The organism is Vibrio mexicanus (assembly GCF_001012815.1).
GTDB classification, from domain to species: Bacteria; Pseudomonadota; Gammaproteobacteria; order Enterobacterales; family Vibrionaceae; genus Vibrio; species Vibrio mexicanus.
In genome coordinates this window covers 1-107,386 of record NZ_JYJP01000096.1, presented here as the reverse complement: position 1 = coordinate 107,386, position 107,386 = coordinate 1, and the positions used below count along the sequence as shown (strand labels likewise).

89 protein-coding genes, 18 pseudogenes and 1 riboswitch are annotated in these 107,386 nt (G+C 44.7%); of the genes and pseudogenes, 67 read left to right on the top strand and 40 right to left on the bottom strand.

Annotated features, from left to right (window positions below; genetic code table 11):
- The first annotated feature begins 15 nt into the window (after nt 1-15).
- From UA76_RS14115 to UA76_RS14105, 3 genes are read left to right on the top strand one after another with little or no spacing between them, the layout of a single operon-like run.
- Nucleotides 16-1,188: a hypothetical protein gene (locus tag UA76_RS14115; RefSeq protein WP_052772055.1), complete on the top strand. Its 1,173-nt coding sequence runs from the start codon at nt 16-18 to the stop codon at nt 1,186-1,188.
- On the top strand, nt 1,188-2,237 hold the full coding sequence (locus UA76_RS14110) for a sensor histidine kinase (protein WP_047047325.1): 1,050 nt from the start codon (nt 1,188-1,190) through the stop codon (nt 2,235-2,237). The genes UA76_RS14115 and UA76_RS14110 overlap by 1 nt, the downstream gene beginning before the upstream one ends.
- Nucleotides 2,238-2,279: 42 nt before the next feature.
- The gene (locus tag UA76_RS14105) at nt 2,280-3,074 is read left to right on the top strand and encodes a LytR/AlgR family response regulator transcription factor (protein ID WP_420340922.1); all 795 of its coding nucleotides are present in this window, start codon (nt 2,280-2,282) and stop codon (nt 3,072-3,074) included.
- Nucleotides 3,075-3,092: 18 nt separating this feature from the next.
- On the opposite strand, the gene UA76_RS14100 is transcribed toward UA76_RS14105, so the two are convergent.
- Complete coding sequence (locus UA76_RS14100) at nt 3,093-4,598, bottom strand: EAL domain-containing protein (RefSeq protein WP_052772054.1); 1,506 nt, start codon at nt 4,596-4,598, stop codon at nt 3,093-3,095.
- Between the two features lie 374 nt (nt 4,599-4,972).
- Here UA76_RS14100 and dbpA point away from each other — a divergent pair, with 374 nt between their 5' ends.
- Entirely contained in the window at nt 4,973-6,355 is a 1,383-nt protein-coding gene (gene dbpA, locus UA76_RS14095) for an ATP-dependent RNA helicase DbpA (RefSeq protein ID WP_047047316.1), read from the top strand.
- An 84-nt stretch (nt 6,356-6,439) separates the two neighbouring features.
- Here dbpA and UA76_RS14090 read toward each other — a convergent pair.
- Together UA76_RS14090 and UA76_RS14085 are read right to left on the bottom strand one after the other, a co-directional pair.
- Nucleotides 6,440-7,560: pseudogene (locus UA76_RS14090) on the bottom strand (mechanosensitive ion channel family protein).
- A 448-nt stretch (nt 7,561-8,008) separates the two neighbouring features.
- The gene (locus tag UA76_RS14085; protein ID WP_047047344.1) at nt 8,009-8,452 is read right to left on the bottom strand and encodes a DUF2850 domain-containing protein; all 444 of its coding nucleotides are present in this window, start codon (nt 8,450-8,452) and stop codon (nt 8,009-8,011) included.
- Between the two features lie 355 nt (nt 8,453-8,807).
- On the opposite strand from UA76_RS14085, the gene ppnP reads away from it, so the two are divergent.
- Nucleotides 8,808-9,089 (top strand): pyrimidine/purine nucleoside phosphorylase, encoded by a 282-nt coding sequence (gene ppnP / locus UA76_RS14080; protein ID WP_047047312.1) that lies wholly within the window; start codon nt 8,808-8,810, stop codon nt 9,087-9,089.
- A gap of 153 nt (nt 9,090-9,242) precedes the next feature.
- Here the strand turns inward: ppnP and UA76_RS14075 are convergent, their stop codons facing one another.
- Entirely contained in the window at nt 9,243-10,094 is an 852-nt protein-coding gene (locus UA76_RS14075; protein WP_047047308.1) for a pirin family protein, read from the bottom strand.
- A 172-nt stretch (nt 10,095-10,266) separates the two neighbouring features.
- Between UA76_RS14075 and UA76_RS14070 the strand changes: the two genes are divergently transcribed.
- A complete protein-coding gene (locus UA76_RS14070) occupies nt 10,267-10,551 on the top strand; it encodes a hypothetical protein (RefSeq protein WP_047047305.1) in 285 nt (94 codons plus the stop codon).
- Nucleotide 10,552: 1 nt separating this feature from the next.
- Here UA76_RS14070 and UA76_RS14065 read toward each other — a convergent pair whose 3' ends face one another.
- From UA76_RS14065 to UA76_RS14045, 5 genes are all read right to left on the bottom strand, one after another.
- Nucleotides 10,553-11,728, bottom strand: coding sequence for a GGDEF domain-containing protein (locus UA76_RS14065; protein ID WP_047047302.1), 1,176 nt, complete (start codon nt 11,726-11,728; stop codon nt 10,553-10,555).
- 382 nt (nt 11,729-12,110) lie between these two features.
- Nucleotides 12,111-12,644, bottom strand: a complete 534-nt coding sequence (locus tag UA76_RS14060; RefSeq protein WP_047047299.1) for a hypothetical protein — start codon at nt 12,642-12,644, stop codon at nt 12,111-12,113.
- Nucleotides 12,637-13,176, bottom strand: a complete 540-nt coding sequence (locus UA76_RS14055; RefSeq protein ID WP_047047296.1) for a YaeQ family protein — start codon at nt 13,174-13,176, stop codon at nt 12,637-12,639. The genes UA76_RS14060 and UA76_RS14055 overlap by 8 nt, the downstream gene beginning before the upstream one ends.
- A 71-nt stretch (nt 13,177-13,247) precedes the next feature.
- Nucleotides 13,248-13,457 (bottom strand): cold-shock protein, encoded by a 210-nt coding sequence (locus UA76_RS14050; RefSeq protein ID WP_047047292.1) that lies wholly within the window; start codon nt 13,455-13,457, stop codon nt 13,248-13,250.
- A gap of 350 nt (nt 13,458-13,807) precedes the next feature.
- Entirely contained in the window at nt 13,808-14,971 is a 1,164-nt protein-coding gene (locus UA76_RS14045; protein WP_047047289.1) for a threonine/serine exporter family protein, read from the bottom strand.
- A gap of 448 nt (nt 14,972-15,419) precedes the next feature.
- Between UA76_RS14045 and UA76_RS14040 the strand changes: the two genes are divergently transcribed.
- From UA76_RS14040 to UA76_RS23080, 9 genes and pseudogenes are all read left to right on the top strand, one after another.
- Nucleotides 15,420-15,794 carry an NADH:ubiquinone oxidoreductase gene (locus tag UA76_RS14040; protein ID WP_047047286.1) on the top strand — a complete coding sequence of 125 codons (375 nt, stop codon included), beginning with the start codon at nt 15,420-15,422 and terminating at the stop codon, nt 15,792-15,794.
- 156 nt (nt 15,795-15,950) lie between these two features.
- The gene (locus tag UA76_RS14035) at nt 15,951-17,120 is read left to right on the top strand and encodes a D-alanyl-D-alanine carboxypeptidase family protein (RefSeq protein ID WP_047047284.1); all 1,170 of its coding nucleotides are present in this window, start codon (nt 15,951-15,953) and stop codon (nt 17,118-17,120) included.
- A 199-nt stretch (nt 17,121-17,319) separates the two neighbouring features.
- On the top strand, nt 17,320-17,667 hold the full coding sequence (locus UA76_RS14030; RefSeq protein ID WP_047047280.1) for a helix-turn-helix domain-containing protein: 348 nt from the start codon (nt 17,320-17,322) through the stop codon (nt 17,665-17,667).
- 72 nt (nt 17,668-17,739) lie between these two features.
- Nucleotides 17,740-17,955 (top strand): DUF3820 family protein, encoded by a 216-nt coding sequence (locus UA76_RS14025; protein ID WP_047047277.1) that lies wholly within the window; start codon nt 17,740-17,742, stop codon nt 17,953-17,955.
- 41 nt (nt 17,956-17,996) lie between these two features.
- Nucleotides 17,997-18,239 carry a hypothetical protein gene (locus UA76_RS14020; RefSeq protein WP_047047274.1) on the top strand — a complete coding sequence of 81 codons (243 nt, stop codon included), beginning with the start codon at nt 17,997-17,999 and terminating at the stop codon, nt 18,237-18,239.
- A 359-nt stretch (nt 18,240-18,598) separates the two neighbouring features.
- Nucleotides 18,599-19,654, top strand: a complete 1,056-nt coding sequence (locus UA76_RS14015; RefSeq protein WP_047047271.1) for an alpha/beta hydrolase — start codon at nt 18,599-18,601, stop codon at nt 19,652-19,654.
- Between the two features lie 212 nt (nt 19,655-19,866).
- A complete protein-coding gene (locus UA76_RS14010; protein WP_202906947.1) occupies nt 19,867-21,636 on the top strand; it encodes an alkyl sulfatase dimerization domain-containing protein in 1,770 nt (589 codons plus the stop codon).
- A 188-nt stretch (nt 21,637-21,824) separates the two neighbouring features.
- Nucleotides 21,825-21,932: pseudogene (locus tag UA76_RS23085) on the top strand (putative quorum-sensing-regulated virulence factor); the annotation flags it as partial.
- A 41-nt stretch (nt 21,933-21,973) separates the two neighbouring features.
- Nucleotides 21,974-22,217, top strand: a pseudogene (locus UA76_RS23080) (hypothetical protein).
- A gap of 187 nt (nt 22,218-22,404) precedes the next feature.
- On the opposite strand, the gene ppsR reads toward UA76_RS23080, so the two are convergent.
- Nucleotides 22,405-23,238 (bottom strand): posphoenolpyruvate synthetase regulatory kinase/phosphorylase PpsR, encoded by an 834-nt coding sequence (gene ppsR / locus UA76_RS14005; RefSeq protein WP_047047268.1) that lies wholly within the window; start codon nt 23,236-23,238, stop codon nt 22,405-22,407.
- Nucleotides 23,239-23,400: 162 nt separating this feature from the next.
- Here ppsR and ppsA point away from each other — a divergent pair, with 162 nt between their 5' ends.
- Entirely contained in the window at nt 23,401-25,773 is a 2,373-nt protein-coding gene (gene ppsA, locus UA76_RS14000) for a phosphoenolpyruvate synthase (protein WP_047047265.1), read from the top strand.
- A 65-nt stretch (nt 25,774-25,838) separates the two neighbouring features.
- Here the strand turns inward: ppsA and UA76_RS13995 are convergent, their stop codons facing one another.
- Complete coding sequence (locus UA76_RS13995; RefSeq protein WP_157617643.1) at nt 25,839-26,846, bottom strand: polysaccharide deacetylase family protein; 1,008 nt, start codon at nt 26,844-26,846, stop codon at nt 25,839-25,841.
- A gap of 182 nt (nt 26,847-27,028) precedes the next feature.
- On the bottom strand, nt 27,029-27,916 hold the full coding sequence (locus UA76_RS13990; protein ID WP_047047261.1) for a LysR family transcriptional regulator: 888 nt from the start codon (nt 27,914-27,916) through the stop codon (nt 27,029-27,031).
- A gap of 99 nt (nt 27,917-28,015) precedes the next feature.
- Here UA76_RS13990 and UA76_RS13985 point away from each other — a divergent pair, with 99 nt between their 5' ends.
- From UA76_RS13985 to UA76_RS13955, 7 genes are all read left to right on the top strand, one after another.
- Nucleotides 28,016-29,404 (top strand): MATE family efflux transporter, encoded by a 1,389-nt coding sequence (locus UA76_RS13985; RefSeq protein WP_047047257.1) that lies wholly within the window; start codon nt 28,016-28,018, stop codon nt 29,402-29,404.
- A gap of 15 nt (nt 29,405-29,419) precedes the next feature.
- Entirely contained in the window at nt 29,420-29,659 is a 240-nt protein-coding gene (locus UA76_RS13980; protein WP_047047254.1) for a hypothetical protein, read from the top strand.
- Nucleotides 29,660-29,770: 111 nt separating this feature from the next.
- Nucleotides 29,771-30,364, top strand: coding sequence for a beta-phosphoglucomutase family hydrolase (locus UA76_RS13975; RefSeq protein ID WP_047047251.1), 594 nt, complete (start codon nt 29,771-29,773; stop codon nt 30,362-30,364).
- Between the two features lie 493 nt (nt 30,365-30,857).
- The gene (locus UA76_RS13970; protein WP_238322308.1) at nt 30,858-31,802 is read left to right on the top strand and encodes a patatin-like phospholipase family protein; all 945 of its coding nucleotides are present in this window, start codon (nt 30,858-30,860) and stop codon (nt 31,800-31,802) included.
- A gap of 543 nt (nt 31,803-32,345) precedes the next feature.
- Nucleotides 32,346-34,301, top strand: a complete 1,956-nt coding sequence (locus tag UA76_RS13965) for an alkyl/aryl-sulfatase (protein WP_047047246.1) — start codon at nt 32,346-32,348, stop codon at nt 34,299-34,301.
- Nucleotides 34,302-34,311: 10 nt separating this feature from the next.
- Complete coding sequence (locus tag UA76_RS13960; protein WP_238322307.1) at nt 34,312-34,701, top strand: hypothetical protein; 390 nt, start codon at nt 34,312-34,314, stop codon at nt 34,699-34,701.
- 361 nt (nt 34,702-35,062) lie between these two features.
- Nucleotides 35,063-35,902, top strand: a complete 840-nt coding sequence (locus UA76_RS13955; protein ID WP_047047339.1) for a DUF6279 family lipoprotein — start codon at nt 35,063-35,065, stop codon at nt 35,900-35,902.
- Between the two features lie 136 nt (nt 35,903-36,038).
- On the opposite strand, the gene UA76_RS13950 is transcribed toward UA76_RS13955, so the two are convergent.
- On the bottom strand, nt 36,039-36,284 hold the full coding sequence (locus UA76_RS13950) for a hypothetical protein (protein WP_047047244.1): 246 nt from the start codon (nt 36,282-36,284) through the stop codon (nt 36,039-36,041).
- Nucleotides 36,285-36,776: 492 nt separating this feature from the next.
- Here UA76_RS13950 and UA76_RS13945 point away from each other — a divergent pair, with 492 nt between their 5' ends.
- The 5 genes from UA76_RS13945 to UA76_RS13925 all read left to right on the top strand — a co-directional run bounded on the left by UA76_RS13945 (nt 36,777) and on the right by UA76_RS13925 (nt 43,206).
- Nucleotides 36,777-38,627 carry a cache domain-containing protein gene (locus UA76_RS13945; RefSeq protein ID WP_238322306.1) on the top strand — a complete coding sequence of 617 codons (1,851 nt, stop codon included), beginning with the start codon at nt 36,777-36,779 and terminating at the stop codon, nt 38,625-38,627.
- Nucleotides 38,624-39,583, top strand: a complete 960-nt coding sequence (locus UA76_RS24785; protein ID WP_238322305.1) for a methyl-accepting chemotaxis protein — start codon at nt 38,624-38,626, stop codon at nt 39,581-39,583. The genes UA76_RS13945 and UA76_RS24785 overlap by 4 nt, the downstream gene beginning before the upstream one ends.
- Nucleotides 39,584-39,790: 207 nt before the next feature.
- Nucleotides 39,791-40,729, top strand: coding sequence for a type 2 periplasmic-binding domain-containing protein (locus tag UA76_RS13940; protein ID WP_157617642.1), 939 nt, complete (start codon nt 39,791-39,793; stop codon nt 40,727-40,729).
- Complete coding sequence (locus UA76_RS13935) at nt 40,701-40,940, top strand: hypothetical protein (RefSeq protein WP_047047238.1); 240 nt, start codon at nt 40,701-40,703, stop codon at nt 40,938-40,940. Before UA76_RS13940 ends, UA76_RS13935 begins: the two co-directional genes overlap by 29 nt.
- Nucleotides 40,941-41,412: 472 nt before the next feature.
- Nucleotides 41,413-43,206, top strand: a complete 1,794-nt coding sequence (locus UA76_RS13925) for a putative bifunctional diguanylate cyclase/phosphodiesterase (protein WP_157617641.1) — start codon at nt 41,413-41,415, stop codon at nt 43,204-43,206.
- 15 nt (nt 43,207-43,221) lie between these two features.
- On the opposite strand, the pseudogene UA76_RS13920 reads toward UA76_RS13925, so the two are convergent.
- Nucleotides 43,222-43,443 (bottom strand): annotated as a pseudogene (locus UA76_RS13920) (response regulator transcription factor); the annotation flags it as partial.
- Between the two features lie 93 nt (nt 43,444-43,536).
- On the opposite strand from UA76_RS13920, the pseudogene UA76_RS13915 reads away from it, so the two are divergent.
- Nucleotides 43,537-43,883 (top strand): annotated as a pseudogene (locus UA76_RS13915) (transposase); the annotation flags it as partial.
- Nucleotides 43,884-43,891: 8 nt separating this feature from the next.
- On the opposite strand, the pseudogene UA76_RS13910 reads toward UA76_RS13915, so the two are convergent.
- Nucleotides 43,892-45,050: pseudogene (locus UA76_RS13910) on the bottom strand (IS3 family transposase).
- Nucleotides 45,051-45,120: 70 nt separating this feature from the next.
- Between UA76_RS13910 and UA76_RS13900 the strand changes: the two are divergent.
- Nucleotides 45,121-46,524: pseudogene (locus tag UA76_RS13900) on the top strand (methyl-accepting chemotaxis protein); the annotation flags it as partial.
- Nucleotides 46,525-46,650: 126 nt separating this feature from the next.
- Here UA76_RS13900 and UA76_RS13895 read toward each other — a convergent pair.
- From UA76_RS13895 to UA76_RS25780, 3 genes and pseudogenes are all read right to left on the bottom strand, one after another.
- Nucleotides 46,651-47,244: an NADPH-dependent FMN reductase gene (locus UA76_RS13895; protein WP_047047224.1), complete on the bottom strand. Its 594-nt coding sequence runs from the start codon at nt 47,242-47,244 to the stop codon at nt 46,651-46,653.
- A gap of 1 nt (nt 47,245) precedes the next feature.
- Nucleotides 47,246-47,641, bottom strand: a complete 396-nt coding sequence (locus UA76_RS25785) for an EamA family transporter (RefSeq protein WP_475345650.1) — start codon at nt 47,639-47,641, stop codon at nt 47,246-47,248.
- Nucleotides 47,638-48,158, bottom strand: a pseudogene (locus UA76_RS25780) (EamA family transporter). The gene UA76_RS25785 and the pseudogene UA76_RS25780 overlap by 4 nt, the downstream one beginning before the upstream one ends.
- 122 nt (nt 48,159-48,280) lie before the next feature.
- Here UA76_RS25780 and UA76_RS13885 point away from each other — a divergent pair.
- Entirely contained in the window at nt 48,281-48,772 is a 492-nt protein-coding gene (locus tag UA76_RS13885; protein WP_047047221.1) for a MarR family winged helix-turn-helix transcriptional regulator, read from the top strand.
- Nucleotides 48,773-48,843: 71 nt separating this feature from the next.
- Here UA76_RS13885 and UA76_RS13880 read toward each other — a convergent pair whose 3' ends face one another.
- Entirely contained in the window at nt 48,844-49,629 is a 786-nt protein-coding gene (locus tag UA76_RS13880) for a helix-turn-helix domain-containing protein (protein ID WP_047047333.1), read from the bottom strand.
- A gap of 406 nt (nt 49,630-50,035) precedes the next feature.
- Between UA76_RS13880 and UA76_RS13875 the strand changes: the two genes are divergently transcribed.
- The 5 genes and pseudogenes from UA76_RS13875 (at nt 50,036) to UA76_RS13860 (ending at nt 55,221) form a co-directional block, all read left to right on the top strand.
- The gene (locus UA76_RS13875; protein ID WP_420340921.1) at nt 50,036-51,064 is read left to right on the top strand and encodes a substrate-binding domain-containing protein; all 1,029 of its coding nucleotides are present in this window, start codon (nt 50,036-50,038) and stop codon (nt 51,062-51,064) included.
- Nucleotides 51,065-51,083: 19 nt separating this feature from the next.
- Nucleotides 51,084-52,235: a sugar ABC transporter ATP-binding protein gene (locus UA76_RS13870; protein WP_272946025.1), complete on the top strand. Its 1,152-nt coding sequence runs from the start codon at nt 51,084-51,086 to the stop codon at nt 52,233-52,235.
- Nucleotides 52,202-52,561 (top strand): ATP-binding cassette domain-containing protein, encoded by a 360-nt coding sequence (locus tag UA76_RS25230; protein ID WP_272946024.1) that lies wholly within the window; start codon nt 52,202-52,204, stop codon nt 52,559-52,561. Before UA76_RS13870 ends, UA76_RS25230 begins: the two co-directional genes overlap by 34 nt.
- A gap of 14 nt (nt 52,562-52,575) precedes the next feature.
- Nucleotides 52,576-53,553, top strand: a complete 978-nt coding sequence (locus tag UA76_RS13865; RefSeq protein ID WP_047047217.1) for an ABC transporter permease — start codon at nt 52,576-52,578, stop codon at nt 53,551-53,553.
- 61 nt (nt 53,554-53,614) lie between these two features.
- A pseudogene (locus tag UA76_RS13860) lies at nt 53,615-55,221 on the top strand (glycoside hydrolase family 3 protein).
- 47 nt (nt 55,222-55,268) lie between these two features.
- On the opposite strand, the gene UA76_RS13855 reads toward UA76_RS13860, so the two are convergent.
- Nucleotides 55,269-56,183: a LysR family transcriptional regulator gene (locus UA76_RS13855; protein WP_047047216.1), complete on the bottom strand. Its 915-nt coding sequence runs from the start codon at nt 56,181-56,183 to the stop codon at nt 55,269-55,271.
- A 92-nt stretch (nt 56,184-56,275) separates the two neighbouring features.
- On the opposite strand from UA76_RS13855, the gene UA76_RS13850 reads away from it, so the two are divergent.
- Both UA76_RS13850 and UA76_RS13845 read left to right on the top strand, forming a co-directional pair.
- Nucleotides 56,276-57,172 carry a DMT family transporter gene (locus tag UA76_RS13850; RefSeq protein ID WP_047047212.1) on the top strand — a complete coding sequence of 299 codons (897 nt, stop codon included), beginning with the start codon at nt 56,276-56,278 and terminating at the stop codon, nt 57,170-57,172.
- A gap of 124 nt (nt 57,173-57,296) precedes the next feature.
- Nucleotides 57,297-58,094: a sulfite exporter TauE/SafE family protein gene (locus tag UA76_RS13845; RefSeq protein ID WP_047047210.1), complete on the top strand. Its 798-nt coding sequence runs from the start codon at nt 57,297-57,299 to the stop codon at nt 58,092-58,094.
- A gap of 90 nt (nt 58,095-58,184) precedes the next feature.
- Here UA76_RS13845 and UA76_RS13840 read toward each other — a convergent pair whose 3' ends face one another.
- The 4 genes and pseudogenes from UA76_RS13840 to UA76_RS13830 all read right to left on the bottom strand — a co-directional run bounded on the left by UA76_RS13840 (nt 58,185) and on the right by UA76_RS13830 (nt 61,442).
- Entirely contained in the window at nt 58,185-59,159 is a 975-nt protein-coding gene (locus UA76_RS13840) for a TAXI family TRAP transporter solute-binding subunit (RefSeq protein WP_047047207.1), read from the bottom strand.
- A 120-nt stretch (nt 59,160-59,279) separates the two neighbouring features.
- Nucleotides 59,280-59,990 carry a 3-keto-5-aminohexanoate cleavage protein gene (locus UA76_RS13835; protein ID WP_420340920.1) on the bottom strand — a complete coding sequence of 237 codons (711 nt, stop codon included), beginning with the start codon at nt 59,988-59,990 and terminating at the stop codon, nt 59,280-59,282.
- Nucleotides 59,888-60,103 carry a 3-keto-5-aminohexanoate cleavage protein gene (locus tag UA76_RS25675; RefSeq protein ID WP_420340919.1) on the bottom strand — a complete coding sequence of 72 codons (216 nt, stop codon included), beginning with the start codon at nt 60,101-60,103 and terminating at the stop codon, nt 59,888-59,890. Before UA76_RS25675 ends, UA76_RS13835 begins: the two co-directional genes overlap by 103 nt.
- Nucleotides 60,103-61,442: pseudogene (locus tag UA76_RS13830) on the bottom strand (aspartate aminotransferase family protein). Before UA76_RS13830 ends, UA76_RS25675 begins: the two are co-directional and overlap by 1 nt.
- A 303-nt stretch (nt 61,443-61,745) precedes the next feature.
- Here UA76_RS13830 and UA76_RS13825 point away from each other — a divergent pair.
- On the top strand, nt 61,746-61,955 hold the full coding sequence (locus tag UA76_RS13825; protein WP_047047204.1) for a hypothetical protein: 210 nt from the start codon (nt 61,746-61,748) through the stop codon (nt 61,953-61,955).
- Nucleotides 61,956-62,065: 110 nt separating this feature from the next.
- Here UA76_RS13825 and UA76_RS13820 read toward each other — a convergent pair.
- From UA76_RS13820 to UA76_RS13800, 6 genes and pseudogenes are all read right to left on the bottom strand, one after another.
- A pseudogene (locus tag UA76_RS13820) lies at nt 62,066-63,402 on the bottom strand (sodium/glutamate symporter).
- Nucleotides 63,403-63,806: 404 nt separating this feature from the next.
- The gene (locus tag UA76_RS24115; RefSeq protein WP_202906946.1) at nt 63,807-63,950 is read right to left on the bottom strand and encodes a hypothetical protein; all 144 of its coding nucleotides are present in this window, start codon (nt 63,948-63,950) and stop codon (nt 63,807-63,809) included.
- Between the two features lie 215 nt (nt 63,951-64,165).
- On the bottom strand, nt 64,166-65,614 hold the full coding sequence (gene gnd / locus UA76_RS13815; protein ID WP_047047199.1) for a decarboxylating NADP(+)-dependent phosphogluconate dehydrogenase: 1,449 nt from the start codon (nt 65,612-65,614) through the stop codon (nt 64,166-64,168).
- A gap of 35 nt (nt 65,615-65,649) precedes the next feature.
- The gene (pgl, locus tag UA76_RS13810) at nt 65,650-66,366 is read right to left on the bottom strand and encodes a 6-phosphogluconolactonase (RefSeq protein WP_047047196.1); all 717 of its coding nucleotides are present in this window, start codon (nt 66,364-66,366) and stop codon (nt 65,650-65,652) included.
- Nucleotides 66,363-67,865, bottom strand: coding sequence for a glucose-6-phosphate dehydrogenase (gene zwf / locus UA76_RS13805; RefSeq protein ID WP_047047194.1), 1,503 nt, complete (start codon nt 67,863-67,865; stop codon nt 66,363-66,365). Before zwf ends, pgl begins: the two co-directional genes overlap by 4 nt.
- Before the next feature lie 342 nt (nt 67,866-68,207).
- Nucleotides 68,208-71,084 carry an HD domain-containing phosphohydrolase gene (locus UA76_RS13800; RefSeq protein WP_047047190.1) on the bottom strand — a complete coding sequence of 959 codons (2,877 nt, stop codon included), beginning with the start codon at nt 71,082-71,084 and terminating at the stop codon, nt 68,208-68,210.
- Between the two features lie 176 nt (nt 71,085-71,260).
- On the opposite strand from UA76_RS13800, the gene UA76_RS13795 reads away from it, so the two are divergent.
- From UA76_RS13795 to UA76_RS13745, 11 genes and pseudogenes are all read left to right on the top strand, one after another.
- Nucleotides 71,261-71,710, top strand: a complete 450-nt coding sequence (locus UA76_RS13795) for an SRPBCC family protein (RefSeq protein WP_047047187.1) — start codon at nt 71,261-71,263, stop codon at nt 71,708-71,710.
- 35 nt (nt 71,711-71,745) lie between these two features.
- Nucleotides 71,746-72,492 carry a phosphatase gene (locus UA76_RS13790; protein WP_047047184.1) on the top strand — a complete coding sequence of 249 codons (747 nt, stop codon included), beginning with the start codon at nt 71,746-71,748 and terminating at the stop codon, nt 72,490-72,492.
- A 244-nt stretch (nt 72,493-72,736) separates the two neighbouring features.
- Nucleotides 72,737-73,342: a sugar O-acetyltransferase gene (locus UA76_RS13785; RefSeq protein ID WP_047047183.1), complete on the top strand. Its 606-nt coding sequence runs from the start codon at nt 72,737-72,739 to the stop codon at nt 73,340-73,342.
- Between the two features lie 151 nt (nt 73,343-73,493).
- Entirely contained in the window at nt 73,494-73,877 is a 384-nt protein-coding gene (locus tag UA76_RS13780) for a cytochrome b562 (protein ID WP_238322310.1), read from the top strand.
- 162 nt (nt 73,878-74,039) lie between these two features.
- A pseudogene (locus tag UA76_RS13775) lies at nt 74,040-74,806 on the top strand (substrate-binding periplasmic protein).
- Between the two features lie 96 nt (nt 74,807-74,902).
- Nucleotides 74,903-75,259 (top strand): hypothetical protein, encoded by a 357-nt coding sequence (locus UA76_RS13770; protein ID WP_047047177.1) that lies wholly within the window; start codon nt 74,903-74,905, stop codon nt 75,257-75,259.
- Nucleotides 75,260-75,363: 104 nt separating this feature from the next.
- Nucleotides 75,364-76,865: pseudogene (locus UA76_RS13765) on the top strand (PepSY-associated TM helix domain-containing protein).
- Between the two features lie 456 nt (nt 76,866-77,321).
- Nucleotides 77,322-77,792: a hypothetical protein gene (locus tag UA76_RS13760; RefSeq protein WP_202906949.1), complete on the top strand. Its 471-nt coding sequence runs from the start codon at nt 77,322-77,324 to the stop codon at nt 77,790-77,792.
- A 355-nt stretch (nt 77,793-78,147) separates the two neighbouring features.
- Nucleotides 78,148-78,417: a PTS sugar transporter subunit IIB gene (locus UA76_RS13755; protein WP_047047172.1), complete on the top strand. Its 270-nt coding sequence runs from the start codon at nt 78,148-78,150 to the stop codon at nt 78,415-78,417.
- Between the two features lie 11 nt (nt 78,418-78,428).
- Complete coding sequence (locus tag UA76_RS13750) at nt 78,429-79,685, top strand: PTS ascorbate transporter subunit IIC (protein ID WP_047047169.1); 1,257 nt, start codon at nt 78,429-78,431, stop codon at nt 79,683-79,685.
- Nucleotides 79,682-80,131 carry a PTS sugar transporter subunit IIA gene (locus UA76_RS13745; protein ID WP_047047166.1) on the top strand — a complete coding sequence of 150 codons (450 nt, stop codon included), beginning with the start codon at nt 79,682-79,684 and terminating at the stop codon, nt 80,129-80,131. The genes UA76_RS13750 and UA76_RS13745 overlap by 4 nt, the downstream gene beginning before the upstream one ends.
- Before the next feature lie 70 nt (nt 80,132-80,201).
- Here UA76_RS13745 and UA76_RS23075 read toward each other — a convergent pair whose 3' ends face one another.
- The 3 genes and pseudogenes from UA76_RS23075 to UA76_RS13735 form a co-directional block, all read right to left on the bottom strand.
- Nucleotides 80,202-80,363 (bottom strand): rubredoxin, encoded by a 162-nt coding sequence (locus UA76_RS23075; RefSeq protein ID WP_075202580.1) that lies wholly within the window; start codon nt 80,361-80,363, stop codon nt 80,202-80,204.
- Between the two features lie 66 nt (nt 80,364-80,429).
- Nucleotides 80,430-80,660: a hypothetical protein gene (locus UA76_RS13740; RefSeq protein ID WP_047047164.1), complete on the bottom strand. Its 231-nt coding sequence runs from the start codon at nt 80,658-80,660 to the stop codon at nt 80,430-80,432.
- A 185-nt stretch (nt 80,661-80,845) separates the two neighbouring features.
- Nucleotides 80,846-81,750, bottom strand: a pseudogene (locus UA76_RS13735) (LysR family transcriptional regulator).
- 294 nt (nt 81,751-82,044) lie between these two features.
- Between UA76_RS13735 and UA76_RS13730 the strand changes: the two are divergent.
- Both UA76_RS13730 and tdh read left to right on the top strand, forming a co-directional pair.
- Entirely contained in the window at nt 82,045-83,241 is a 1,197-nt protein-coding gene (locus UA76_RS13730; RefSeq protein ID WP_047047160.1) for a glycine C-acetyltransferase, read from the top strand.
- Nucleotides 83,241-84,272 carry an L-threonine 3-dehydrogenase gene (tdh, locus tag UA76_RS13725; protein WP_047047157.1) on the top strand — a complete coding sequence of 344 codons (1,032 nt, stop codon included), beginning with the start codon at nt 83,241-83,243 and terminating at the stop codon, nt 84,270-84,272. The genes UA76_RS13730 and tdh overlap by 1 nt, the downstream gene beginning before the upstream one ends.
- Before the next feature lie 295 nt (nt 84,273-84,567).
- Here tdh and UA76_RS13720 read toward each other — a convergent pair whose 3' ends face one another.
- Complete coding sequence (locus tag UA76_RS13720) at nt 84,568-85,785, bottom strand: tyrosine-type recombinase/integrase (RefSeq protein ID WP_047047154.1); 1,218 nt, start codon at nt 85,783-85,785, stop codon at nt 84,568-84,570.
- 720 nt (nt 85,786-86,505) lie between these two features.
- On the opposite strand from UA76_RS13720, the gene UA76_RS13710 reads away from it, so the two are divergent.
- A complete protein-coding gene (locus tag UA76_RS13710) occupies nt 86,506-87,468 on the top strand; it encodes a hypothetical protein (protein WP_047047148.1) in 963 nt (320 codons plus the stop codon).
- 191 nt (nt 87,469-87,659) lie between these two features.
- Here the strand turns inward: UA76_RS13710 and UA76_RS13705 are convergent, their stop codons facing one another.
- Nucleotides 87,660-88,019: a hypothetical protein gene (locus UA76_RS13705; protein WP_047047145.1), complete on the bottom strand. Its 360-nt coding sequence runs from the start codon at nt 88,017-88,019 to the stop codon at nt 87,660-87,662.
- A 187-nt stretch (nt 88,020-88,206) separates the two neighbouring features.
- On the opposite strand from UA76_RS13705, the gene UA76_RS13700 reads away from it, so the two are divergent.
- Nucleotides 88,207-89,127 carry an IS5 family transposase gene (locus tag UA76_RS13700; RefSeq protein ID WP_047047142.1) on the top strand — a complete coding sequence of 307 codons (921 nt, stop codon included), beginning with the start codon at nt 88,207-88,209 and terminating at the stop codon, nt 89,125-89,127.
- Between the two features lie 56 nt (nt 89,128-89,183).
- Nucleotides 89,184-89,414: a hypothetical protein gene (locus UA76_RS13695; protein ID WP_202906945.1), complete on the top strand. Its 231-nt coding sequence runs from the start codon at nt 89,184-89,186 to the stop codon at nt 89,412-89,414.
- Nucleotides 89,415-89,481: 67 nt separating this feature from the next.
- Here UA76_RS13695 and UA76_RS13690 read toward each other — a convergent pair whose 3' ends face one another.
- The gene (locus UA76_RS13690; RefSeq protein ID WP_157617639.1) at nt 89,482-90,549 is read right to left on the bottom strand and encodes a hypothetical protein; all 1,068 of its coding nucleotides are present in this window, start codon (nt 90,547-90,549) and stop codon (nt 89,482-89,484) included.
- Between the two features lie 296 nt (nt 90,550-90,845).
- Here UA76_RS13690 and UA76_RS13685 point away from each other — a divergent pair, with 296 nt between their 5' ends.
- Nucleotides 90,846-91,031: a hypothetical protein gene (locus UA76_RS13685; protein WP_047047137.1), complete on the top strand. Its 186-nt coding sequence runs from the start codon at nt 90,846-90,848 to the stop codon at nt 91,029-91,031.
- 94 nt (nt 91,032-91,125) lie between these two features.
- Here the strand turns inward: UA76_RS13685 and UA76_RS22530 are convergent, their stop codons facing one another.
- Nucleotides 91,126-94,737, bottom strand: coding sequence for a response regulator (locus UA76_RS22530; RefSeq protein ID WP_157617638.1), 3,612 nt, complete (start codon nt 94,735-94,737; stop codon nt 91,126-91,128).
- Nucleotides 94,738-95,093: 356 nt separating this feature from the next.
- Nucleotides 95,094-95,709: pseudogene (locus UA76_RS13675) on the bottom strand (3'-5' exonuclease).
- 230 nt (nt 95,710-95,939) lie between these two features.
- On the opposite strand from UA76_RS13675, the gene UA76_RS13670 reads away from it, so the two are divergent.
- Together UA76_RS13670 and UA76_RS13665 are read left to right on the top strand one after the other, a co-directional pair.
- Nucleotides 95,940-96,365 carry a GFA family protein gene (locus tag UA76_RS13670; RefSeq protein WP_047047135.1) on the top strand — a complete coding sequence of 142 codons (426 nt, stop codon included), beginning with the start codon at nt 95,940-95,942 and terminating at the stop codon, nt 96,363-96,365.
- A 19-nt stretch (nt 96,366-96,384) separates the two neighbouring features.
- Nucleotides 96,385-96,753 carry a VOC family protein gene (locus tag UA76_RS13665; RefSeq protein ID WP_047047132.1) on the top strand — a complete coding sequence of 123 codons (369 nt, stop codon included), beginning with the start codon at nt 96,385-96,387 and terminating at the stop codon, nt 96,751-96,753.
- A 131-nt stretch (nt 96,754-96,884) separates the two neighbouring features.
- Here the strand turns inward: UA76_RS13665 and UA76_RS13660 are convergent, their stop codons facing one another.
- On the bottom strand, nt 96,885-98,066 hold the full coding sequence (locus UA76_RS13660) for an aminotransferase-like domain-containing protein (RefSeq protein WP_047047127.1): 1,182 nt from the start codon (nt 98,064-98,066) through the stop codon (nt 96,885-96,887).
- 145 nt (nt 98,067-98,211) lie between these two features.
- On the opposite strand from UA76_RS13660, the gene UA76_RS13655 reads away from it, so the two are divergent.
- The 9 genes and pseudogenes from UA76_RS13655 (at nt 98,212) to thiE (ending at nt 105,939) form a co-directional block, all read left to right on the top strand.
- Nucleotides 98,212-99,081, top strand: coding sequence for an AraC family transcriptional regulator (locus tag UA76_RS13655; protein ID WP_047047124.1), 870 nt, complete (start codon nt 98,212-98,214; stop codon nt 99,079-99,081).
- A 92-nt stretch (nt 99,082-99,173) separates the two neighbouring features.
- On the top strand, nt 99,174-99,668 hold the full coding sequence (locus tag UA76_RS13650; RefSeq protein ID WP_047047121.1) for a hypothetical protein: 495 nt from the start codon (nt 99,174-99,176) through the stop codon (nt 99,666-99,668).
- 323 nt (nt 99,669-99,991) lie between these two features.
- Nucleotides 99,992-100,104: riboswitch (TPP riboswitch) on the top strand.
- Between the two features lie 132 nt (nt 100,105-100,236).
- Nucleotides 100,237-101,106 carry a bifunctional hydroxymethylpyrimidine kinase/phosphomethylpyrimidine kinase gene (gene thiD, locus UA76_RS13645; protein ID WP_047047119.1) on the top strand — a complete coding sequence of 290 codons (870 nt, stop codon included), beginning with the start codon at nt 100,237-100,239 and terminating at the stop codon, nt 101,104-101,106.
- 4 nt (nt 101,107-101,110) lie between these two features.
- Nucleotides 101,111-101,884, top strand: a complete 774-nt coding sequence (locus tag UA76_RS13640) for an ABC transporter ATP-binding protein (protein ID WP_047047115.1) — start codon at nt 101,111-101,113, stop codon at nt 101,882-101,884.
- Nucleotides 101,877-102,676: pseudogene (locus UA76_RS13635) on the top strand (ABC transporter permease). Before UA76_RS13640 ends, UA76_RS13635 begins: the two are co-directional and overlap by 8 nt.
- Before the next feature lie 33 nt (nt 102,677-102,709).
- Complete coding sequence (locus UA76_RS13630) at nt 102,710-103,663, top strand: ABC transporter substrate-binding protein (RefSeq protein ID WP_047047113.1); 954 nt, start codon at nt 102,710-102,712, stop codon at nt 103,661-103,663.
- Between the two features lie 31 nt (nt 103,664-103,694).
- The gene (gene tenA, locus UA76_RS13625) at nt 103,695-104,366 is read left to right on the top strand and encodes a thiaminase II (protein WP_047047110.1); all 672 of its coding nucleotides are present in this window, start codon (nt 103,695-103,697) and stop codon (nt 104,364-104,366) included.
- A 48-nt stretch (nt 104,367-104,414) separates the two neighbouring features.
- Nucleotides 104,415-105,200: a hydroxyethylthiazole kinase gene (gene thiM / locus UA76_RS13620; RefSeq protein ID WP_047047108.1), complete on the top strand. Its 786-nt coding sequence runs from the start codon at nt 104,415-104,417 to the stop codon at nt 105,198-105,200.
- A gap of 119 nt (nt 105,201-105,319) precedes the next feature.
- A pseudogene (gene thiE, locus UA76_RS13615) lies at nt 105,320-105,939 on the top strand (thiamine phosphate synthase).
- Between the two features lie 85 nt (nt 105,940-106,024).
- On the opposite strand, the pseudogene UA76_RS13610 reads toward thiE, so the two are convergent.
- A pseudogene (locus UA76_RS13610) lies at nt 106,025-107,034 on the bottom strand (metal-dependent hydrolase).
- Nucleotides 107,035-107,386 lie beyond the last annotated feature (352 nt).

The following is a 107,386-nucleotide window of genomic DNA, read 5'->3' as shown; positions in this document are numbered from 1 at the left end:
GAGTAACTGTCTGAAATGAATGGACAGTCTTCTGAAAGCAGCACACAGTCGGTCAATGTATTGCTAGACGCTCAATTGTCTTTTTACGATTGGACAGCACTACTGGCGGTTAAAGGTGATCAGGTATGGTCATCAGACTCTTCGCAAAGCTTCGACGCGGACTTCATTGCGCAAGAGCTGTTTTGGCTAGGCAGCCTAGATGTTCACGACCATGTCATTGATATCACTCTGGGCAAGGTTCGACTCGATTGGGGAGTGGGATATGGCTACCGGCCTCTAGACATCTTCAAACCGTATCGTCGAAACCCGATAGGAATTCAGGTAGAGGAAGGGACAGGTACTGCATTGCTCTCATCATTTGATATGCAAGGCGAGTGGAGCTTGGTTTATACCGACTCGAGCTGGACCCAACAAGAGGGGGCTGAGCTTGAGGAAGCCACTGAACAGCAGGGTTTCGGATTTCGACGCTATGCTTTGGTCGGTGATACCGAATGGCAAGCGATCGGCTACTACGATGATATCCGCAAGGGTTTGATTGGTGGCTCAATTGTTACTGTTCTTAATACGAGTTGGGCTCTTCATAGCTCCGCCACTTATCAACGTTACTATCATACTTATCAGCATCCTGAAGCGAGTAGTGATAGTGCGATTAACGAATTGCTTAGCCCTGTCTCTTTAGTGCGGGAAGAAGATGGATTTCAATGGTTAGTTGGCCTCAATTGGGCCAATGCAGTAGGCAATAACATAATCTTGGAATATTGGTACGACAGCCGAAGTTGGGACAAGTCTGATTGGTCGCAAGCGCTAAATCGCAGCGAAATCTTATCTCAGTCAGCTCAACTTTCGCCATTGGCAGCAAGTTATGCCAATGGATATTTGCAAACCAACCTAGTTGCCCATAATGTCATGTTTCATTGGAGTTTAGACAGCAGTGCGTGGAGCCAATGGGAGTGGAGCAACGATAAGTTATGGTTAGAGAAGTTAACACCGACATTTGATGTACTCCTTTCGCCAGAAGACGGCGGGGTGATTGCTACCCAGTGGTTAAATTATTTGGCTCATGATAATGGTGATAGCTCTCTTGAAATGGAGATCGCCGCACGATTTATGACAGGAGATAGTGACTCTGCCTATGCAAATCTAAGTGATAAGTATATGATTTTGTTTAATGTGAAGGGGAGATTTTAATGGCTGGAACAAATCCTCGTACAAGAGACTGGGTCGTGAGTATTTTAGCGACAACGGTATTTTGCTTGGCGATTGCAGTCGCGACTAAACTGATTTGGGCGGGTAAGTGGTATGAACACATCGCCATCAGTTTTGGATATGGGTACTGCGCGGTATTTAGTGCTTTCGCGATTTCAAAAATGTGGCCAAGTTTCCCTCTGCTAAGAATCAATGGACTTTCGATTCTGTTCTCCTTCGTTTTCGGCACACTCAATGCGTATTTGGTTTTAAGTCACTACTCAGCCTTTAGTGGATTTAGTGATATTGTTCCGGTGGCATTCTTGGGCTTAGTCTTAACCGCAGGTTGTTTCTTCTACTTCTACGCTTATGAGCAAAAAATGATTGCTGAACGCGAGCTAGAAATCGCTAAGCGCAAGCAGTCAGAGCAAGAGAAAGCACTAATTCTCAGTCAATTGAAGCAGCTTCAAAGCCAAATAGAACCTCACTTTTTGTTCAACACATTGGCTAACATTCAGGTGTTAATTGACAGCGAACCGACACAAGCTAAACAAATGCTCAGTAAGCTGACCGACCTTATGCGCGCTACGTTGAAAACCAACACTAAGGAGCTGATTAGCTTAAGAGAGGAGTTAGTGTTGGCTGACGCCTACTTGGGTATTCATCAAGTCAGGCTAGGGGAAAGGCTTCAATACTCCATCGATTACGACACGGCAATCGACCAAGTGCAACTTCCTCCATTTTTGGTTCAGCCTTTGGTTGAAAATGCTATTCAGCATGGCATTGAGCCTAATGGTGCTGGTGGAGAGATCAAAATTGAGGCGACGAAACAAGATGGCCTTATCGAAATTCGGGTTGAAGATTCGGGTGTAGGTTTGGAAGCGCCAAGTAGCCATAACGGTCATGGTGTTGGCCTTGCCAATATTCGTCAACGCTTGCAAGCGATGTTTAATGACAGTGCTTCGCTGTCGATAGTGCAAAACAGCCTAGGTGGCGTGACTGCAAGTATTCGTATTGAAGATGGTCACCAAGCCGCCAGCCCTGTACCATAACCTTTATCCCAACGAGCAAAGGATTCTGCTATGAGTTTATCCATCAATCAAAGAGCAACGACTGCCATCATCGCAGATGACGAGCCATTACTTAGGCATCACCTCAATCGAGCCCTCTCCGATGCCTGGCCAGAGCTGGATGTCGCCGCTTTAGCTGAAAATGGTCAAGTTGCTTTAGATTTGATTGAAAAGCACCAGCCAGATATTGCCTTTTTGGACATTCGAATGCCTGAAATGGATGGTATCACATTGGCAAAGCGTTTAGCGCAACTCTCTAATGCTCCGACTGTTGTTTTTATTACCGCTTACGACGAATATGCCGTTCAAGCCTTTGAAGCCAATGCCGTCGATTACTTATTGAAACCGCTTGATGATAAACGGCTTGACCGCTGTATTGATAAGCTCAAGCAAAAACTCGAACATGACAAGCCAGAAAGCAGCCCAGATTTGCAATCGTTGCTCAGTCAAATACAGCAACTAACGGCAACAGAAAAAGCCCCGAGCTACCTAAGCTGGATAAAAGCGGTAAGGGGTGACGACATTCACTTAGTGGCGGTGTCAGATGTTCTCTATCTCAAAGCGGAAGACAAGTATGTAACGGTCATGACGAATACCAGTGGCAAACGTGAAGAGTTTTTGCTTAGAACGTCTTTACGTGAACTCTTGTCTCAACTTGATCCTGACAAGTTTTGGCAAATTCACCGCTCCACGGTGGTCAATGTCGCCAGCATTGAAAAGGTGAAGAAAGACTTTACCGGTAAGATGTCAGTGCTGATTGAGGGAGATAAACTCCCTGTTAGTAGAGCGATGCAAAGTCAATTTACGTCGCTCTACTAAAGGAAGGGCTCGATATGGTTAGCAGATCAATTGCCCAACAAAAGGCTGCTGACCGAAGCTGACGAAATCCTTGGGTGGAATCGCTCTTGAATAGTAGAAGCCCTGTACGTATTGCACACCAAGTTGACGTAGTTGAGTGATTTGTTCCTGCGTCTCTGCACCTTCCGCAATCACCGTCATATCCAACTCCCTTGCGAGTTCAATCATGGAAACCAAAACTGGCGCGATCGCTTCATTCTTACGAAGGCCATTGATAAACACCTTATCAATTTTCATGACATTGAAGGTATGCTGACGAATAAAATCGAGTCCGGAATAGCCCGTACCAAAGTCATCGATTGCGATACGAAAACCTTTCTCTTTCAAACGGCTAAGTGAGGCAATTGCAACCTCCAACTCTTGAGCGTCCAAGTTGTGATCTTCGGTGATCTCCAAAAGAATTTGCGCCACGATGGATGCATTCTTGTCTGCATAATCCAACAAGAACTCTATGAACTCCGGTTGCGTGATGAGCTGCCTACTCAGATTGACACTGATGTATTGGTGCGCAAGCTCCGCTTTGTTTTGATTTAGAATGCGCGTAATCATAGCGAATGTATTTTGGGTGAGTTCGTTGATTAGGCCCAGTCGTTCAGCAAGTGGAACAAACACGTCAGGGGAAATGTAACCTTGTTTTGGGTGATACCAACGGTTTAACGCTTCGCTGCCTACGACGGTTTGGCTATAGATATCAATAATCGGTTGAAGGTGAACTTTGATTTGATGTTCGTGGATCGCTTCTCGAAGTGCAAACTCTATTGAGCTTTTAGAGCGGCGGTTTTGATGGTAAATCAAATAGAGGCAGGCAAACAGGCAAGCAAACAAGCTGGTATGCCAAATGTGGTTGATAAAGTATGTTTGGTAGGCTGCGTCACCCAGCTGAATTCTCAACGAGATTGGATAACGATGAGAGGCAAAATAGAGTTCAGTGTCCGGATTTTCAAACAGCGGTTGAGAGGATGGAATGGCTTGTGTGCCGACTCGAACTTCGTAGTGGTATTGTTCGTTGGTTAGGGTATTAGACACATCACTGAGAAACTGGTTTGGATGTATCGTGGCACTGTAACCACGCCCTTTGCCGGTTGAAGCAAAAATCGTGAGCTGTGAAGACATAAGCTCTGAAGTCGTCAGCACAATACTTGTTGCATGGGTAGAGCGCTCAATGACGTCTAATGTGTGCCGACTCATTCGGTCATCAATGCGGCCCTCGTAGCTGCTGCAGAAAAAGTGGTTCCGAGAGTAGGCTTTCACTTCTTGAATCATTTTAGACTCGTAGCCTTGAAGCCTTAACTTGAACTTGTCGTAATCGCTGCATTGAGGCGAGATGGTGCTATACAGCACTCTCAGTTCTTGCGAGATATTGTCGATACTTCGTTCAAGTTCGGTCAGTGCACTGTCGCCATAAGCCTTAGCGTGTTGATTTGCCGCATAAATACTGACAAAGCCGGAAAGGATGACCGTTCCAGAAAAGATCAGTATGAACATACAAACAACTTTGTAGTTCAACGGACAGCAAGATACCCGCGAACGTTCGGGTTCCCGATATTGATATGATTGCGTCATTGCGCGTCCTAGCCAAAATATAATTATGTTTTTTTACTACTATATTGTAGTTGGCAGTTAAGTTTTACGTTTATTCAGTATGTTAGGTTTGAATCACACTCTCCATGTATGCCGTTGCATCAGTGTATCGACTTCGATGCAGTATCGAATGAATTGAGGCGCTGTTGTTATGCTACTTATCCCGCTTATAGAAAGGGATACAAAGGAAAACGTCATGGAAAAAGATCAACAAACACTGGCAACTGAGTAAGATTTGGAGATAATACCTGCCCAAATTCGCCCGTTAGGAGCCAGCCGTGAGCCAGCCATTTTCATCACTCAATTTAAAGCCAGAATTACTATCCACTTTAGATAGTCTAGGTTTTCAAACAATGACGCCTATTCAGGAACAAAGCCTGCCTATGATCCTGCAAGGGAAAGACGTCATTGGCCAAGGTAAAACGGGCTCTGGTAAGACGGCGGCATTCAGCTTAGGTCTGCTTAGTAACTTGAAAGTGAAACGATTCCGAGTTCAGTCTTTAGTGCTTTGCCCAACTCGTGAACTTGCTGACCAAGTGGCTAAAGAAATAAGAACGCTTGCTCGTGGTATCCATAACATTAAGGTGCTGACCTTATGTGGCGGTATGCCAATGGGGCCGCAAATTGGCTCTCTTGAGCATGGCGCACATATTCTAGTTGGCACACCGGGGCGTATCCTAGATCACTTGGGTAAAGGGCGTATTTGTCTTGATGAATTAAACACCTTAGTACTTGATGAAGCCGATCGCATGCTCGATATGGGTTTCCAAGATGCCTTAGATGAGATTATTGCTCAAGCTCCTAGCGACCGCCAAACGCTTCTATTCAGCGCCACTTTCCCAGCGCAGATTCAGTCGATTGCTCAACGAGTCATGAAGCAGCCCCAACTAATTAAAGTCGCTTCAACACACTCCGGCTCTTCAATTTCACAAACATTTTATGAAGTAGAAGGTAATGAAGATAAAGACGATTTACTCGAATCATTACTTCTAAAACATCAGCCTGAGTCCGCGGTTATTTTCTGTAATACGAAGAAAGAAGTGCAAAACGTGGCTGATGAGCTGCATCACCGAGGTTTTAGTGTTATTGAACTTCAAGGCGATATGGAGCAGCGAGAGCGTGACCAAGCCTTGGTTATGTTCGCGAACAAAAGTGTCTCTGTGCTTGTCGCGACGGATGTGGCCGCACGTGGCTTAGATGTTGATAACCTCGATGTGGTTGTGAACTTTGAATTATCAAGAGACCCTGAAGTTCACGTGCATCGCATCGGTAGAACGGGACGGGCTGGAAGCAAGGGTAACGCTTTCAGTTTCATTGGCCAAAAAGACGGTTATAAAGTCGCGTTAGTTGAAGAGTATATGGATATTGAAGTGACGCCATCAGAGAAGCCTCAAAAACCGACATCCGCACAGCCGATGACACCGTCATTTAAGACAATCCAAATCGCTGGTGGTAAAAAGCAGAAAGTTCGCCCTGGAGACATTCTAGGTGCACTGACTAAAGATGCGGGTTTAGATGGCAAACTGATTGGCAAGATAAACATGTACCCGATGAGTGCTTATGTGGCGGTTGATAAGAAGATTGCCAATAAGGCACTGAAGCAGCTACAAGATGGCAAGTTAAAAGGCCGCCAATTTAGAGCACGTTTCATTAAGATGTAATCGGACTGGTAACGTCTCGGATGACAAGAGGCCCTTTGCTTATGCAAAGGGCCTCTTTTTTAGACTAGTACTTCGTTCATCAGATTATAGGGGAGGGGGCTGATGTGTAGGCGTTGTCCCCTCAGGAATAGGCTGAGACTTGTACTCACCGTCACGCTGTTGGGAGAAGTGCAGCGTTTGTGTTGGGAACGCGATTTGAGCTCCGTTGTCCGCGATGATCTCTTGGATCTTGAGTAGTACATCTTGTTTCACTTCGTGAAAGCGGATCCAGTTGACGGTTTTGGTAAAGGTATAAACCATAATATCGAGCGAAGAAGCGCTGAAAGCATTGAAGTTCACAATCAAGGTTTGCTTCGAGTCGATATCAGGATGCTCAAGTAACATTGACTTGATCTGATTAACGATCGTTTCGACTTTTTCACCATCGGAGTATCGCACGCCTATCGTTTCATTGATTCTTCTGTTCAGCATTCGAGAAGGGTTTTCTACCACAATGCTACTAAATACGGAATTAGGCACGTAAAGCGGCCGTTTATCGAAGGTGCGAATGATGGTCATACGCCATCCAATACGCTCCACTGTACCTTCAATTTGTCTGTCAGGGGAACGAACCCAATCTCCTACTTTGAACGGTCGGTCGAAGTAAACCATCAGACCACCGAAAAAGTTCGAAAGTAAGTCTTTAGCGGCTAAACCAACAATCAAGCCACCGACACCACCAAAAGTGAGTAAGCCAGATAGCTTAAACCAAACGCCTGCATAACGGTTAGCGCACCAACCGTCATGAAGAATAAACGCGCTATTTTGGCGACGGCTTGGACGGTTGTTTCATCTCGAGTTTGCTTTTCTAGAACAAACTCTTCGATATTGTTAATGAGCCTAAGTGTAATCCATACAAAGATACTGATAACGAGCAGTAACTTCAGTGTATTGAGCCAGTTAAGCTCGGATTCGATATGCTTTTGGAGGACATAACCCAAAGAGATTGTGGCCGGCCAGCACCAAATTAATGTACTGATAGGCGTTTTTAATGCTTGAAGCGTTAAGTCGTCCCAGTGGAAGGGCGTTTTTGCGGTGATGAATTCCAAGCGCTTGTAAAGCACACGCCATATGATCCATGCGAGAAAACTTGCAGCAGTGATAAATAGGACACTGTTATCCCAAGTTTGGATAAACGTGGTCACTTGAGTTAGCCATTCAGTCATTATGCTACTCTGTTGATTTAAAATATTTTTTAATTATATACCGATAGTGGTTCAATAGGGAAAGTCGTTGGATTTATCCTATTGTGAAGCTGAGAAATAGTGACATTTCTCAGAAAAAGGCTGAGGGCTATCAACGAATTTATTGATTGAATGCAAAACTCAGTTGTTTATACCCAAGTGACCTCAAGATGCAGGGTTCAGAGCGTTGTCACTGGTTCAAGTTCTAGGCAAATGGCGCAGCGGAATAACAAGTTCTTTCCAAGTCATTTAACGCAGAAATTGAACCAGTGAACCGCTCCCGAAGGGCGAGTTTGCCTAGCTCGCACACTTTGTTAACGATTCTTAATTTAGAACCACTAGATTGTCGAATCGTTGCCGCGTTTGCAAACTAGGCAATTCTCGCTGTACCACGCATCTTGAGGTTACTTGGGTATAGACGCGCGCAACGCTATTTATTATTAAAATGTTCCGATAGAGCTGCGCGCCGATTCTTTGCTGGGCCACCACCTTCCATATCGACTGTGTTTTCATAGCCCTCTTTGATCATGCGCTGAGTTGGGCTATTCGGTTGAACCCGACGTAACTGTGGAGAGTTGGGGGTGCCAGCTAGGCGATAAATAGTAACGCCTTGACCGGTTTCTATGAAAATTTCTTTACCATCAAAATCAAAGGAAGTAGATATCAGACGAGCGTTGCGAAACACGCCTTGTTCATTGAGGGTGAGTTTGTCTGTGTCATAGGAAGGTGCGCCAATTTCAATCCAAGAGCCATAGACATGCCTTGGGTGCACGTAGTCTTGATAACTGAAGTATATCAGGCTCGCGAATCCAATCGATAATATTCCAAGAAAGCCACCAACAACGACTCTAAATACGCTTTTGTTCGACACCATAGTGTACAGTAACGGCTGGCTACTAGGTTTACGACTTTGAACTACCATTTATTTCTCACGCGTAAATGTGGTTTAGTACCAATGTGAGAGTGAAATAAATTTGTCGTGAGAGCAAACTGTGACAGTAGAAGTTTGATCTCTTACCAAAAGATTCAATTACTTAATGATAGTGCCGCGCCTAAGTGCCACTCCTATTCAATTTTTAACATTATTAATTGTAGATGATAAAGCGATGTGTTTGCTTTGATCGACTCACGAAATCTATTGGGGCAGTTAATGATTGCTATTTTAGAGCTGATCAGATAAAAACTAGGGGACCGACCATAGGTCTAGATTTAAGCTCAAGGAAGATAAAATGATTAAAGAAAACACATACTTCGATGGAAACGTAAAGTCATTAGGTTTTACTCAGGCAGATGGTGATAGCAGTGTAGGTGTCATGGCTCCGGGTGAATATACGTTTGGCACTGCAGCACCTGAAAAGATGACAGTAGTGAAAGGTGCTTTAACCATAAAACGTGAAGGTGACGCAGACTGGACGACGTTTAAAGCAGGTGAGGCGTTTGATGTTGTAGGAGACTCTTCTTTTGACCTTAAAGTGGAGCAAGCAACGGCTTATCTGTGCGAGTATTTATAGTTTTAAAGCATACAAATAAAAATGCCACGCCCATAAGGCGTGGCTAACAGCGAGTTGAAAAGGCAGTGGTTGTATCTTAGTAGATACATTCAACTCAGATTCGTTTACAAGCTTCGAAGTGTCACTAAGGTCCTATAGATTACTGTCACTTGATCAGTAACTGTGGAAAACACCTTGGTTATAATCTCGAATGGCTTGTTCAATCTCTTCTGCGCTGTTCATTACGAAGGGACCGTAGTGCACAACTTTCTCGTCAATCGGCGTCCCAGTAAAAATCAGTAAACCACAACCTGTAGAAGTCGATATTTTTAACTCGTCACCTTTTCCGAGAAATGCGATCTGACCTTCATTAATCATATCTTGTCCAACACTCGCGTTACCATTATATGCAAACAGCATCACACTATCTCCCGGATGTCCAGTCAGGGTGATACTCTTTTGAGAACCAGCTTGCCAATCCGATAGCGAAAACGTCGCACTACTGTTAGAAACCGGGCCAACGAAAGAGTGTTTACCGAGGATCTCTACCTCTCCCGCGATCACTCGCAACTTACCTATACTGTCGCCTCGGTATTCTGGAATAGTGTCTGCCTGGAAGTCTGCGTATTGCGAAGGGGACATTTTGAACTGACTTGGCTGGTTTATCCAAATCTGAAAGCCGTGCAGTTGACCCGATTCCATAATCGGCATTTCACTGTGCAATACACCGCGACCCGCGGCCATCCATTGAGCGCCGCCAGGTTTCAGCTCGCCCACGTTACCCATATGATCTTTGTGCTGAAAGTGCCCTTCCAACATGTAGGTCAAAGTTTCAATTCCTCGGTGTGGGTGGGTTGGGAAACCGCCGACATAATCCGCTTGGTTGTCAGACTTGAGTTCGTCAATCATCAAAAATGGAGAAAAGTTAGGGTTATCGAAACCTGCGACACGTCGTATCTTTACACCCTCTCCGTCAGATGTTGGATGAGCATTGATCACGCTTTGAATGCGTCGTTGAATTGCCATGATGACCCCCTTAGTTTGATGTTGACAGTCTAAAGGCTTAGAGGAGAGTGATAACCCAAACGTTTTGATTTAGTTGTTCGAAATATTAGAAAGAACACTTCGGAACAACCGTGATGACTGAACAGGCCATCGTCTATACTTACTGTGTATAGATGTGTAAAAGGAGAGACCTATGGCCGTTGTTCCTAAACATAAAGACTCAAATGCTCGTTATGACCCGAGGCAAGATTTTACGGATGACCAAAGGCAGCGTTTTACTAAAGTTGCCAATACGGCGCAAAAACGTAAAGAGGAGTTTGAGCAGCGTTTCAGTGCCATAGAGAAAGCTCGAAAAGCGGCAGTAAAACCCGTGGTGAAGGTCAATAAGGAAAAACCAAACTCAGTGAGGTACGCCGTATGGTTGGTCATGGCGGGCGTGATAGCCTTGTGGTTTATGTATATGACTGGAGGCGCTTGATTTAAACTAGGTGCTTCGCTCCTTTCGTTTTCAATGGAGTGACATTCGTCGCTGTCGTATCATCAAACTCTTTCAGCGGATTCAGCCGGTCTCCCTGATAATAATTGAACTGATTTTTCCCACTGTGTTTTGCAGTGTACATGGCTTTGTCCGCGCATCGAGTCAGCTCTTCTAGGTTATCCGCATCGGTCGGGTATAAAGCCGCGCCAATACTAATGGTGAGGCGGTTAATACGCTCAGAGCTTTGATAGCTGTCTTCGAATAAGTGGCTGATACGCGCAAGAATACCATCCAGATCCTTTTTAGTTTTTACGCCATAGAGCAATAGAACAAACTCGTCTCCTGCAAATCGAGCGATCGAATAATCGTGTTTGTCAGTGCGTCTGTCTTTGTTGCGCACATTGTTTTTGAGTCTGGACGCAAAGTGTTGCAGAACGCGATCACCAATGCTGTGGCCATAAGTATCATTAATTGCCTTGAAGTCATCAATATCCAGAAAGACCAAAGCGGTGAGCGAGCTGGAGTCTTTAACTTCTTCGAGTTTGGCGTGGGCCCAGTTTTCAAAGCTCCAACGATTGGCAAGACCTGTGAGTTGGTCTAGGTAGGCAAGATCTTCAATACCTTCAGTATAGAGCGATTGAATATAGTTGATGGCCCGTGCGTAATAGTAGGCAGACATATTGCAAGCAAGAGAGAGTACTAGCAAGCTCACAATGAAGCGATCCGTTGCAAACCCAGCGGGTAGCTCTATCACGTCGGAGAACAGCATTGAACAAACAATTAATAGGTTTGTCGCCCCGCTGAACAGCACTCCGATGCGGAAGTCATTAATTAGGATAACCGCTGCTAGGATTGGATATAACCAGAACAGTCGGTCCTCGAGCATTCCGCCGTAGAAGATCAGCATGGTTGCGTAGAATAGTAAGATGCCGCTTAAGATTACGTCGGCGACGTTGTACTCTTTCTGAGTTAATGCATACCAAGTGTTGACGGAAATACATAATGCACAAGTAAGATTGAGAATGCTAAACAGGTAATTATGATCCGCCATATGAACGGATGTGTAGCCGAGCAAAATGACGAACGAAAAAGCAGAACAAATGACAACGATTCTTCGTTTTCTTTCAGAACGCATGTCTGCCATTTCTTCCAAATGTCGACCGACCAATCCTGTCATAGTAGGCATTTCCCTAAACTCTCAACGTCCGTTAAGTCTAGGTGACTATGAAGAGTTAGCGCGGGTTGGAGTAGTCCAGTAGCGTGATGTTAATCAAAGAATTGATATGAAATTATTTTGATAAAAAATGTAATTCCGTTTATTTATGGATATTTTTAATGATATTTATGCGCGCATTAATATGAGCATAACTTGCATTTATTACATAACTTGTTGAATACTCATCACAAAATCTCGAGTACCTGATAATGCTATTAATGAGCGCAATCTGAGTGTATGCGCGTAGAGAAGATTGTGAAATTTGATTTAATCTGCGTCACAAATATTTGTGAAAACTTGTGCAAACTCTATTCGATATCGAATGGCTGGAAGAAATGTCTCCTTATTCGAACACTTTGAGCAGTTTGGAGAGCCAAGTCTGTGTTTCTTTGCTAGGTGAGTGTTGTTTTCCCAAATAATAGGATTTTACGAACTCAGTTCTTAGCTGGTGGTTATCATTGGTTTTAAGTTGACCTAGCAGCGTCGCTGAGTTTTCAGCATGATCGTTGGCCAGTCCAAAGTCCATGTTTAAGTAGCCTTGCAAATAGAGCCAGCAGTGCGTTACGAGCATGAACTCCTTCTGTGTTTGGTCGACGAACTTATTGGCATGGGCTTCCCCCAACGTTTCCTGAAACACTTGAGTCATGGCATCTCGAGCTTGATCGCTGTCACCCAATTTAGTACTGGATTCAATATGCGCTTTGGTCAACAAGCCGAGTAAATGGTGAGTGGGTAGCGTGTCTGGTTTGTTTCGGCAAGCATTATCAAATAGCGTGCTATTTTGAGCGCATATTGCCTGCCAAAGAGCTGGGTTGTCTTGAACGAAGGGAAGTTCAACCATGTGGCAATCTGCCAATGCTTGCTCGAGATTAGTCATTCGTTTGTAGTTCTTCCCACGTTACTTCGCATGATCCATTTGCACCATCGACAAACAGTGAGTTACCCGTAATCATCACCGACAGTTCCATCCCACGCTCCACCATGCTTGCTAGTTGCTCAATGGATTGATGATCGAAGCGATAGATATCGGCTTTATGATATCCAAACTTACCTTTGTTTTGCTCCCACCAAACATTCGACTTTGAGTTGAAGCTGTAGACTTTCACTTGTTGACTTAAGCGAGTGGTTTTTTTAATACGCTCAGGATCCGGTTCGCCAACGTCAACCCAAAGTGAGATTTGATCATCTAAGGTTTTGACCCAAATATCAGGTTCTTCGATAGTCGAGAGGCCTTTCGTAAACTGCAAAGACTCTTGTGCATTCAAGCAAAACGCCATAAGGCGCGCCATCATACGTTGATCATTTTCAGAAGGGTGCTGGGCGACAGTAAGGCTTAAGGAGTCGTAGTGGTCTCTGTTCATATCGGTTAGAGCGATACGAAACTTAAAGATAGTGGGTTTTAATGCCATGATTTTTCTTTTTTATAAGACAAAAAAATAGCCAGCGCGATGCTGGCTATTCTCAGAAAAAAGCGTCTAAATTACAGTACTTTGATGCTTTCTGCTTGTGGGCCTTTTTGACCTTGAGATACAACGAACTCAACTTTTTGGCCTTCAACTAGAGTACGGAAACCGTCGCCAGTGATTGCAGAGAAGTGAGCGAATACGTCAGGACCGTTTTCTTGTTGGATGAAACCGAAACCTTTAGTTTCGTTGAACCATTTTACTGTACCAGTAACTGTGTTAGACATGATATATATCCTAAATTTAGTTTGTGAGCCGAATTCGGCGCGGATAGCGTGGAAAAGTAGATTGCTATTGCGTACGACACGACGGGGGAGTTACAAGTAATCCAACGAAATGTATATGTATACAAAGAACTGCTTTCTAGCTGTATGCGAGTGTAGAGTAATCTGAGGTTAAGTCAACGAATACTCGACCTAAACCTCAGAACTTTCGACTATTTCATTCATAAGTATGCGCTATGTTTCATTTTGACCATTCATTTATTGATATTCATGAAAATGAAATCGGTTTGTCTTCAAACTGTTACGCCTACCTGTCTCAATCTAGCGCCATTTTATTTTGATAAACGACGTTCTTATCGCTCTATTCGTGGAGAATAAATAGAGTAAGCAGTGATTTGTCCTGCAACAATCGCTGAGAACATAAAGAGCGCAGACAGCCCAATACTCGGAATTGGCAGAATCGATTGCTCAAATACGGATTGACTGGCGCTGACCAAAACACGGCTCCCGGGTACTAAGATGATGATTCCTTGGACAATATATATGGAGCCAGTGAGGTCCATTTTCTTCGCAACCCACGTGCCATACAAAGTAATTAATACGGTGGTAATCCAAGTACCGACAATCCAACCACTGTCGAATCCAAGATAGAATGGCCCCCACATCCCTAATATTGCGACAGGCAGGCCAAGCAAAATGTCGGTCGGACGAGCGTTAAACAACACGCCAATTGAAACCGAGAGAATGAATAAGCCAGATATATGGAGCCAAATGGGCACTTGGTTGATGTATGTCGTAGTTGGAAGCTCACCCCACAGGGCTTCACCAATGTTCAAACCAATTACAATACCAACAAAGAGTTTGATGAGTGTGAGAGCGCATTGCCCAAGTAAACTGGTGCCCGAAACCAAATCATTAAAGGCTAAACATTCCAATGCGTTGGCGATTGACAATCCGGGTACGAACAAAATGATGGCGGCGATACATAACGCCCAGACGGGGATCTGCGCCCCTAAAGAGGCAACAAACGCCACAAAAATACCCGTGATCAGCGCTGAAAGAAATTCTACGGCAATTGAGCGCCTTGCTTTACAGACTAATTGACATAACCAAACCAGAAAGCCTAGCAGAGCTGCGTAGCCGACGGCTTCTAATGTACTGCCAACAAGCATTAGATACGCCGGTGGGATGCCCATGTTGGCGAGTGCAACGATCCATTTCGGGTAACCAACGGGCTCTGGCACAGGTTCACTGGTAGGCTGATTGATCCGGATGATGGTATTGGCCAACAAACTTAGGTTAATAGAAGCGGGTTTGTGCCTTTTCATCACAACCGCATTATTGTCATCGGGAAACTGATAGTTAACAGATGTTGGAGTCGCTTGAATCATCACGTCTACGCCATGTTTTTGGGCATAGAATTGCGCGTATTTTTCGAGTTTATATGGCGCACAGCCACTTCGGTGGAGCGTGTCTCCGATTTCTACAATCTTCTTAATTCGGTATTCAGAAGGCATGGGTCAAAGCAAGTGAAGTTAAAGTGGGCACAAAGGTACCAGAGCTAAGGGATCTTGACGAGGCGCGGTAGCCATAAAATCCTAACTAATTCACGTTTTTCTAATTGATGTAGGAGGATTCAAAAAGTTAATAAATCGGAGTAGATATCCAGTACAAAAATAGAGATAACTCATATATTCACTAAAAATTCGAATTGTTAATCAATGTATCAATTGTTAACAGTTTGGTAAATTATCAAGGGGAAAAATTGGACAGGCACTGTCAAACATAGAAATTTAAGTTAATAATTTGTAAAGAATAAGCATTGGTGTGTGTAACGCACAATTGACAGCCATTTGGGCCTGTTTTTGGGCCCTTGACGGATAGATTTAATAGGCGAAAATATACGCAAAATGAGTTTGCAAAAATGAAAGGACGCTTTTCCATAATCTAAAAGCGAGGTGGTCGATGAAATTAATTATACTCTCCATGATGTCAGTGTCAGGCGGTATTTTGTCGGCAGATAATTTTTACTCTTTTCTGTTTGGTTTAGCGGTTTCCGCTCTAGCCGTAGGCGCATGTTACTGGTTCGCGCTTCGAACCACAGATTACCCACACTTGGCCCTAGGCTTGTTAGTGCTCGGCATGGTGGCGAAATTCGCAGTTGCCGGTTTTGGCGTTTTGTTTGGCGTGCAAACTGAGCTGATCTGTTCACCGCTGGTTTTCACCCTTTCTTATCTCTATTTCTCAATTGCGATGACATACCTTTGGTTTAGTTATCGAATTAAAAAAATCCCTCTGCCGCATAGAGAAAGAGCAATGAGGCTGCAAACCGCAGACTGATGATCCATTTTTCTCCTTTCAACGACAAAACAACGGTCTTTGAAGGGAGGAAATTGTCACAAAACATCAATATAGCGTTATTTCTGGCAATTTATTAGCAGTGGATTTATCGTATTCGATTATACTCAAGCCAGAATTAATCATTGATGTGGTGCCATGAAAAAAATATCTCTTAAGTCTGTCTCTATAGCGTGTGTGTCTTTACTTGCATCTGCTGCCGTTTCAGCTGCGCCGACCATAATTCCAGATCCTCCGACTATCGGTGCGAAAGGATACGTCCTCATCGATTTCAACACTGGCAAGGTCATTGTTGAAAAGAATGCCAATACTCGCCTTAACCCTGCAAGCTTGACTAAGCTGATGACCGCATACGTTGCTGGTCAAGAGCTTAAGCGTGGTAACATTGGTGAAAACGACCAAGTAAGAATTAGCAAAAACGCTTGGGCGAAGAAATTCCCAGATTCATCAAAAATGTTTATCGAAGTAGGAACTGAAGTCGACATGATGGATCTTTACCGTGGACTTATTGTTCAATCAGGAAATGATGCCAGTGTCGCGATTGCCGAGCACGTAGCGGGCTCTGAAGGTGCTTTTGTTAGCTTAATGAACTCTTGGGCTGCTTCTCTTGGTCTGGATAACACGTCATTTAGCAACCCACATGGCCTAGATAGCGATGGTCTATATTCAACGCCTTACGATATTGCTAAGTTAGGTCAAGCCATTATCCGAGACTTGCCAGATATCTACCCACTTTATAGTGAAACCTCTTTTACCTTTAACGGTATTACTCAGTACAACCGAAATGGCCTACTGCGAGACCGCAGCTTAAATGTTGACGGCATGAAAACAGGTTACACTAGCGGAGCGGGTTACAGTTTAGCCACCTCTGCGACCAGCGGTGACATGCGCCTTATTTCTGTTGTGATGGGTTCAACGAGCCCTAAGAGCCGTGAAGCAGAGAGCAAACAGCTACTGAGTTACGGTTTCCGTTTCTTTGATACTGTGTCACCAAACAAACAGGGTGAAGAGATCGCATTGCCTAAAGTTTGGATGGGTGCGGTAGACAATGTTTCTGTTGGTGTGGCGAATGATGTATTCATCACGTTACCTAAGAGTGATACCCAGAAGCTAACCGCAGAAGTTGAATACAATCGCGACTTAGTTGCGCCAATCACGGTTGATCAAGTACTAGGCCAAGTGATTTACAGTGTAGATGGCGAACAAGTTGCTGCAGCTGAGTTAGTTGCTTTGGAGTCAGTAGAAGAAGGCAGCTTGTTTAAGAAAGCTCTGGACTGGTTCAAGCGTCTAATTGCTAGCTTCTTTTAAATTTTAGGTTACTTACCTAATTAAAAACAGCAGCCTTTGAGCTGCTGTTTTTGCATCTGTGGTTCAGTAGTTTTCAACTTAGTTCCCCACAAAACCAAATCCTAAACCAAACTTCACTGTCCTTTGACATGGCGTTTTCATTAAACCTCAAAATTGCACCATAGCAATAGATCATGAATGCAATAACAGGGTTTCAAACATGGAATTTACTCAGCAGGACACACAAGCGTTATATCAAATGTGGATGTCACAGAAAGCGAAAATGCGATTGACGCAGATGGAAGTGGCGAAACGTCTTGGCATTTCTCAACTCGACTTCTCTTCTATTCTTAGAGGCATGAAGCCACTAACCATGGGGTTTGTTAGCCAGTTTTGTCAGTTGATGCATGTGGATGCAAAGCAGTTCATTCCATCACTGATGGCTGGCAGTGAAACGGCGCCGAAGGTGGTTTACCTAAAAAGCTCGATGACCATTGATGGAGAAATCCAACGTGCTTACATAGAAGGCAACCAGGTGATAGTGGAATACGCACACACCGTAGGCTAGTTTGGTAAACGCACTTGGGATAATGGAGGTCTAATGGTAGGCTTTGCGTTTGCTCCTTACTTTTGAATATCAATGTTAGAGAAAGAAAACCTACTCAAGTTAGCTAGAGTGACGATGCCATTTGGCAAGTATGCAGGCAGAGTGTTGATTGACCTTCCCGAAGAATACCTACTGTGGTTCGATAAAAAAGGCTGGCCTAAAGGTGAGTTGGGTGAGTTGTTGAAACTGTGCCTTGCGCTGAAGATAGAAGGGTTAGATAGTGTTGTTAGGCCTTTAAAGCGGATGTAATCTACCCAACAAGCTCTCAGACTAGAACCAAAAGACCCACTATGAAATTTGATATTGATGCACTGAAACATCACCAACTGGTCGAAGGTGGCCAACTAGAAGGCTACTACATCCATCAGCCTGCAAAAGGCAGTCAACAAAATGACAAAGCTGTCTTGTTAGAGCGCCAAGCGTTAGAAAAGATGGGATACAAAGTAGTACAGGTTCAAGCTAAAGGCCGAACAACAACGTTTGCTGAGGCGATGCAAGATCTGGTAAAGAAGACGGGGCATCAGCGTAAGTAATCAATGACTGCAACTGGCTTAGCACTGTTAACTTCTTCGACAATACCATATTTTTACATGAACAAGGGTTAGGCCGTAAGGCTAACTCTTTTTGGCTCTTTCTACGCTAGCGCATTTTCCCGTTAGACTCTACCAGAATATATTGGACTTACTTAATCTAATTGTTGATGGGTCAGTGTTCTTATTAATCAGTATTCGATTGATATCTAATAGTTTAAGTTAGAAATGTCCCAAGTTGGTTATATAGTATCATGGCCTTACATTGCTTAGCCATATATGAATTTCACTAATTCATATATACGGACAGCAGTATTTGTTAAGTTTCATTTATCTAATAATTGTAATCATCGAGGATTAACATGAAATTTAATAGTCTTAGCAGAGTAATAGCTTTACTTATTGCATCGATAGCAGCCCCTGCTGCTTTAGCAAACAATCCCGAGTCAATTGTTTCTGTCAATTCCGTTACGCCGGGTGTATCTCCCGAGTTTGCTGCTGTACAAGCGAGTAAAGTAATGATGCCAGAATTACCAACACCGACGACAACTGAAGGTTGGTTACAATTACAAAAAGCTTTTGATGCACCAGGCATCGAATTAGGAAAACAACTTGCAGAAAAGTCTGGCGTTTCTTACGAAAAGAAAGAGTTCGCTGGTGTTGAAGTCTTCTTCATTACCCCTAAGAACATCGCGCCTGAATACAAAAATAAATACCTAATACACGTTCATGGTGGTGCTTTCGTTCTTGGTGGTGAAGAATCCGCTCTACGCGAATCGGTTTGGGTAGCCAACGGTCTAGGCGCGCAAGTCATTTCTGTCGATTATCGTCGTCCTCCACTTCATCCATTCCCTGCAGCAGTTGATGATGTTGTCGCTGTTTGGAATGAAGTAATAAAAACACAAGCTCCAGAAAACACCGCAATATTTGGTACCTCAGCTGGTGGCAACTTAACACTTGCAACAGTGCTTTCACTTCGTGACCAGGGCCTTCCTGTTCCGGGTGCAATTTACGCAGGTACACCAGCAACAGATTTAGCCTTAGTTTCAGAGACTTGGCTAACCTTTAAAGGTCTTGACCCACTCGGTGATCGTGACGCGGACGGTCTTATTGAAGGGATGTTCGAGGTGTATGCCGGCGAAGAAGATCGCACAAATCCCTTAATTTCACCAGTTTATGGTCAGTTTGACGATAAGTTCCCTCCAACGCTACTTTTCTCTGGTACTCGCGACCTATTATTGAGTGACACCGTTCGTGTTCATCGTGCATTACGTGCGAACGGAGCTAATGCGCACCTACATATTTACGACGGTCAAGCTCATGGTGACTACGCGCTTGGTATGTTAAGTCCGTTCCCTGAATCTGATGACGCAATGCGCGAAATTAAAGAGTTCTTTAACGAACACATAAACAAATAATCGCAGTTAAAAATACGCAATAACTTAATTTTACTCTCATGCTTTTTATTTCATCCTTAATAAGGTGTGGGAGTGACGATTGTATTCGATGCTAAATAGACTTTCCTTTTTGTTTTAGTATTAAAAAATAAAGTCTTTTTTGGTGGATATATAACACACAATAAGGTTAAAGATTAACAATTTAATTATTTTAACTTGAATGGGATAGTTTAATGATGCACAGGAAATACCTTGTAAGTTCTATATTGATTGCTTCTTCATTTAGTCTACATGCTGGGCAGATAGATCAATATAACCTCTCTTTAAATTACGACCCTATCGTTATGGAAAATGGTACGGTTACATCAAAACCAGCGTCAATGATTAATGAAATTTGGCAAATTGAAAACAAAGAAGTCACTGAAATTACAGACGGTGTCTATCGTATTTCTGGTTGGGGTATTAGTAGTATTATTGCCGTTGAGGGTCCAGAAGGTTGGATCATCATCGATACCGGCGACGATTTACAAGCAGGCAAAGAGCAACGAGCGGCTTTAGAAGAGAAGCTTAATACACAAATTGATGTAAGCGCTATTCTGTACACGCATTCTCACTATGTGTGGGGTGCTGAGGCTTGGGCTGGTGACAATACTAATATTTATGCCCATGAGTGGACTGAAAAACTCTTGAATGATGACAACGGTGTAAGCCCACTAACAGGTAACTTTAATGCACGTGCATCATTGCAATTTGGTGTGTTAAACCCAAAAGAAGGTCCTGATGCCTTTCCAAATAAAATGGGATTCTCACTAGATAAATTAACTGGCGAAAAAGGGTATATTCCACCAAAGGTCACTTTCGAAAACAACAAAATAGAAAGCCATACAATTGCAGGTACTGAGGTTATCGTATTACCATCCCCTACCGATGTAATCGATAGCGTTGCTTTTTACTTTCCTGAAAAAAGCTTAATGGTTACAAATGCAATGCACAATGATGTTATTTTTAATATCTATACGTTGCGAGGTGATAGATACCGCGATCCAATCAGACTGGTAGAAGCTGCTGATTTAGTATTGTCTTACGACTTTGACTATCACGTTGATATTCATGGAGCGCCAGACATGACTAAAGAAGCTGGAAAAGATACCATTATAAAATGGCGTGATGCGCTGCAACTGATTCATGACCAAACCCTCAGAGCAATTATGCTTGGTCATGATGCTCAAGGTGCGGCAGAATCACTGTACATGCCAATGGATTTGAGACAAGACAGAGAAACATACGGTCAGGTTGAAAGTCACGCCAAGCAAGTTTACAACGGTTATGTTGGATGGAACGGTTGGGATATCTACGACATCAACCCAATGCGTACTAACGAATTTGCCAATACATTGGTCGATAGCTTAGGTGGTATCGTTGCGGTCAATGCAATGGCAAAAGCGTCGAACGCGAAAGAATCGATTAAAGGTTGGCAGTGGACCCTATACCTAACGTCTCAAGCGCTTGAAGTTGATGCAAGCAACGCAACAGCAAAACAGCTACGCGCCGATGCCGCTCGTGCTTTAGGTCAACGCACTAGCTCATCCAATGCTCGCGGTTGGTACATCTCAGAAGCGTTACTCCACGAAGGTAAATTGGAGTTTATGGGGCATGAAATTAATGATTACCGTACCCTAAGTGCCATCCTCGGTACCATTACACCGAAAAAACTGGCTGAATCAACCATTGAAGCCAACGTTGACTATCTTCGTTACTTAGTCGATACGCGCAAAGCCGAAGGTCTACACGCTAAGTTTAACTTAGTGATGAGCGACAGCGACAACACCTTTAGTATTGAACTGCGCAACGGTATCATTCAAGTCATCTCACAGAAAAACGCAGGAGTGACAGTGACACTCTCGCATGAGCAGTGGAGTGATGTATTGCTTGGAAACACAAGGTTTAAGCAGATTGATAGCACGTTGTCTGATTTTGATACAGCCCTGACCATCGCACACTAATTCAGCCTTATTGTTAGTGTAAAAATAGCAACCTGAAGGACATGCACTTATTGCAAATAGGTGTATGTCCTTGTAAGGCATAGTAGAACGGGTGCTTTACCAATTTAGTTAAATCACTCACAAATAGGAATGAGATGTAAGGGTTACTCATTCTTTTCCTCCAAAGGACATTTGCTAGTTTTATGGTTGATCAAAAAGGCTGGCCTAAAGGTGAGCTAGGTGAGTTGTTGAAGCTGTGCCTGGCGCTAAAAATTGAAGGCTTAGATAGTGTCGTTAAGCCTTTAAAGCGAATGTAATCTACCGAACAAGCTCTTAGATTAAAACCAAAAGACCCACTATAAAAATTGATATTGAAGCACTGAAAAATCATCAACGGGTCGAAGATGGCCAACTAGAAGGCTGCTACATCCATCAGCCTGAAAAAGGCAGCCTGGAAAGTGATAGAGCTGTTTTAGAAGAGCGAAAAGAGTTAGAAAAGAGGGGGGTACAAGGTAGTACAGGTTCAAGCTAAAGGCAGAACAACAACGTTTGCAGAAGCGATGCAGAAGTTTGCAAAGAAAAGTGGGCATAAGTCCAAGTGATAGACGAAAGTAGTTTTCCACGTTGCCTTTGAACGCTCTAAAAATTGCCTGACTCTTCTACTTTCTTATCCTAATTTGTTCTGAGTGCACTGTTCTGGGCGGCAATTAGCATTGCCGCAATCTTCCTTTGTCGTCATATCCAAAGGTGACACTAGTGGGGGTATCTTAGTGCGCGAGATTAAGTGGACTAGAACAAGCGGCGTTTTAGTCCTACCTTTTCAAGAATGCGTGTTGAAATCTCCTCTACAGAGAGCGCGGTTGTGTTGATGTAAGGAATCGCTTCTCTTCGAAACAGTGCTTCAACCGTTTTGAGTTCAATGGAACACTGCTCAGCACTCGCGTAATCGCTTCCTGATAGGCGATTTTCTCGAATTTTATTCAGCCTTTCAGCATCGATCGTTAAACCAAACAGTTTGTGCCTGTGGATTTCAAACTCGGGTAACAAGCGCATTGAAGCCATGTCTTCAGCAATGAAAGGGTAGTTCACCACTCGCAAGCCAAACTGCATCGCCATGTACAGGCTAGTAGGAGTTTTTCCACTTCTCGATACGCCAAGCAGAATTATGTCTGCTTCTTCAAAGCCTTTCAAAGTAACCCCATCATCGTGTGCGAGCGTGTACTCTATCGCAGCAATGCGGTCGAAATAGTTTTTTGAATCTCTACCCACACTTCTGGATCGTTGCAGCTTGGGTTTAGGTTTCACCCCTGTATCTGAAGACACACTTTCAACAAAAGGGCCAATAACGTCGTATCCATTGATGGGAGCCTGGGTCAACGCGTCACGAATGGTCGGTACCACGATAGAGTAAAACACTAATGGCATAATGCCTTTGGATTGATAGGAGTGATGAATTTCTTTTAATAATTCATTGAGCTTATCTTCGGTTTCCACGAATGGAAATGTCCGCTCATTACATTCAAATGAAAATTGGCCGAGTACAACATGGCCTAGGGTTTCACAGGTGATGGCGGTTCCGTCAGAAACATAGAACACATCACGACTTTGGGTTTTGTTTTGCATTTTTAGTTTAAGGTGTCAAAAAAAATTGATTATGATGCGACCCATAATACAAATAAAAATACCCTGCTGACTATTACGTACCCCACAGCTTTGGAATTTTCCATTCGCTGACGTAATCGTTTGCCTTTAATCCCCCTACGCTGCTTATTTCTGGAGAAATAAATGCAAAATAATACTCTTTGGTTCAATGGCCTATCCATGCAAGATGTCGACAAAGTCGGCGGAAAAAACGCGTCTCTCGGTGAAATGGTGTCAAACCTTTCTAATGCGGGAGTGAGTGTGCCAAACGGCTTTGCGACCACTTCCTATGCATTTAATCAGTTCTTGGATTACCAAGGATTAGATGAACGAATTCACCAACTGCTTGATGACCTGAACGTTGAGGACGTTGAAGCACTGCGTAAAACCGGTGCTCTGATTCGACAATGGGTTCTCGAAGCGCCGTTCCCTGCGGATTTAGAACAAGCCATCCGCGACGACTACGCGACTTTGGTGGGTGAGAATCCAGAAATTTCAGTGGCGGTTCGCTCGTCTGCAACTGCTGAAGATCTACCCGATGCATCATTTGCCGGTCAGCAAGAAACCTTCCTCAACGTAAAAGGTATTGAGTCAGTATTAGAAGCGACCAAACACGTGTATGCTTCGCTGTTTAATGATCGCGCTATCTCTTACCGTGTGCACCAAGGCTTTGATCATCGTGGAATTTCGTTGTCTGCGGGTATCCAGCGCATGGTTCGCTCTGATGAAGCTGCATCGGGTGTGATGTTCACGCTAGATACGGAATCAGGTTTCGATCAAGTCGTGTTCATTACGTCTGCTTGGGGCTTGGGTGAGATGGTCGTGCAGGGCGCGGTCAACCCAGATGAGTTTTATGTTCACAAGCCGCTGTTAGAGGCAGGCTCCGCTCCGATTGTGAAGAAAACCTTCGGCTCCAAGCTGATCAAAATGATCTATTCAAACAGCCAAGAGGTCGGCAAACAGGTTGAGATTGTTGATACCTCAGCAGAAGAACGCCAAACATTCTCGCTGACGGACGACGAGATTAAAGAGCTAGCGAAACAGGCGATGATCATCGAGAAGCACTACCAACGTCCGATGGATATTGAGTGGGCGAAAGATGGTATTGATGGGAAGCTGTACATTGTTCAAGCCCGCCCAGAGACGGTATGTTCCCAGTCAGAACAGAACGTGATTGAGCGTTACGAGCTTAACGCTAAAGCAGAAGTATTGGTTGAAGGCCGTGCGATTGGTCAGCGTATTGGTTCTGGCCCAGTTCGCTTAGTGAAATCTTTGGATGAGATGTCGCTTGTTAAAGAAGGTGATGTCTTGGTTACGGATATGACCGACCCAGATTGGGAGCCGGTGATGAAGAAGGCATCGGCAATTGTCACTAACCGTGGCGGCCGTACTTGTCATGCGGCGATCATTGCGCGTGAACTGGGTATTCCAGCCATTGTGGGTTGTGGCCAAGCAACTCAGCAGCTTAACGACGGTGAACATGTGACGGTGTCTTGTTCTGAAGGTGAAACAGGTTATGTGTACCAAGGTGAGCTGGCATTCGAAGTTAAACGTTCATCGGTTGATCAACTACCACTGCTGCCAACCAAGGTAATGATGAATGTGGGCAACCCAGATCGCGCGTTCGATTTCGCGCAGTTGCCAAATGAAGGGGTGGGGCTTGCTCGTCTTGAATTCATCATTAACAAGATGATCGGTATCCACCCGAAGGTTTTGCTTAACTTCGACGAGCAAAGCGAAGAGCTTAAAGCTGAAATCCGCGACCGTATCCGCGGTTACAGTGACCCAATTGATTTCTACGTCAGCAAACTAAGCGAAGGTATTGCTACTATCGCAGCCGCATTCTGGCCAAAGCGTGTCATTGTGCGTATGTCTGATTTTAAATCCAACGAGTACAGCAACCTTGTAGGCGGTAAAGAGTTTGAACCGCACGAAGAGAACCCTATGCTGGGTTTCCGTGGTGCATCACGTTACATCTCTCCTGATTTTGAGCAGTGTTTCGAGTTGGAAACTCAAGCCATCAAGCGCGTTCGTAATGAGATGGGCTTGAAGAACGTTGAAATCATGATTCCATTCGTTCGTACGACAAGCGAAGCGGCTTCTGTCATCGACTTGCTGGCGAAGTTTGATTTGCGCCGTGGCGACCAAGGTTTGAAAGTCATCATGATGTGTGAGCTACCGTCTAACGCGGTATTGGCCGATGAGTTCTTGAAGTATTTCGACGGTTTCTCCATCGGCTCGAACGACATGACTCAATTAACTCTAGGGTTGGACCGTGATTCTGGTGATGTGGCACATCTGTTTGATGAGCGAAATCCGGCTGTGAAAGCCATGCTCAAGATGTCGATAGACGCGGCAACTAAAGCAGGGAAGTATGTCGGCATTTGTGGTCAAGGCCCGTCGGATCACGATGATTTGGCGAAATGGTTGATGGAGCAGGGAATTAGCTCGGTGTCGCTCAACCCAGACACCGTGATTGATACTTGGTTGAAGCTGGCGGAAGTCAGCGAAAGCTAAACTCTACAACAGATTTAAAAATAGCGCCATCTGGCGCTATTTTTAATATGGTTATGGTGTATGAGCTACTCAACCAACCATTGCTGTGATAGCCAAAAGTAAGGTGTGCCGTTACGATGAGGTGCGGTGCAGTTGACACGATGACGGCCTTTAGACAGAGGTGTAGCTGGTTTAACCGAAAACTCTTTATCGGATTTCCAATCCACTTCAATATGTTGGCCATTCAAATAGCATTGTAAATGCGGGTAGTAAGCTTCACGCGATGGCAATAAGGTGACGTCGAGTACAGGTCGCTTGTCTGTTGTTTGTGGATCGGGCAGCGCAGCGTAATTGAGTGGCAATGGCAGCGAATTCAATTTATGTCGCATAGACGTGATGCTCGAATAGTTACCAGCGGTGTTAAAGCGAGGTAGCGCTTGCCAGTCGCTGTGCATACCTATGGACCCCGACTGCTGACCAAACGATATATAGCCTTGGGAATCGAGCCACTTCTTAAGTTCCGTATTGTACTCACCATAAGGGTAAGCGAACATCATTGGTGCATGACCAATTTTTTCTTCAATGCGTTTTTGCGCCGAATTAATGTTGTTTTGAGCGTCGGATAGCCAGCTTTCGTCGCTGTTGGCTTTGGCAACCAAGTGGGCGTGGTCTAGGGTGTGGTTGGCGATGGTCGCGCCGTTTTCCGACATCTCCTTGAGCTGCTCCCAGCTACAGTAGCCCTGATAACCTTTATCAACTGGAGTGGTTGAGACGAACACTGTGAAGGGTAAGTTTCGCTTTTTCAATTCCGGATAAGCAATATCGCATACTGAGGAAAAGCCATCATCAAAGGTTAACGCTAAACTTTTTTTGGCGAGCTTCTTACCAGATAAAACCTGCTTTACCGCTTGCTCTAAGTCAACGATTTGATAGCCCTGATTCTCGAAGTGATCCAACTGCGCCCTAAACATCTCAACACGAGTGGATGTCACTGATGGCGTTTCATCAGCAATATGGTGGTATAGAAGGACATTCAAAGATTCAGCGGCAGCGGGCATCGCAGCCAAAGACAAAAGAAGTAAGTGTTTTATCAAAGTATCGCTCTCGGTAATAACAATTCGCGCGGTGTCATTGTAAATACTTAATGAGCCTGTAAATTAAATTTCTGTCAGAGTTTTGTGTGAGAAATAGCAATCAGGCACGTTTGTCGCAGTTTTGCGATGAATAGCAGCATCATTGGTCGCTCCAGTATGTGTGCTCGTGTACAAGTGTACCTTCAAAAATAATGTTCGGCGATGTCACTGCACCAGTCCAATATTTGCGCAATGATGGGATTGTATTGACTTGATGCACTAAAAAAAACGGAAGCAGGAATCTTTACATCGTCGACTAATAACGGGCTAGGTTTCTTAATAATTCTACCTTCGGCTTCCCATTTGCTTGCAATGTGATCTGGCAATACTGCCCAACCTCGAAGCTCCAATAGAGAGAGAAGCAGTTCGTTGCTTCCTACCACTCGGCAATGTGAGGAGAATGGTTTGATGAGCCCGTCTGTTTTGACCGTATGCTCGGCAATGTATTGTATCTCTAATTGTGTATCTTCAAGCGTAATCTCTTCGTGACTTGATAGAGGAGACTGGCTTCCTACGTAGAAGTGATAGTTTATGTAGCCTATGTTCTTGTAAAGAATCGTCTGCTTTGGAAGAAGGTTATATTTGGTAGGCAGAAAAACTAAATCTAGGTCTCCACTTTCTAGAGCATCTAATGCTTGTTCTCTATGCTTTTGAACCCAGTTTATCCTTACCTCAGGGTAGGCTTCGAGTGCTTTGCTTTCAATTTGACGAATAAAGTCACTTGGAAAGTCGCTGTCGAAACAGAATGTGAGTTCGTGAAGGTTGTGCTCAAACAACTCTTTGGTGTACAGATCTAACTGATGATTTTGGCGTAAAACCAACTTCACTTGAGGGTAGATTCCGTTTCCGTAGTCTGTGGGTATCGCTTTACGACCTTGGATTGTAAATAAAGTGAATCCGAGTATATCTTCATAAGACTTAATCAGTTCTCTTACGGTCGTTCGGTCTTTGTTGAGCGTTCGACCAGCGGCACTGTATGAGCCTTTTTCAAATACGGCAATGAAGGCGTTGAGTTGCTCCAAACTGTGCATATATTTTCCTTTTGAACGTAATTTCCCCGCATAACTGGGTTTGAATTGTGCAGAACACCGTTCATAATCGCAACAAATTAAGTTGCGAATCTTTATCTCATGAGTGTCGAGTCACTAAGCCGGTCAAATTCCCCGTGGTTTTTCCTTGATTTTAAGGTGCTAAAAACCATCTTAATGATCGCAATTCCAATCACATTACAAACCATACTGTTCTCAAGTAAAGGCTTGACTGACATCATGATGATTGGTCAGTTGAGTGAAGATAATTTGGCCGCTATGGGCGTGGCTGGCCGAGCCCTATTTGTTGCGATCATCGTGTTGTCTGGTGTATCGACTGGTGGGGCCATGTTGGCAGCGCAGTATTTTGGTGCAAACAACTATCGCGGTGTCACCTCAAGCGTCGCATTAACTTGGGTTATCTCGACAGCTGTTGCGATGTTGCCGATGGGCTTATTCTGGTTTTTGGGCGATTGGGTTATTGGCCTTTCAAGCCAATCATCTGAGATTCAAGCTCTTGGGCATGAATATCTCAAACTGGCAGGTTTAAGCCTGTTTTTCGTGGCGTTTAGTGGCGCAATTGCCGCGGGACTACGCTCGGTTCATCAAGCGGGTCTTAGCACATGGTTCAGTGGGCTTGGCATTGTTCTGAACTTGTTTTTCAACTGGGTGTTTATTTTTGGAAACCTTGGTGCGCCAGAGCTCGGATTGAAAGGGGCGGCTGTTGCCACTGTGCTTAGCAGTTTGATTGAAGTGTTGGTAACGATCGGTTATCTAGCCTCCCGAAAACATATGCTTGCGTTCACCTTGAGCGACGTACTATCTGCGCTTCAAATTGCAAAGATTAAGCGCTTTGTCAGCTTAGCATTGCCGACAACGTTAAATTTTCTGTTGTGGGCTGGAGGCCTTTTTGCCTATACCGCGATAATGGGAAAAACTGGAGACCAAGGGCTCGTCGTGTTGTCTGTCATTACACCCATCGAAGCATTTTCACTGAGCTTTTTAACGGGTATTGCTAATGCTTCCGCCGTTATTGTGGGCAATCAACTTGGGGCTAAAAATGATGAGGCCGCCTATTCCCAAGCGGTTGGTTTCGTGATTATTGCAATAGCCATTACCGTGTTTGTCGCTGTGGCACTTTATCTGCTAAGAGACCCTATTTTGGGGCTATTTGTAGGCATAGAAGAAGACACCTATTTACTCGCGGAGAAGTTTTACCTGATTCTTTGTATTGGCATCATATTGCGTTCTTTACCGACCACTATGGTGGTAGGTGTGCTTCGAGCAGGTGGCGATGTTAAGTTCTGCCTTTATCAAGACCTTACTACTCAATGGCTGTTTGGTATTCCATTAGCGGCATTAGGTGCGCTTGTTTTAGGGTTAAGCCCGGATAAGGTTTTTGCCCTGTTCTTCCTAGAAACATTATTTAAGTGGTTTGCCTGCGTGTATCGCTTTCGAAGCCGAAAATGGATCAACCATCTAGCAAAATAAATTGAGGTGTAATTTATGAATTTAATCAGTCTTTATGAAGCGTATGGCGTGACAGCGGCATTTGTGTTGTTTTTCTGTGTGTACATTTTTGTTCACGTTAAATATATTCGCCATCATGAAGCTCATAAGCGCTTTCTAGCTGCTTTATGGGAGTTAATGAAAAATACTATTCATGGTGATCATATTCGCACCATGGGGTACAAGCATGAGAAAGAGCAACCTAAATCGGAGAAGCGTTCTGAGCCAAATATTTAGCGAGTGCTCCAGCTGGTGAAAATACACCGAATATTGGCTGCGTTTTCTTAATGTTGTCATCGGAGAGGGGGATGATAGCATCAAGCCAGTTCTCTATTAGGTAGTAATCCAATGAATCTCGATAAGTATCAGGGCATTATCTTCGACATGGATGGCACATTGATTGATTCAATGCCCACCCACCTTTCTGCATGGCAAAAAACAGCAGAGCAGTTCCAGTTTCCTTTCGATGAGAAATGGCTGTATCAGTTAGGTGGCCAACCGACCATCAAAACGGCGCGAATGCTGAAGAAAATGCATCCGATTGAAGCAACCGAAGATGAAATGGTGACCGCCAAATATGGCCATTATGAAGCCGTGGAGAATAAAGGGGATTTGGTCTCCGTGACCCACCAGATTCTTCAAAGTTCAGTAGGCAAGCGAAAGCTGGCAATCGGAACGGGTAGCCAACGCAAACATGCGGAGTCGCTGCTGACCAGTAATGGTGTCATAGAATTGTTTGATACTATCGTCACCGCCAACGATGTGACCGAGCACAAGCCCGAGCCCGAGACGTTTTTAACCGCGGCGAATAACATGGATATCGCTCCGTCCGAATGCGTGGTATTCGAAGACACCAAGTTAGGTCTTCAGGCTGCGCATGCGGCAGGTATGGATTGCTATCTGATTGAAGATAATAAATTTACTTTCTTCCCAGTTAACTAACCGATTTTCAGTGGGCTCAATGATTTATTGAGCCTATTTCCCACAAAAATCAAAAACGTGATTATCTTTTTCATCCCCCTTTTCTAACTCTTCCATAGCGACCTTCCAAAAACTCTGGCCCTGCTACTAGTGATGATTCGATCCTTCATAGTGTATTGGGAGGAACTTGGGGCGTTGAATATCATAGCATCTCAATAGCATAGCATCTTAATAACTCGGCATGGACAGCTGACGAATTGTAACGAAGAGTAGAATTTATAATGAATCGAGTCCAAAGAACTGCCATTGCCGCATTAATTTTGTTAGTCACAGCTTGTGCCTCGCAGCACCCCTTGGAAAAGCGAGTTAATGAAAAAAACTATCGTCAAGTCACCTTGCAAATGAACCTCAATCAAACAGTTCCGAGCCACTGCGTACTTGGTGGGGAGAAGGTAACGATTACCTTTATTCAACCGCTGATCACAGCACACCGATCGCGGTTTCTGATGATCAGTTGAAGTTACTAGTCCTGTCTGGTGGTGGTGCTAAGGGAGCGTATGGTGTTGGGTTCCTTAACGGACTTTATGAACAACAACGTCTAGATACTTACAGCGTTGTGACTGGGGTGAGTGCTGGCGCATTGATGGCACCGTTTGTGTTTCTTGGAGGAGAAGAGATACCGCGTCTGAAGGAGACTATTCTTGGTCTTGACGACGAAATGCTAATGAGTAAAACCAACATCTTCCATGCGATTTTTAAAGAGGGTTACAGTGATGGTGAGAGCTTCTTTTCTTTCATCGAGGAAACCTACAGTGACGAGATGATTGAGCTTGTAGCTGAGCAGCACCGACTAGGCAGACGCTTGTTGATTGGTACCACACAAATTGATGCCGACCAATTAGTGGTGTGGAACTTAGGTCAAATTGCGGCCAGTGATATGCCAAATAAAGCGAAGCTTTTCCACCAAGTATTGGCGGCAAGCGCTTCTATTCCGGGAGTCTTTCCTCCTCAAGTGATTGATGTCGAGCTAAATGGTGAAATGCTCGAAGAGTTGCATGTCGATGGTGGTTTATCGGCGCAGATGTTCCTACAAGCTGTCGATTTCGAATTTGATGGTATTAATCAGGCTTTGGGGCTGAACACTAAGCCTCAAGTACATGTTATTCGTAATGGTATGCTCACCTTGCCTTACTCTCCGGTGAAAGATAATGGGGTGAGTTTGCTAGGGCGCACATTAAGTTCATTAACAACGCAACAAAGCCGAGGTGATCTGTATCGGATGCTCTACTTCAGTGAAGTTCAGGGCTTTGATTTAGCGTTCACATATATAGATCATGAATTTGACGAGAAACCAAAGCCGAAAACCTTGTTCGACCGCGACTACATGAAAGTCCTGTATCAACATGGCTATCAACAAGCACAAGGCGACAAAGCTTGGACGACCGAAGTGCCATACTAGTGTTGCGTGATTACCTACGCATATTGATACCCTGCTCCCAGTTAACTGTCTCAAAAGTTGGAATGGAAGCTTAAATGTGAAATTATTTGTTTACAGGTATTTAACATCGATTTTTGTCATTAGTTTAATCGAAAATTCCAATTATCATTGGAACAAGAAATGAATTACTGTAGTCGCATAAATCGAGGGACACGCGATAAGACACATATAAGATGGCTTACATAGTTCCCAAAATGGCAATACCCTTCGCTTGCAGCCCCTCTTTGAGGGGCTTTTTCATTTCATAAATCCCACGCCTTGTTTTATCTATTTGCACAGCCGCTTCTCGATATTGTTTTGTAGCATGTTGCTCTTTTTTGCTATTAGCCTAGTTACTCGACAGCCTAACTACTCTATTGGTCTAGTTATCGTAATCGCTGAGTTAACCGTAATTCCTCTTTATTTCTTTGATCTTCTGTGGAATTTTTGAACGGTTGAAAAACTCGACTACGCTTATCAATGAGCAATAAATTTTGCAATGTGATGCATAACAAGGAGAGAACTATGAAGCCTATTTCGGCAATCGTCGCGGCTGTAATTGTATCATTTGGAGCTGTAGCGACTGAGCCCAAGCCCGCTACTCAAGCTACTATCGCTGTAAACAACCAAGTAAAGGAAAGCTTGCCTTTTAGCGATAAACAAGATTTTGAAGATGCTCAGCGCGGTTTCATCGCACAGCAAGACGTGGTGACCATCACTAACGCCAATGGCGATGTGGTATGGGACTTAGAAGCCTACAAAAAATACATCGGTTTGGACAAGCCAGCGCCTGATAGCGTTAACCCTAGCTTATGGCGCAACGCTCAACTTAATATGATCAATGGCTTGTTTGAAGTGACAGAGGGAATTTATCAGGTCAGAGGTTATGACCTTTCAAACATCACTTTCGTTAAGGGTGATACAGGGTGGATCGTTTTTGATCCGCTAATTTCACAAGAAACCGCCAAAGCTGCACTTGAGTTTATCAATGGTGAGTTAGGTGAAAGACCAGTGGTAGCCGTCATCTACAGTCACAGCCACATTGACCACTTTGGCGGCGTACGAGGTATTGTCGACGAAAAAGAGGTGATGGCAGGTAATGTCGAAATCATAGCCTCTAAAGACTTCACCGAGCATGCGGTATCGGAAAACGTGATTGCGGGTAATGCAATGGGACGCCGTGCTGTGTTTATGTATGGAGCGTTGCTTCCACGTAATGAAAGAGGTGGTGTGAATGGAGGCTTAGGCCAAACGACATCAACGGGCCTTGCCACTCTTATCAAACCGACGGACATTATTGAAAAAACGGGCGACGAACGCACGATTGATGGTGTGCGCATGGTGTTCCAATACACACCAGGTTCTGAGGCGCCAACCGAAATTAACACCTACTTCCCAGATAAAAAAGCCGTGTGGATGGCAGAAAACTCGACTAACACCATGCATAACATTTTGACTCTTCGCGGCGCACAAGTACGCGATGCGTTGAAGTGGTCAAGTTATCTGCAAGAAACCATTGAGATGTGGGGTGATGAGGTCGAGGTTAAGTTCCAAAGTCACCACTGGCCAATGTGGGGGCAAGAAAAGATTGTTGAGTACTTCAAGAAACAGCGCGACATGTATAAGTACACCCATGACCAAACCGTTCGTTTGATGAACCAAGGTTATATTGGTGAAGAAATCTCGGAAATCATCCAGTTCCCAGACGAAATCGAATACAACTGGAGTACGCGCGGTTACTACGGCACCTTGCGTCATAACAGCCGCGCGGTTTATCAACGCTACATGGGTTGGTACAACGGTAATCCTTCTGACTTAAACAATCTGCCGCCAACGAATGCTGCCGTTATGTACGTTGAGTACATGGGGGGAGAGCGTGAAACCATCAAGAAAGCGCAAGTCGATTTCGATGCAGGTAAATATCGTTGGGTAGCAGAGGTCATGAAGCATGTTGTGTTTGCCAATCCGCAAAGCAAGAAAGGTAAAGCATTGTTAGCGGATGCTTACGAACAGTTAGGCTATCAAGCAGAATCGGGCCCTTGGCGTTCAGTGTACCTTCAAGGTGCCTATGAGCTTAGGAATGGTACGCCTTCGGCGGGCGGAACCAATACTGCGTCCCCTGACATCATTAAAAACATGCCACCAGAAATGCTGTTCGATTACTTAGCAGTTCGAATTCTGCCAGAGAAAGCGGCAGGTAAAGACTACGCGATCAACTTAGATTTCACCGATCTTGATGAGAAGTACACGTTGTATATCGAGAACTCAGTGTTGAATCATACGAGAAAGCAGTCAAACGATCCGGATGTTTCACTCACGCTAACGAAAACGGCGTTGGATGACGTTCAGCTTGGTAATGTCACATTGGAGCAAGCGATTGCCAATGGTGATATTAAGCTAGATGGCGATGAGGATGTGTTTAAAGATTTTGTGGGTATGCTAGATACATTCGACTTCTGGTTCAACATAGTGACACCGTAGTGGGGGCAGTATGAAGTATTTTCTCGCTGGTGTACTGACTATGATTCTAATGAGCTCACCGAGCTGGGCGTGTTCATACGATGGGCAGTTTAGTAACCCTTTCACCGAAAGCTACCCCGGGGCTTTGGATGTGGCGATTGCCACGCAAAAAGCGATTCGCACATCAGCCATTAGCAAGCCTAGTGAGTTGACGGGCAGTAAAGGGTTACGCCGAGCAAGCTGGTGGATAAGCTTAATGGTGGAGCAGTACCAGAGATGCCAAGTGGCACCTATATCTATCTTATCGATAGCCATTTGTGGTCTCAGTATGAGGTTGGAGAACGAGTCTCTGTCCATGTCGATGCTCCGGATAAGAACCAAGGTGTGTTATTGCTATCAGAAGCCACGCTACACAATTTAGTCAACAAGACCATCACCATGGATGAGGCTTTATATTTAGGTTTAATTAATAAGACCTAGAAGTCGTTCTCTACTCATTGGACTTTGAGCCCCCTCTGTGAGGGGCTTTTCATTTTCGTATGTCACATTCCATCCAAAAATAATGTGTACCGTAGGGATACTCGGGATCTTTTTGTAGTCTAACTTCGTATGAAGTGACGGCGTTTAGCTATTTTCAATGATTCGCTATTCTTAAGGCATATACTTAAAGGTGTAGGATCGAAAAATAGCTTTTAGGCGGGGTTTTGAAATATGCCTTGGTAACACACTTATGGAAAGTGGCTGTAGAAAGATGGGGTGCGCTTGCGTTCAAGGAGGAAATTGTGAGACGTGGATTATGTTTACTACTGGTATTAGCGTTGTCGGGATGCGGCGTTCAGTTTGCATACAGTAATCTAGACTGGTTATTGATCGATTACATCGAGGGATACGTTGACCTTGAGCGTGACCAAAAGTCGATCCTTACGCAGCGTATCGAAGGCTTGAAAGCTTGGCATCAAGAAGAAGAGATACCTCTCTACATCGAACATATTGATGAAATGATCGCGATTGACCCAAAAACCTTTGATGAGGAAGCATTTCTCGCACAAGAAGAAAAAATGCAACACCATTCTGAGCGTATCGTGCATAAGATTGCCCCCGACCTTTACTCACTCTCAACGCTTCTGACCGATGAGCAAGCAAATGAACTGATTGAAAACATGGAAAAGCGTCATGATAAGTTTCGTAAGAAATATGAAGACTTAGATGAGGCGGATTTCAGAGAGCTGTATCTCGAGAGAATTGTGGAGAACAGCGAGAAGTGGGTCGGCGATTTATCCGATGAGCAACAGCAGCTCGCTGTTGAGTGGAGTCAAAAGGTGAAGCCGAGTGCGGAAGATTGGATTAAACATCAAACTTATATGCGCAGCGTGGTGAAAGATCTTATCGATCGCCGTTACGACTCTGCGTACTTTCAAGTCAACTTCCAACGCATTATGTATGAGCCAAAGAGTTACTACTCCGAAGCGCTGCGCGAAAAGACCATGTACAACAGAATGGTGGCAAGATCCTATGTTGTGAAAATGGTGAACAGCATGAGCAATGCACAAGTGGAGCACTTCCACGAAGAGCTCCAAGATTGGCGTGACATTGCGATTGATATTGCTCAGGCGTCAAACTAGCGCGCAGCCAAACGGCCTGTATTTAAAATTACCTCTACTTAATGAAAAAAAACCGCATCGCTTTTTAGAAGTGAAGCGGTTTTTTATTTTTTGTCTGTATGCACTAATACAGCTTATAAATGGAGCTGTGGTTAAGTTAGGTTAGGTTATCGTTTACGGTTTTCTTACCGCACTCTTCGCATATACTGTGGCGAGAGAACTCATCCATTGACGCTTCAAAAGCGCCAACAGAAGCACTTTTTATAAAGCCCTTTAAGAACTCAGAGAGTTTGTTTTCCCCTTGCTCTTCTTGGATTAATTCCTCATCTCGAACAAGCACAACTACGTGCGTTGTTTTCTTGGAGCAGTCATCGCAATGATGCGTTTCTTTTGTTGTTATCATGATTAACTTCTCATCAATGATTGTATTTATTTTAATACGCAATAACGAAGACCGAATTATATATTTATAACCCCTAGCTATGAATGGGTGTTATGTATTAATTTGAAGTGTGTCTATTTGTCTCGCTTAATTTTTAATCAGAATGAATACTCGATTAACTGTTCGATAAATAACCAAACAAAAAGTATTGATTAAGCTTATTGCTTGAAACTTATAGTGAATTTATAAAATGCGCTTAAAATTAAATCAGTCAATATAACTCCTTGTAAAATAAGATGTACATGTCTCAATAATGCAAATGTTACAAATTGTAAGGCTGAGCTTGTCTTATTTAATTGTTCCGTGCTTTTCTGAGTCTTCTCTGTTTTTAGCAGTGGAATAAGACGTTGTTTATCTCTAAATACGCTAAACCTACTTGGTTTAATAACAATTAGAAATATAGGGAATGAATAACGACAGCAGACCGACTCAGAACGCAAAATAAGGATAATTATGAGCCAGTGGTTAGGTAATTTAAGACTCTCCCATCTGATTATAGGAGCGTTGGTATTTATAGGTGTGGTCCCCGCAGTATTACTCGGAGTAAACGCGCTGTATTTGACACAAACAGCGCTCACGGAGCGCTCCTATAATCAGCTTGAAACAGTTCGAACCATTAAGTCTTCACAGATAAATTCATTTTTTGAAGAGCGTGAAGGCGATATGGATGTTCTGGTAGAAATGGCGAATACCATGCAGTTAGAAGGTTTTCGTAAGCTTGAAGCGATAAATCAATCGCAAGCGAATCAAGTGAATGAGTATATTGCGCAGTTGAAAACGGGCCTCATACTGTTTTCTGAATCGCACACCACGCAGATGGTGATGAGGGAGTTTGACCGGGCCTTTCAAGCACAAGGAAAGCGTACGGGTGGCCGTCAATGGTCCAACGTTGCTGACCTTTACGCGTCTGAGGTGGATCGTTTTCAGCAGCTATTTGGATGGTACGACGCGTTTTTGATTAACCCTGATGGAGAACTTGTTTATACCTCGACCAGAGAAGGGGACTTGGGCAAAAATGTTTACTCTCAGAACATTAAAGGTACGGGGCTAGAAGTCGCCTTTACCAAAGCCAAGAAGGCGGGTGTAACGGATGAGGTGTTCTTTGGCGATTTCTCGTTGTATCACTACTCGAATAATGCGCCTGCGGGATTCTTTGCAACGCCAATAGTAAACAATCAAAACCAGATCATGGGATATGCCGCTTTGCAGTTTCCAATTGATAAAGTCAATGCAATTGCTGGGCAAACTCAAGGAATGGGCGAAACGGGTGAGAGTTATCTGATTGGTGCAGATAAGTTGATGCGCTCAGACTCGCGTCTCGACCCTACAGGGCATTCCGTAGAAGCCTCATTCAAGAACAATACGCAAGTTGACACGGTCGCAGCGCAAAGTGTGTTGGCTAATCGTTCGGATTCGCAGATCATTGAAGATTACAATGGCAATCTTGTTCTGTCGGTATGGCAGCCTATCGCGTTGGATTCTAGCAGTACGTGGGGGCTGATTACGGAGAAAGATGTCGTTGAAGCCTTTGTGCCGAAAGATAACCAAGGCTCAGATTTCTACTCTAAGTACATTGAAAGTTATGGTTACTACGATTTGTTTCTCATTGAGCCAAGTGGCGAAGCTTTCTACACGGTAACGAAAGAAGCGGATTATCAAACCAACTTTATTGATGGCCGTTTCGCTTCAAGTAATCTTGGCAAACTTGTGCGCGACGTGCTAGCGACCAAAGAGTACGGTATTGTCGATTTTGCACCGTACGCTCCGTCTAATGATGACCCAGCTGCGTTTATTGCCAAACCGATACTAAATTCGCAGCAAGAGGTGGAGCTTGTCGTTGCCCTTCAGCTATCTCTCGATTCGATCAACGCGGTGATGCAATTGCGTGAAGGTATGGGGGAAAGTGGTGAATCGTACCTTGTGGGTTCTGACTATCGAATGCGCTCAGATTCCTATTTAAGTCCAGACCGCCACTCAGTCTCGGCCTCGTTTGCGGGAAATGTCGAGAACAATGGTGTACAAACTCAGGCTACGATCGCGGCACTTAGAGGAAACAGCGGCGCTGAAATCATTACCGACTACAACGGTAACGCGGTACTTTCCTCTTATGCTCCGCTGGATATCGGTGGGATTCGTTGGGCTTTGGTTGCTGAAATAGACCAAAGTGAAGCGTTTGAGTCTGTCTATAAGATCCGCAATACCATCTTGTACCTGATGGCGGCAACTCTGGTATTGACCGTCGCCTTGGCCTTGTACTTGGCCAAAGTGATCAAAAAACCACTGGGGGCGAGCCACGTGACATGATGCATCTTGCGCAGCAAGTGGCTCAAGGTGATTTAACCTATCAGTTTGATCGTAAGGCAGATGCGAATAGTTTGTACGGTGCTCTGCGTGAGATGTCGGATAACCTAAAAGATCTGGTTGCTGAAATTCTGCAAGCGAGTCAAAGCTTGGCATCGACTGCTGAGGAAACGTCTGTTGCCAGTGAGCAAACCACGCAAGCCGTCACCACTCAGCATCGTGAAACCGAATCGGTTGCATCAGCAATTGAGCAGATGACCACCTCCATCCAAGAGGTAGCACGCAGTACAAGTGAAGTGGCTGAAACGTCGAAAGTCGCGCAAGAGTTTAGCAGCCAAGGGCAAGAGTCGTTAGAGCTAAGTGGCGTCGCTCTGCAAAAGCTAGTGGATAATGTCTCCGCAACCAATAGTGACATGCAAACTCTGCAAGGTAAGAGTAAAGAGATCGGTCATGTACTCGATGTGATTCAAGAGATTGCCGAGCAAACCAACCTACTTGCCCTCAATGCTGCTATTGAAGCGGCACGTGCGGGTGAAGCAGGTCGTGGTTTTGCGGTGGTTGCCGATGAAGTGAGAACCTTGGCGCAGCGCAGTCAGAATTCAGCCTCTGAGATTCAAACCATGATCTCATCAATTCAAGACTCTGCCAACTCAGCGAGCCAGAACATGTTGCAATGTGAAGAGCAGGTGAAAGTGACCTCTGAACTATCGGATCAAACAAAGCAAAACTTTGTGCAGATCCTCGATTCCATTCGTCAGATTAACGCTCAAATGGCGCAAGTATCGGTAGCGGCTGAGGAACAAGCGAAGGTGACGGATACGGTGAGTGAAAGTATTACTACGATTAGCGAAATGTCGGTGCAGACCTCGGCAAGTGCAGAGCAACTCGCAGGTGCAAGCCACGAAGTAGCTCAATCAGCTGAAGAGCTGAACGCGAATACGTTGCAATTTAAGGTCTAATCCTGCAATGGATAACGTTCCGACTACTTAGCTTAAAAAGTGTCCAGAAGCGAAGGTCGTGTCCATGGTCTTCGCTTTTTTATGTGCTTTATTGAGTATTGATTAAATAGTCTACAATTAGTGTTACGATACTCAAACTACCATCGATTCATGATTCTTTGTCGTGCAGTTCTCCTTAAATTAATGCTAGTGACCTTTGTCTCTTGGGTGGCGCTACTGGGTTGTTTTAGTGAAAACAAACCAACCTTCTATATTGGCGTTAATCACTGGCTCGGTTACGCCCCTTTATACCTTAGTTATCTCAACTCCCCACCCAAAAATAATGAATATACCGTTATTCCGTTAGAATCTGCCTCTGATGTTATGACAAGTCTTCGGAATGGGACTTTGGAGGCTGGAGCCCTTACCTTAGATGAAGTTATCACATTAGCCAACGAAGGGATCGAGCTTGATATCGTGCTAGTTTTTGATATATCCAATGGCGCAGACAGTTTATTGGTGAAACCGGAGGTAGGTTCAATTCATGCTTTAAGAGGGCAGACTGTGGCTGTCGAGTATACGGCGGTGGGCGCACTTTTACTTACTCGGGCGCTAGAACAAGCTTCGATGACGCTTTCAGACATTAACCTAATGAACTGCCCATTGAATATGCATGTGCAGTGCTACAGTAAGGCGTCAGCAGTAGTAACCTTTGAACCTGAAAAAAGTACAATCTTGGAGTTAGGAGCCTTAGAACTATTCAACTCTAGTCAAATTAAAGGCGAAATAATTGATGTCTTAGCGGTGAGACGAGATGTTCATGAGAAATATGTATCTGAAATTCAGCAGGTTATTAAACAGTACTTTAAAGGTTATGAAGACCTCTACGTTCAGCAAGATCCAAAGTGGTTGAATCAGCTTTCTGATTTTTCAAGTTTGACTCAAGAGCAGCTTAAGGTTGCTTACCGAGGTATTGAAGCTGTTGATATACATGGGAATATTAGATTGATGCAGGGGGAATCCCCTAAGTTAAGTGATCGGATTGCCTTTATGAAGAACTTCTTGGTTGAGCGAGGTTTATACCTAATCGAGATGGATCCCCTATTATTGTCAACGCTTATTATATTCAAGGGATCCAATGAGAAAAGCCTATTCAGCCAACGTTAAATTCTGGCTGCCGATTGTCATCACTTTTTTAGCATTGATTGCTTATACAGGTGTGTCTTTGGTTAATTGGGATTTGGATAAAAAAGGCATACTGGAAAGGAGTATCCGACAAGTTAGCTTTGAAGTGACCACTTTAGCGCGCCAAATTGAGTTGTCATTAACGAACAATCAGCAAGAAGATATTGCTCGTATCTTGCTTACAGAAGCCTGAATAGTCGATATATCATCAGTATGCTAGTGGATCTAGATACCTTAGATATTACAGAGACGAGTCCCGTTACTCCAATAAACAGACCATTTGGAAGCCTTAACAGTGTCGATATACAACACGTAAATGCACTAAGGCTAGATTCTGCTCTCAAGTACCACTTTAATGAAGAAAAGCAGATGGTCAGTTTTTATGCTGCTATCTTAAAGCCGAACGCCAAAATTCTGTCAGAGAAAGGCCTAGCGCTGGTCATTCGATATAGTTTGGCAGAGGGCATAGAAAGTGTAAAACGGCAGTTTGGTATCGAGAGCATAGCTTTTGCCATCTCCTATATGCTGTTCACTTTAACACTTTTGGTGCTCTATCATCGCTACTACAAACAGCCCCTAGAAAACATAACTCGCTCTCTTCAACTCTTCTCAACAGAACCTAAAAAGGTGGATCCGAGAGTTAAGGGTAGGGGGAACTTCGTCAGGTGTCGGATTCCATCATGTCTATGAGTGAAGACATTGAGAGGAAAATTGATGAAATACGAGCCACCAAAGAGTTGGCAGGTAATCGAGCTAACATGCTGGAATCCGTGTTTTCTGCAATTCCAGATTTACTCTATATTCTCGATGAAGAAATGAGAATTGTCGATTTTGAGGTCGGCGTAAAGAGTGACCTGAGGCTTCGAGATGAGAGTTCGATTAGACAAAAAATCCAAGATGTTTTGCCTACCCGTATCGGGTACAAATATGAGAAGAACATCGAACAATGTTCTTTGACTGGCGAGCTTGTAACCTTTGAATATGAGTTACATAGTGGGCAAGCAACCATTTATCACGAAGCGAGAATTGCAAAGGTAGCGAGTCTCAATCGATTTATTGTTGTCGTTAGAGATATCACTACACGCAAGCTCAACGAGGATTTCATTGAACGTCAAGCGTATTATGACTCCTTGTCTGGTTTGCCGAATCGCTATCTTGCAATGGACAGGCTTGATAAGGCCATTGAACGTTCAAAAAGAAATAGTAAGTCCTGTATTGTCGTGTTTCTAGATTTGGATGACTTCAAAACCATCAATGATACCCAAGGACATGATATTGGTGATTTGGTCATCGCTGAAACTTCGAAGAAACTCTCATCGCTCGTAAGAGAGTCTGACACGGTTGCTAGGCTAGGGGGAGACGAGTTTCTTTTGATCCTTGAGTCGTTAGAGAATGTTGAAGGTATTTCCAATTTGCTCGACAAGCTTATCGCTGAAGTTGGTAAGCCAATCTTTGTTAGCGATACGGAAATACACTATTCAATTAGTGGAGGTATTGCGATATACCCTTCAGATGCAGAGGATTCCAAAACGCTAATGAGGAAAGCTGATATCGCCATGTACCATTCAAAAGCGAAAGGGAAAAATCAATATACATTTTTCTCAGAGTCGATGAATAAGTTGATAGAGCGCAGAGCTCAAGTCGAAAGAGCAATGGTTGGCGCGTTAGAACGTGAAGAGTTTTCTGTGCTATATCAGCCTCAATTTGATCTAATGGGAGAGTCTTTGATAGGGGCTGAGGCTTTAATCCGGTGGCAAAGTCCGACACTAGGCGGTGTTTCTCCAGCCGAGTTTATTCCAATTGCTGAACACAATGGCTTGATCGAAAAAATAGGTAAGTTTGTACTAAAAGAAGCAATAAAAACCGCTAAACTTTTTACCGCGAGTCTTAGTGGAGAATTAAAAGTAGCCATAAACCTTTCACCAAGGCAGCTGAGAGATAAAGATCTAGTAAGCTTTATTGTTGAACAACTGAAGTGGTATGAATTGCCTGGCACATGTTTGGAGCTCGAAATTACCGAAGGGGTGTTACTTTCAAATATTACCAATGTCCAAGAAGTTCTGGGTGAAGTTAGAAAGTACGGGATATCAATTTCAATGGATGATTTTGGTACGGGGTACTCGTCTTTGCACTATCTTCAAGAGTATCCATTTGATCTGGTTAAAATTGATCGCGATTTCATCGAAAAAATAGACACCAGTGCTAGGTCAAGAGAGTTAGTAAGGGCGATCGTGAGTATGTCTCACCAACTTAATATACCTGTGCTCGCTGAAGGGGTAGAAACCAACGAACAACTTCGGCAATTGACCGTATTTGGGTGCGATTATATTCAGGGCTATTTTATGGGGCCAGCCGTGAGCTCGGAAGAGTTTGTTGAAACTTGGGGTAATGACCGATTGATTCAAGAAAAATTGGTTTGGAACCGAAGCTCCTTAAAGAGCGGCCTTGGCAAAAATTGACGAATTCGAAGTCATTTATTGCTCTAAACTCAACAAGTAGTTTCTTAAGTTCACGCCTCTGTTTTTGATACCGAGCTTGTTGCGCAGACTATTACGGTGGTTTTCTACCGTCTTACGCGCGACGTTTAGGTTGTTAGCAATCTCTTGGCTCGACATACCGCTGCGAATAAATTCCGCTACTTGCATCTCAGAGGGTGTGAGCACTTCCAATAGCTTCTGGTTCATACCTTGCTCACCGGAAAGTAAGCTATTGAGATTAGTTTGAACCAGTTCCGCACCAGCAGTTTTGGACACCGAGTTAAGTGAGTACAATCACTAACGAGGTGAACCATGACAAGTAAGAAAAAACGTATTATCCATTCTCCTGAATTTAAAGCAGAAGCCCTAAAGCTGACAGAGAAAGTGGGAATTGCTGCGGCAGCTAGACAGCTCGGGTTACACGAATCCCAGATCTACGGTTGGCGTAAGGCAGCCAAGAAAGACACCAATACCAACCAGCGAGAAAAAGATCTAGCCGCTGAAGTCGCTAAGCTCAAAAGGCAATTGGCTGAGCAAGCTGAGGAGCTAGATGTCGTAAAAAAGGCCTCCACCTACTTCGCGAAAAATCTAAAGTAGATTGCTACGAATTTATGCTCGAACACCTGCTGTGCTTCAATGTTGTCCGTATGACTAAGGTGTGTTCTGGTCAACTCCAACCGGACACTTTCTGTAGAGACTTTTCATAATTAATCGGCGACATGTCATTGTTCGCCGAATGCAGCCTTTCGAGGTTGTAATACCTCATGTAGGCTGCGACATCTTCCTTCATATACTCTCTGGTTGGCTGATGTACTTTAAATAACCAGTCGTGCTTTAAGCTTCCGAAGAACCGCTCGACCACGGCATTATCCCAGCAAGCTCCTACATCTCCCATACTCGCACGCATGCCATAACCCCATAGCTGTTTGCGATATTGTCTGCTCGTATACTGGGAGCCTCTGTCGCTGTGGAACACAAGCCCCTTTCCTGGTTGCCTCAGGTTATATGCCTTTACCAATGCCTTGCTAACCAAGTCGGTTGTCATTCGCTTATCAATATGCCAGCCAACAACTCGTCGCGAGTACAAATCCATGACGATAGCTAAATACATCCAGCCTCACCTGTTTTCAGATAAGTCACATCACCCGCCCAAACCTGATTAGGAGCCACTGGATTAAAGTTCTGATTTAGCAAGTTATCAGCTACTGCATCACTGTGTTTGCGCTTCGTCGTGACTTTGTAAGCTACTCGTTGAGTCACTTTTAGGCTGAGCCTGTTCATCACAGTGCGAACCTTGTACCGACCAACGCTAAAGCCTTCTTCACGCAGCTTCTTTGTCATTTCCCGATTACCAAGACTCTGTCGACTTTGTTTAAATAGCCACTTCACCCGGCGATACAGGTTCAGCGTTTCAGCGGTGACCACTTTTGCTGGCCGTTTTAACCAGTCGTAATAACCTGAGCGACTTACTCTCATCGTCTGACAAAGATGGGTTATTGGGTATCGGGCTGACTCAGTTTTTATGAAGTTAAACTTTACTTCATTTCTTTCGCAAAGAAGGCTGAAGCCTTTTTTAGGATCTCTTTCTCCATACGTAACTCTTTGACTTCTTTACGAAGTCGCTTGAGCTCATCACGTTCGTCATCGGATAGCTCGGTGCCTTCTAACTGGGCTTCTAACTTTTCCTTCCACTTGTAGAGAACCGTGGTTGTAACACCAACAGCTTCTGCTGCCTGAGCTAAGCTATAACCTTGCTCTCGTACTAATGCGACTGCTTCTTCTTTAAATTCCTTGGGGTAGCGTTTGTAAGCTCTTTTCTCAGTCATGTTTCACCTCATTGCTCTGACAAGTATTGTCTCTCAATTCGGTGTCCAACTTCATTAGACCAGTACAGCGCATAATATGGTGCGCCACCAAGACATGCCCAAACAAGCTTTTGCTCAAATGTGGAGTTACTTGAAAGAAGGTAAAAGCTGGATGGGGTTGGTTAAAAACCAATGTAAGGATGATAAGCATTACTGGGTGTCTGCGTTCGTCACACCGATTAAAGATGAGGAAGGGAACATTATTGAATATCAGTCGGTGCGTTCAAAGCCGACCGAAGAACAAGCTCAGCGAGCCGCTAAACTCTACTCAGAGTTGCAAGCGGATAGAATGCCACCCAAACGTCGTTTGCCACTGCATTCTATCTCTCTGGTTTTAGCGTTTTTGTTAACCATGGTTCCAATTGTCTCCGTGGTACTGTCACCCACAGTGATGGGCGGCATTAGTGCAACATTAGGACTCCTACTTAGTGCAAATCTTGTATACCAACATCGTCGCTTCCATCATTTAGCCACATTAGCGCAAGAAGCGTATTCCAATCCAATAATGGAAAAGCCTTATACGAATAAGTTCGATGACTACTCACAAGTAGAGCTAGCTTTATTGATGAAGAATGCTGAACTGCGGGCAGTTACGGCTAGAGCCACTGATACTTCAGGGCAAATTCTTATTTCTGCCGAAGATGAATTCGGTACCATTCAATCAATCGGTCAAAGCTTGGATCAGCAGTGTAATGAAACGGAGCAGTTGTCGGCAGCGGTGGAAGAGCTGACTTATTCAATTAATGAAGTGGCCAATGCGGCGTCGGCGGCGTCGATGTTGGCAGAAGAAGCGGATCAAGAGTCCAGCGTTGGCCTAGAAAGTATTCAATCGACTATCGCCGAAGTGAACTTGATGGCTAGCGAGTTAAGTCAGGCCCAAGAGATCATTACTCGTCTGTCTCAAGACAGCTAAAAAATTGATAGTATCTTGGAAGTGATCACGACTATCTCTGAGCAAACCAACTTGCTTGCCTTGAATGCTGCGATCGAAGCGGCCCGTGCAGGTGAAGCAGGGCGAGGGTTTGCAGTTGTAGCTGATGAAGTAAGAAACCTCGCCTCTAAAACAGGCACGTCTGCCAATGAAATTCACTCGATGATCCGACACCTGCAAGAAACTACAGACAGTGCGGTAGATGCGATGGCGCAAGGCATTACCCTTTCTAGCCAATGTAAGGCGCGAGCAGATGATACGGGTAAGGTGCTCGATTCAATCTCAGATAGGCTGCACAAGGTGACAGATAGCAGCATGCAAATTGCCGCGGCCGTAGAAGAACAGGCTACCGTTACTCAAGAGATCAATCGTAACATCATCAATATCAAAACGCTGTCGGATGAAACGTCTGAAACTTCTCAAACGTCCATTCAGCGAACCAGTGAGCTGGTGGACAAGTTGGAAGGTTTAGAGCGACTAATGAAACAGTTTCACGCCAGCTAGTAACTCCTTCAGTACATCATAAAAAACCACCGCGTTAAGGCGCGGTGGTTTTTTATTTAGTATCTTAGCTTCTATAGCTCGAACTCTCTGCCGGAAGCCGTGTTTGGGTCTTGTTAGCATTGCGATCTACATGCTAAATCGAAATTCTTTGGTCGACGGCAACATTGCTTCATGAACAGGTTTTAGTGCTTCCGCGTAGCTGGCCAGTAATGCTATGGTGTATTGGCTACGTTCGTGCATGTGTTGATCCGTAATTTGGTGATCGGCGGTCAGCAGAGTTTCAACATTGCGGAACATTAGGTGATCCGGAATAAAACATGCGTGATTGTTCTTACTTCCCGTCATGCGCAGTTCACTGATGGGATACACGCCGTTGATATTAGCGGAAACGCTCGCCAGTAGCACAGGTTTATGAGCCAAATCCTCTGCCGTGGTTAGTAGCAAAAAGTTCTTCAATGCCGGGGTTGCCATACCGTGCCATTCAGGCGATATCAGGACGACGGCGTCAGACTGCTTGAGTAACTCAGAGGTAGGCTCCCACTGTTTCCACTCTTCGGTTTTCTGCCACACACCTTCATTCCAAAGTGGCAAGTTGAGCTCATGCAAGTCGAGGATGTTGGCTTGTTCAAAATGTTCCAAGGCCAATGATTTTAGATAGTGAGCAGCAGAAAGACTTTTAGAGTTGGCGCGCTGGCTGCCAGAGATGATCGTAATGTTCATATTAATTCCTTTTTAAAGTGCTGAAAGACAGTAATTGAGTTGGTTTGAACTTTGATAAGTTCGAGTTAGGAATGGCAAGGATGATTGCCATGAGAACAAGCATTGCTCCGAACAACTGAAGCCCAGTTAGGGTCTGGTCGAGGATCAAGTAACCCAACAGGCAGGCAGAGACACTGCTCAAAAATCCGATGAAAGAGATAGTGACGGGTGGCAGCTGTTCTATGCCTCTAAACCATAGGTAATAGCCTAGCACCGCACCTATCAAGCTGAGGTAGAGGTATCCAACGTAGTTTTGCACACTGAGTAGGTCAGGTAAGCCTTCAAGCCATAGCGTGACGGGAAGCAACATTAATCCACCGAACAATAACTGCCACCCAGTAAAATTGATGAGTGTCATACCTCGGGCCTTCCCCACTTTTTGGTCAAGACGACACCTGACGCCATGCTGAGCGTACCCAGTAACGCAACCACAATTCCTAGGAAATCAACCTGCACTTCACTATTTATAACCAATAGGGCAACACCAAAGATCCCGACAGCAGATGCAATCACCTGGCTGGTGGTGAGTTCCGACTTCAACCATTTCCAGCTCAGCAATATCACCGCAACAGGCTGGAAAGACATGATGACGGAAGCTAATCCCCCGGTAGATAGGTGGCTGCAAAGAATAAGCAGTAGAAAAACAGACCGATGTTCAGAAAACCAAGCAGTGCTAGGCGAAGTAACCACATACGTTCAGGTAGCTGTCGGCTGATCAGAACCAGAATCAAACCGGCGGGCAAAGCGCGTAGTGTGGATGCCAGCAATGGGCTTTCTAGTGGAAGTAGTTCGGTCGTCACAATGTATGTGCTTCCCCAAACGATAGGAGCGATGGCGGTCAGTCCTATGGTTTTTATTTGATGTAATCCATTCATACCAAATCTCTCATTAATCTTTATAAAAAGTATCTTTTGCAAAAGCTACTTTTTATAAAGTAATGGAAGTTCATCTTTCGATCAAGTATCTTTTTCAAAAGATATTTAGATGGGAGATAGTTATGTCATCGGATAGTGTTGATACTATTTTGGCGCAATGGAAAATTGTTCGGCCAGATCTCGACTGTTCTTCAATGGGAGTCGTAGGTCGACTTCGCAGAACCAGTAATGTTTGGCAAGATAAAATGGAGAAGGTATTCAAGGCGCATGAACTCAGCAGTATTGAATTTGATATGATGGCAACAATGCGCCGCAGTGATCCGAGCGGTATTACCCCAACTGAGCTGTATAAAACCTTGATGCTATCCTCTGGCGCAGTCAGTACTCGCCTAGAGAAATTGGTTCAAAGAGGGTTGATTGAGCGTGTATACAGCGAACAAGACCGACGCAGCTGCAAAGTTGTCTTAACGCCGCAAGGGATTGAACTGATTGATAGCGCGTTGGTGGATCATGTTGACAACATGGATGGTATGCTCGCCGTGCTTACCGATGAAGAGCAACAGCAGATGGCGGATTTGTTACGTAAAGTATTGGTTGCAGGGCAAAAGACCTGAAAGGATTATTGAGCGCAGAGCAGTGTATTACGCTCTTCTCATAGTGGTTATTGTTCTCTTCTTAACGATGGCTACTGCTCTAAGCTCAATAAGTAGTTTCTCAAGTTCACGCCTCGGTTTTTGATGCCGAGCTTGTTGCGCAGACTGTTACGGTGGTTTTCTACCGTCTTACGCGCCACGTTTAGGTTATTGGCAATCTCTTGGCTCGACATACCGCTGCGAATAAACTCCGCCACTTGCATCTCAGAGGGTGTTAGCACTTCCAATAGTTTCTGGTTCATGCCTTGCTCACCCGAAAGCAAGCTAGTGAGATTGGTTTGAACCAGCTCCAGACATAACTTCAAACTCGGATCGCGAATCTCTTTCAAGCGCAGTTCTACGTCTGGCAACAGCTTAACTCGAATCTGTTCGCGCTGTTCGTCGGTGATAATGCCGCCTTCCGCTTGGCTAATGACATTCAATGACTCAGAGAGATCTTGGATGATTTGATAATCCTTTTCGATCGAACCGAGATTCGCTTCCTGACTTAGCGCCTGGCTAGCTTGAATGTTCAGACAGTAAACGATAGAGCCGTCGGAGGATGGAATAGTCGACATGGTGAACTTTAAGTTGGCCACGGAAAAGTTCACAGCAGTATCGGTATTATCTAGGTAGTGCTTAATATGAGCGATGTTCTCTGGCCCTGCGAGAAAAACGAGATCATCGATACTTTGCAAACTCAAGTTCGCCACAGGATAGTTTGAAGCAATCACTGCTCCTTGCTTATCAAAGGCAATAAAATAGATGTCATGTTGGGCTAATAATTGATGATAAACATCGGTACCGAGTGTCATTTTTTGGTTTAAAGGCTCACTCATGGTGGCCATTTCCTTATTCTTATCTTGTTTCTTCTTTGGGTAAACTTCTTTTGTAGCCATAGTTTACAGGCTCAATAGAGTCACCGTACAGCAGCTTTATAATAATACCTATATTTCACCTATTTGCACCTGTTAATTAGGTGTAGTCATTGTCTAGTAACATACCCAAGTTACCTCATTGTACCCAAAACACCTATGCCGAATGTTCATATAAACAGGCTTGATTGTTTATAAATTGGCCAGAAGTGTGATTGTTATCACCGTGTTAAATTCTATGGGCATGATCCAGATCTCACAAAATACCTACAAAATACCTATATTAATACTCATCTAATACCTAGGAGGGTAAAACATGAGTGGCAAGAACGCATTTTCTAAATTCAGTGGTTTTTGTGCGAGTGCACTGATGCTCGCTTTCAGTGCAAGTAGCTTTGCAGTAACAGAAACCGTTGGACCGAATGGTGAACAAGCAACGGATTACAGTGAGATAACGTTGACTCAAGCTCAGGTTGACCAGGCAAAAGCGCAATCCTTTAAAGCGGCAATTTTAATGCACAGTACGTCTGATTGGTCGAATGCATTGGTTGACGGTGCGAAGGCGGCATTTGCAGATTTGAACGTGGAAGTGGTTGCGGTGACAGACGCTGAATTTGATGCCAACAAGCAGAAAACGGACGTTGAAACCGCGATGGTCATGAACCCAGACATCATTATCTCATTAGTGGTGGATCCTGTTTCTGGCGCAGCGGCCTATCGACCTGCGATTGATCAAGGTGCAGAGCTTGTTTTGATCAGTAATCTGCCGACAGGTTACAAACACGGTGAAGATTACGCGGGCATCGTAACAGATGACTTATATCAAATGGGTAAATTGGCAGCAGATTTGATTGCTGACTCGGTAGGCGGCGAAGGTAAAGCGGGCTTTATCTATCACGAAGCAAACTATTACGTAACAAATCAACGCGACGAAGCGGCACTGGCAAGCCTAGAAAAGTTTTACCCGAATGTTGAGGTAGTGGCGAAGCAAGGTATCGCAAACGCCAACGACGGCGAAGTGATTGCGTCAGCAATGATTACTCAAAACCCAGACATTAAGGTGATTTATGCGCCTTGGGACAGTATTGCTGAAGGGGTTGTGGCTGCCACTCGCGCTGCAGGGCGTAAAGACATCAAAGTGGTGACGATGGATCTTGGCGCGGCGAACGCACTCGATATGGCGAAGAAGCGTAATGTGTCGGGTATTGTGACAGACCTACCTTACGACTTGGGTCAGACGTTAGCCAAAATGGGCACATTGGCAAAACTCGGCGAAGACACACCACCATTCGTGACTGTCGGCGCGAGTGCGGTAACACGCGATAACTTAGCTGAAGCTTGGCAAGATGCACTGCGTCGCCCGGCTCCGAAGTCTGTTCAAAAAGCACTATCAAACTAGTCTGCGAGAGGTGTAATGCATGGACGCAATCAAAGTCACTGCAATTAAGAAGGGGTTTGATGGGACGCCCGTCCTCAAGGGCGTCGACTTCACCCTAAAGCAGGGTGAAGTACATGCTCTGGTTGGTCAAAACGGCGCAGGAAAATCTACCTTGGTGAAGCTTATTAATGGCTTTCACCAACGTGATGGCGGCGAGGTGTGTTTGTTTGGTGAGCCTGTCACCTTTACCTCACCAAAACAAGCGCAAGAAAAAGGCATTGCCATGGTGTATCAAGACTTAAGCTTGGTCCCTGCTTTGAGTGTTGCCGATAACATTTTCCTTAGCCATCGCTCGCAAGGGGCCATGATCTCCAATCGCAAACGCGGCCTTAAGGCACAGCCGCTTCTCGATATGTTAGGGCTTGATGTCGCGCCAGACCAAATTGTTGAAAAGCTCAGCTTGGGTGAACAGCAGTTAGTAGAAATTGCTAAGGCATTGGCGATGGACGCCAAAATTATCGTGCTTGATGAGCCGACGGCGTCACTGTCGAATAATGAGATTAATGATCTGTTTAAGGTCATCAATAAGCTTAAGCAGCAAGGTATCACCATCATTTACATCACACACTATCTTGCTGACATCATGCGTATTTGCGATGCGGTAACGGTACTCAGAGATGGTTATACCGTGTTGGAATGTGCGACGTCTGACACGTCCATCGACCAAATGGTGGAAGCCATGCTGGGCAACAAGCGCGACACACAAATCCGTTGGCAACGTGAAGTCACTAACGAGACGAGTGATGTGCCGCTGCTTGAGCTACGCAATGTGTGTACTAGCAGCTTGCAGGATATCTCTTTGAAGGTCATGCCGGGACAAGTCGTTGGTTTAGCGGGCCTGTTGGGTAGTGGACGAACAGAAATCTTGGAAGCCATCTATGGCCTGACACCACTCTCAAGCGGTGAGGTGTTGGTGAATGGGAAGAGTGTGAACATTCGCTCGCCAAGGCAAGCGATTGAGCAAGGTATCAATATGGTGCCAGAGGAACGCCGTTCCCAAGGTTTAGTGCTTGATTTCTCGGTTTTTGACAATGTACTCATGGCATCATTTGACCGTATTGCGCAATCCAATGTGATCGACACGCAAGCGGGCGAAGCATGGTGGCGGATGCCATTGAAAAACTGGGTGTGAAAACCACGGGGCCGCAACAATCCGTACGCTTCTTATCGGGCGGTAATCAACAAAAGGTGGTGATTGGCAAATGCATGTCGACAGATGCGAAAGTGCTTTTGCTTGATGATCCCACCTTTGGTATCGATATCAATGCAAAATACGAAATCATGAAAATCGTTAACCAGTATGCCGAGCAAGGTCATGGGGTGATTTTTGTGTCGAGCGAATATGCGGAAGTGGGCAGCTTTTGTGATGTGATTTATGTGGTGCACAAAGGACAGATTTCACGCCGTATCGAAGGGCAAATACTCAGTGAAGAGGAACTGCTGGCGGCGGTTCAGTAAGCAAGGAATAGACAATGAATGAAAAAACGCTCACTGCGTCAAAACGTAGCGAAATCCAATGGCGCGATTACATAATTTACTTCGTGTTCGTGGGTATCTTTGTGTTCTTCTCTGTGATGCTCCACGACAAAGGCTTTCTGTCGTCGGTCAACCTGATGAACATTGCAAGGCAAACGGCCACTATTGCCATCATGGCGGTAGGCATGACATTTGTTCTCAGTGCTGCTGAGATTGATCTCTCTTTCGGGGCCACAGTTGCACTGGCCGCGATAGTTTCAGCGTTAACACTGCAAGAGACCGACAGTATTATGCTGGCGGTGTCGGCAGCGCTACTTGTCGGCACCATGATTGGTTTTATTAACGGCATCTTCGTCACGCAAATAGGTATTCCGTCTTTTCTTGTGACACTTGGCACGACAGGGATCATCACGGGTATTGCCCGTTGGTCTACGTCATTACAGTCCATTCCAATCGATAACGACACCTATGCCTTTATCTTTGGTTCTGGCGACATTGGCCCATTCTCAGTGCTTTTTATATGGACACTCATTGTGACCGTAATTGGAGCATTTGTGCTGCGTAACACCACATTTGGTAAGCACGTTTTGGCAACAGGCGGCAACAAAGTCTCGGCGATGTACTCGGGCATTAACGTTAACCGAATCAAACTCTATGTGCTGATGTTGAATGGCTTTTTGGCGGCGTTGGCAGGCATCTTGTACTCCGGCCGATTGTACAGTGCGCGCTATACCTTGGGCGAAAACGACTTAATGCTAGTGATTGCGGCGGTAATCATCGGTGGCACAAGTCTATTCGGGGGTAAAGGTACGGTGGTGGGTTCCGTGATTGGTGCTTTGATCATGGGTATGGTGAACAACGGCCTAGTTCTGATGGGGCTAAATGTGGACCAACAGCTCATCTTACGCGGGATTATTGTGATTGTGGCGGTGACCTTCACTATGGGTCAGATTCGCCAGCTTCGTAAGAAATAATCGATTTTGATACATCCCTTTTAGGGAGGGATGTAGCGTGAAACAATTAAAAGGATGAATTATGGTCACACAACAGCAGGTTCAGGATCAGATAGGGAAGTGGAGTCTAAAAGAAAAGGTCGGGCAGCTATTTATACTCGCCTTTCCGGGCAAAGATGCGGAAATTGCAGAAGCAATGATACGCGACTACAACTTAGGTGGTTGCTACCTAAGCCAAGACAATGCAGAAACCTTTGCCGAAGCCGAGCATTTAAACCGCACCTTGCAACGTATTCTCGATAAAAATCAGCGCCTGCCTTTGCTATCTGGCGTTGACCAGGAAGGCGCATGGGGGTGTTAGTTGGCGAATCGACAACGGGGCCGGGTAACTTGGCGCTAGGGGTTGCGGATCAAACTCAGTCGACGTCTGCCATGTACGAGGTGTTTGGCAATGAAATGCGCTCAGCAGGATTCAACTGCATCTTAGGGCCATGCTGTGACGTAAACTTGAATCCGGCTTCCCCGATCATAGACACTCGTTCGTTTGGTGATATGCCAGATAAAGTGAGTGCTCACGCGGCGGCAGCGGTAAGAGGTTTGGCGAGCAGTTCGATTATCTCATGTGCCAAGCACTTCCCAGGGCACGGTGATACCCACGGAGATACTCACCGCGATATTCCGAGAGTCGACAAGTCGTATGAAGAGCTCAAGGAGAACGATCTTGCGCCATTCCAAGCGGCGGTCGATGCTGGTGTTGATTTGATCATGACTAGCCATATTTTGTATCCGCAAATTGATCCAAACGCGCCGGCAACATTGTCTCGTGCCATATTGCAGCATGTGCTTCGTGACAACATGGGCTTTGACGGGATCATCATCTCAGACAGTATGAACATGGGTGCGATTCAAAATCATTACACGCCTGTTGATGCGGCGGTTCAAGCGATGAAAGCCGGTATCACCATGATTATGTTGTCTGAAGAGCATTACGATCACAGCGATGCTTATTTGGATAAGCAGTTAGCAATGATTCATGGACTTGTGTCTGCGGTAGAAGATGGTTCGTTGGATGAGAAGATCATTGATGATGCATTAGAACGTGTCGTGCGCTTTAAGCTTGAGAAACTCGTGCCAATGTCACTTTATGAGCCGTTGAACATCGCAGCTAATACGCAAGTGGCTCGTAACGCTGCATTAAGCGGTGTCACTTGGATTCGTGGTGGTGTGGATTTGAATGAGAAGAAAATCTACTTATTAAACGTTACGCCTCATCAAAGCTATCATAACTTGATGAATCCCCGTGGGATTGGGCCAAACCAAGCCGTCGCGGCTTTTGATGTCTTGAAGAAAGAACTGGAACAGCAGCATTCTCAGATTGAGTTTGTCACGATGGACACTTTACCTTCGACGGATGATGGCGTGCTTGTTGTGGTGACAGAGAATCATCCTCTGCCAGGGGAAGATTTCGATCAGGTACTGGCCAAGCAACGAGTCAGTGAACTGAGCCGCGATTATCCTGAGTTGGTGGTTGTCGCGCTTCGTAGCCCATACGACCTGCTGGAGTTTTCTGACGTGAAGCATTACTTGTGCGCACACTCACCAAGGCCTGAAAGTGCGCAAGCGGCGGTGTCGGTTCTACTAGGGAAAGAGGCTGCGGCGAGAGGTCAGGCGGTTTGTAGGGTAGAGTAAGAAAGTCTGTGAGAGAGATTAAGACCAGCCACTAGGCTGGTCTTTTTTTATCGGTTTGCCAGTTGTACTTTGCAGTGTTGGACAAAGGCTTTGATTTGCGCAGGGACATATTTGGACTGAAGATATTGCGCGACGACTTGGCCTTGGAATTTGCCAGTAAGCTTCCACTCTTTTAGCACCTGCATCAGTTCACCATTGTTAATTCGATCTTCAACGCAAAAGCTTGGGAAGGGCGCAATGCCCATGTGCCTTGCTACTGCTTCACGTCTTATTTCAGTATGGTTTACTGCCAGTGGCCCAGAGACGGTCACTGTCGACTGTTGCTGGCCTTTGTGGAACTGCCAAACCTTGTCTTTCTGCTCTTCACTGAGTGAAATACACGCGTGGTCAAGTAGGTCGTTAGGGTGTGTCGGTGTGCCTTTTTCTGATAAGTATCGCGGAGTGGCGCAAAGCAACAAATCAACGTCAAACAGCTTGATGGCGACTAATCCTTCGATGGGGGTCGGCGTGATATGAATCAGTACGTCCACTTCATGGCTGAACGGATCGATAATGTGGTCGATGGCTTTGAGTTCCACTTCTACATTCGGCGTTTGCTCGATGAAATCTAGAATAATGGGTGCGAGCACCTGTTTAGCCAAAGCTTTAGGGGCCGCAACACGAATGGTTCCTGATAGATCTTGTTGCTGCGATTGCGCCGCTTTAACCGCCAGCTGTGCAGACTCCATCATTTGCACGCTTATCGCATAGACTTCATTACCCGTCGATGTGAGTTGGATTTTACGCGTCGTCCTGTCCAATAGCTTGACGTTAAGCGCTTTTTCCAGTTTGGCTAAGGTTCGGCTTACCGATGAAGGCGCAATTCCTAGCTTGTTCGCGCAAGCAGAAAAGCTGTTTTCTTCAACAATGGTCACGAAGGTCGCGAGATCGGGCAGTAATGGTAAAAGCTTATTGATGTCCACAGTGCAATAGTCCTTTGCATTTATGGGTATTGTTGTTTTTAGGTTACTAATAGATAGTGATGATTGCAATTCATGATCGACAGGGAGGTCGCATGTCATCACAAAGCGTTTCATTACCACGTAAGTTACCAATAACCGAGGGATTACTGTTACTGGTTGCGATTGTCTGGGGCACCAGTTATGGCGTCACAAAGTCAGCATTGTTCTTTGTTTCTATTCCGCTTTTCTTATCATTACGTTTCTTTTCAACCTTTGTTTGTTTGATACCCGCCCTCATCAGTGATTATCGAAACGGCAATGTGGGGGAGTGGTGGAAGGCCTTACCGACGGGCGCAATTCTGGCGGGTATTTTTAGCTGTGAAGTGATAGGTGTGTCTCTTACCAGCGCATCGAATGCTGCTTTCTTGATCAGCTTGTCGATGATATTCACTGCAGTGTTTGAACGGGTTATCAATCAATCTAAACCGTCGCCTGTGTTGATGACATTGAGTGTGGGTTGTTTGATTGGTGTGGGCATGCTGACATGGCAAGAGAACCGCATTGATATTAATGTCGGAGATGGGTTCATTTTGCTAGCGGCGGTTTTGCGCGGCATTATGGTAACGACGACTAAACGTTTCACAGAGGGCAGCGAGATATCCACCTTGGCGGTCACCGCGATTCAATCGTTTGTCGTGGGTTGGTTGGCTTTCATTGCATTTATTGCGATTTCGCCATTGAGTAATTGGGAACTCCCAAGCGAAGTCGATTTCTGGTTGATGTTGGGTTACTTGGTGGTATTTTGCACTTTGTTCGCGTTTGCGGTGCAGAACTTCGCGGTCAGGCGCTTATCACCGACTAAAGTATCGATGCTAATGGGCAGTGAGCCTTTATTCGGAGCCTTATTTGCCGCTTGGTGGTTGCAAGAGTCGATGACTTTGATTCAGATCCTTGGTGGGGCCTTGATCTGCTTCTGTGTGGTCAAGCTAATGCTGTCTCCAAAGGCGTAAGAAAAATCTCTCATTACTGGTAATTTGGACTCAACATCTTCTAGCGCTTTAGTCGCATTTACATCATTGGTTAACCCAAGTATCGTGTAAACAATATGTTAAAAAGGCTGTGGGTGGTGAGTCGATGGAGTGGATGCTGCTATTTTTCGCGGGTGTTGCCGGTGGGGTCATCAATTCTGTGGCAGGAGGCGGAAGCTTTATTACCTTTCCTGCGTTAATGTGGGTGGGAGTGCCACCTATTGCAGCTAATGCCACCAATACCTTCGCAGCGTGCGCAGGCTACCTAAGTGGCAGCTATGGATTTCGAAAAGAGATTGCCCAGCACTCAGATAAGTTGTGGCATATCCTGATTTTTAGCTTTATTGGTGGTGGGTTAGGAGCCTATCTGCTGTTGAACACCTCTGAAGAACTTTTCATCGAAGCCATTCCTTGGCTGCTGCTTTTTGCGACTGTCCTGTTTGTGTTTGGCCAAAAGATCAATCAATCAATTTCGGCCATCAACGGTCGGTTGGGCATTGGAAATAGCGCAGTGGGGCGTGGCGCGGCCTTTGTTCTATCTGGCTTATTATTGGTGAGTGTGTCTGCCTATGGCGGCTTTTTTAATGCTGGGTTAGGGATAATCGTGCTGAGTTACCTAGTTTTGGTGGGTTACACCAACATTAACGCCATGAACGGGCTTAAGCTGCTGATCTCATCCGCAGTATCTCTCACGGCAATTAGTATCTTTGTGGTTAACGACTCTATTGATTGGCCGCGTGGTTTAGCGGTGTTGCTCGGTACTTTAGTGGGTGGTTACCTTGCGGCGAGAGTATCCCGTGTATTGCCTCAGTACGTTGTCAGACACTTTGTCACCGCATCAAGCGCTGCGATTACTCTATACTTCTTTTACGATGTTTACTGGCGTCCAGCAGCAATCGTCTAGAGCAGGATTTTAAGTGAAAAGAAAAGCGCTTACCAAGGTAAGCGCTTTTGCTTTAGGATTGTTTCACTAAGTAATTACCCAAGAGGGTATTTACTTAAGAAGGCCTACTTCACGGTAGTACTTCTCAGCACCTGGGTGAAGTGGTGCTGAAAGGCCATCTTTCACCATCTCTTCTTTTTTCAGGTTCGCGAAAGCAGGGTGTAGACGACGGAAGTCATCGAAGTTTTCAAATACTGCTTTCACAATGTTGTACACCACGTCTTCTGGCACGGCTGTTGAAGATACAAACGTTGCGCCAACACCAAACGTTGCAGTATCTGCTTCGTTACCACGGTACATGCCGCCAGGTACGTTTGCGATACGGTAGAAGCTGTTATCCGCAACTAGCTTGTCTACTTGCTTACCAGCCACTGACACAACTACGCTGTCACAAGAAGTCGTTGCTTCCTTGATTGCGCCACTTGGGTGACCAACGGTGTAGATCATGGCATCGATTTTGTTGTCACAGAGTGCTTTTGATTGCTCTGATGCTTTAAGCTCAGAAACCAGTTTGAAGTCGCTGTTGGTCCAACCATACTCGCCCATCAACACTTCCATTGTGCCGCGTTGGCCAGAGCCAGGGTTACCAATATTGACGCGCTTACCTTTTAGGTCTTCAAACGTTTTGATGCCTGCATCTGCGCGCGCCACTACCGTGAACGGTTCTGGGTGAACAGAGAATACAGCGCGAAGGTCTTTAAACTCACCTTTATCTTCGAACTTGCTTGTACCGTTGTAAGCGTGGTACTGCCAGTCAGATTGTGCAATACCAAGGTCAAGTTCACCAGCGCGAATGGTGTTGATGTTGTAGATTGAGCCGCCAGTACTTTCGACCGAACAGCGGATGTTGTGTTCACTGCGTGACTTGTTGACTAGGCGACAAATTGCGCCACCTGTTGGGTAGTAAACCCCTGTGACACCCCCTGTGCCAATCGTGACAAATCGGTCTTGAGCTACCGCAGTGCCTGCCGCACCAAGTAATAGAGTTGCAGTGGTAGCGGTGACAAATGACTTAAGTCGCTTCATGGTATTTCCTTATGTTGAGGTTAGTACAGTGACGAAAACCTGAGCTGTTTATTGATTGGGGTGTGTTGACCTTTCGCGGTTAAATTTTCCACAAAGAACTGTAAAAATCAGCTCGAAAGTTCAACACTCCTTAATAATGGCCCTGAATGCGTTTGCGTCATAAGTTCCAATGTTGAGCATTGATAGTGTATTTTTCAGTTGTTTCACTTGCTGAGCATTACCTTTGGCAGGTCGGCCGAATATATCCAAATGGTTGTTTTCAAACCCGATTCGAACGTCCCCTCCCAAGAGTGCTGCTGCAGTCAAACAGTGTAACTCGCGAGGTCCAAAGGCGCATACCGCCCAACGGCACTTAACCTGTTGCAAAGTTGGGAAAAAAGGTAACAAGTCAGTTGGATTGGACAATAATTGCTCGCTGTATCTTCCTAAGACTAGCAAAAGATGATGATTTTGCGTTGGAAGTATCTGATTTTCTATAAGATCTATGTAGCGTTTTAGATCATCAACGGAATAAACGATGTATTGAGCCGTGATGTTTTCTTCTTTAACCCACGCAAAGAAGTCGCGTGCGATAGGGCGATCATGGTCCGATGGAATCAACTCTTTGATTGCAAAAGAAGCTGCTTCGGGCTTTACCGCTTTTATGAGGGCCATTTGCTGTTGAGGTGAATATTTTCCGACGGCCTCAGTGGTGAGTTGAATCACGATGTCATCACCTACACGCTGTCTTACCTCGTGGTAGGTTCGTAGGTTATCTTCAATCTCAAGCGAATGAGCCCCAACGCATCCCGAGCGTGCAAGTGAACCATAGTCGCTCCCTCTAACCGGCACTCATCCACGGTTTGAGCAATCTCTGTCGGTGTAATTGGTAGAGCACCGTGGGTTTGTTTCGACTTAGTGGCTCCGTTGGGTGCAACAATAATTCCTATTTTAGCGTGGTTCATTAGTGATCATCTCCAAGATGTCTCATCACGCTTTGCAGGCTAGCATTGAGCTTGTCGACAATCTCATCACACTGCGCATCTTCCAAGATAAAGGGCGGGGCTAGCAGAATGTGATTGCCTTGCTTACCATCAATCGTGCCACCCATAGGATAAATCATCAGCCTTCATCCATGGCGGCCGATTTGATCAACTTAGCGATTGGAACGTCGGCAGAGTGTGGGATTTTGGTTTGCTTATCTGCAACAATCTCAATACCTAGGAATAGCCCGCGTCCCCGAATTTCACCAATGTAGTTTTGATGCCCTAATGTCCCTTGAAGTTTAGAGTGTAAAGCATCGCCAAGTATTGAAACTCTCTCGAGCAGATTGTGTTCCATGATGTAGGTAATAGTCGCAAGCCCTGCAGCGCAAGCCATTGGGTGGCCCATAAAGGTGTGACCATGCTGAAAGAAGCCACTGCCCTGTGAGATAGCATCGAATATTTCGCTGCTCACGACTGTTGCGCCAATGGGTTGGTAGCCAGCCCCTAAACCTTTGGCTATGGTCACGATATCAGGGGTAATGTCTTCGTGCTCAAAGGCATAAAATCGCCCGCTACGTCCCGCACCACACATCACTTCATCTAATATCAACAGTACATCGTATCGGGAGCAGATCTCGCGAATTTTCTTGAAGTAGCCTTGGGTGGGAACCACAGCACCAGAAGTTGCACCGACAATCGGTTCGGCGACGAAGGCCATCACATTCTCTGGCCCCATTTGTAAGATGGTATCTTCTAAAGTTTGCGCACAGCGGTCAGAGTATGCTTCGTCTGTTTCGTTGTTTTGTTTGAATCGATAAGGGTAGCAAGGTTCTATATGGTTAGAGGCCGCCATGATGGCTTTGAACGGCTCTCTACGCCAATGGTTGCCACCAACAGACAGCGCCCCAAGGGTATTACCGTGGTAACTCTGATGACGAGCAATAAATTGAGTTTTGCTGGTTTTACCTTGTTCAAGATAGTACTGCCTTGCCATCTTTAACGCTGCTTCGACCGCTTCGGAACCACCACTGGAAAAGTAAACGTGAGTTAGGGAACTGGGCGCAAGTTCGATAAGCTTTTCCGCTAAGTCTTCACTGGCTTGGTTGGTAAAAAAACCGGTGTGGGCGTATGGAATGTCATTCATCTGCTTCTGGATGGCTTGCTTTACTTGTTCATTGTCGTGTCCAAGGTTAGACACAGCGGCTCCACCACAGGCATCGAAGTATTTTTTGCCGCGGGTATCATAAAGATATGCGCCATGTCCGTGAGAGATGATAGGGAGTGAAGCGTGGCAATGACGATGAAAAACATGGGACATAGCAGTAACCTTTAAGCCTTGTATTCTTGGAGAATAGTTCAGCTTTTTAAGCTTGCCAGTCGATTTGTACTCGTGTTTCAAGTTGGAGTCACATTTGTTGGAATTGGTGATAAAAAGAACAACTTCGGCAGTCTGGTGAACAAAATATAAACAAATGTCAGAAATCTAAAACGTTCTAAAATCAACGTGATCCCGTAGAGTAAACCATCCAACCCTTGATGAAAAAAACACCAAATTTTGGCACCATGAACTTAGACAAAAAGCCTAGACATAGTAAACAATGTGACAGGTAAGGAGGGTACTATGACTGCGTCTAATAAGTTCACTTCTCGAAAGCTCGGCCGCGTAATGTCAGGAAGCAGAATGACGGCATTCATCGCCTGTATGTTAGCCATCTTTGCTTGGATCATGTCCATGCCTGCTCTGTTCACTGTCTCTGTAGGAGGCTTGATTGTGACAGGCATTGTTTACTTAAAGAATCGACTCTTCCCCAACAAAAGAGAAGCGATATAGGATACTTGGCACACAGGATGTGATTCGCCAATAAAAGAAATCGCCGACAAAAAGCCGCTCATATGAGCGGCTTTTTTATGTTGCGTGTGCTTGTTGAGTGTTTAATTGGGCTACTGTGTTGCCGTTTTGCCAATACGGGTAAAAACGAAGCGCCAAATGAACAGCACAACAGCAATGTAGCTCAATCCTGCTGCGAGCGCGTGCCAGTGCATACCGTGATACATAGCCAGTGGCATTAGCGAGATAATGAAAATGTCAGTAATCGAACCGGGAACATAAGCGATGGCGTAGTCATCGAGAACTTTGCTGCGCATGTTTGGATCGACGATGCGAAGTAAAGCGATACCCATTGCAACCGTGCCGGTTAACCAACCCCATGAGAAAATACCTTTTTCAAACCAGTTGTCGCCCATGATGCGTGGTGCGACCCAAAGGACTAGCCATAGGGTGAACAATACACCACCAAAGGCCAATACAATCATCGGGGCAAGGTACGCGGCAAGCACAGTGATTTTGATGGATGAGATGCCAAAGATGATCAGATAATCCGTACTCATACCAGCAGCATGATTAAAAGCGACGTCACAAAGGTACTCAGAAGCTTTGGTTTGTTTAGCGATAATTCGCACTAACATACCGCCTAAAAAGCCTGTAACGAAGGTTGGGATTTGCACTTGGTCATGAAACGATGACAAATAGCCCGCAGAGACATACGAAAACGCAGTGACAATAACGACAAGGGCAGCATGGATAGCGAACGCATCGACAGATAGCGACGACATCGTGTCTTTCATTACTGCTTGCTGCTGCTTTGGCTTAATTAGACCTTTACGCTGAAACTCATCCATATTGTTGAAGCTGGTAAAGGTTTTTATCCAACCCATTTTCAATGCGACTTGAAGGATCAGCATACCAATCGAAATTGATAAGAAGATGCCGACCGTAGCGAAGGTCAAACTGATCGAAAATGCATCTTCCCAGCCTAACGAACTAAAGATGTCACCGACGACCGCGGAGGTGCCATGACCCCCATGAAACCAGCAGACATGGTAACGCCTAGCGCACCACTCACTTCTGGCCAAAATAGGGTAGTAATCACTAGGCCAAACATAGCAGCGAACAACCATTGAGAAACGGATGCGATTTGGTTGAATGCCCACATTGAACCTGCGCGAGTGGCCACGGTTTTGGGTGATGGAACATCTGTCGCTAAGCCAAGTGCAGAGAAAAGGGCAGCAGTAAGGATACCTGCGTTGGCTGTGAACGTATCTGTCCATGGAAGTACATCTAACATAGCAGGGCCAAGTGCGAGACCGAATAAGCCTGCTAACACGGCGGAGGGGATGTAGATTTTCTGCAGCAGTGTAATACGCACGCGCAGTAGCTTGGCGAAAATGAGCAGAGCACCTGCAATTGCCAAGTCAGATAGCATTAAACCTTGAGGCATAATGTCTCCTATTGTCTGTCTAACACAGGGTTAGAAGGTTAACCTTCCATAGATAGAATTGGTGCCGTCCGTAGGACCGAAGCAAATAGCGAACGCCAATGTTGGGCGTGAAAGATGGCAGGTAAGCTGAATGTCAGCTAAGAAGTATTCGATGTGAACTGAAGGCTACAGCATCTAAAATGCATTAAGTTTCATTAAAAGTATCGAATTAGGGTAATTTGCCTAGGTTCTATTTGCAAAGCCGAGGAGTCTACGGCTTTGGACCTGATTGTGCAAATCAATATCGAATGTCTTTGATGATATTTTGTGATAATTACTGATCTAGAGCAAAGTGAGCACATTTGGCTATTTTTACCCCGATAAAAAACCGCCTTTCGACGGTTTTTAAACGTTGAAACTTGGCGTTACTGCAAGCCGCCTTGTTTCTGAGCCTGTTTAACTAGTTGCTGACGTTGAGTTTCTTGTGCTGACTTTTCAGAAGCTAACTTCTGAATGGCCTCATCTTCTATCTCGTTTGGGACGAATATAAAGCGCTTATTAATGGTCATAACAAAACCTCAATCAATTAGTAGGTAATGACACGATAACGAAGAGATTGATAATGCAACTCCCCCATGTCGAATAAATTATAGGATGAGATTAGAGGTTGATCACAAAACACTTCTACGCCTTTTTGGTTAAAGCTCAAATAAAAAAGCCAAGTCATAAAAAATGACTTGGCCTTAACATTTTGTTTTACTTGGTTATTTAATGCAGATGAACATTAAACGTCGTAAGTAGTAGATGCAGTGTCGCCGCCTGTACCCGTCCAGTTAGTGTGGAAGAACTCACCACGTGGACGATCAGTACGCTCATAAGTGTGAGCACCGAAGTAGTCACGTTGAGCTTGAAGTAGGTTCGCTGGCAGACGGGCTGTTGTGTAGCCGTCTAGGAACGAAAGTGCAGAGATAGTACAAGGCATTGGGATGCCTGCTTCTAGCGACTTAGCTGCAACCTTACGCCATGCGCTTAGGCTGTTTTGTAGGATGCCTTTGAAGTAGTCATCTGAACCAAGGAATGCGATGTCTGGGTTCGCTTCGTACGCATCACGGATGTTGCCTAGGAATGCAGAGCGGATGATACAACCACCGCGCCACATTAGTGCAACGTTACCGTAGTTTAGGTCCCAACCATTCTCGTTTGATGCTTCGCGCATTAGCATGAAGCCTTGAGCGTAAGAGATGATCTTAGACGCTAGAAGAGCCTGACGAAGAGCCTCAACCCACTCTTGCTTGTCGCCTTCAACTGGCGTGATAGTCTTGCCAAATAGCGATTCAGCTTCAACACGCTGGTCTTTAAGCGCAGATAGACAACGTGAGAATACAGACTCAGAGATAAGCGTTAGAGGAATACCTAGGTCAAGCGCGTTGATACCTGTCCATTTACCCGTACCTTTTTGGCCAGCTGTGTCTAGAATTTTTTCAACTAGAGGCTCACCATCTTCATCTTTGTAGCCAAGGATGTCTGCTGTGATTTCAACAAGGTAGCTGTCTAGTTCTGTTTTGTTCCAGTCAGCGAATACTGCTTGCATTTCGTCTGCAGACATACCAAGACCATCTTTCATGAACTGGTATGCTTCAGTGATTAGCTGCATGTCACCGTATTCGATGCCGTTGTGAACCATCTTAACGAAGTGGCCAGCACCGTCGTTACCAACCCAATCACAACAAGGCTCGCCAGCGTCAGTTTTTGCTGAGATACCTTGGAAGATAGGCTTAACTGCTTCCCAAGCTTCCGCAGAACCGCCAGGCATGATTGAAGGACCGAAACGCGCACCTTCTTCACCACCAGATACACCAGTACCGATGAAGTGAATGCCTTTTTCACGACAATGTGCAACGCGACGGTTCGTATCTGGGTAGTTAGTGTTACCACCGTCGATAATGATGTCGCCTTCGTCTAGAAGTGGGATTAGGTTGTCGATGAATGCATCAACAACAGCACCCGCGCGAACCATTAGCATCACTTTACGTGGCGCTTCTAGCTTCTCTACTAGCTCTTCTAGTGAGTAAGCACCAACAATGTTTGTGCCTTTTGCTGGGCCTTCAAGGAATTCATCTACCTTCGCAGCAGTACGGTTGTGAGCCACTACTTTAAAGCCGTGGTCGTTCATGTTTAGGATAAGGTTTTGACCCATTACTGCTAGGCCAATTACACCGATATCACCTTTCATTGTTTCTCTCCAATTTTCCTATTTGGACGCTCGCATTACGCGATTTTTGCTGCTGCGTCAGAATCTAAGTACCACTCCGTTTCACCAGTTTTAGACTGGATTTTCGCCGCCGGATAAGGCAGATCATTAGCAGGAGTCGTATGAATTTCGTGAACGATTTCAACTTTACCCGCGCCAAGCACTAGGTAGCTGATACGTTTAGCGGCTTCCAAAACTTTTGCAGTTTTAGAAACGCGAATTTGGCCTGATTCAGGATGAGATGCCAAAACAGATAGGTTCTCATCTTGATAGTTTGTTTGCCCTGGGAATAGGGAAGCGGTATGACCGTCTGCGCCAACACCCAATAAAATCCAATCGAAAACAGGCGTGCCATTTTCTGTTGGGATGACGTCTGCCATCTCTTTTGCAAAGCGCTCAGCTTCTGCTTTAGGCTCATTTTCACCTAGGATGCGGTGGATGTTCTCCGCAGGCAGGTTTACTTTGCTAAACAGCAAAGCATTCGCTTCGCCGTAGTTACTTTCTGCATCGTCCGGTGCTACGCAGCGCTCATCACCCCACCAAAAGTGGAGGTTGTTCCACTGAATAGTTGAAGCGTAAGCATCGGTTGCAAGTAGCTTAAACAGCATCTTAGGTGTGCTGCCACCAGAAAGTGAAATATGAACAGGGCGGCCTTGTTCGCTAAACGCTTTCATGTCGTTCGCTAGGCTTTCTACTACCTGTTCAGCGGTTTGAAAAATCTTATGATTGATCATAGTTCGCAGTAGTCCGTATCGGTTAGGTTCTTACATGGGAAGCGCCAAGCGCGGTCACTGCGTTGCAGTAGATCGTCTGCCTCTTTCGGGCCCCATGTACCACATGCATAGCCAAACAATGCTTGTGGATCTTGTTTAAAGTCGAGAATTGGTTGAACGTATTTCCAGCAAGCTTCAACCGCATCGCTACGTGCAAACAGAGTAGCATCACCGTTTAGAGCATCAAGTAAAAGTCGCTCATAAGCCGTAAGCATTTGTGTCTCTTGCAATGACGCGTAGTGGAAGTTCATTTTCACTTCTTTTGCGTGGAAACCTGCCCCTGGTTCCTTCAAGCCAAAGCTCATTTGAATCCCTTCGTCTGGTTGGATTCGAATGATAAGTTTGTTCTCTGGTGCATCTTGACCAAATACTGGGTGCGGCGTGCGTTTGAAGTGAATAACCACTTCCGTTACACGAGTTGGTAGACGTTTACCAGTACGCACGTAGAATGGTACGCCGTTCCAACGCCAGTTGTTGATGTAAGCTTTCAGGCCGATGTACGTTTCTGTACGAGAATCATCGGCAACGCCGTTTTCTTCGCGGTAGCCTACAAGGTGCTGACCACGAACGTCCGATGCTGTGTATTGACCCAGAACCAAGTCGTTACGCAGTGATTCTTCGTCTAAAGGCTTCAGACATTGCAGAACTTTAACAACCTCATCACGCATAGAATCCGCGTTGATTTGTGCTGGTGGCTCCATACCAACCATCGCCAATACTTGCAGTAGGTGGTTTTGGAACATGTCACGAACCGCACCAGAGCCATCGTAGTAGCCACCACGTTCTTCAACACCGAGGAACTCAGCACCTGTGATTTCAACGTAATCGATGAAGTTGCGGTTCCATAGCGGCTCAAACATCGCGTTAGAGAAACGGAATACCAGAAGGTTTTGAACCGTTTCTTTACCGAGGTAGTGGTCGATACGGTAGATTTGATGTTCTTGGAAATGCTCGTGGATCTCTTTATCTAGCTTTTGAGCTGATTCAAGATCGTAACCAAAGGGTTTTTCGATGATGAGGCGTTTCCAACCGTTTGATTCGTCGTTCAAACCATGCTCAGCAAGGCTTGCAGGAATCACGCTGTATAGGCTCGGTGGTGTTGCCAAATAGAATAGGGTGTTTTGCTGCTCGAACTGGTACTTGTCGGCCAGTTCATCAAGGCGAGTTACGAGCTTTGCGTAGTCTTGGCTATCAGAAGTATTGATTGCTTGATAGTGCAAGTGTTCTACAAACGCGTTGAGTGTATCAGGTTCCGTCTTTTCCATTTCCTGAAGTGAGCGCTTTAGTTTTTCGCGGTAAGACTCATCGCTGTATTCTGTGCGGCTAACACCTAGAATGGTGAAAGTTTTTGGCAGTTGATTGCTCGCATATAAGTGGTAGAGAGCAGGAATCAACTTACGATAAGTTAAGTCTCCGGAAGCACCAAAAATAACGATGCTACTATTTTCAGGTATTACCATCTTCTTTCCTTTAAGAACGCGGCAGTTAGTCTAAATACACGTTAACAACGAAAATCCATTATAGATAATAGGCGCTATCTATTGATGTGATAGGTATTACCCATGGTTCTCACTGGTCACTAAAAGTGATGCCGATCACTTTTACACGGTCGGCTATTGTGTATGACAAATTGATTTACATCAATACTTGAAAATGCAATCGATTAAATTATCGTGCTTCATGATGTTAACTTGTTGAATTTTAGACAAATAAAGTCAGTAAAAAACTGTTCTAGTAATGAGATTACTTGTAGAGCAAATACTTAAAAGTGGGCTATTTGTACCACCACAAGGATGAGGATATTAAATCAAAGACTTAAGATACTCTTTAACTCGAGCAATGTGCTGCTGCTTATCAATAACACTATGTTGTTCCTTATCTAGGAACATATCCGCATAGTTTTGATAAATTTCATGTTCTAGGAACAAGATGTAGAGTTTCGGATCGATGTGGCCGGAAGTGGCCATGTGGGTCATGATATTGATAGATTTCTCTAGGCTTTTGGCTTTCTTATACGGCCTGTCGCTCGATGTGAGCGCTTCAAATACATCGGCAATGGCCATAATGCGCGCAGGTACAGAAAGTTGCTCTGCATTTAGTCCTTTAGGATAACCCTTACCATCGACACGCTCATGATGGCCGCCTGCAATTTCAGGGACTTTTTGCAAATGCTCCGGATAAGGGAGCTTGTTCAACATAATGTGGGTCTGAATGATGTGATCATTGATGATGAAGCGTTCTTCTGCCGTTAATGTGCCTTGTTTAATGCTGAGGTTATACAATTCTCCGCGATCATATTTGACGTCGCCTGGTTGCAATACGTAGTTTTCAGTCCAAACATTTTGAGGGCTCATACCGTCAGCCCAAGGGATTTTATGATTGGCTTTATTCGCCAAAAGCGACTCGGTGGTGGGCAGTTTAGCGGAAGGTTGCGCACGTTCTTTTTCGATCCATGAGATCCCGATTTGATCATCTAATGTTCGAGTCCAAGTTACCTGAGCGATGCGTTCTAGTCGTTCAATATGTTCGTCATCTAAGTTCTCACTACCAATATTGCACTCTGCGACAAAAGCGAAGTCATCGTCAAGCTGCGCATGTTTGTCTTGAAGCACCTGACCGAGTTTATGCGGATCGCCCCCTTCAGCCACGCCTTGCCAATAGTCTGCTTGAGCTTGGGTCTTGAGTAACTCGAAGCGCATTCTGATTTCATGGATTCGATCATAAATGGTTTCAAGCTTGGTCGCTTTGTCGATGACATATTCGGGCGTGGTGACTTTGCCGCAGTCATGCAGCCAAGACGCCAGATGAAGAGCTTCCCAATCCGTTGAACTCATTTCGAAATAGGAGAAGTAAGTTTTATCTTTTGCCGCAACTTCTGTAAGCATTTTGGATAACTCAGGAATGCGCTGGCAATGGCTTCCGGTGTATGGCGATTTGGTATCAATGGCTGAAGCTATTAACTCGATAAATGCATTGAGCATGTCCTTTTGCTGCTGCATTTGGTCGATATTTTCTTTTGCAATTTCGGCAAAGCTCAGCAACTCGCGAAGGAAAGCATGTTTGTCGTATTGCTCTTCGGTGATTGGGCGCTCGTACCCTAGAGTCAGTATTCCTACCAATTGATGCTCGCGATTGAGCAGAGGGAAGAGGTATATATCAGAGTTGTAGAGCACATCGCTAAACGGTTTGAGGGCATTATCGCCTCGGTTGAGGTGAATAATTTCGCCTTTTTTCAAATCCGTCATCAGCCATGCGGTGTTGAATAGCAGTTCATTAATGTCGATCTTAAATGGGATGATGGCGTGATTGGCAGCGATACTAAATTTTGAGTCTTGCTCTGAATAAACAGAGAGCAAAATTGTCTCTGCTTTTGTTACTAAATAGCTTTGATGGGTAATCGTTCTAGCGAGCAAGGCAAAATCTTGATTGCCCGCCGTATCTCTAAGCAAGCTAAGTAGGTCATGAAGCGTGTGCTCCATTAGCTCAATCGACTCGGTGAGATTCGCTACTTCTTTGATAAAACTTTTTGGGTAGCGGGTTTTTTTAAAGTCGAATCGGGCAATGTTATCGGTAAGTAGCACCAAATTCTGAAGTGGGTTAGCCAGCCGTTTTGAAACATACCAAACGATCAAGAAGCTGAAGAACATCATGATCAAAGCAACGGTGACTTGCCTATCTCGCATTGAAAGTAGGTTTGCGACCAAATCATCTTGAGGAGTGGCTTCAGCTAGTAACAGTCGTACATGTTTATTGAGTGCAACCGGTGTAAGTGTGATTGACCAATCGCCATCTTGGTCGGTGGACGTTGCATATAGTGTTTGGCTGCTAATGCGATTGAGGATTGGTCGGAACATGCTATCTTCAAGTCGCGGTGCGAATGTCTCTTTTGGCTGAGTTAGGTCAAGACCAGATTGATGCTGGGCGAGGGGGGTAAAGCTGTTGTCAAACAAGATGAGTTTTGAGTTGCTGGAAAAGCCGATCTCGCTGATCTGCTGAGACAAGGAATCGAGAGTGAAATCGGCTGCTACGACTTTCTCTCCATCAGGTGAGCGGCGCGACAATGTCACGCCATTGGCCTTTAAGAAGTAAAAAAAATATGGCTCTGTTAGCCTAATTTCGCCGTCAGACTCTGCATTGAGGAACCAAGGCCGGACTCTAGGATCGAACTCATTGGAATCATCAGAAGTCTTACTGATCCGTTTATGATTACCATCAAGGAAGTGATACTCATTAAGGCCATCCGGTTTGGTAAAGTGTATCAGCATGCTGGCTTTGTCAGGTGCGTTAAATCGCTGCCGCGACTTATTGTTCCTAAGTGGACGGATTATGGTGAAGTTGCCATTGCTGTTCGCGTAGTAGAGTGCAACCAACCCCGGGTTACGGTTAAAGATAAGGTCGATAGAAGTAAGCCAACGAGTCTCTTTATAGGGTGCTGAGTCTTGGTCGATGATAGGGTTCAACGCCATGAAATCGAGCGTAGTCAAAATAGGGGCGGTGCTTTGTTTGAAAATGGATTCAAGCTTGCGACTATTTTCGTTACTCAGTTCTTGAGCGCTGCCAGTTAGCAACTCCCTTGAGTGTTGGTAACTGATCGCTATGAGCACCGCCCCGACGAGTGTCGTCAGTATTAGAAATAGGCTAGTGATGTGAATACTCAGCGAGTATCGACGTTTTCTCATAACAAGATCCATTTGTTTATAATCTTATTAAGTATTGTTCAATCTGGAAGGGTTGCAAAAATCCGTGTGGTTTGCCAAGTAAAGAAAATGACATTCAAAATGTAACTGGCAGAAAACAAGACAGTTTTTCCAACTTCGACTATACCTATTAGAGGAAAAGTGTATGGGAAGTAACTATGTTGAGCTTGACGTATCAGATTGAAATTGACGCATCGCCACAGGAAGTTTGGCAACGCCTGACAGACGCAGGGTATTACAGGCAATGGGCCATCGCGTTTTCGCCGGAGTCTCAGTTTGAAGGTAATTGGGCCAGTGGTGAGGAAGTGATCTTTTTTGACCCTAACTTAGGTGGTAGCCGTGCGGTGGTGGATAGAGCAGAGATGAACCGCAGCCTCGCTTACCACCATGTCTCGATTTTTACTCCTGATCATGTACAAGATGTCGACAGTGACATCGCGATGAAGTGGATTGGTTCGTCTGAAGCGTTTGAAATAACCGAGCAACAAAAGGGCGTTATTTTAAGAGTGAACGTGACGACTCACCCAGATTTCACCGCTATGTTTAACAGTGGTTGGGAAAAGGCACTTCCCCTCATTAAGTTGCTGTGTGAGGGTGACAATACTTGATACACTAAAGCAAATCTTAATACTTAGAGTCTCTTATGAAATTGGTCGTCGACACTCATACTCACACCTATGCCAGTGGGCATGCCTACAGCACTTTGATCGAGAATGCCCGCTTGGCAAAAGAGAACGGGATGAAAATGTTCTGCACAACGGATCATGCAGAGTCGATGCCTGGCGCGCCCCATTTCTGGTTTTTCTCCAACCAACGAGTACTGCCACGCTTTTTGGAAGGTGTTGCTGTGATTAGAGGTGTCGAAGCCAATATCCTCAATACTCAGGGTGAAATTGACCTTCCGGAAAGCTCATTAAAAAATCTGGATTGGGTCATTGGCAGCTTTCATGAGCCTGTTTTTAGGCCTGCAACTAAAGCGGAGCATACCAGAGCTCTAATTGCCGCTATAGAAAGTGGGAAAGTGGACGCTCTGGGTCACCTTGGTAACCCAAACTTCGATTTTGATTTCGAGGCAGTGATTGAGAAAGCGGCGCAACATAACGTCGCCATCGAGATCAACAACACCACCTTGCGAGGCAACAGCCGAGTAGGCAGCGTAGAGCGTTGTCATGAGATCGCTCAGATTGCAAAAGCGGAAGGTGCGTTTATCACATCGGGCAGTGATGCGCATTTCTGTGCGGATGTCGGGCAACTGGAGCTGGTGGCGGAGCTATTAGATAAAGTGAACATGCCGTCGAGTCAGGTGATCACCCATTCGTGCAAACAGTTTCTTGATTTTCTGGTCCTGAGAGGACGAGGTCCTATCGAAGAGTATTCCGATCTAACATAGCTTCTTGCTTGCCCATGCACGATCTTAATGCCTAATCGAAATATTCTCTATCATGGTTTCGAGCGATTCTCTTGATTGAGTTAGTGACTTTATGCTCATCAACTATGAGACTGTTCTCTGAGAGCTAAACTTTGAAATGCGCTAACAATCACAAATACATACCAAACTAATGGGGATAGTTGACGGCTGACTTCCGGACCTAAGATTATGGGTCTACGTATTCTTTTTCCCCAAGAGGTTGTCAATGAGTAGCAAACTGTCTGATTTTTCAGTGCATATTCCAATTACTCCAGAGCTGTGTGAGTTCCAAACTCAAGTGAAGGAGAAACTGTATGATTTCAACCATGCACGACCATCCGAAAATGCGAAGAAAGCTGAAATTGTCAATTCATTGCTTGGCAGTGCGAATGGCGTTGTTATCGTGCCGCCGTTCTACTGTGATATGGGCGAGAACATCTTTTTTAAGAATGGCGGTTTCTTAAATACTGGTGTCACTATCCTCGACCTTGCGCCTGTCTACCTCGGTGAGTATGTGCAAATTGGACCTAATGTTGTGATTAGTACCGCAGGTCATCCATTCGATCTCGCAGAACGAGTTCGCCCTATCGCGATTGGCAATCCGATCACCATAGGAGACAGTGTTTGGATTGGAGCCGGCGCAATTATTTTAGATGGTGTGACCATTGGCGATAGAACCATCATTGGTGCAGGAAGTGTGGTGACTAAAGATATACCAGCGGACAGCGTTGCGGTGGGCAACCCATGTCGGGTGGTAAAAACCATTGAACATGGAAAAATGCCGACAGATGAAGAGCTTGAAGAGATGTGGCGACCAGTAATGGGGTTATAGATTAGGAAGGCGTGTTGAACGAGTGGCTCTTAACGCAGTTTGAAACATTTTTGCGATGCTTTTATAGACTTATTTTGTTTACAATAACGCCTTCAAAAATCAGCCTTTAAGAATAACAATGAAAAAAACAAAACAATTGCTGGCCGCGAGTTTGCGTTCTGCGGCGCTGCTTTCAATGTCTGTAATGTCAATGTCTGTGCTTGCCGCTGACTTCGATATGAATCAAACCATGAAGAAGATGAGCTTTGAGTTTAAACAAGCCGCTGAAGCACAGTCTGTTGAAGCAATGAAACAACCGGTGGCGAACTTAGCTGAGCTGGTGGAAATGGCCAATCAAGCCGAGCACCCAGAAGAGCGTACCGAACTTTATACCGAAGGTTTTGATAAGCTCACCGTCGTCATCGAAGGCGTGGAAGCGCACTTAGAAGAGGGCGAGCTAGAAGCCGCTCAACAGGCTCTTCGTGAAGTGGATGACCTGAGAATTGAGTTTCACGATCGACGTAATCCAAGCATTTGGAAAAGGCTGTTTGGATAAGTTTTTTAGGTAAGTTCCAAACGTGTCAAAACTCTTAAAAAGCGTAAGAACTCATAGATTCTTACGCTTTTTTTGTTTTATTTCCCTGTAACAAAGTGGTTGTCTACTAAAGTTAAAATATAAGGAAATGGCTAGGAGGTGCGTTTGTTACGGTTAAACATGATGTTAGCCTTGCTCGCATCGTTTCCTTTATTCGCTACACCCACAAAAGTAACTATTTATGCCGATGACGCCTACCCCCATACAGTTACGAAGAAGATGGGAAAGCGAGAGGAATCTACGCAGAGATCTTGTCTGTGGCGTTTTCTAAGATGGAAAATTACCAAGTGTCCATTGTGCCTGTTCCATGGAAACGTGGCCTAAAACTGATCGAAACAGGGCGGGGTTTTGGATTATTTCCTCCCTATTACTACGAAGACAGACGACACTATATTCATCCCTATTCTCGCAAAATTCTCGAAGAACACGTTGCGGTTTATTGTCATCCTCAAGTGCCATTTGCAACAAAGCTACCTCATTGGCCAAGTGATTTTTATGGCTTAACCATTGGTATTAATGACGAGTTTGCATTGGGAGGAAAAGCCTTCTGGCGCGCAGTGGAAGAGGGCAAGGTTGACTTAAAGTCAGCGGAAGATAATCGCGAGAACATTTTAAAGCTACGCTCCCAAAGGATTGACTGCTATCTAAATGATCGTATTTCAATTCTATGGCAAATCCGAAATATGAAAAATAAAGGTGAGCTCCCCACTGAACTGGTCTTTTCGCAGGCGGCGATTGTCAGTACTGAGCACGGGCATATAGGCTATACAAACACTAACTTGCAGGATTATCCGTTTAAAGCTGATTTTGTGGCTCAGTTCGATGACGTTATTGAGCGTATGCAACGGTCCGGCGAGGTGGAAGAGATTGTTCGATCTTACCTCGATTAGGCGGATACAATCGATTCACCTCACAGTTCTATCGCCAAATAGCGAGGCTTGGCCTCGCATTTTGTATAATTTTTCTTTTTACCATTGAGTGTCATGATGATTGCGTCAGCTAAATGGAATAAGCCGATGTTATTCGCCAGTGCCCTAAGTTGGCTGCTGGTGACACTCATGCCTGTCATCAATGCGCATGGCGCAAGTGCAGGGGTTTGGGCAACGCTCTGTACCGTTAATGGCTTCGAGTTGGTTCAAGTTGAAGAAGGTGAACCTAATAATACACACAATGGTAAGCCTTGCCCGTTCAGTCACTTCTCCAGTTTCCATCAGGATTCGCTTCCAACACCACTATACTTTGCTCAACATTCGATAGCGCCGCTCTCTCACTACACTTTTTTGGCTCTAAGTGTCCGATATGAGCACGCTATTGTTCGCGCCCCGCCGCTGTACTTTTCTTAACGCCATAACAACTACAAAACAAAAACTAAGTAAAGTCATACGCAGTCAACATAACTTACCGCAAGTGTAAGGGCATGATTGTGTTCTAAAAAAGGAATACCGTAATGTTGGGTAGTCAAGTAAAGACTCCACCTAAGGACCACGCACGTCAATCGACTTCAAACAATGCTAAAGCGCGCTATTTCATGGCTTGGCGCTGGCATTTTTACGCTGGGCTTTTCGTCGTGCCATTTATGATTATGTTAAGCCTGACTGGGCTTGTCATGCTGTTTGATGATGAGATCGAGTTGGCTCGCTATCATTCGATCATCGAAGTGCAACCATCCGACACTCACATCTCCGCAGAACAGCAACTCAAAGCGGTACAAGCTGAATATCCGAATGCCAATATCACACAGTTTGTGATGTCACATGATCCTGAACATGCAAATCGAATCAGTATTGCAAAGGAGGATGGCACTAGCGTTTTGGTGACCATCAACCAATACACTGGTGAGGTACTTGGAGAGATTGATCGAAGTGAAAGTTGGTATCAGTTAGCCAATGAAATTCATGGCACCTTATTGATTGGGGATTGGGCGATCGTTTTATTGAAATTTCGGCCAGTCTAATGATTGTGTTGTTAGCCACGGGTTTGTATATGTGGTGGCCAACCGATGCTGCTTCAAAAGCGGGTTTTCTTAAGCTCAGAGTGGGATCGGGTAGCCGAGTCTTCATGAGGGATTTACACGCGAATCTAGGCGGTGGTTTGTCGATTGTCCTTCTCCTCTTTGTCCTGTCAGGTTTGGCCTGGGCGGGAATTTGGGGAGCAAAAATGGTGCAAGGTTGGAATACGTTTCCTACCTACTATACATGGGGTGACAAACCAAGTTCGACGGACAAACCAGCCGATGGCCACCATCATGGCCACCACGACCATTCAAAACAAAACCATGCTGATCTCAATCATGGCAGCGAAGAAGAGTTTCCTTGGAATCTGGAGTTAGCGGAAGTGCCGCAATCAGAAGATCATGGCAGCCATCACAGTGGTGACAATGGAGATAAGAGCACAGCGCTTTTAGATTCATCCGTTTCTATTAACTCCATTGTAGAGAGAGCAAAGCAACTTGGTTTTACTCAATTTAAAGTGTTCATGCCAAGAGGTGAGCTGGGGGTCTATACCGTCGCGGCGAACTCCATGGCGGGGGACGTAATAGACCCTCGACAAGACCGCACGACGCATTTCGATCAATACAGTGGCCGAATACTCATGGATGTGACTTGGCAAGATTACTCTATCGTAGCTAAGTTGATGGCAGCTGGCGTATCGCTTCACCAAGGTGATTTGAGCGTTGTAAATAAACTTTTGAACGCATTTTTCTGTATTGCCTTCATCGCAATTTCGATAACAGGTGTCGTGATGTGGTGGCAAAGGCGTCCAAAAACGACGAAACGATTAGGTGTACCTGCCCGTTTTGAAAGTGAAGGGGTATGGAAAGTTGGGGTTGTAACCATTGCGCTAATCAGCGTGCTCTTTCCGTTAGCTGGGTTTGCCATTGTGCTGACTTTAGTTATCGACTGGTTGGTTGTGAGACGCTCAGATAAGCTGGCAGCATATCTGTCGTAGCCATCATTGAGTGTTTGAGATTAAATAGCGCCACTAGGCGCTATTTTTATATCCAAGCGTCTATTCATATCCAAGCAGCTAACTGTGTCAAAGTGTCTGGTTTCACCTAAGTGCTTGCTCTTAGTCCCAAGTACGTACTTCAATACACAAATAGCATGGCTTCACGGAGGCTCTAACATTCAACACTTGCAGCCCTTTTGGGCTGATGTATTCACAGGTGTTATTAAAGCTAGTGAACATTAAAAACAATCCTATCTAATTTGCGCTAGCGCCCTTAAGTAAAGTTGCGATAGAATTTGGAACAATCAAACAAGGTTAGATTATTGAATAAAACTCTTTTGTTATTCAATAATGAGCGTATATACTTTTATATTGTCAGTAGTTTCAGATTATATCTTTAAAAATGGTTTGAAGTGACGATATAAATATTAGGGTAGTTAAATGCAAATAAAGAAAATGGATGCACCACATGATATGCAAATTGGTGCTAGATTTGAATCAAAGAAACACGGCTATGTAACTGTAGTGGAATACTACAATACACATACTGTGATAGTTGCATTTGAAAATACTGGAAATATTCGTTCTATTACTGCCGCTAAGTTGCGCGCTGGACAATTAACCGATCGCTCTGTTCCGGTTCAATCCTCTCTAGTTGGTGAAATTGTTTATTCTAGCAAGTACGGTCAGCTGAATATTATTCAAGTTGAATCAGAAAATATTGTTGTTCTTGAAGATGAAGATGGTGAAGAGATTCGGATGCTTCTTCCTGCAGTACAGAAACTTCGAGAAAAACAAGAAGAGCCAGAAGAAAGCAACAAGAAAATCGAGTTACCAACGTCGTTGTCTGCGTTAACCAAGCGAAATAAAAAGACGAAAGACGTTAATAGCCTACTCAAGAAAATGCTAACCGACTACGGTAAGTAGTTGACGGTTCATCCTCTCCGTTTTCCTATTTTCTCTTCTTCATAATCCTTGCCTGCACAATCCGCTATCATTTTTATAAACTATAAAAATGAAACCTTTATTTAACTCAAAATCTATAAGTTGATTACTTAATCTGGTGCTATTGGTCATAGTTGACTAGATTTCGATCTACCACTAAAGGTTTAAATGCACAACATTGACGAAATTTTGCGTCATTTTGGTGATCTGGTTCACAAGGTCATTTTGTCTTTGTGACTTGGATCGGTTTTGATCTTGGCGGTTTTCGTTATGATTCTCTCATCCAATAATTAGATTAAATCTAATAAATAGAATCACCCTACAGAGAAGAAATATTATGAAAAAGATTATGGTTGTGTGCGGAAACGGTCTTGGTACTTCATTGATGATGGAAATGGCAGTAAAAGAAGTAGCGAAAAAAATTGGCCTAGAGGCTGAAGTTGATCATGAAGATCTGTCGTCTGCTGCATCAAGTACTGCGGATATTTGGGTAGCAGCAACGGATGTTGCCAATCAATTATCTGAAGCTGGAAAAACTAACATTGTTAGCCTTGCAAATATCTTCGATAAAGCATCAATTGAAGAACAGCTTAAAAACTTTATGTAAGGTGATTAAATATGGTTAGTTTCTTTGAATTCATGCTGGGCTTATTAAAAGAGCCCGCTATTATGGTTGGTTTAATTGCTTTTATTGGCTTGGTTGCACAAAAGGCAGATATTTCAACGATTTTAAAAGGCACGATTAAAACCGTAATGGGTTTCCTAATTTTAGGTTTTGGTGCTGGAGCATTGGTTGGTGCGCTAAATAACTTTTCAGTCGTATTTACTGAAGCCTTTGGTGTAAGTGGTGTTATTCCAAATAACGAAGCGATTGTTGCATTAGCACAAGAAGCCTTCGGTTATGAAATGGCGCTCATTATGTTCTTTGCGTTTGTTGTGAATATTTTATTGGCTCGTTTTACTCCGCTTAAGTTTATTTTCTTAACGGGTCATCACACCATGTTCATGTCTATGCTAGTGGCAGTGATCCTTTCTACAGCGGGTATCGAAGGCACAATGCTCGTGGCGATCGGTTCAATCCTTGTTGGCTCATTGATGGTGATCATGCCTGCCTTGGCCCAGAAATACACGGTTAAGGTGATGGGGACTGATCAGCTTGCGATGGGACACTTTTCAACGCTTTCTTACCTAGTGTCTGGCTTTATCGGCAGTAAGTTTGGTGATGTCTCTAAATCGACAGAAGAGATCAACGTACCTAAAAGCCTTATGTTCCTGCGTGACACGCCGGTTGCGGTTGCAACCACTATGGCAATCTTCTTTATGTTTGCCTCTATCATTGCAGGTGGCGAATTTGTAGAAAGCGTCTCTGGCGGTCAAAACTGGGTCGTGTTTACCTTCATGCAATCATTGGTCTTTGCTGGTGGTGTGTACATTGTTCTGCAAGGTGTGAAGATGCTAATAGCAGAAATCGTTCCCGCATTTAAAGGAATTTCAGACAAATTGGTACCGGGTGCGAAACCTGCGCTTGATTGTCCTATGGTATTCCCGGTTGCACCGAATGCAGTATTGATTGGTTTCCTTAGCTCATTTGCAGCAGGCCTCGTTGCTATGGGTATTCAAGGCGCATTTGGCTGGACAATTATTGTAGCGGGTGTGGTACCTCACTTCTTCGTGGGTGGTGCAGCTGGTGTATACGGTAACGCAACAGGTGGTCTGCGTGGCGCAGTGTTAGGTTCATTTACTCAAGGTTTGTGTATCTCGTTCCTGCCAATGTTACTGCTTCCTGTACTCGGTGGTCTGGGCTTAGAAGCGACAACGTTTGCAGACTTTGATTTCGGTGTCGTTGGTCTTATCTTAGGTTGGATTGTGTCATGAGTTTACTTAATTTAATTGGCAACGATGGGATTGTTATCTCAACAGAAAGCAACTTAACGGTTAACGACGCGCTAGCGGTGACATGCTCAAAACTTCTGGAACAGGGCAAGATTGAGCCGAGCTACTTGGAGGCGATTAAAGCAAAACATGCAGAAATTGGTGCTTACTACGTGCTGGCTCCAAAGATTGCGATGCCACATGCTCGTCCAGAAGATGGTGTGAACGAAGCGGCGCTTCAAATCACTGTGTTCAAGAACGGTGTGGATTTGGAATCGGAAGACAATGGCGACGTTTACTTTTCAGTGACACTAGCGGCAATGGACTCCGACAGTCATATTCAGACGATTGTGGCACTGTCTGAGCTGTTCCAAAATGAAGATGACATCGACGCCATCGTAGCAGCAGAAAACACGGATGAGATTGCCAAAATCTTGGCGAAATACTAACCCCCTATAGCATTTCGTTAAGTAGTTATGCTTCGCACTAAAAAGCCCTCATTTAATGAGGGCTTTCTTTCTAATCGTCTGTTTCAAAAAAGTCTTTGTCTACATGGCATACAGGGCAATTCCAACCACTGCTTAATTCTTCCCAACTCGTTCCCGGTTCTACATCATTGCGAGTGTCACCTTGTTCCGGGTTGTATACATAGCCGCATACGCTACACGTGTGTTTCGACATTACAAATTTCTCCATTCATCTACGTCAAAGAGATTCGATTTGATTCACTCAATTCTGTTGTAACTATTACTGCGTAGCTTTTGCACTATTCTGCTTGTTATGATTGAGATGTTTCATGATTTTGCCTTGTTTCCACATAGCTACACCTGATAATGCAACGAGTGGTACTACGGCATAGAGCACGAGAGCCATGAATGCTTGATTGTTTTGTAGAGGCGAGTACAAAGCAGTGCCCATGACCAGTGCACAAATAATGTGTATCCAACGAAGTGTGATTCTGAGTGATTGACCGTTCATAGTATTGCTCCATCTATGTTTGATAATATTTGTTGTCTTGAAACAAACAATACAAAGTTCTCAACTTGATTTCTTACTAATGAGACAAAACGATAAATATGAGCGTGAACGGCAATATTTTAAGAACGAATGGTACTGACAAATCTAATCAGAAATGGAACAAATGTGTTCCATTTTTCAATTGGTTATGTGGATAGTTTGTAGCTTAAGTTTTCAACAAAGAAGTCGATGAAGACTCGCAAACGCGCTGGCATATATTTAGTTTGCGCGAACTGCATGGCAATTGCACCGTGATAGTTACTCTTGATTGTCCAATCGGGCAGAACAGGGATGACCTGTTTTTGTGCCAAGGCCTCTTGAATCACAAAGTCGTGAAAGATGCCAATCCCCAGCCCTTGCTTTACGCCTGCCAAGCGCATTTGTGAGTGGTTCACAGCGTATCGCCCAGAGACTGCCACAGTGTGAAAATCATCGTCTTTCAAAAAATCCCAAACGTTGTCATTGCTCGTCTCGGCAAGATAAATACAGTCATGATCCAACAGTTCGGTTGGATGGGTAGGCATGCCACGTGCGTCAATGTAGTCAGGGCTTGCACACAAAACGAGGTTGGTTTTACTGAGCTCTTTTAGCACTAAGTTTTCATCGGGTTTATCGGTGAGCTTGAACGCCAAGTCAATGGCATCTTTAAACAGATCTATCTCACCGTCGGCAGCGCGAAGTTTTAACTCGATGTTGGGGTAGCGCTGAAGAAAAGGGGCGATGAAAGGTTGCAGCACGGAGTTAAGAAATGCCTCTGGCGCAGCACGGTGAGGGTGCCCGATGGCTCACTGTGATCGGAAGTAGAGACATCCACGGCTTGTTGAGCCGCATTGACCATAATTACCGCTTGATCATAAACCTTTTGACCAGCCTCGGTGATATAAAGCGTGCGGGTTGTACGGTTGAACAACTTCACCGACAAGGCTTTCTCTAATCGCGTAATGAGCTTACTGAGTGCTGACGGGGTGACATTGAGCCGTTTGGCTGCTGCTGTGAACGTTCCCTCATTTACCACCATGATAAAGGCAGCAAGGTCGGGCATTAAGTTCATGAGTCGATTGTCTATTTTCAAAGATTAGTGCCTACCATGTCAAAAATACGCCAGAAATTACAGCGTATGGGTTATAGCTGATGCTATTAACTGACTGAAATATAGCACATTGAAATGATTTGTGCCTTGAATTCACTAATGATATTCCAAGGGAGAGGATAATGCTTAATCCAACCTTGGATTAAACTATAGTTAATCACTGAAGCCACTAATTGTTGCAACAGTTAGGGCTGAGCATCTGTTCCGAGTTTTTACCGTAGGGTAAGAACGACAAAATAATAAAGGAAACCCTGCATGACATCTGCATTTTATAACCAGATTCAACAACAGATTGAAGAGATCAAAGCGGAAGGCTTGTACAAGTCTGAGCGCGTAATTACATCACAACAAAAAGCTGCTGTTGAAATCTCAACGGGTGAAGAAGTTCTGAACTTCTGTGCAAACAACTACCTTGGCCTTGCGAACCACCCTTCACTGATTGAAGCGGCGAAAGAGGGTATGGACGCTCATGGTTTCGGTATGGCTTCTGTTCGCTTTATTTGTGGTACTCAAGATATCCACAAAGAGCTGGAGCAAAAGCTGTCTGCATTCCTTGGTAAAGAAGACACGATTCTTTACACCTCTTGCTTCGATGCGAACGCAGGTCTATTCGAAACAATTCTCGGTAAAGAAGATGCAATCATCTCTGATGCGCTAAACCACGCTTCAATTATCGATGGTGTTCGTTTGTGTAAAGCGATGCGTTTCCGCTACGCAAACAACAACATGGAAGAGCTAGAGCAACAACTTATTGCTGCTAATGAAGCAGGTGCTCGCCACATCCTAATCGTAACAGACGGCGTTTTCTCAATGGACGGCGTAGTCGCTAACCTTCCAGCCATCTGTGATCTTGCAGACAAGTACGGTGCATTGACTATGGTTGATGACTCTCACGCTGTTGGCTTTATGGGTAAAACTGGCGCGGGTACACACGAATACCATGATGTTGTAGACCGTATCGACATCATCACAGGTACGCTTGGTAAAGCAATGGGCGGCGCTTCAGGTGGTTACACTTCTGGTAAGAAAGAGGTGATCGATTGGCTACGTAACCGCTCTCGTCCATACCTGTTCTCAAACTCTGTTGCGCCGGCAATCGTTAGTGCTTCTATCCGCGTTCTTGAATTACTGAAGGAAAGCGGTGACCTACGTGACCAACTATGGGCAAACGCTGAACACTTCCGTGCTCGTATGGAAGAAGCAGGCTTTACTATGGGTGGTGCCGACCACGCAATCATCCCAATCATGCTTGGTGATGCAAAAGTTGCTGCTGAGTTTGCAGAACGTGCGCTAGAGAAAGGCATTTATGTTATTGGCTTCTCATTCCCAGTTGTACCAAAAGGCCAAGCTCGTATCCGTACGCAAATGTCTGCAGCACATAGCCGAGAGCAGCTAGATCACGCAATCGACGCCTTCATCACCGTAGGCCGTGACATGGGAATTATTAAGTAATGAAAATGAAAGCACTTTCTAAACTAAAGCCAGAAGCAGGAATTTGGATGACAGAAGTGGACAAGCCAGAGCTTGGACACAACGACCTGCTAATCCGCATTAAGAAGACGGCAATCTGTGGCACGGACGTACACATCTACAACTGGGATGAATGGTCTCAAAACACTATCCCAACACCAATGGTGGTGGGCCACGAATACGTGGGTGAAGTGGTTGGTATCGGCCAAGAAGTGCGTGGTTTTGAGCTAGGCGACCGCGTTTCTGGTGAAGGGCACATCACTTGTGGTCACTGCCGTAACTGTCGCGGCGGCCGCACACACCTTTGCCGTAATACGGTAGGTGTGGGCGTAAACCGTGAAGGTGCATTTGCTGAATACCTAGTGATTCCTGCATTTAACGCGTTCAAGATCCCTGAAGGTATTTCTGACGATCTAGCATCAATCTTTGACCCGTTTGGTAACGCGGTACACACAGCGCTTTCTTTTGATCTAGTCGGCGAAGATGTACTGATTACAGGTGCTGGCCCAATCGGTATCATGGCAGCGGCAGTGGCGAAACACGTTGGCGCTCGCCACGTCGTTATCACTGACGTAAACGAATACCGCTTAGACTTGGCTCGCCAAATGGGAGTGACTCGCGCAGTTAACGTTGCAAAAGAAGACCTAAAAGGTGTGATGGCTGAACTAGGCATGACAGAAGGCTTCGATGTTGGTTTAGAGATGTCAGGTGTTCAAGCGGCATTTAGCACTATGCTAGAAACCATGAACCACGGTGGCCGCATTGCTCTGCTAGGTATTCCACCATCAGATATGGGCATCGACTGGAACCAAGTGATCTTCAAAGGTTTGGTGATCAAAGGTATCTACGGCCGCGAAATGTTCGAGACGTGGTACAAGATGGCAAGCCTGATCCAATCGGGTCTAGATTTGACGCCAATCATCACTCACCACTACAAGATTGATGACTTCCAAGAAGGCTTTGACGTCATGCGCAGCGGGGCTTCTGGCAAAGTTATCCTTGATTGGGAATAAGCAATTAGGCAGCATTCGCTTTTGATAACGAGGCGAACGCTTGGATCTGCAATTTAGTCAAATAGGGCATTTTTCGACTTAATTTAAGTTAAGTTTGCATAAAAAATGCCCCAATTTTGCCCCAAGCACAATATAGAAAATGCCCCAAAGAGTTTTGGGGCATTTTTTAGTTTTTAATTCCTATTTTTCAGGATTATACGATGGGATTCTTCTCGCTTTTTTGAGCGGTTTTTTGTTGATTTTAGCTTTAGTAATCTATGAATTTACGGAGATAGGAGACAAAAACTCAGAGTTTTTATTCATCAAATGCCTTTCTTAATTCATTCCACACTCGGAGTGACTCTTTTTTGTTTGACTGCTCAAGCCATTTTCCATAAACCTTAATGATCATATTGATGTTGGCATGGCCCATTTGCTTAGCCAAATAGCTGAGGTTGACGTTGGCGTGAGTAATGAGCCAACTGGCATAGGTATGCCTTAGTTGATGGATATTTCGATAAGGAATCTTGGCTTCTTCACATGCTCTCTGCCATATTTTCGGAAACGTCCTTTTCCCACAGAAGTTATGGCCATTTTGGCTTTTTCTTACCGCATTAGGGTTAAAGACAAATCGAATAGTATCGGTTCTGTAGCTTTTGTCGGCGAGTTCAACTTTATACTTGTTGCATGGGTAGTCATAAGTAAGCAGCCGTTGCGTTTTTAACGCCTCAAGTGCTGGAGGAAGTAGATCGACATAACGTTCCGTATCGGTTTTGGTCGTTTTTAATAGCCGCTTGTTGTCTGCAGATCTACGAACAAGAATTCGTTCGTTCTCAAAATCAACGTCTTCCCAGGCTAGTGCACATAGTTCTCCTAGCCTTATTCCTGTGTACACAAGAACTAATATCGCATTTTTATGTTGTAGGTGATTACATTGCGAGATTGCCAAACTTATTTCAGTTTTAGAAAATGGATTGATTTCGACTTCAGTCTCTTTCAATCGAGTTAGAACATTGGATAGGTTTTTATCCACATACTCCAGCTTATGCAGCCAAGTTAAAAAGGCATTTACGGTAACGAGCTCTCTGTTTACCGTTCTGGCCCCGCGACCATTAATGAACTTTGACTTAATCGCGACTAATGAACGGGCGCATAGGGTATGGCATCTTTTTGTCTTTCCATATGCGTTCAAGAAGTTGACTAATGCCAATCTGTATCGAATTAGGGTTGCACTTCTAACATCAGGTTCTCTGGATTCTAGGTACTGGTTAGCGAGTTTATTTAGTGGCTCATTCCTCGATGTATTGTAGGCATGTTTGGATTCGGGGAAGTGTTCTAGATACTTGAATACACCAATTCTGATGTCGTACAGAATTGCCTCACGTTTGCGCGAAGCAAACATAAGGTTCTGTTTGTTCGGACTTAGGCCCAAAGTCTCACGGTAACGTACTCCCATGTAGCTAAATGCGATACGTATGGAATTACCGTGGACTTCGATGCCAGTTGGCAGCTCTACTGGTGGCTTTTTTGCCATTTTTCCCACTCGGCAATATCTACTAACCAAGAGCCGCAGCTGTTTTTCCAAATAACATTAGATGGATAAACACCAGCAAGGGCTTTTTTTCGGAGGGTACTTGGCTTGAAACCAATGAGTTCGCATGCAATTTTAAGAGGGTATACAGTCACTATAATCTTATTCATAGCAGTGCCTCATATTTGTATGGTGAATTAAGCTGTGTAGATAGAAGGCTCTTAGTCACACAGGTGGATAATCTCAAACTGTAACTTTGCTGTTAACTGTCTGATTAATTTAAAACTAACCTATTTGATTCGAAGAAATTGCAGATAAGCGGACAATAATGGCTACACGCGCAAAGGTATTTTATTGGGCCATTGTAAGGGCAACGAATGCTGCTCGTGATCGATATGAATATCTTTAAGGGTTTAATATTGATAATGAGTGAGTGCGTAACGCTAGCCCCGCCATAATTAACTCGCTCCTACTGGGAATCATTCTGTCTCACTGAGAGAGTGAGCCTCAGATCATTCTGTGCGGCATGTCGAAATAATCGTGCAAGACATTCACTTGTCTTCCTAGTCTCGCTCGGTCGAGCGCAATTACCCACTTTGGTTATCATTTTTCTCTTGAAAATTCATCGATTTGATCACGACGGCGAAAAAGAAATACTAGACTAATTTCATATGAGGGCAACATTGATGTTGTATCGTATTAAAAAAATAAGGAATCCTCGTCATGTTTAATTCAAAAGCTCTACTTGTTGGCTTAATGATGTCTTCGCTTGCTGCCTGCTCATCAACGCCAAAGCCACAAGAAATCAGTAAAGACGCATCCATTCCGATGCAAGTAGTTCAATCGGTTTACGCTGACCGTTGCTACGAAGACAAAGACAGTGCCGAAGTACAAAACGATGGGATTGGCGCATTAGGTTACGCAGGCCACATTGGTTTAGGTATCTTTAATGGTGCTGGTATCTTTGGCGGTTTAAGTGCGGGTATGGGCGCAGACAGTCAATGTGGTTTTGAGTACATGAATCATGTTGGGTACATTGATGCGTCGAAACTTAATGGTGTGCAAGACAAAGACGCTCGACGTGCTAAGGCTATCGAAATTGTCTTATCTGAATCATGGAAGGCTTTAGACCTTACAATCGAAGACATTGAGAGAGTTGAAGCTTCTTGTAACTGCACCTTTTCGAGAACACCAAAGCTCATCAAACGAGGTAAATTGAGAATATATGGCTATTATTCTGATACTGAAGACGTACCTTTGACTTTCCAAAATGATGGATACTCCATCATTGGCATTGGCTACAATACCGCTAATTCAGGTTTCCAAGTTATGCCTGAGATTACTATTAAGCAATTTTCAGGAGAGTTTCAAAATAAGCTTTCAATTTCAGATAGTGTAGTCCCTGTTCGTTATGATCTAACGTGGTTGACGGGTGTTGCATCCAACTTTAGATTTAGCAAACCAAGATTGCCAACTAATCATTTCCAGATGTTCAAGCAGAATATGCAATATTACGACAGTAATCTTGACTTAAAAACGCACACTGTCGTATTAACTGGTTTAGTAGATTCTGAAAATCTCTATTTTTTTATGAGCCCAGTTAAAGGAGAAACGCCCTATGTGGCTACAGATAACCCCAAGTGGCTCAGTGTCATGACACCCAAAGGGCATCCAAATCCAATTTAACGTTCTACCTATAAAAAACCTGCTCAATTGAGCAGGTTTTTTGTTTCTAGCGTGATTGTAAGCTCTACTAATCCCAAGCGCCATCTATCACTAACGGAGAGTCACACGCGGTTGGTCTTGGATACACGCTGCAATCTAAGTTAGATTCGCGTTGCTGTATATCCCGCTTTTCATGAATGTGTTCATCAAGATTATTCTGCAGTTGGTGGATATAACCCTTGCTCTTCAATAACGAATCTCAAGTTAAATGGTTGCTCGATCTGCGACTTCATTTGGCCTAGCTCATGATGATCTAAATGGCCTATTCGCTGCTCTGCTAGTTCATCTAAAGGAGTAAATTCGATAGAGTAGTAATCTAGCTTTTCTGAGTTGCCTTCTCTAACTAAAGCACTTTGTAAATCATTCGTTACTTCACCTAGACATTTGCGGTCAGCATAGTTTGCCAAATACCCAATAACCGACTTCTTGTCTTCAGCATTTAGCGACTCAAACCACTGCGATGCGGGTAGGGTCTGTTTGTTACTTAATCCTATATTATGAGCAGTGCTCAAATTGTTGTTCCCATAGTGTTTCAGCTTCAACAGCCGTTAATTCAGTCGAGCTGCACCCGGCTATTAGCACTGAGCTCATTAATAATAGTTTACTTTGATAATTCACTAGGCTTTGTTGCGTAATTCGATGGAACTAAATCAGGAAGTTACGATCTGATCGACTACATCAGTTAATCATCGTAGCCTTATGCCGAAACCTCGTTACAAAACAACTAACTGGAAACAGTACAACAAAGCCCTAATCAACCGTGGTTCACTCACTTTCTGGATTGATGAGGAAGCCATACGAGAGTGGAAGCAAAGCAAACAGAGCAAGCGCGGTAGGCCTCGTCGATTCAGCGATCTAGCCATTACTACCGCACTGATGGTAAAGCGCGTTTTCTCTATGCCATTGAGAGCGCTGCAAGGTTTTCTAGACTCAGTATTTCAGCTGGCTAACATACCGCTTGTTTGCCCGCATTACACCTGTATAAGCCGTCGAGCCAAGCAGGTTGAGGTTTCATTTAAAACTAAAACCAGAGGTGCGATACAGCATCTAGCCATTGACGCCACTGGTCTCAAGGTTTATGGCGAAGGTGAATGGAAGGTCAAAAAACATGGTACTGACTGGAAGCGTAGAGTTTGGCGTAAGTTGCATATCGCAGTAGATACCAGCACCCACGAAATAGTCGCAGCAGAGCTGAGTTTATCTAACGTCACCGATGCAGAAGTGCTTCCCAACTTACTTAAGCAGACACGTCGCAAAATCATTGAGATATCAGGCGACGGCGCTTATGACACAAGAAATTGCCATGATGCCATACAGATCAAGCGAGCTGTTCCGCTTATCCCACCAAGAGAAGGGGCAGTCTTCTGGGAACAAGGGCACCCTCGCAATTTAACGGTGGGCTGCCAAAAGCTCTACGGCTCTAACAAGAAGTGGAAAAATCGGTATGGTTATCACAAGCGTTCACTCTCTGAAACAGCCATGTATCGAGTGAAGCAGTTGCTAGGTGGGAGGTTAAGCCTGAGAAACTACAATGCTCAGGTTGGTGAAACCTACGCCATGATCAAAGCGCTGAACAAGCTTACGGGGCTTGGTATGCCTGAAACTCAGTATGTTGCTTAAGAATCAATCAACATGAGGCAGCCATGTCTTCTCTCTGAATTAAGAAACAAAGCCAAGTGAATAAAATGTTTGCAATGAATGGCATCCATCCTTATCAGATCTGTGTTGAGTGGAGTGACCCTAAGAGTCTTCAGAACCACATATTTCGAAGCGACAATATTTGGTTTGACCCAACGGAATTTATCCCTGCCGGAACGGTTACTGTTCTGATGAAGTCAGGCGATCCAAATCAGCATCACGTTGTTCTCGATTTTCTGCCAGAAGAGCAGGAAAGCGTATCAGACTAGCTACCTCTGCGTTGATGTTTTGAGCTCTTGACGAAGTACGCTGTTCCAATCTAGATATTGAGCAGCGCTAACTTTTCTCTTCTTGGTAGTCATACAACCATACTGGTAACCCCAATCTTACAAAATGGTTGAGAATGTGCGTACTACCAAAATGCCAGTCATAGAGCTCAATGACATTGCCGTCAATGTCGATGAGTTGTAGGGACGTATCTAAAATGGCTTTGTCCCATACTGATTTTTTCTTGCTGCGTTTACGTGGCCACTTAATGTGCTTTAGACGAGATAAGCATAGGTTTATAGAGATCTGCCCGTCCTTATTTCTATTTGATAACATGACAGAATTACCAGCAAAGATGATCGACTTTTCACCTCCTTTAAACGCCTCGACAGAGCTTTTAAAAGACAGATATAACATACCTAAACATCCAGGGATTACCCAGAAAAGGGAGAGTACACCAACGAGAAAATCTTTTTGTGCTTGCGTCCGGTAGAGGTTCATTCCCTTATGGGTGTAAGGGCCTACTCGAATCATAAAATCTAAAATGTCTGGTAAGACAAAGAAAAAGAAACAACTGGCCGCAAGTCCTAACATGGCTAGCTTAGTGTTATACCATGCGTTGTTTTTGTGCATAGAGGTACCTTCAATGATGGTTAAGTCTTGGGAGGTCAATGATTCTAGCAAGGTGTCACCCTTGTTAAGGTCGACATAAACTGGACCAAGGTAACCCCAATTTTTATCTTGCCGCTCAAACACCTTGTAGCGGTCCCAATCTTCCGCAACCACGCACCTATCTTTGAATATCCCTACCTCTTGATGTCGGGCAAGTTTAAAGCCAGTGGGTATAAATGCTCTTACTGCGACGGAAAAGAGTAGAGCTCCACAGAACAAGGCGACTGACATTGAAGAAAAAGTAGATAGATCCCAAAGAACATTACAGTGGTAGGTTAAATAACACCAAAATATCCAGTCCATCATAGTTAAACCGTAACGCCGGCGAAAATAGATATGAGTGTCACTAACTTTAATGGATTGCGCCAGTTTAGAAATAGAGTAGTGGAAACGATGCGTGTAGATACCAGTTACAATAACTAAGCTCCATTGATAGAAACCATTTGAATCGCTCAGCCACCACATGAGGCTTAAACAGCATAGAGATATGAACAAGAAGAGAGAACGCAAATCACGTACGTAGGTGTTTTTTGATAGTGTCTTTTTACGTCTGAACATACTGCTTTTTCATTGCCGAACTGATTGCCAAATTCTGGAAATAATATCTCTCCATAGCCTTTCACTTGGCGATATTATCATATATGTGGCATATTATGGACGCATAACACATGGTATTTATTTTCTGAAGGAGTTCTAAAATACTGCGGCTATATAGGCAGCCAGATGTTAAACAAACTGTAACGTTGACCGAAAAGGGTTTGATGGTCAGCGATCTCAAATTAGTTCCCGAGGCGTGTTTTTCGGCATGGCGTTACTCAGGGTATTTCGGTATCCCTGCTCGCACTAGGGGAGTGGCACTCGTTGGGCTAATGATGTTGATTGGTGCGGGTGCGGGTGCGGGTGCGGGCGTCTTATGTCGTTTTAAAAAGACTGGAGTGGACAAATAAGTCAAGAAAAAGAGTTCGCCCTTGTCACCCAGAAATTGATTATGTAATAGCAGTTAATCTAATAGTTAGAAATAGAAATGGTCTATACATCGCGTTAATCTAGCGCCAGAACTAGCGAATCATAGCTAGATGGTAGTTTGGAGTATGAGGCTTGAATCGAATCGATGTCCTTATTTCTTGCAGCTAGTTCGATATCAGACGCTATTCTCTCTATCCTCAAGGCACATATATTCCCAGCCATGCCTTTTAACGTATGAGAGTGCCCTTGTATGGCTTTAAAGTCAGTCTCCTCGATAGCCTCGGAAAGCTGCGATAGCAGCTTAGGTGTAGCGGTTTTTACTTCATTGCATATCGTGTTAACCAGTTCTTGGCTTCCTCCTAAACGCTTGAGTAGCATTTGTTTTTCCCAAGACAAAAGTTCGGAATAGTCATCATTAGCAACGTTGTTTGGAATACTATCTTTCAGGCTATGTGAAGTACTAACTGTCACTGGTGCATGTGCTTGAGTCTTGGCTGTCGAAGGTTCTATCAAATAGCGTTTCAGCATGACCAACAACTCATCAGGATCAACCGGTTTGCTGAGATAATCGTCCATTCCGGCATCTAAACATTTAGCTCTGTCGTCTTTCAAGGCATTTGCTGTCATGGCGACCACGGGAACATCTAAATAAGCATGGCCAGCTTGTCCATCTCGAATCGCTTTGGTTGCACCGTAGCCGTCAAGGATGGGCATTTGGCAGTCCATAAGTACGATGTCAAATTGGGTTTGGTCATGACTTTGGTTCAACGTATTAATTGCATCCTGTCCATTTGAAGCAATACTGATGTGCATGTTATTCACGCCTATATTCTCCAACATCAGTTTAGCCACTTCCTGATTGACGACGTTATCGTCAACAATCAGAATACGCTTGTTTTCCAAGATATTCTTATTAATTGTGCTAACGTTTTGCGTGACATTTTCACCCTTGGGTATCATGTTCGAAATAAACTCGTGGGTGACGAGCTCATCATCAATTTGCTGATCCTTAACCAAGCTTAGAGCGGTTTTAAGATCATGCGCTGTAGCAGGTTTGGAAAAGTAGGCATTGAAACCTAGGCCCTTAAAGTATTCTGGACCATGCTCATGGTAGATTGAAGTCATTAGTATTAGCTTGATGTCATCGTATTCAGATTTGGCTCGAATCGTCTGGGCTAGTGCGGCACCGTCCATCCCAGGCATCTGCATATCAAGCAGGGCAGCATCGTAGGTCTTCCCTGTTGTCTTTTGATTCTCAAGTGATGCTAGTGCTTGTGGGGCGTTTTTTGCCTGATCAACGTCTGCACCCCATGAGTTGAGCTGCTCATGCAGAACTTCCAAATTTGTTTCATTGTCATCGACAATGAGAATTCGTAACTGGCTAATATCGATAGGGTTGAGTTTGATTTGGTGGGCCTTTGAATAGCCAAGTATGACAGTAAACTTAAAGGTGCTTCCTTCATCGAGTTTACTTTCAACAGCAATATCTCCGCCCATGAGCTGAGAAAGTTTTTTGGCTATTGAAAGCCCTAACCCAGTGCCTCCATATTTTCGAGTCGTCGATGCATCGACTTGTGTGAACTCTTCAAATAGTGTGTGAACTTTATCGCTGGGAATGCCAATTCCAGTGTCGGATACCGAGCAAGAGAACTGATATTGTGTATCGTTGATTGGCTCTAGCTCTGCGGTGATGACGATCTCACCTGATTCAGTGAACTTGATGGCATTGCTGACTAGATTGTTTAATATCTGTCGAATTCGCCCCGGATCGCCTTTCACCCATATGTGGTCGATTTTGTTGAAGTTCAGGATCAGCTCAAGATTTTTCTCATGGGCTTTAAGAGCTAATGCTTCTGTGAAATCTCCTAACTGACTCAACAGGTCGAAGTCAATTTCTTCGATTTCAAGTTTTCCAGCATCCACTTTAGAGAAATCAAGAATGTCATTGATGAGGGAGAGCAATCCCTTAGCACTGGACTGAGCAACATTGGCTTTATGCCTTTGTGGTTGGCTGAGTTCACTGTTTAGCAGCAAACCTAACATGCCCAATATTCCGTTCATTGGCGTACGAATCTCATGGCTCATACTGGCAAGAAACTCAGACTTCATTTTAGTTGCTTGCTCAGCTTTTTCCACGGCTGCACTGCGTTCATCAAATGCAGCGGTTACTTGTTTGATGATGACAATTAACAGTGAGAGCACGATGATAAATAGCAGCAATGAAACCGCCGATATTAGATAGAGGCTCTTTTGCGCTTTATTTAGATAACTTTCGGCATCACTTTTGAGATCTGAGAACAAGTAATCAGTCATCGCATCGACTTGATTGATTTTAATTGTCATCACTTCAAAGACTTCAAGAGAGTCTAAATCTGAGTAGCTGAGGTTTAGCTGCTTTATTGCTTCATTGGTAAGGCTGTCATCCACAGCGACAACCCGATCAATTGCGGCAATGCTCTCACCATCTTGTTTCATCTTTTTGATTATGGGTAAGTTTTTTTGGTATTGTGCCATCGTATAGCTCAAGGTATCGATGTGGCGGGTGGCTTCAGCGTCATTTCTGTAGAGATCTCTCAAGTCATATATGATGTTTGAAAGTTGATCAAACTGTTGAAGAACGACTTGCTCGTAGTTATCTGTACCTCGGATCAAATAGTTCTTAAAGTTGTGTATGATCCCGTTGTAGCCAAGCAACGACATTAGTTCAAGGTTGTAAAACTCAGCTTCTGAATTCAGAATTTGTGTTCTAAACTCTTTTGCTTGATAGGTGGCCTCGGTGTTCATGAGCTTGTTGAAATGGTCGAGCTCTTCGAGAGTAAAGTAATTTTTTAGTAGTTTTAGGTATGCATCTTGTTGCTCAATTACGCTACGCAGTCGCTGTTTAATTCTGACAGCATCTGTATCTTCATCATCAACTTTTTTTGTGGCGATTAACCCAGATAAAAGTGCCCTTTCAATCCCAAACAACTCTTTGAGCTGTAAGACAGTGACATAGGTAAGTAATCGGTCTGAAAACTCTTTGTCGACGTTTTTACCAATATGTCGTATATCATTGATTAATGTGTCTACAATTAACGAGTAGTTGTCGAGAGGCATTTCCCAACCTTTTTTTCTTGCAGAGGATTCGCGGCGAACCCTTTGAAGGCTGGCATCGTTGTATGTGCCCAACAGTGAACCTTTCAATTGATCCGTCTCGCCTCTTTTCTCAAGCATGAGTAGTTTGAAGCGCTCCTCTCTACTTGTTAGATAGCCCACAGTCAATCCGCGCTCTTGTTGAAGCGCATGAATAAGGTTACTGATCGGTTCTATCTTGTAGAAAGCGAGGTTTTGTTCATTTACCTTTTCGATACTGCTACTTTCAACGAGAATATCGTCGGCAAATAGTGCAATGGATATTGTGAGCGGCAGACCGACCGCACAAAGGATTTTAGTCCGCATGGTGGCACTGCTACTCGATTGTGAAAAAGTCGTTTTCGATATCAGGTAGTAGCAGAAGGGTGTTGAGACTAAGGCGATGAGAGCACCATTGAGTATGGCTTCTGAGACATTGGGAAGCCATTGCTGTACAAACGGGAGAACTTGTATAACCAGAAACTGAATGACCCCAATCAACGCGACAATGGCGAGAACTAACGTCCACGTTCCAGTTAGATTCACTCTTTTAAGTTTGAAGTTTTTGCTATTCACCGTCAGCCCTGATTATTGTATTCAAGGGGATTGCCCCTAAGCGATAAGGTTTGGTTCAAGAAAGAAGTAATAAGGCTCAATCAATCAGCAACATAGATCCTGACTAAAGTGTAGACAATATTTTGATGTTTCAGAGGAGGAGGGTCGAAAAATTTCTTGGGATACAACGCGAGAAAGTTAATGGAATCAATACGTAGTGTTAATTGAAAACAGCTGAACTTGACACTATTTGTCAAAAATTGCTCAATAGTATTTGGCTGCAAGATTTAGAAGTCATTTAAACGCCGTAGAATGTCGAAGCATTACTGCTGCAGTTGACAAACATGATATCTGCCCTGCGAGTACCAGTGCAGTGGTTAAACGTGTTGGTGTTTAGCAAGTAACTGACCCACTTTGTTCTTGGCAGTTTTGCTGATGGTTTGCATGAACTGGAAACTTGGCTGTGTGATACCCGCTTGCTCAATATCTTCCACCATAAGTTGCCATAGTTTTGCGGTCACTTGAGCATCGGCTAGTGCTCGGTGAAATACGCCATCATTGTCGATGTTTTTGTAGTGAACCAACTTGCCCAGCTTATGTGACGGCGCATCTTGAATCAGCTTCTAGCGATGAGCAAAGAGCAGGCAAACTCACCCGAATAAGTACAACCAATCATATCCAGTTCAGCATCAAGAAAGCGCTTATCAAAAGAAGCATTATGAGCAATGAGGTTTTCCCCTTCGATGAAATGGCTAAATGCTCCATCACTTCACCGCAATTTGGCGCATTCAAGAGCATGTTATTGGTTATGCCCGTGTAATCTTCGATAAATCGGGTGACTCTAAATCCAGGGTTCATTAACTGTTGAAAGGTGTCTACGACCATGCCATCAACCAGTTTGACAGCCCCAATTTCAATTGCACGATCTCCCATCGTCGGTGAGAGCCCTGTGGTTTCAAAATCGAGTACAACAACGGAATTGGCTTTAGACATAAGAGGTCCAACAAAAGATTCAAAGGCCGATAGTATCTTCCAAGCGACTCCAAAAAGAAAGGAAACGGTATAAGTAACCGTTATTATCGAAAGGCAGAATTATGGGTAAGGTTTGCGTCGCAAGCCTAAATAAACCTGACAGATCATGATCGAAAAATGGCGCAGCTTGTATTGATTAGCAGCAACTGATTCTTTATGCTGATATTTTATGAGGCTAAGGAGCTTGGCTAGTGAAAGGAAGCTGTTTGTGTGGCGCTGTTTCATTTGAGTTGTCAGGAGAGTTGCCTCCAATCTATCAATGCCACTGTTCTTTATGTCGAAAGGTGTCTGGCTCGTCTTCAAATTCTGCGTTGGTTATTCAAGCGGCAAAATTTCGATGGCTATCGGCAAAGCAAGACACTCAGTCGTATACCACCGATTCTGGATTCAAATCTGAGTTTTGTCGTCTCTGCGGCAGCCCTGTTCCTAATTTAACGGCTAATGGACAGTCATATTGGGTGCCTGCGGGGCTGCTGTCTGATCCCATTGACACTCAAGTGGCAGCTCATGTTTATGTCGATTCGCATGCTGATTGGGATGTGGCTTTTCTCAACGATGGTTTGTCGAAATACGCTGAAATGCCAACAAAAGAGCAGTGGTTACAGTTGTCTAAATGACTTATTAATGGAGTGCTAAATGATCATAAATCACGTATCTGTCGGATGCTCTGACGTTAAGGCTGCGATTCTTTTCTACGATGCCGTGTTGTCAGAGTTATCGATAAAACAATCCCACTATATCGAAAACACGTCGGCAGCTTACGGAGACAATTTTGAGTTTTGGGTGGGTTCGCCGTATCAGGGTAAAGCGACAGCCAGTAACGGTGTCCATGTTGCTTTTAATGCGCCATCGAAAGAGGCTGTTGATGCATTTTATTCAACCGCTATTGAGTTAGGAGGAACTTGTGAAGGAGCCCCAGGATTTAGGCCTGATTACGGTGAAACCTACTATGCGGCGTTTGTAAGAGATCTAGACGGCAATAAAATCGAAGCCGTTTCAATGTGATTTTCTCGCACCTTATCTCGGAGCGCATAATAACGGATATGAAGTCATTTTTGCGTTCTCATGAATAAAGCCCCTCTATAAAAAGAGGGGCTATTTATTAGTTAGTACTTGAGAATTTTGTATTTTAGAACTTAAGCACAAGCGGCTTCGATTTCAGCCTTGGACTTCGATATTTTCAATACTTCAGCAATACGCTTCACCGCAATCACCAACTCTTCTGATGTGGCATTCGTGAAGTTTAGGCGCATAGCAGATGGCGCCGTTTCTGGTACTGGATAAAATACTGGGCTAGGTACTACAGCAACATTGTTGGCGAGTAGCTCTTTCGCAAGGGCGAATGTGTCGCATTGAGGCAGTGTCACCCATATAAACATGCCCCCTTCCGCAGGCGTGATTTTACACTCAGAAGGTAGGTACGTTCTGAGTGCTTCAAACATAGTATCGTGGCGCTTCTTATACAGATCGCGCATTTTATCTAGGTGTTTGGGGAAATCTTCATGCTGCAACAAGCCGTGGACAATGGCTTGAACAGGGACTGCAGAATGTAAATCAGCGCCTTGCTTGATCTTGATGATTGGCGCTAAATAGCTGTGTTTACCACTCACCGTTCCCACACGTAAACCCGGCGATGCAACCTTAGAAAATGAGCGTAAAACAATAGAGTGGTCTGGGCAAAATTCTGAAACCATCGGTAGGGCATCACCAGAAAAGCGCAGTTCGCGATAAGGCGAGTCTTCAATAAGAGCGACATTGTACTGAGTACATAATGCAGCAACTTGCTCACGTCTTTTTAGAGACCAACACACGCCCGTTGGGTTGTGAAAATCAGGAACGGCGTAAAACATCTTAGGCGATTGAGTGCGAAAGCGTTCTTCCAGCTCTGCTATGTTTGGGCCAAATTCGTCTTGAGTAACCGTAACGATATTGGCTTGAACCAAACCGAAAACTTGCATCGCTCCAAGATAACAGGGCGCTTCCATAACAACCGTATCATTAGGGTCAACATAAGCTCGGGCAATTAGATCCAAACCTTGCTGAGATCCGGTACACGTCATCACGCTGTGAGAAGCTGGCAACTTATAGGCCTCGGTCAAATGATCGATGAGAGGTTGATATCCAGCAGTTGATCCATATTGAAACACATTTGCCATTTCTGGCAATGCTTCAATCGTTGGCTTCATTAGCTCGATTGGAAATGTTTTTTCGTCCGGTAACCCTCCGGCCAATGAGATGACTTTTTTATCGCTAGCAGCTGCAAGAATTTCTCGAATGTAGGACGGTTTGATCTGTTGAACTGACTTTGCAATTTCCATATGAGACTCGTTAAGTGAATTTGGCTATTGGAATGATCATATTGGTTGTTGGAAATGCAAGATGGTCCATTTATGCTTACAAACTTGTCCATTTATGCTATTAAGACACTTACACTATCGTTTCTCAGGGTGAATGAAAGGGAATATGAATAAGAATCAACAGTCGCGCATTAATGACGTGCTTTTTTATATTCATCAAGATATTAGCCGAGACTTGGCCGCTCGCGATTTGGCGAAGGTGGCCTCTTATTCAGAGCAGCATTTTCACCGCACGTTCAAATCTGTCGTTGGCGAGTCTGTCCATCAGTATATTCGCCGTATTCGGATGGAATACGCCGCGAATCAGTTCATGTTCGATCCTCAGACGCCCATCATCGATATCGTGCAAAAGAGCGGGTTTAGCTCTGCATCGTCATTTAATCGCGCTTTTAAAGAGACGTTCAAAATGTCTCCTAAAGAGTGGCGAAAACAAGACAAACAAATCTCGGCCAAGCCCTATTTAAAAGATGAGGAGATCGCGCGAGCGTATCAAAGAATCGCCTCAGATAGCCTGCCCAAGCCAAAGGTTGTTGAGGTGCCATCGCGCATGGCGGCGTATGTTCGACATACAGGATACAACCGTTCAATAACTAATGCATGGCAGCTTTTGAAAGCTTGGGCAATGACAGAGGGGCGTGATCACTCCATACAGTATGGATTGCACCATTCAAACCCTACGTGGATAGAGTTAGATAAGTGTCGTTATGTTGCCTGTATTGAAATAGATAAACCGTTATCGATGAGAGGAGTAGTCAATCAATTTGTCATTCCAGGAGGTTTGCATGCGGTGTTTCGTTTAGAGGGGACATACGGCGACTTGCTTCCGAAAATTACTCTAATCCTTGAGCACTGGCTGCCGAATTCGGGCTTCAAGCTTCGTTCTACACCCGCTTACGCTCACTACCATCAAAACCATTTCATTGATGAGAACGAGAAGTTTGAGTTGGATTTTTATTTGCCGATTGGTTTTTTCTAACTTTTGGTAATGATAATTATTTGCAATTGAGTTTATTTTTGATTTAAATAGTGTCCATTCCTTCTGAGGGCATGTTTGAAAAGGACGAATGTATGGACATACAACAATGCTGGTCGAGTTACCTAAAAGCGGATCAGCTTTTAGAACAAGGGTATTTAAACGAAGCACACCAGCTTTACGCAAGCGTGCTTGAATACCTTCCAACGCATATTCACAATGCCCTTGACTATGAGCAACTTAAGCCGTGTCAGTTTCAAAATTTGCTTGTTGGAGCGCGAAACTGCGCCATTGCTCAGTCTGAAATCCTTAATAAATTAGGCAAGCAGGAACAAGCATTCGAAGTGATTCATCAAAGTTACGCGTTAATGCAGTTTCTCTCCTTAGAATCTATGCCGTTAGTCCAGGCCTGCGCCGAAATCATTGAAGCAAATTCGTGCACTTTGCTTAGAACGATGGAGGCATTCTGCTTTGCTCAGCGCAGCGCCAAATGGCAGCTTGAATTCGAGACGATTAAACAAGCCCATTATCAGTTTGCGAGATTAAAAGTCTATACCGTTCCACACAATGCTTCTTACCCGCATCACTAACGTGTCGTTGATTGAACCCGTTGAGGCCACCTGAGTATATAAAATTGGGTTGTAACCACTGAGTTGAATAAAGTTGACAAAATTACCCTTAAAATCACTGTGTTTATAAGGTTTCTGGGCGTTAAAAATGGGCCGTTGATTATAATTTACCCATAGGTTTTGTAACAGAATGAAATCTATAAAAGTCACATACTATCATTAGGTTATGTGAATGTTCGTCTAAGCGTATCGTTTGCGTGTATGACGATATGAAAACATTATTGATAAGTTGATAGTAAATTTAAGAAACTGGCTATAAACTTAGCCTTAACTACATAAATTATTGCCAATAGTCGGGGAGCAATTACGCCAAGATGCGTATGCGCTGAGATCGGAAACGAGACCCGTTGAACTTGATTCAGTTAGTACTGACGTAGGGAACTATTCGCACTTTCAATCAGACTTCGTTGGAATACCGATCTGTTCTAAGGCGGTGTTCATCTCTGGGAAATTTGATCCAGTTTAAACGTTCAAGTTTGGTTTGATGTGTCCAATTGCTCTGTTACGTCATTTGACAGATGGAGCGACCATGACACTCAATACACCTCATCATTCTTCAGAGCCAACTAATACGCCTATTGTGCTGACAATCGCAGGCTCAGACAGCGGGGGCGGTGCCGGTATTCAAGCGGACATTAAAGCAATATCTGCTACGGGTAGCTTTGCTTGCTCGGTGATCACGGCCATTACTTCTCAAAACACCCAAGGTGTGTCGGCAATTTTTCCTATTCCACTCGACCACGTTGAAAGCCAGCTTGATGCGGTGTTCAGTGATCTCAATATCGTGGCGGTTAAGATCGGCATGCTGGCAGACTCGAACATCATTGAAGTTGTGGCGCGAAAGCTCAAACAGTATCAACCTCAGTTTTTGGTTGTGGACCCAGTGATGGTCGCAACCAGCGGCGATTTGTTGTTAGAGCAATCTGCAATTAGCACGCTTAAACAGTCACTCATCCCAATGGCCGACATCATTACCCCAAATCTTCCAGAGGGTGCTGCATTAACTGGAAAACCAGTGCCGCAAAGCGAACAAGAGATGTCGGCGATGGTTGACGAACTTCGATCACTTGGCGCGAAAGCAGTGCTGCTAAAAGGTGGTCATCTAGAAAAAGACGACAACAGTAATGATCTTCTCATCTGGCAAGACAGCGCTGAACTGATCAGTGCGAAGCGATTCCCAACCAAGAACACGCACGGTACAGGATGCACACTGTCGTCAGCCATTGCTTCCTACCTAGCACAAGGTAATGATCTGGTTGAAGCGGTGAAGCTGGGTAAACAGTATATTTCTGAAGCGATTGCTCACGCCGATGAACTGGAGATAGGTCAAGGCCACGGTCCAGTGCATCACTTCTATGCGTTGACCCAGCGCGCTAACTCAGCCAAGACGAGTAGGTAAAAGAATGGCGAGCTCTGCAAGTGCAATTGGCGTTGAGATCAAAGGGGCGTCACTGCGTTACCTAGATGCCCCAGCGCCAACCTTGGCTGACCTTACCCTCACGATTCCTAGAGGGCAGTGGACGACACTATTGGGCCGCAGCGGTTGCGGAAAAACCACAGTGCTTCGATATCTTGCTGGCCTGCTTGATGACAAAGTGGAATGGGGTGGACATTTGACGACGGATGATGGCCTGCCACTGAGCGGCCGTGTCGCGTATATGGCGCAGCAAGATTTGCTGCTACCTTGGTTGAATATCGTAGATAACGTCTGCTTAAGCCGTAAGTTTGGGCAACCCAACCAAAGTGAGCAACCTAAACACGATGTGAAGCAAAGAGCGGAGTCTCTGTTAGAACAAGTGGGTTTAGCTGATTACAAACACGCAAAACCTAACCAGCTTTCTGGTGGCATGAGGCAACGCGTGGCGCTTGCCAGAACGTTGATGCAAGACAAGCCGATTGTATTAATGGATGAGCCGTTTTCAGCTTTAGATGCCGTAACGCGTCATAAGTTGCAAACCTTGTCGGCGGAATTACTGAAAGACAAAACCGTTGTATTGATCACTCACGATCCTCAAGAAGCGGTTCGATTAGCACAGCGACTTTATGTTCTGCAAGGCGCGCCAGCTAACGCGCAGTCTCTCGAAGTACCGAAAACCCATCCACCTAGAGTGCTCGATGCTCAATGTGCACAGTTACAACAGTCGATCCTAGAGCAGTTGGAGAGTGATTATGCTTAACTCTCAAGCCAATACGCCATCCCTTGAAGCTGTGGCGAAGAAAGAACGCGTAACACATCCTTTTGTTCGAGTGGCCATAACGACCCTTATTATTCTTGGTTTGTGGCATGGTGTGGTGGTGGTGTTTGATATGCCAAGCTTTATCTTGCCTGCACCATTGGATGTGTTGATCACTCTGTTTGAACGTCACGAAGTGCTGTTTCGACATACGTGGGTGACCGCGCAAGAAATCCTGCTTGGTTTGCTGCTTGGCTTAACCATGGGTCTGTTCTTCGCGTTGCAAATGCTGCTGTTTGAACCACTCAAACGTTGGCTATTACCGATCTTGATTGCAAGTCAAGCTATTCCTGTCTTTGCCATCGCACCTGTTTTGATGCTTTGGCTCGGCTATGGCATTGCCTCAAAGGTAGTCATGGCAGCAATCATAATATTCTTCCCTGTGACAACTTGCTGTTACGACGGATTGCGCAATACGCCAACAGGCTATTTAGATCTTGCTAAAACCATGGGGCGACAAAATGGCAGTTGCTGCGCCATGTTCGATTGCCTGCCGCCTTGCCAACACTGGCATCGGGTATCCGTGTGGCAGTGGTGATTGCCCCAATCGGCGCTGTGGTCGGCGAGTGGGTAGGCTCCAGTGCGGGGCTTGGCTATCTAATGCTGCAAGCCAATGCGCGCATGATTATTGATGAGATGTTCGCAGCGCTATTCATATTAGCGGTGCTGTCTATCTCGCTGTACTTCGTTACTGATCGACTTCTTAAGAAATTGATTCCTTGGGAAAACCAGTAACACATTTATTTAATTCACTTAAAGGAAAATGTTGTGAATAAAACAAAACTACTTTCGACTCTTCTAGCGGCGGCAGCGCTGTCTACTTCTTTTGTGGCTTCTGCTACAGAGAAAAAGCTAACGCTGATGCTCGATTGGTTTGTGAACCCAAACCATGGTCCAATCGTAATCGCACACGAGCGCGGTTACTTTGCTGAGCAGGGTATCGAGGTAGAAATTCAAGAGCCAGCAGATCCAAGTACCCCAGCAAAATTAGTGGCGGCTGGCCGTGTTGATCTAGCGGTCTCTTACCAACCAAGTTTGACTATTGATGTGGCTGCAGGCCTGCCTCTTGTGCGTGCTTCGACTTTGATTGCGACACCGCTAAATACCCTAATGGTATTGGATAACGGTAAGTATGATTCTCTTGCCAACCTCAAAGGTAAGAAAATCGGTATCGCTATCGCAGGTAACGAAGAGGCGACCATCAGCACCATGCTTGCTCAAGAGAACGTGAAGTTCTCTGAAGTTGAAATCATCAACATTGGTTGGGCACTGTCGTCATCGCTAGCATCAGGTAAAGTTGATGCGATTTGGGGTGGCCTACGTAACTTTGAAACCAACCAGTTAGATATTGAAGGTTACAAAGCGAAAGCTTACTTCCCAGAGGAGCACGGCGTTCCTACTTACGATGAGCTTGTGTTTGTAGCTAACGCGAAGTCGTTCGACAAAGAAGCGATTGCAGCATTTAACAAAGCGCTAGAGCAAGCGACGACTTACATCGTGAACCACCCAGAAGACTCATGGAAGCAGTTTGTGGCTTACGCGCCAGATACTCTAAACAACGAACTGAACCAACGCGCGTGGAACGATACGCTAACTCGTTTTGCTCTGCGTCCATCTGCGGTAGACCTGAAACGCTACGACGATTACGCCGAGTTCATGTATAAGCAAGGCATCATCAAAACACTGCCTAAAGCAGAAGACTATATTTTACAAGCTAACTAATACGGGCCATAACGGGTCCTAGGAACGAGAGATGCAATATCAAGATTTAATCAACGCTTGTCACGACGATTGGCAGCAATATGTTGATCACGACTTTGTAAGACAGCTAGCCAAGGGCACTTTGGCTCATGAGTGTTTCCTTCATTACCTGAAGCAAGATTTCTTGTTTCTAAAACAGTATGCCCGTGCTTATGCGTTGGCGATCTACAAGGCGAAAACCTTGTCGGACATGCGTCGTGCACTGCCAAGTGTTCATGCTCTATTGGATTCTGAGATTGCCCATCACGTTACTTATTGTGAAAACTGGGGATTAACAGAATCGGATCTAGAAAATGAGTCAGAAGATTTTGGTACGGTGGCTTACACTCGTTACGTGCTTGATGCAGGTATGGCCGGAGACTTAGTGGATCTTTACGCTGCTCTCGCTCCTTGTTCTATTGGCTATGCGGTGATTGGTAAAGCGCTGCTTGAAAGTAATGAGACCAAGATTGAAGGTAATTCTTATCGCAGTTGGATTGAGATGTACGGCGGCGAAGAGTTCCAAACCGGAGTCGCAACAGGTGCGGAATTCTTTGACCAACAGCTGGCTGAAATTGATATCCACAGCGAGCGTGGTCAAAACCTTGTGCACATTTTCAAAACCGCGACCCGTATGGAGATCGCGTTTTGGCAGCAAGGTCTGAATGCCTCAAATAGCCAGTAATCGTGTAACTTGTCGCTAGAAACTACCAGTTTTAAGTAAGGATTAATCATGCAAACTCAAACTATTGTTCAACACTTGAATGCAGTTCGTGAACAGAAACCATTGGTCGTGAACATCACCAACTACGTTGTAATGAACAACACGGCAAATGCGCTGTTAGCGATTGGTGCATCTCCTATCATGGCGCATTCACAGCAAGAGCTGGCAGAAATGATGTCATTCGCAGGTTCGCTTGTGATTAACATTGGCACGTTAGACAGTGTTTGGACGCCTCGAATGACTTATGCCGTCGAGCAAGCCAATATAAACGGAAAGATTGTAGTCTTGGATCCAGTGGGTTGCGGCGCAAGCAAACTGCGCACTGAAACCTCACGCGAGATTACACGCCTATCCGACAAGGTGATCATTCGTGGTAATGCTTCGGAGATCATTGCTCTAGCGGGTGAAGCTGCTCAAAGCAAAGGGGTGGATGCGCTCGATAGTAGCGATGCGGCAATCGGCGCAGCTAACTTTTTGGTGGCTGAGTACGGGGCGAATGTGGTGATTTCAGGGGCAACGGACTACGTTGTGACGAAAGACTCAACGACGGCATTGAACAATGGCCATGAGATGATGCCTTACGTGACAGGTATGGGATGTACGCTAACCGCCCTGACTGGTGCATTTGCTGCTGTTGGTGACGAGACTGGGCTTGCCGCTGCTGCAGTTCTGGGTGTGGTAGGTGAAATTGCGGCTGAAAACGCTCGCGGTCCGGGTAGTTTGCAGCTAAACCTGTTAGATGAACTATACCAGTTAGACGAAGAGACCTTGCTTGCTCGTCTGAAGATTCAGTAGGTCAAACTGATTGGTTGACGTTTACTAGCTCACTAGATGAATAAGCGCCTCTTTATGGGGCGCTATTTCGTTGAGTAAGATAAACTTGTATGTGCAATTTAGTAATCAAAAGAGTGGATATGAACCCATATAAACTGTACCTCGTGACCGACGATCAGCAAGATCTCAAAAACTTAAAGTGGGTGGTAGAACAGGCCGTTGCTGGTGGCGTCACTATGGTTCAAGTGAGAGAAAAGCATGGGGACGTGCGCGCCTTTATCGAAAGAGCCGAAGCAGTAAAGGCCATTCTAGTGGGCACAGGCGTTCCGTTAATCATCAATGACAGAGTAGATGTGGCACTTGCTGTTGAGGCTGACGGCGTACATTTAGGTCAAACCGATATGCCTGCGACAACGGCGCGTCGATTGATTGGTGAAGATAAAATTCTAGGCCTCTCAATCGAAAATGAAGAGCAACTTACCCAAGCCGAGAGCTTGCCCATTGATTACATTGGCTCAGCGCTATCTTTGCTACGCCAACGAAAACAAACACCAAGAAACATTGGGGATTAGAAGGGCTTAAGTTTGCGTTAAACCAAACAGCGTTACCTATTGTGGCGATTGGTGGTATCAACGAATCCAATATTCCTGAACTCACCAAAACTGGCGTTCATGGCCTAGCTTTAGTCTCTGCGATTTGTCATGCCGATGATCCCAAACAAGCATCTGAAAAACTTCTGAATCTAATGCTAATGAGCTGAAAATGTGATGCGCTGAATATGACAAAACGCCCCACTAATACTGTGGGGCGTTTGGTTTATAGGAGTGAGCACCTAGACTGAGATCTTACAGTGACTGCAAGTTGGAATCTATGCTTTGATCGCCTTTCAAACGCTCCCACAACTGACCAAGCAGCGCGAAGCTGCGTTCGCTTGGGTAACGCTCGGTAACATCCAGCAGTTCCCACGCTCCATCTTCTCGTTTTTCGGCAAAGATAAACTCAAACGGTAAGCTGTCTGACATTCCAAGGCGTAGGTCAGACACAATCAGAGTGTCGTCTTGCTCTCGATAGTTGAGGAAGTTACCCGAGAACGCTTTCAAACCTTCGAGCGTGTTTGGCTTTTCTTCAAGAGGCCAATCGCCAAGCGGGCGTGAGATAAAATCTATTGTTGGGTCACTATCCAGCAGTGACGCCAATCCTTCCCAATACTGACCATCATCCATCACAACTACGCGCCACAATACTGTATTGAACGGCGTTGGCGTAATCAGCACTTGCTGACTGGGAATATTCTGAGCTGCTAAGTTTTGTTCGACACGCGCTTCAATCACTTGCTGAGAGGCAAATCCCCAACCAAGATACAGAGTCGAGATAGCGACGACGGTGCGGCACCACTGTCCCCGCGCTTGCTAGAAAACAGCCCAACAATAATCGCGGCTATGAGTGGTAGTGTGTAGAGGGGATCGATAATGAAGATATTGTTAACCGAGAAGTAGCCTTGAATTGGCCAAATTAATTGGGTGCCATAGGTGGTCATCGCGTCAAGTAGAGCGTGGGTAATCAATACACTTGCGGTAAGAAAGAATACGCGGGACATGGTCCAAAATTCATCAGGTCTGAATCGTGTGTAAAGCTTGGAGATGAGCCAAGAAAATGGAAGCAATACAAAGATCGAATGGCTAAATCCGCGGTGTTTTATGGTGTTCTCAACCGCGTCCCCGTAATCGAGCATGACGTCTAAGTCGGGCAATGTACCAAGAGCGGCACCCATTAACAGCACTTTTGCGTTGCATCGTTTACCAGCAATGGCGCCTGCGACTGTCGCGCCTAATGCGGCTTGGGTAATTGAATCCATTGAAGAGTTCTCTTTTCTATCAAATGTTGATTGAAGCCGACCATAACACGGCTCAATGAACGTAATCTGAACGTTTACTGTTATTTACTCCATCGGGAGAGTAAATCGATCACTTTTTAAATGATAAACACCACAGTCCCAGAAATAGTCCGTCTTTCGTGGTCAAAGTGGCACTTTGATTCTATGCATGGACCACGAACCTGTGGTACAAAAAGAATGTTAATAGTTATTTGCTATAGTTATCAATGGAAAGATAACACAATGGAATTAATGCACGTAATTTCGTTGCTCAATGCATGGATTGGAATGACTCAATATGCGCAGGACCGTTTGGATCTTAGGACTGTTTCTA

Bases quoted from the DNA above. Each gene is read 5' to 3' on its own strand.
- UA76_RS14115 (WP_052772055.1), top strand. From the start codon at position 16: ATGAATGGACAGTCTTCTGAAAGCAGCACACAGTCGGTCAATGTATTG.
- UA76_RS14110 (WP_047047325.1), top strand. From the start codon at position 1,188: ATGGCTGGAACAAATCCTCGTACAAGAGACTGGGTCGTGAGTATTTTA.
- UA76_RS14100 (WP_052772054.1), bottom strand. From the start codon at position 4,598: ATGTTCATACTGATCTTTTCTGGAACGGTCATCCTTTCCGGCTTTGTC.
- UA76_RS14085 (WP_047047344.1), bottom strand. From the start codon at position 8,452: ATGGTGTCGAACAAAAGCGTATTTAGAGTCGTTGTTGGTGGCTTTCTT.
- ppnP (WP_047047312.1), top strand. From the start codon at position 8,808: ATGATTAAAGAAAACACATACTTCGATGGAAACGTAAAGTCATTAGGT.
- UA76_RS14075 (WP_047047308.1), bottom strand. From the start codon at position 10,094: ATGGCAATTCAACGACGCATTCAAAGCGTGATCAATGCTCATCCAACA.
- UA76_RS14070 (WP_047047305.1), top strand. From the start codon at position 10,267: ATGGCCGTTGTTCCTAAACATAAAGACTCAAATGCTCGTTATGACCCG.
- UA76_RS14065 (WP_047047302.1), bottom strand. From the start codon at position 11,728: ATGACAGGATTGGTCGGTCGACATTTGGAAGAAATGGCAGACATGCGT.
- UA76_RS14060 (WP_047047299.1), bottom strand. From the start codon at position 12,644: ATGACTAATCTCGAGCAAGCATTGGCAGATTGCCACATGGTTGAACTT.
- UA76_RS14055 (WP_047047296.1), bottom strand. From the start codon at position 13,176: ATGGCATTAAAACCCACTATCTTTAAGTTTCGTATCGCTCTAACCGAT.
- UA76_RS14050 (WP_047047292.1), bottom strand. From the start codon at position 13,457: ATGTCTAACACAGTTACTGGTACAGTAAAATGGTTCAACGAAACTAAA.
- UA76_RS14045 (WP_047047289.1), bottom strand. From the start codon at position 14,971: ATGCCTTCTGAATACCGAATTAAGAAGATTGTAGAAATCGGAGACACG.
- UA76_RS14040 (WP_047047286.1), top strand. From the start codon at position 15,420: ATGAAATTAATTATACTCTCCATGATGTCAGTGTCAGGCGGTATTTTG.
- UA76_RS14035 (WP_047047284.1), top strand. From the start codon at position 15,951: ATGAAAAAAATATCTCTTAAGTCTGTCTCTATAGCGTGTGTGTCTTTA.
- UA76_RS14030 (WP_047047280.1), top strand. From the start codon at position 17,320: ATGGAATTTACTCAGCAGGACACACAAGCGTTATATCAAATGTGGATG.
- UA76_RS14025 (WP_047047277.1), top strand. From the start codon at position 17,740: ATGTTAGAGAAAGAAAACCTACTCAAGTTAGCTAGAGTGACGATGCCA.
- UA76_RS14020 (WP_047047274.1), top strand. From the start codon at position 17,997: ATGAAATTTGATATTGATGCACTGAAACATCACCAACTGGTCGAAGGT.
- UA76_RS14015 (WP_047047271.1), top strand. From the start codon at position 18,599: ATGAAATTTAATAGTCTTAGCAGAGTAATAGCTTTACTTATTGCATCG.
- UA76_RS14010 (WP_202906947.1), top strand. From the start codon at position 19,867: ATGATGCACAGGAAATACCTTGTAAGTTCTATATTGATTGCTTCTTCA.
- ppsR (WP_047047268.1), bottom strand. From the start codon at position 23,238: ATGCAAAACAAAACCCAAAGTCGTGATGTGTTCTATGTTTCTGACGGA.
- ppsA (WP_047047265.1), top strand. From the start codon at position 23,401: ATGCAAAATAATACTCTTTGGTTCAATGGCCTATCCATGCAAGATGTC.
- UA76_RS13990 (WP_047047261.1), bottom strand. From the start codon at position 27,916: ATGCACAGTTTGGAGCAACTCAACGCCTTCATTGCCGTATTTGAAAAA.
- UA76_RS13985 (WP_047047257.1), top strand. From the start codon at position 28,016: ATGAGTGTCGAGTCACTAAGCCGGTCAAATTCCCCGTGGTTTTTCCTT.
- UA76_RS13980 (WP_047047254.1), top strand. From the start codon at position 29,420: ATGAATTTAATCAGTCTTTATGAAGCGTATGGCGTGACAGCGGCATTT.
- UA76_RS13975 (WP_047047251.1), top strand. From the start codon at position 29,771: ATGAATCTCGATAAGTATCAGGGCATTATCTTCGACATGGATGGCACA.
- UA76_RS13965 (WP_047047246.1), top strand. From the start codon at position 32,346: ATGAAGCCTATTTCGGCAATCGTCGCGGCTGTAATTGTATCATTTGGA.
- UA76_RS13960 (WP_238322307.1), top strand. From the start codon at position 34,312: ATGAAGTATTTTCTCGCTGGTGTACTGACTATGATTCTAATGAGCTCA.
- UA76_RS13950 (WP_047047244.1), bottom strand. From the start codon at position 36,284: ATGATAACAACAAAAGAAACGCATCATTGCGATGACTGCTCCAAGAAA.
- UA76_RS13945 (WP_238322306.1), top strand. From the start codon at position 36,777: ATGAGCCAGTGGTTAGGTAATTTAAGACTCTCCCATCTGATTATAGGA.
- UA76_RS24785 (WP_238322305.1), top strand. From the start codon at position 38,624: ATGATGCATCTTGCGCAGCAAGTGGCTCAAGGTGATTTAACCTATCAG.
- UA76_RS13935 (WP_047047238.1), top strand. From the start codon at position 40,701: ATGAGAAAAGCCTATTCAGCCAACGTTAAATTCTGGCTGCCGATTGTC.
- UA76_RS13895 (WP_047047224.1), bottom strand. From the start codon at position 47,244: ATGAACATTACGATCATCTCTGGCAGCCAGCGCGCCAACTCTAAAAGT.
- UA76_RS25785 (WP_475345650.1), bottom strand. From the start codon at position 47,641: ATGACACTCATCAATTTTACTGGGTGGCAGTTATTGTTCGGTGGATTA.
- UA76_RS13885 (WP_047047221.1), top strand. From the start codon at position 48,281: ATGTCATCGGATAGTGTTGATACTATTTTGGCGCAATGGAAAATTGTT.
- UA76_RS13880 (WP_047047333.1), bottom strand. From the start codon at position 49,629: ATGAGTGAGCCTTTAAACCAAAAAATGACACTCGGTACCGATGTTTAT.
- UA76_RS13875 (WP_420340921.1), top strand. From the start codon at position 50,036: ATGCTCGCTTTCAGTGCAAGTAGCTTTGCAGTAACAGAAACCGTTGGA.
- UA76_RS13870 (WP_272946025.1), top strand. From the start codon at position 51,084: ATGGACGCAATCAAAGTCACTGCAATTAAGAAGGGGTTTGATGGGACG.
- UA76_RS25230 (WP_272946024.1), top strand. From the start codon at position 52,202: ATGGTGGCGGATGCCATTGAAAAACTGGGTGTGAAAACCACGGGGCCG.
- UA76_RS13865 (WP_047047217.1), top strand. From the start codon at position 52,576: ATGAATGAAAAAACGCTCACTGCGTCAAAACGTAGCGAAATCCAATGG.
- UA76_RS13850 (WP_047047212.1), top strand. From the start codon at position 56,276: ATGTCATCACAAAGCGTTTCATTACCACGTAAGTTACCAATAACCGAG.
- UA76_RS13845 (WP_047047210.1), top strand. From the start codon at position 57,297: ATGGAGTGGATGCTGCTATTTTTCGCGGGTGTTGCCGGTGGGGTCATC.
- UA76_RS13840 (WP_047047207.1), bottom strand. From the start codon at position 59,159: ATGAAGCGACTTAAGTCATTTGTCACCGCTACCACTGCAACTCTATTA.
- UA76_RS25675 (WP_420340919.1), bottom strand. From the start codon at position 60,103: ATGAACCACGCTAAAATAGGAATTATTGTTGCACCCAACGGAGCCACT.
- UA76_RS13825 (WP_047047204.1), top strand. From the start codon at position 61,746: ATGACTGCGTCTAATAAGTTCACTTCTCGAAAGCTCGGCCGCGTAATG.
- UA76_RS24115 (WP_202906946.1), bottom strand. From the start codon at position 63,950: ATGACCATTAATAAGCGCTTTATATTCGTCCCAAACGAGATAGAAGAT.
- gnd (WP_047047199.1), bottom strand. From the start codon at position 65,614: ATGAAAGGTGATATCGGTGTAATTGGCCTAGCAGTAATGGGTCAAAAC.
- pgl (WP_047047196.1), bottom strand. From the start codon at position 66,366: ATGATCAATCATAAGATTTTTCAAACCGCTGAACAGGTAGTAGAAAGC.
- zwf (WP_047047194.1), bottom strand. From the start codon at position 67,865: ATGGTAATACCTGAAAATAGTAGCATCGTTATTTTTGGTGCTTCCGGA.
- UA76_RS13800 (WP_047047190.1), bottom strand. From the start codon at position 71,084: ATGAGAAAACGTCGATACTCGCTGAGTATTCACATCACTAGCCTATTT.
- UA76_RS13795 (WP_047047187.1), top strand. From the start codon at position 71,261: ATGTTGAGCTTGACGTATCAGATTGAAATTGACGCATCGCCACAGGAA.
- UA76_RS13790 (WP_047047184.1), top strand. From the start codon at position 71,746: ATGAAATTGGTCGTCGACACTCATACTCACACCTATGCCAGTGGGCAT.
- UA76_RS13785 (WP_047047183.1), top strand. From the start codon at position 72,737: ATGAGTAGCAAACTGTCTGATTTTTCAGTGCATATTCCAATTACTCCA.
- UA76_RS13770 (WP_047047177.1), top strand. From the start codon at position 74,903: ATGATTGCGTCAGCTAAATGGAATAAGCCGATGTTATTCGCCAGTGCC.
- UA76_RS13760 (WP_202906949.1), top strand. From the start codon at position 77,322: ATGGATGCACCACATGATATGCAAATTGGTGCTAGATTTGAATCAAAG.
- UA76_RS13755 (WP_047047172.1), top strand. From the start codon at position 78,148: ATGAAAAAGATTATGGTTGTGTGCGGAAACGGTCTTGGTACTTCATTG.
- UA76_RS13750 (WP_047047169.1), top strand. From the start codon at position 78,429: ATGGTTAGTTTCTTTGAATTCATGCTGGGCTTATTAAAAGAGCCCGCT.
- UA76_RS13745 (WP_047047166.1), top strand. From the start codon at position 79,682: ATGAGTTTACTTAATTTAATTGGCAACGATGGGATTGTTATCTCAACA.
- UA76_RS23075 (WP_075202580.1), bottom strand. From the start codon at position 80,363: ATGTCGAAACACACGTGTAGCGTATGCGGCTATGTATACAACCCGGAA.
- UA76_RS13740 (WP_047047164.1), bottom strand. From the start codon at position 80,660: ATGAACGGTCAATCACTCAGAATCACACTTCGTTGGATACACATTATT.
- UA76_RS13730 (WP_047047160.1), top strand. From the start codon at position 82,045: ATGACATCTGCATTTTATAACCAGATTCAACAACAGATTGAAGAGATC.
- tdh (WP_047047157.1), top strand. From the start codon at position 83,241: ATGAAAATGAAAGCACTTTCTAAACTAAAGCCAGAAGCAGGAATTTGG.
- UA76_RS13720 (WP_047047154.1), bottom strand. From the start codon at position 85,785: ATGGCAAAAAAGCCACCAGTAGAGCTGCCAACTGGCATCGAAGTCCAC.
- UA76_RS13710 (WP_047047148.1), top strand. From the start codon at position 86,506: ATGTTTAATTCAAAAGCTCTACTTGTTGGCTTAATGATGTCTTCGCTT.
- UA76_RS13700 (WP_047047142.1), top strand. From the start codon at position 88,207: ATGCCGAAACCTCGTTACAAAACAACTAACTGGAAACAGTACAACAAA.
- UA76_RS13690 (WP_157617639.1), bottom strand. From the start codon at position 90,549: ATGTGGTGGCTGAGCGATTCAAATGGTTTCTATCAATGGAGCTTAGTT.
- UA76_RS13685 (WP_047047137.1), top strand. From the start codon at position 90,846: ATGGTCAGCGATCTCAAATTAGTTCCCGAGGCGTGTTTTTCGGCATGG.
- UA76_RS13665 (WP_047047132.1), top strand. From the start codon at position 96,385: ATGATCATAAATCACGTATCTGTCGGATGCTCTGACGTTAAGGCTGCG.
- UA76_RS13660 (WP_047047127.1), bottom strand. From the start codon at position 98,066: ATGGAAATTGCAAAGTCAGTTCAACAGATCAAACCGTCCTACATTCGA.
- UA76_RS13655 (WP_047047124.1), top strand. From the start codon at position 98,212: ATGAATAAGAATCAACAGTCGCGCATTAATGACGTGCTTTTTTATATT.
- UA76_RS13650 (WP_047047121.1), top strand. From the start codon at position 99,174: ATGGACATACAACAATGCTGGTCGAGTTACCTAAAAGCGGATCAGCTT.
- thiD (WP_047047119.1), top strand. From the start codon at position 100,237: ATGACACTCAATACACCTCATCATTCTTCAGAGCCAACTAATACGCCT.
- UA76_RS13640 (WP_047047115.1), top strand. From the start codon at position 101,111: ATGGCGAGCTCTGCAAGTGCAATTGGCGTTGAGATCAAAGGGGCGTCA.
- tenA (WP_047047110.1), top strand. From the start codon at position 103,695: ATGCAATATCAAGATTTAATCAACGCTTGTCACGACGATTGGCAGCAA.
- thiM (WP_047047108.1), top strand. From the start codon at position 104,415: ATGCAAACTCAAACTATTGTTCAACACTTGAATGCAGTTCGTGAACAG.